This is a genomic window from Rufibacter roseus, assembly GCF_001647285.1.
Classification (GTDB): domain Bacteria; phylum Bacteroidota; class Bacteroidia; order Cytophagales; family Hymenobacteraceae; genus Nibribacter; species Nibribacter roseus.
On sequence record NZ_LRML01000004.1, the window covers coordinates 401,824 to 498,835 of the forward strand.

The 97,012-nt window shown below is 47.7% G+C and carries 73 protein-coding genes and 1 tRNA gene (1 of these 74 cut by a window edge); 42 read left to right on the plus strand and 32 right to left on the minus strand.

Features of this window, described 5'->3' with window-relative positions; translation table 11 throughout:
• Both A8O23_RS08055 and A8O23_RS08060 read right to left on the minus strand, forming a co-directional pair.
• Nucleotides 1-228: the 5' portion of an isoaspartyl peptidase/L-asparaginase family protein gene (locus tag A8O23_RS08055; RefSeq protein WP_066619225.1), read on the minus strand. Its footprint begins 816 nt before the window's first position; the window shows 228 of its 1,044 coding nt (coding positions 1-228); the start codon lies at nucleotides 226-228; its stop codon lies off the left edge, out of view.
• A 149-nt stretch (nucleotides 229-377) separates the two neighbouring features.
• Nucleotides 378-944: a hypothetical protein gene (locus A8O23_RS08060; protein WP_066619228.1), complete on the minus strand. Its 567-nt coding sequence runs from the start codon at nucleotides 942-944 to the stop codon at nucleotides 378-380.
• A 75-nt stretch (nucleotides 945-1,019) separates the two neighbouring features.
• Here A8O23_RS08060 and A8O23_RS08065 point away from each other — a divergent pair, with 75 nt between their 5' ends.
• Nucleotides 1,020-1,550 (plus strand): DUF4385 domain-containing protein, encoded by a 531-nt coding sequence (locus A8O23_RS08065; RefSeq protein ID WP_066619230.1) that lies wholly within the window; start codon nucleotides 1,020-1,022, stop codon nucleotides 1,548-1,550.
• A gap of 259 nt (nucleotides 1,551-1,809) precedes the next feature.
• Nucleotides 1,810-2,271: an Lrp/AsnC family transcriptional regulator gene (locus A8O23_RS08070; RefSeq protein ID WP_066619233.1), complete on the plus strand. Its 462-nt coding sequence runs from the start codon at nucleotides 1,810-1,812 to the stop codon at nucleotides 2,269-2,271.
• Between the two features lie 121 nt (nucleotides 2,272-2,392).
• Here the strand turns inward: A8O23_RS08070 and A8O23_RS08075 are convergent, their stop codons facing one another.
• The 13 genes from A8O23_RS08075 to A8O23_RS08135 form a co-directional block, all read right to left on the minus strand.
• The gene (locus A8O23_RS08075) at nucleotides 2,393-3,928 is read right to left on the minus strand and encodes a serine hydrolase (RefSeq protein ID WP_066619235.1); all 1,536 of its coding nucleotides are present in this window, start codon (nucleotides 3,926-3,928) and stop codon (nucleotides 2,393-2,395) included.
• A 105-nt stretch (nucleotides 3,929-4,033) separates the two neighbouring features.
• Nucleotides 4,034-5,569, minus strand: coding sequence for a serine hydrolase (locus tag A8O23_RS08080; RefSeq protein ID WP_066619237.1), 1,536 nt, complete (start codon nucleotides 5,567-5,569; stop codon nucleotides 4,034-4,036).
• A gap of 172 nt (nucleotides 5,570-5,741) precedes the next feature.
• Complete coding sequence (locus tag A8O23_RS08085) at nucleotides 5,742-6,839, minus strand: mandelate racemase/muconate lactonizing enzyme family protein (protein ID WP_066619240.1); 1,098 nt, start codon at nucleotides 6,837-6,839, stop codon at nucleotides 5,742-5,744.
• 127 nt (nucleotides 6,840-6,966) lie between these two features.
• On the minus strand, nucleotides 6,967-7,686 hold the full coding sequence (locus tag A8O23_RS08090; RefSeq protein WP_066619243.1) for a M15 family metallopeptidase: 720 nt from the start codon (nucleotides 7,684-7,686) through the stop codon (nucleotides 6,967-6,969).
• 79 nt (nucleotides 7,687-7,765) lie between these two features.
• Nucleotides 7,766-8,944 carry a serine hydrolase domain-containing protein gene (locus tag A8O23_RS08095; RefSeq protein ID WP_066619246.1) on the minus strand — a complete coding sequence of 393 codons (1,179 nt, stop codon included), beginning with the start codon at nucleotides 8,942-8,944 and terminating at the stop codon, nucleotides 7,766-7,768.
• Between the two features lie 119 nt (nucleotides 8,945-9,063).
• The gene (locus tag A8O23_RS08100; protein WP_066619252.1) at nucleotides 9,064-10,230 is read right to left on the minus strand and encodes a serine hydrolase domain-containing protein; all 1,167 of its coding nucleotides are present in this window, start codon (nucleotides 10,228-10,230) and stop codon (nucleotides 9,064-9,066) included.
• Nucleotides 10,231-10,398: 168 nt separating this feature from the next.
• The gene (locus tag A8O23_RS08105; RefSeq protein WP_066619253.1) at nucleotides 10,399-11,820 is read right to left on the minus strand and encodes a RagB/SusD family nutrient uptake outer membrane protein; all 1,422 of its coding nucleotides are present in this window, start codon (nucleotides 11,818-11,820) and stop codon (nucleotides 10,399-10,401) included.
• A gap of 19 nt (nucleotides 11,821-11,839) precedes the next feature.
• Nucleotides 11,840-14,824, minus strand: coding sequence for a SusC/RagA family TonB-linked outer membrane protein (locus A8O23_RS08110; RefSeq protein ID WP_161486706.1), 2,985 nt, complete (start codon nucleotides 14,822-14,824; stop codon nucleotides 11,840-11,842).
• A 526-nt stretch (nucleotides 14,825-15,350) separates the two neighbouring features.
• Nucleotides 15,351-17,306 (minus strand): serine hydrolase, encoded by a 1,956-nt coding sequence (locus tag A8O23_RS08115; protein ID WP_066619258.1) that lies wholly within the window; start codon nucleotides 17,304-17,306, stop codon nucleotides 15,351-15,353.
• A gap of 99 nt (nucleotides 17,307-17,405) precedes the next feature.
• A complete protein-coding gene (locus A8O23_RS08120) occupies nucleotides 17,406-18,665 on the minus strand; it encodes a DUF819 family protein (RefSeq protein WP_066619260.1) in 1,260 nt (419 codons plus the stop codon).
• Between the two features lie 297 nt (nucleotides 18,666-18,962).
• Nucleotides 18,963-19,940: an NAD-dependent epimerase/dehydratase family protein gene (locus tag A8O23_RS08125; protein ID WP_066619262.1), complete on the minus strand. Its 978-nt coding sequence runs from the start codon at nucleotides 19,938-19,940 to the stop codon at nucleotides 18,963-18,965.
• A 512-nt stretch (nucleotides 19,941-20,452) separates the two neighbouring features.
• Nucleotides 20,453-21,712: a DUF819 family protein gene (locus A8O23_RS08130; RefSeq protein ID WP_066619265.1), complete on the minus strand. Its 1,260-nt coding sequence runs from the start codon at nucleotides 21,710-21,712 to the stop codon at nucleotides 20,453-20,455.
• Between the two features lie 142 nt (nucleotides 21,713-21,854).
• Entirely contained in the window at nucleotides 21,855-24,122 is a 2,268-nt protein-coding gene (locus A8O23_RS08135; RefSeq protein ID WP_066619268.1) for a protein-disulfide reductase DsbD family protein, read from the minus strand.
• A gap of 264 nt (nucleotides 24,123-24,386) precedes the next feature.
• Here A8O23_RS08135 and A8O23_RS08140 point away from each other — a divergent pair, with 264 nt between their 5' ends.
• The 11 genes from A8O23_RS08140 to A8O23_RS08190 all read left to right on the plus strand — a co-directional run bounded on the left by A8O23_RS08140 (nucleotide 24,387) and on the right by A8O23_RS08190 (nucleotide 38,835).
• Nucleotides 24,387-25,697, plus strand: a complete 1,311-nt coding sequence (locus A8O23_RS08140; RefSeq protein ID WP_066619271.1) for a hemolysin family protein — start codon at nucleotides 24,387-24,389, stop codon at nucleotides 25,695-25,697.
• A gap of 604 nt (nucleotides 25,698-26,301) precedes the next feature.
• Entirely contained in the window at nucleotides 26,302-27,015 is a 714-nt protein-coding gene (locus A8O23_RS08145; protein ID WP_066619273.1) for an SDR family oxidoreductase, read from the plus strand.
• A 27-nt stretch (nucleotides 27,016-27,042) separates the two neighbouring features.
• Entirely contained in the window at nucleotides 27,043-28,161 is a 1,119-nt protein-coding gene (locus A8O23_RS08150) for an NAD-dependent epimerase/dehydratase family protein (protein ID WP_066619277.1), read from the plus strand.
• A 45-nt stretch (nucleotides 28,162-28,206) separates the two neighbouring features.
• Complete coding sequence (locus A8O23_RS08155; RefSeq protein ID WP_082882955.1) at nucleotides 28,207-30,267, plus strand: SDR family NAD(P)-dependent oxidoreductase; 2,061 nt, start codon at nucleotides 28,207-28,209, stop codon at nucleotides 30,265-30,267.
• Between the two features lie 4 nt (nucleotides 30,268-30,271).
• Complete coding sequence (locus A8O23_RS08160) at nucleotides 30,272-31,276, plus strand: MDR/zinc-dependent alcohol dehydrogenase-like family protein (RefSeq protein WP_204377681.1); 1,005 nt, start codon at nucleotides 30,272-30,274, stop codon at nucleotides 31,274-31,276.
• Nucleotides 31,277-31,568: 292 nt separating this feature from the next.
• Nucleotides 31,569-32,615, plus strand: a complete 1,047-nt coding sequence (locus tag A8O23_RS08165; protein WP_066619280.1) for a Gfo/Idh/MocA family protein — start codon at nucleotides 31,569-31,571, stop codon at nucleotides 32,613-32,615.
• 19 nt (nucleotides 32,616-32,634) lie between these two features.
• Nucleotides 32,635-33,729: a glycosyltransferase gene (locus tag A8O23_RS08170; protein WP_066619575.1), complete on the plus strand. Its 1,095-nt coding sequence runs from the start codon at nucleotides 32,635-32,637 to the stop codon at nucleotides 33,727-33,729.
• 475 nt (nucleotides 33,730-34,204) lie between these two features.
• A complete protein-coding gene (locus A8O23_RS08175; RefSeq protein WP_066619283.1) occupies nucleotides 34,205-35,344 on the plus strand; it encodes a CgeB family protein in 1,140 nt (379 codons plus the stop codon).
• Entirely contained in the window at nucleotides 35,334-36,461 is a 1,128-nt protein-coding gene (locus tag A8O23_RS08180; protein ID WP_066619286.1) for a CgeB family protein, read from the plus strand. Before A8O23_RS08175 ends, A8O23_RS08180 begins: the two co-directional genes overlap by 11 nt.
• 218 nt (nucleotides 36,462-36,679) lie before the next feature.
• On the plus strand, nucleotides 36,680-37,813 hold the full coding sequence (locus tag A8O23_RS08185; protein ID WP_066619290.1) for a CgeB family protein: 1,134 nt from the start codon (nucleotides 36,680-36,682) through the stop codon (nucleotides 37,811-37,813).
• A gap of 149 nt (nucleotides 37,814-37,962) precedes the next feature.
• Complete coding sequence (locus A8O23_RS08190) at nucleotides 37,963-38,835, plus strand: 3-keto-disaccharide hydrolase (protein WP_066619292.1); 873 nt, start codon at nucleotides 37,963-37,965, stop codon at nucleotides 38,833-38,835.
• 23 nt (nucleotides 38,836-38,858) lie between these two features.
• Here A8O23_RS08190 and A8O23_RS08195 read toward each other — a convergent pair whose 3' ends face one another.
• On the minus strand, nucleotides 38,859-41,876 hold the full coding sequence (locus A8O23_RS08195) for a PAS domain S-box protein (protein WP_161486707.1): 3,018 nt from the start codon (nucleotides 41,874-41,876) through the stop codon (nucleotides 38,859-38,861).
• A 464-nt stretch (nucleotides 41,877-42,340) separates the two neighbouring features.
• Between A8O23_RS08195 and A8O23_RS08200 the strand changes: the two genes are divergently transcribed.
• The 4 genes from A8O23_RS08200 to A8O23_RS08215 all read left to right on the plus strand — a co-directional run bounded on the left by A8O23_RS08200 (nucleotide 42,341) and on the right by A8O23_RS08215 (nucleotide 46,145).
• A complete protein-coding gene (locus tag A8O23_RS08200; RefSeq protein WP_066619297.1) occupies nucleotides 42,341-43,156 on the plus strand; it encodes a TIGR04290 family methyltransferase in 816 nt (271 codons plus the stop codon).
• Nucleotides 43,157-43,251: 95 nt separating this feature from the next.
• Complete coding sequence (locus A8O23_RS08205) at nucleotides 43,252-43,809, plus strand: NUDIX hydrolase (RefSeq protein ID WP_066619305.1); 558 nt, start codon at nucleotides 43,252-43,254, stop codon at nucleotides 43,807-43,809.
• A gap of 161 nt (nucleotides 43,810-43,970) precedes the next feature.
• Nucleotides 43,971-44,561: a Pycsar system effector family protein gene (locus A8O23_RS08210; protein WP_066619308.1), complete on the plus strand. Its 591-nt coding sequence runs from the start codon at nucleotides 43,971-43,973 to the stop codon at nucleotides 44,559-44,561.
• Between the two features lie 246 nt (nucleotides 44,562-44,807).
• A complete protein-coding gene (locus A8O23_RS08215) occupies nucleotides 44,808-46,145 on the plus strand; it encodes a DUF2254 domain-containing protein (RefSeq protein ID WP_066619311.1) in 1,338 nt (445 codons plus the stop codon).
• 96 nt (nucleotides 46,146-46,241) lie between these two features.
• Here A8O23_RS08215 and A8O23_RS08220 read toward each other — a convergent pair whose 3' ends face one another.
• The 5 genes from A8O23_RS08220 to A8O23_RS08240 form a co-directional block, all read right to left on the minus strand.
• Nucleotides 46,242-46,544: a hypothetical protein gene (locus A8O23_RS08220; RefSeq protein WP_317039529.1), complete on the minus strand. Its 303-nt coding sequence runs from the start codon at nucleotides 46,542-46,544 to the stop codon at nucleotides 46,242-46,244.
• A gap of 42 nt (nucleotides 46,545-46,586) precedes the next feature.
• Nucleotides 46,587-47,567, minus strand: coding sequence for a DUF2279 domain-containing protein (locus tag A8O23_RS08225; protein ID WP_066619317.1), 981 nt, complete (start codon nucleotides 47,565-47,567; stop codon nucleotides 46,587-46,589).
• A gap of 9 nt (nucleotides 47,568-47,576) precedes the next feature.
• Entirely contained in the window at nucleotides 47,577-47,918 is a 342-nt protein-coding gene (locus tag A8O23_RS08230; RefSeq protein WP_066619320.1) for an antibiotic biosynthesis monooxygenase family protein, read from the minus strand.
• Nucleotides 47,919-47,944: 26 nt separating this feature from the next.
• The gene (locus tag A8O23_RS08235) at nucleotides 47,945-48,487 is read right to left on the minus strand and encodes a gamma carbonic anhydrase family protein (protein WP_066619322.1); all 543 of its coding nucleotides are present in this window, start codon (nucleotides 48,485-48,487) and stop codon (nucleotides 47,945-47,947) included.
• Nucleotides 48,488-48,705: 218 nt separating this feature from the next.
• Nucleotides 48,706-49,686, minus strand: a complete 981-nt coding sequence (locus A8O23_RS08240; protein ID WP_066619325.1) for a radical SAM protein — start codon at nucleotides 49,684-49,686, stop codon at nucleotides 48,706-48,708.
• Nucleotides 49,687-50,098: 412 nt separating this feature from the next.
• Between A8O23_RS08240 and A8O23_RS08250 the strand changes: the two genes are divergently transcribed.
• Together A8O23_RS08250 and A8O23_RS08255 are read left to right on the plus strand one after the other, a co-directional pair.
• Nucleotides 50,099-50,824 carry an MBL fold metallo-hydrolase gene (locus tag A8O23_RS08250; RefSeq protein ID WP_066619331.1) on the plus strand — a complete coding sequence of 242 codons (726 nt, stop codon included), beginning with the start codon at nucleotides 50,099-50,101 and terminating at the stop codon, nucleotides 50,822-50,824.
• A 212-nt stretch (nucleotides 50,825-51,036) separates the two neighbouring features.
• Entirely contained in the window at nucleotides 51,037-51,684 is a 648-nt protein-coding gene (locus A8O23_RS08255) for a DUF2238 domain-containing protein (RefSeq protein WP_066619334.1), read from the plus strand.
• A gap of 171 nt (nucleotides 51,685-51,855) precedes the next feature.
• Here the strand turns inward: A8O23_RS08255 and A8O23_RS08260 are convergent, their stop codons facing one another.
• Both A8O23_RS08260 and accD read right to left on the minus strand, forming a co-directional pair.
• Nucleotides 51,856-52,566: an OmpA family protein gene (locus A8O23_RS08260; RefSeq protein WP_066619336.1), complete on the minus strand. Its 711-nt coding sequence runs from the start codon at nucleotides 52,564-52,566 to the stop codon at nucleotides 51,856-51,858.
• Between the two features lie 201 nt (nucleotides 52,567-52,767).
• Nucleotides 52,768-53,664 carry an acetyl-CoA carboxylase, carboxyltransferase subunit beta gene (gene accD / locus A8O23_RS08265; protein ID WP_066619340.1) on the minus strand — a complete coding sequence of 299 codons (897 nt, stop codon included), beginning with the start codon at nucleotides 53,662-53,664 and terminating at the stop codon, nucleotides 52,768-52,770.
• Nucleotides 53,665-54,297: 633 nt separating this feature from the next.
• Here accD and A8O23_RS08270 point away from each other — a divergent pair.
• The 6 genes from A8O23_RS08270 to A8O23_RS08295 all read left to right on the plus strand — a co-directional run bounded on the left by A8O23_RS08270 (nucleotide 54,298) and on the right by A8O23_RS08295 (nucleotide 61,941).
• Entirely contained in the window at nucleotides 54,298-55,011 is a 714-nt protein-coding gene (locus tag A8O23_RS08270) for an OmpA/MotB family protein (RefSeq protein WP_066619343.1), read from the plus strand.
• Nucleotides 55,012-55,276: 265 nt separating this feature from the next.
• Nucleotides 55,277-56,272, plus strand: a complete 996-nt coding sequence (locus A8O23_RS08275) for an OmpA family protein (RefSeq protein WP_066619347.1) — start codon at nucleotides 55,277-55,279, stop codon at nucleotides 56,270-56,272.
• A 215-nt stretch (nucleotides 56,273-56,487) separates the two neighbouring features.
• Entirely contained in the window at nucleotides 56,488-56,982 is a 495-nt protein-coding gene (locus A8O23_RS08280) for a hypothetical protein (RefSeq protein ID WP_153042119.1), read from the plus strand.
• 272 nt (nucleotides 56,983-57,254) lie between these two features.
• Nucleotides 57,255-59,153, plus strand: coding sequence for a mechanosensitive ion channel family protein (locus A8O23_RS08285; RefSeq protein ID WP_066619355.1), 1,899 nt, complete (start codon nucleotides 57,255-57,257; stop codon nucleotides 59,151-59,153).
• Between the two features lie 105 nt (nucleotides 59,154-59,258).
• Nucleotides 59,259-60,320 carry an NADPH dehydrogenase NamA gene (namA, locus tag A8O23_RS08290; protein WP_074988342.1) on the plus strand — a complete coding sequence of 354 codons (1,062 nt, stop codon included), beginning with the start codon at nucleotides 59,259-59,261 and terminating at the stop codon, nucleotides 60,318-60,320.
• A gap of 70 nt (nucleotides 60,321-60,390) precedes the next feature.
• Nucleotides 60,391-61,941 carry a hypothetical protein gene (locus A8O23_RS08295; protein ID WP_066619367.1) on the plus strand — a complete coding sequence of 517 codons (1,551 nt, stop codon included), beginning with the start codon at nucleotides 60,391-60,393 and terminating at the stop codon, nucleotides 61,939-61,941.
• A 58-nt stretch (nucleotides 61,942-61,999) separates the two neighbouring features.
• On the opposite strand, the gene A8O23_RS08300 is transcribed toward A8O23_RS08295, so the two are convergent.
• On the minus strand, nucleotides 62,000-64,897 hold the full coding sequence (locus A8O23_RS08300; RefSeq protein WP_082882956.1) for a ligand-binding sensor domain-containing protein: 2,898 nt from the start codon (nucleotides 64,895-64,897) through the stop codon (nucleotides 62,000-62,002).
• A 255-nt stretch (nucleotides 64,898-65,152) separates the two neighbouring features.
• Here A8O23_RS08300 and A8O23_RS08305 point away from each other — a divergent pair, with 255 nt between their 5' ends.
• From A8O23_RS08305 to bglX, 5 genes are all read left to right on the plus strand, one after another.
• Complete coding sequence (locus tag A8O23_RS08305; protein WP_066619371.1) at nucleotides 65,153-68,230, plus strand: SusC/RagA family TonB-linked outer membrane protein; 3,078 nt, start codon at nucleotides 65,153-65,155, stop codon at nucleotides 68,228-68,230.
• 11 nt (nucleotides 68,231-68,241) lie between these two features.
• The gene (locus A8O23_RS08310; RefSeq protein ID WP_161486708.1) at nucleotides 68,242-69,825 is read left to right on the plus strand and encodes a RagB/SusD family nutrient uptake outer membrane protein; all 1,584 of its coding nucleotides are present in this window, start codon (nucleotides 68,242-68,244) and stop codon (nucleotides 69,823-69,825) included.
• Between the two features lie 26 nt (nucleotides 69,826-69,851).
• A complete protein-coding gene (locus tag A8O23_RS08315; protein ID WP_161486709.1) occupies nucleotides 69,852-71,234 on the plus strand; it encodes a PKD domain-containing protein in 1,383 nt (460 codons plus the stop codon).
• Between the two features lie 60 nt (nucleotides 71,235-71,294).
• Nucleotides 71,295-73,406, plus strand: coding sequence for a family 16 glycosylhydrolase (locus A8O23_RS08320; protein ID WP_066619379.1), 2,112 nt, complete (start codon nucleotides 71,295-71,297; stop codon nucleotides 73,404-73,406).
• Nucleotides 73,407-73,490: 84 nt separating this feature from the next.
• Nucleotides 73,491-75,794 (plus strand): beta-glucosidase BglX, encoded by a 2,304-nt coding sequence (gene bglX, locus A8O23_RS08325; protein WP_066619382.1) that lies wholly within the window; start codon nucleotides 73,491-73,493, stop codon nucleotides 75,792-75,794.
• A gap of 102 nt (nucleotides 75,795-75,896) precedes the next feature.
• On the opposite strand, the gene A8O23_RS08330 is transcribed toward bglX, so the two are convergent.
• The 4 genes from A8O23_RS08330 to A8O23_RS08350 all read right to left on the minus strand — a co-directional run bounded on the left by A8O23_RS08330 (nucleotide 75,897) and on the right by A8O23_RS08350 (nucleotide 79,718).
• A complete protein-coding gene (locus A8O23_RS08330; protein WP_153042120.1) occupies nucleotides 75,897-76,307 on the minus strand; it encodes a hypothetical protein in 411 nt (136 codons plus the stop codon).
• 32 nt (nucleotides 76,308-76,339) lie between these two features.
• Nucleotides 76,340-76,768: a nuclear transport factor 2 family protein gene (locus tag A8O23_RS08335; protein WP_066619388.1), complete on the minus strand. Its 429-nt coding sequence runs from the start codon at nucleotides 76,766-76,768 to the stop codon at nucleotides 76,340-76,342.
• A 715-nt stretch (nucleotides 76,769-77,483) separates the two neighbouring features.
• Nucleotides 77,484-78,170, minus strand: a complete 687-nt coding sequence (locus A8O23_RS08345; protein WP_066619395.1) for a hypothetical protein — start codon at nucleotides 78,168-78,170, stop codon at nucleotides 77,484-77,486.
• 408 nt (nucleotides 78,171-78,578) lie between these two features.
• Nucleotides 78,579-79,718 carry a cystathionine gamma-synthase gene (locus tag A8O23_RS08350; RefSeq protein ID WP_066619402.1) on the minus strand — a complete coding sequence of 380 codons (1,140 nt, stop codon included), beginning with the start codon at nucleotides 79,716-79,718 and terminating at the stop codon, nucleotides 78,579-78,581.
• Between A8O23_RS08350 and A8O23_RS08355 the strand changes: the two genes are divergently transcribed.
• The 5 genes from A8O23_RS08355 to A8O23_RS08375 all read left to right on the plus strand — a co-directional run bounded on the left by A8O23_RS08355 (nucleotide 79,696) and on the right by A8O23_RS08375 (nucleotide 82,396).
• Nucleotides 79,696-80,538, plus strand: coding sequence for a TVP38/TMEM64 family protein (locus A8O23_RS08355; protein ID WP_239693368.1), 843 nt, complete (start codon nucleotides 79,696-79,698; stop codon nucleotides 80,536-80,538). The genes A8O23_RS08350 and A8O23_RS08355 overlap by 23 nt on opposite strands.
• Nucleotides 80,539-80,676: 138 nt before the next feature.
• A tRNA-Arg gene (locus A8O23_RS08360) sits at nucleotides 80,677-80,750 on the plus strand.
• 324 nt (nucleotides 80,751-81,074) lie between these two features.
• Nucleotides 81,075-81,398 carry a hypothetical protein gene (locus tag A8O23_RS08365; protein ID WP_066619404.1) on the plus strand — a complete coding sequence of 108 codons (324 nt, stop codon included), beginning with the start codon at nucleotides 81,075-81,077 and terminating at the stop codon, nucleotides 81,396-81,398.
• Between the two features lie 92 nt (nucleotides 81,399-81,490).
• Nucleotides 81,491-81,976 carry a YcxB family protein gene (locus A8O23_RS08370; protein WP_066619407.1) on the plus strand — a complete coding sequence of 162 codons (486 nt, stop codon included), beginning with the start codon at nucleotides 81,491-81,493 and terminating at the stop codon, nucleotides 81,974-81,976.
• 111 nt (nucleotides 81,977-82,087) lie between these two features.
• Complete coding sequence (locus tag A8O23_RS08375) at nucleotides 82,088-82,396, plus strand: hypothetical protein (RefSeq protein WP_161486710.1); 309 nt, start codon at nucleotides 82,088-82,090, stop codon at nucleotides 82,394-82,396.
• Nucleotides 82,397-82,576: 180 nt separating this feature from the next.
• Here A8O23_RS08375 and A8O23_RS08380 read toward each other — a convergent pair whose 3' ends face one another.
• The 4 genes from A8O23_RS08380 to A8O23_RS08395 are packed head-to-tail and all read right to left on the minus strand — an operon-like array spanning nucleotide 82,577 to nucleotide 87,855.
• The gene (locus A8O23_RS08380; protein WP_066619412.1) at nucleotides 82,577-84,001 is read right to left on the minus strand and encodes a TolC family protein; all 1,425 of its coding nucleotides are present in this window, start codon (nucleotides 83,999-84,001) and stop codon (nucleotides 82,577-82,579) included.
• Nucleotides 84,002-84,050: 49 nt separating this feature from the next.
• Nucleotides 84,051-85,421 (minus strand): HlyD family secretion protein, encoded by a 1,371-nt coding sequence (locus tag A8O23_RS08385; protein ID WP_066619423.1) that lies wholly within the window; start codon nucleotides 85,419-85,421, stop codon nucleotides 84,051-84,053.
• Nucleotides 85,421-87,145, minus strand: coding sequence for a peptidase domain-containing ABC transporter (locus tag A8O23_RS08390; RefSeq protein WP_066619435.1), 1,725 nt, complete (start codon nucleotides 87,143-87,145; stop codon nucleotides 85,421-85,423). Before A8O23_RS08390 ends, A8O23_RS08385 begins: the two co-directional genes overlap by 1 nt.
• Before the next feature lie 8 nt (nucleotides 87,146-87,153).
• A complete protein-coding gene (locus A8O23_RS08395; RefSeq protein ID WP_066619438.1) occupies nucleotides 87,154-87,855 on the minus strand; it encodes a TetR/AcrR family transcriptional regulator in 702 nt (233 codons plus the stop codon).
• A gap of 484 nt (nucleotides 87,856-88,339) precedes the next feature.
• Here A8O23_RS08395 and A8O23_RS08400 point away from each other — a divergent pair, with 484 nt between their 5' ends.
• The 7 genes from A8O23_RS08400 (at nucleotide 88,340) to A8O23_RS08430 (ending at nucleotide 96,922) form a co-directional block, all read left to right on the plus strand.
• Nucleotides 88,340-89,608 (plus strand): porin, encoded by a 1,269-nt coding sequence (locus A8O23_RS08400; RefSeq protein ID WP_066619581.1) that lies wholly within the window; start codon nucleotides 88,340-88,342, stop codon nucleotides 89,606-89,608.
• Nucleotides 89,609-89,794: 186 nt separating this feature from the next.
• Nucleotides 89,795-90,787 (plus strand): PstS family phosphate ABC transporter substrate-binding protein, encoded by a 993-nt coding sequence (locus A8O23_RS08405; RefSeq protein WP_066619446.1) that lies wholly within the window; start codon nucleotides 89,795-89,797, stop codon nucleotides 90,785-90,787.
• 190 nt (nucleotides 90,788-90,977) lie between these two features.
• Nucleotides 90,978-91,853, plus strand: coding sequence for a phosphate ABC transporter permease subunit PstC (gene pstC / locus A8O23_RS08410; protein WP_066619449.1), 876 nt, complete (start codon nucleotides 90,978-90,980; stop codon nucleotides 91,851-91,853).
• Nucleotides 91,846-92,703, plus strand: a complete 858-nt coding sequence (gene pstA, locus A8O23_RS08415) for a phosphate ABC transporter permease PstA (protein WP_066619452.1) — start codon at nucleotides 91,846-91,848, stop codon at nucleotides 92,701-92,703. The genes pstC and pstA overlap by 8 nt, the downstream gene beginning before the upstream one ends.
• Nucleotides 92,704-92,722: 19 nt before the next feature.
• Nucleotides 92,723-93,472 carry a phosphate ABC transporter ATP-binding protein PstB gene (pstB, locus tag A8O23_RS08420; protein ID WP_239693369.1) on the plus strand — a complete coding sequence of 250 codons (750 nt, stop codon included), beginning with the start codon at nucleotides 92,723-92,725 and terminating at the stop codon, nucleotides 93,470-93,472.
• A 156-nt stretch (nucleotides 93,473-93,628) separates the two neighbouring features.
• Entirely contained in the window at nucleotides 93,629-94,342 is a 714-nt protein-coding gene (gene phoU, locus A8O23_RS08425) for a phosphate signaling complex protein PhoU (protein ID WP_066619464.1), read from the plus strand.
• 192 nt (nucleotides 94,343-94,534) lie between these two features.
• A complete protein-coding gene (locus A8O23_RS08430) occupies nucleotides 94,535-96,922 on the plus strand; it encodes an endonuclease (protein WP_082882958.1) in 2,388 nt (795 codons plus the stop codon).
• The last annotated feature ends 90 nt before the right edge of the window (nucleotides 96,923-97,012 follow it).

Genomic DNA, 97,012 nt, shown 5'->3' on the forward strand with positions numbered 1-97,012 from the left:
AAGGCTGGAGCCGCCTTTTTTCAAGATAACATAGCCGGTTTGCAGGGCTTGGTTCAATACTTCCTGATACGCTTTTTCGCGCTCCGGTGTCATGTTTTTGCGCGTGATGGTGCCCGCTCCACCGTGTATGACCAACGTAATTTTGCTATAGTCTGGCTTAGTTTGCTGTGCCTCGGCATTGAATACAAGCGCCAAACAGCACAAGAGGAGTAGGAGTTGTTTTTTCATTTATGAATGAGGTGAGAAAAGGTATAGGTAGCGAAAGTAAGCAATAAGCTTCTTCTTTTAATTGTGCAGAAGCTAAAAACTTACTTAAACTCCAACAAGAAACTGCAGTTGTAAACCTACTCAGGGGCTAATTCTCACCTTGTGCTTTACTACTGAGCCTGCTCCTGTTTAATACGTTGGTAATCTTTCAAGTCAGCGCGATTCTCTAAAGTGAGGTATTCGGCCTGAAGGGCTTTGATTTTAGTGGCGTGCCGCAGAATAATGTCATCATGCAGCTGTTTCTCTCGTTCATTCAGGCGCTTGTAAATGGCGTTGGCGTAGTCCCAGTCTTCCAAAGTCCAGGTGTCTTTCTGGTCGCGGACCTGCTGCAGAAAATGCACGTAGGCATCGCGTAGGTTTTCTGCTGCAACATTTGATAGGTTTCGGTAATCACCTAGCAGCAGCTGCTCCATTTGGCTCATTTTACCAGGTACTAATCCGCGGGCCTCGCGCTGTTTCCGCTCAGCTTTTTGTCGGGCCAAAGCCTCCTTGGCTTCTTTCGCTTCCGACTTTGCTTTACCAGCAAGGTCTTCAACACGTTCGTCTATCTTGCTTATCTCTTGTTCGGCTACTTCACGGCGCTCACGCGGAGTGGTATCACAGGCTACCATTGAAATGCCCAAGAATACCATTAGCACCATCATTAGGTTTAAAGGAAACAGGTACGCTCTCTTCATAGTAAAAGGGAATGTTGTCAACCTCCATACGCAAACTGCCCATGGTAGGGTGCCTCTCTTTCCTTCTAATCTGACATGGCTAAAAACAGTTTTCCCTACAACCTAGATTTCAAAGCAACAGATTTCAGGCAGCACCCAGAGTTGTACCGAGTTGGTGTGGGTGAGCAGGGTGTCTTACTAGTAGAGCCTTACAAAAGCGAGATTCTACCGCACTGGCGCTTCAAAAATGTGGAAGTAGCTACTACCTCAGCTGAAAAGATTTATGGCTTGTTTGAAGAATATCTGGCCCAGCAGGATTTTGTAGGGGCTGATATGGCTCGTAAGTTTCTGCAAATGGGCTTCACCCGCGCCCGGCGCTACGCCAACCACAAAGGCGGCCGCAAATACAAATCTTCTGAAACAGATAACTCAGCAGATCTTCCTTACCCCTATTCTTCGGGCAGCGCCCACAAAGGAAATGAGGTACTGCCGCAGGAAAAAAATGCTCTCACCAATGAGAAAGCCCAGGCTGCTGCGGTTTTCAAAGAATATTGGTTTAGAGCCAAAGACCACCCCGAGTACCAGAAACTGAAGCAGGCATTTAAAGAGAAGTATTATGAGAAATAGCGTTTCAGCCTGTTTTTGAAAAAGTACGCCTAAAACAAATATTCTGCACTTCAGAAACCAATGAATATTTGCTGTGAATTATGAGTAACAACACATAAAAGGGATTTTCACTGCAGAAACCATAGCTCTCAATTATACTTTGCAAACAAATAGCATTTAGTGTAACAAAAGTCTGTTCCTTAAACTTTACTGTTTTTCTTGCTTCAGACCAAACTTTTAACTACTATTATCTTCTTAAACAGATAGTTTAGCTAATAAAATGGATTCTTTAGACGAAACAGACAAAGCTATTTTACGCCGGCTGCAGCAAGATGCCAAAGTAACTACCAAAGAGCTGGCATCGCAGCTGGGATTGACCATTTCACCTATTTACGAGCGGATAAAAAGGCTAGAAAACCAAGGCTATATCAAACAGTATGTAGCAGTGCTGGACAAAAGCCAGTTAGGGCAATCTATCACCACCTTTTGCCAGGTTTCTATGCGCTACCACAATGAAGCGTTTATTGAAAAATTTGAGCAGCAGATTCAGGAACTGGAGGAAGTGCAGGAATGCTACCACATGGCCGGCCAGGTAGATTTTCTGCTAAAGATAAACGTGAGCAGCCTCAATCAATACCATGATTTCGTGAAGACCAAGCTTTCTAAACTTGAAAATATTGCCACGCTCAACAGTATCTTCGCCTTAAAGGAGATTAAACATACGCTGGCGCTGAATGTGTAGTAATAAATCAAGAGGCTGCTAAGTACTTCTGTTTCTGGGCTGTTTTTGAAAAATTAGGCTTAAAACAAAAAAGGGGGCAACGAATGAATCGCTGCCCCTTTTACGTTTTTAGCTTCTCAACCTATTCTACTTTCTTAAACTCATACTCCAGCGGATCTAGAAACTCAGGGCGGACGGTGAGTTTGAAACCAGTGGCTGATTTGCCATCCACTGTGAAAGGTACTATGCCTTTATCAAACACAGGATCGTTCCAGCGGCACAGGAAGGTGTCTTTCTCCCAGTTCTCCAGAGTGCCTACCTCGTTTTCATGGCCCAGCAGGGTTAGTTTCAGCTTGCCTTTCTCCAAGGTAACGCGGGCATCGCCGTAGTGCTCATTACGGTAAAGACCAGTGTAGTTTTTAAGTGCCAAAGATGGTTTGGCGTTCTTGTTTCTTTCGCGCTCCAGCTTGGCCCACTTCTCTTTTTCCTCTTGCTGCGCTTTCTGGTGAATGGCGAAAAGCTGCTGCTGCCAATCTTTTTTAGGGGTGGTGCCCAAATAGGCATCAATAATCTGGTACAACAGCGCGGTACAGAAGTTGTTGGCGTCTGTGTTGGTCATTATTACAATGCCCAATTGCTCCTCCGGCAGGAATACCGTCTGCGATGTCATACCGTCTACGCCACCGCCGTGGGCAATCATGATGCGGCCCTGGTAGTCATTGGTGCGCCAGCCCGAGGCGTAGGCAGCAAAGTGGTTTGCCGGATTCACCGGGTTTCCGTAAGGCGGCACCTGCAGCGCAATATTTGGGTAATGCGTGGCTTTGATAATTTCAGGCTTTACAATGGTTTTACCGTTGAGCGTGCCTTGGTTTAGCTGCATGGTAATCCACTTGGCCAAATCTACCGCCGATGAGTTCAACGCTCCTGCCGCGGCAATACCGTCAATGTTGCGGTAAGGCACCGCTACCAGCTTGTCATTATGGATGGTGTGCGGCGCGGCCACGTTCTGGTAGTTTGGCAGCTCGGTGACACTGGTAGAGGTGCGGTTCATGCCTAGCGGCGTCAGGAAATTAGTTTTGATGTACTCTTGCCAGCTTTGATTGGTGAGTTTAGAGAGAACTGCCCCGGCGGTGGCGAAACCTACGTTAGTATAGCCGTAGCTGCTCCGGAAAGCCGAGGCAGGCTTGATAAAACGCATCTTGTAAATGAGTTCATCAGTGGTATACTTTGATCCGTAAGCCACAAAATCTCCGTGCCAGGTGCCCAGACCGTAGCGGTGGCTGATCACATCTCTGATAGTTACATTCTCCGTAGCCACCGGGTCATAGAGTTTAAAGTCTGGCAGAAACTTGGTCACTTTATCATCCAATGACAATTTGTTCTGGTCGGCCAGTTGGTGCATGGCAGTGGCGGTAAAGGCTTTGGTGTTGGAGCCAATGGCGAAGATGGTATTCTCGTCCACCTTGTCCGGCTTGCCTACTTCACGCACGCCATAGCCTTTGGCGTACACCACTTTCCCGTCTTTGATAATAGCCAGAGACATACCCGGAATTCGCCATTCTTTCATGCCATTTTCTACAAAGGCATCAATATTGGGGAATTGGGCGGGTGCCTGTTGGGCTTGCGCCAACCCTAAAAAGCAGCAGCAGAAAACCAGTACAGAAAAAAGCTTTTTCATATCAGGTGATTTGGTTCTAAATTCAATTTTAATTTAAGAAAATCAGTTGGCGTTTAAGGCTTGTTTTTTGAAAAACAGGCGCAAAACGCAAAGCCGTTCCGGACATTACTTCACTTTGGTTATTTGACCCAGCTCGGTAAAGTCCACGTCCAGCATGTTGGGTTGCTCAAATTTCATTTCGGCTACTTCGCCTTTGGCGTTAAGGGTAAAAGTGACAAAGCCTTTAGGTACCATTGGGTCACGCCAGTTCAGCTCAAAGGTATTGTAATGCCAGTGCGACAAATCAGCGGTGAAAGAGGGTGTATGGGTGAAAGAAATTACCAACTTCTTACCTTCCTGCTTTACCTCAATGTCTCCGTACATTTTATCACGGAATGTTCCGGTGTAGCTAGCAAAGTTTAACGGTTTGGTACCTTTTACGCGGGTTGCTGCTACTTTCTTGCGGTTCTCCTCAAGGGTATACTTTTTCTTGTCGCGGAGAGATTTGCGGGCGGTTTGGTAGGTTTGGTAAGATGGGTCTTGTATGGCTTGCCCAACCATGTTCAGGGTGAGCGCCACCGCAGCCGGTTCTTCAGTGTTAGACAAAGCAATAATCCCAAATTTCTTGTCAGTGACCATTTCCAGGTTCGCCACCATGCCGTCTACGCCGCCGCTGTGCTCCACCACTTTGTGCCCGTTTTTAGGCGTTACCCACCACCCAAAAGCATAGGAAGAAAACTCGTTATGAATGGGCTTGGGGAAGATGGGAAAAAACGTATGCGGCTTTAAAATCTCTTCCATCGTCTTTTCACGCACCAGAGTATCACCGTTGATCACGCCCTTGTTCAGCATCAGCTTCATGTATTGAGCCATGTCTTTGGCGGTAGAGTAAATAGAACCGGCCGGCCCAATATTGTCGTGGTTACGATGCGCCACGGTAATCACGCTAAAATGAGCGTCTTTTGAATGCGGCGTGGTAATGTTCTTGTTGCTGACAATGTCTTGGTACCGGCTGAAGGTGTGGTTCATGCCCAGCGGCTTAAATAGTCGCTCTTTGATGAAATCATCCCAACTTTGGCCCGTCACAACTGCCACTATCTCGCCCCCAGCCACAAAAGTGAGATTCTGGTAGGCAGCCGTTGTTCTGAATTCAGAAACAGGCGGCAGGTCTTTCATTTTACGGATGACCTGCTCACGGTTCAGGTCAGAACCATACCACAGCAAGCCGCCGGCGGTTGGTTTAAGGCCGCTTTTGTGGGTCATGAGGTCACGGATGGTGAAGGCGTTAGTCACCTCGGGCGCATACATCTGGAAATACGGCAGATAATCAGTCACCTTATCGTCCCACTTTATTTTGCCTTCGTCTACCAACATGCCCAGCGAGAGTGCCGTAATGGACTTGGAGATAGAACCTATGCCGAACAAGGTATTCTCATCTACTGGCTCCTGCTTGCCTTTGGTCTTAGTACCGAGGGCGTTCAGATACACCACGTCAGTACCTTTCACAATGGCCACCGACATTGCAGGTACCTCAAAGTCAGTCATGAGCTGCCGGATAGCGGTGTCAAGGGAGTCTTTGTTAATGCGCTGACCTTGAGCAACGGTTACGGAAAAAAAGGCAACCACTGCCAGATACAGGTGCATTCTTTTGAATGTGAGCATTAGTTTAGATGTATTTTATTACCTGTGTTGAATTAGTCTATTTTCCATGGCGCGGAGGTAACTCCCCTTCCTTTCTACCAGTACCGTCAAGTGCCATGATTGTGGTTTCGTCTGCTGTTTTCGGCCTTTTTTTCAAAAAACAGGCTGAAAACGGTTTATAAATCCAGCCGAGTTATACCGTAAATTTCTCGCAATTCTTCAGGAAAGCCTCATCTACATCGGCGCCAATGCCAATCTGGTCTTCCATCTCCATCAGGAATCCATTGTAGCTGACACCACCTACCACCGGGTCTTCCAGCGGACCAGTCATGCAGCTGTCCAGGTCAAAAAATTGTAGCGTGGGGTTGGCGTAGGCGAAGTGGAGATTGGCGCTTAATGCCAAACGACTTTCCAGCATGCAGCCAATCATGCAGGGCGTGTTATTTTTTTCAGCGATATCGGCAATACGTTGGGCTTCGGCTATGCCCCCAGATTTTGCGAATTTGATGTTCAGGTAATCTGTGGCTCCCTTGGCAATGAGCTTGCGGGCATCGTGGTGGTGATAGCAACTTTCATCAGCCATAATTTTCACCGGCGACTTCTGCACCAGCTCCGGCAGGTAATCATCATACCAGGTGCGCATGGGTTGCTCACAAAATTGAATATCCAACTCTTCCATGGCCTGAAAAGCATAACCGGCTTCATCGAATTCCCAGCCCTGGTTGGCGTCTAGCCGTAGCTTTATTTCCGGCCCCACCGCTTGCCGGATGGCTCTAATTCTCTCTAGGTCTTCATTCACGCCTTTGCCCAACTTCACTTTTATCATGCTGGCACCCTTAGACTTGAATTCTTTGGCTTGGGTTGCCATTTCTTCTGGGCTGGAAATGCCAATGGTAATATCAGTTTCTATGCTGCGCTTGCTGCCGCCCAGGTACTGGTACAGCGGTTGATTGGCCGCTTTGGCCGCCAAATCATACAAGGCCATATCAAAGGCGCTTTTGGCGGTGGGGTTGTAGGCGGTGTAAAGGTTCAACTCATGCAGGCGGCCCGGAATATCAGAAGCGTCTTTCCCTTTCCAGATCTTAGCGAAATCTTTGGCCATAGCCAGACAAGTTTCCTGGGTCTCCCCCACCACTACCGGAAAAGCCGAGCACTCGCCCACGCCGTAAAGCCCCTGGTCAGTGTGCACTCTAATGAGCACGTTTTGGGTGGCGGTCATGGTGCCGGTGGCAATGGTGAAAGGCTCCATTTTAATGCTGAACCGGTAAATGTCTATATGCGTGATTTTCATTTTTGGATGTTAGTAGGTAGATGGTAGACGAGGGACTTCTCGTTTAAACATCTGCAAATTTAGTAGTAGTTGGAGTAGCTGTTTTCGGCCTCTTTTATAAAAAACAGCCCAGAAACAGCGTTAGATTTTACTGTTTAGTTTTGTTGAGTTCTTCAAAGGAAATATCCATGACCGGATGCTCTTTCCAACCTGAGAAGTCAAAGTGCCACCATTCATCGGGGTATATTTCGAAGCCGTGCTTGAGCATGACCTCCTGCAACAGCTGGCGGTTTTTCAACACTTTCTTGGGAAGTTTGGCATACTGAGAGTGCGCCTGAGGCGAGAACTCGTCAAAAGGCGTAGGCATTTTCAGCTCTTTGCCAGTCTTCAAATCAACCAGCGTTAAATCTACCGCGCAGCCCCGGTTATGTCTTGAACCGCGGTAAGGTGATGCCACAAACACCGTGTCTCTTACTTTCTCATAGAAAGCCACCGTAACGGCATAAGGGCGGTAGGCATCATAAATCTTCAGGCCTACACCCTGTTTTTTCAGCTCTTCCTGCACCGCCTGTAGCGCCTTAGCCGCCGGCAAACTCAAAAACGCCCCCGCCGATTGGTACATAGGCTCGCCCATGAGGTTGTTGGAAGTGGCGTAGCGGATGTCTAGCTGAATGTTGGGGATGTACTGTTTGAGTGCCACCAATGCTACAGAGGAATCTTGCCGCACCAGTGCCTCATACTCAGTTAAGTCAGAGACAGTCTTCAGGCGGTATTTCTCAAAATTGGTCTGCCCAAAAGCCTGTAGGCCATACTGGCTCACCAAGAGGGAAAAAAGAAAAAGCCACCATTTTCTGTAAAGTTTGAGCATAGACTTGCGCTTTTTTAAAAGAAACCTGAGCTAAAAAAAACGCCAACCTGTCCCTTTCAGAACTGGTTGGCGGTAAAACTTATTTCTGGAACAAATCTTTAGAAGGCCATTTCACATTAGAGTTGTTCATGGTCTTCCACATTATTTGCTCAATGTCGGCATCCATGGTGGTGGCGGTGGTTCTGGTGTTGGTTAAGATTACCCAATTGTACCCAGTAGACAAACGGGCCATAAAAGTAACCGTGCCTGGCAATGCCCCGCTGTGCCACCAGTGACCGGCGTTGTTCACCATCCAACCTAAGGCATAGTTGGCTCTTTGCGGCGAAGGTGTAGTCATGATCTCAGTACTTTGGCCGGTCAGTAAATCAAGTTTTGAACTGAAACCGTCTACATGCACTAAGAAACGGGCTAAATCATTAGCGGAGGAAATCCATCCGCCGTGGGCATCCATGCGGGCAATTTGGTAACGATATGGGTCCCCTCCCTGCTGACCGTAATATTTCACCTCATTGGCTTTTCTGTCACCCAAGGTGTTGCCGCCAATCTGCATGTTTTTAATCCCCATGGGCTGAAAGATGGAAGTCTTTACATATTCTTCATAAGATTTGCCGCTAACCTTTTCAATGACCCTTCCTAAAATATTATACCCGAAGTTGGAGTAGGCGTAGGCTGTACCGGGGGCGTTGTTTAACCCTCGGTTATCTAGCGTCCAGGAGATAAGTTCTTGGGCCGACAGATTAGGGTTTGTGAACATGGGATCGTTGTTATCATTGGTCCAGCCGCCCGCGGTGTGTTGCAGAAGGTGTTTAACGGTAATATCGGTAATACCGCTTTGGTAAGGTTGGGTGCCGTATTGGGTGCCTAATATTCCGTTAGCGCCAAACACTTTATCGGTTAAAGCCAGCTTGTTGTCTTCTACTAATCTCATGATAGCCACTGCCGTTATTGGCTTAGACAAGCTGGCAATTCTGAATAGTTTGGTGGTGTCTACAATGGCAGAAGCTTCTTTATCGGCTAAGCCGTAGCCTTTGGAATAGATTAGCTTTCCGTCTTTGGTCACGGCCACTTGTACGCCGGGCACGTTATGCCGCCCCATAAAAGCACTTACTTCATTATCTATTTCAGCTATGGCCACAGGATCACCCGGGTTCACCGGGGGAGGAGTAACAATAGGCGCTGGATCTTTCTTTTTATCTCCGCAGGAAAAAACTGTAAAAGTGCCTACCGCCAACAAAAGGTAAATCGGAAATTTCTTCATTGTAGTAATTAAATATAACTGCTCTCTTCTTTATTCAACCTCACTACTCTTTATAACATTCAAAGCGAAGCCGTTATTATGTCTTTTAAACCTTTGGGAAAGCTCTGCTGAAACCGTTTTTAAAAAAGATCTTGGTTTGGCCAAACGGTGGTGGAGTCATTGATTGCCGTCCAGACCAACCGGTCTATGTCTTTTCCGAAGTCTGGATTAGTAGTTCTGGTGTTGGTTAAGATGGCCCAACTAAATCCCCCGGAAGTTCTGGCCAACATGGTAAAAGTGCCAGGCAATGATCCGGTGTGCCACCAACTATTTCTTTCATTCACCATCCAACCCAAAGCATATCTTGGATTCACCGTAGAGGCGGTTGTCATTTGTTCAATGCTTTCTGGCTTAAGCACATCCGGTTTAGAGGCGAAGCCATCCACGAAAGCGGTAAGCTTCACTAAATCAGTGGCATTTGCTAACCAACCGCCGTGAGCGTCCATACGGGTGATGTTGTAGATATAGGGTTGCCCCCCCTGCTGGCCGTAATATTTTACTTCGTTGGGTTTGCGGTCAGCAAGTGTGTTGCCGCCCACTTGCATGGAAGTAATGCCCAAAGGTTTCAAAATTTCGGTTTGAACATACTGTTCATACGTCTGGCCGGTCACCTTCTCAATAATACGACCTAAAATGCTATACCCAAAGTTAGAGTAGGCGTAGGCGGTACCAGGTGTGTTATCTAGGGGGCGGTTGTCCAGTGTCCACGTAATTAGTTCATCAGCGGTCATGGTGGGGTTGGTGAACATGGGGTCATTGTTGTCATTCACCCAGCCACCGCTGGTGTGGTTTAACAGCTGCCGTACGGTAATGTCCGTGATTCCTTTGCTGTAGGGCTTTGTCCCGTAGGTGGTTCCTAAAATACCGCCAGTACCAAATACTTTGGCGTCTAAGGAAATTTTACCCTCTTCGGCCAACTTCACAAATGCTATCCCTGTGATAGGTTTGGAGATGCTGGCTATCCGGAACAGGCTGCTAGGCGTTACCGGCTCCCGTGCCTCCACATCAGCGTAACCGTATCCTTTTACATGTACCAAACGACCGTCTTTGGTGATGGCTATAGAAACGCCAGGCACATTGTGCTTTCTCATGAAGGCATGCACGGCACTGTCTACCTGCGGCACCGGCTGTATCACTTTTGCAGTGGCTGGAGAGGCAGTTTTTGTGGCAGTGGCACCATTGTCAGCACATGAACCGAGTACCATAAAAGAAGCCACTAAAAGAAGCGTAGTATTGAAACGTAACATGTTTGTTTGTAGCAGTTGGGCTGCAGGCAGCCTTTGTGTGAATGTTGTTCTTTCCTTCTTATTTCCTAGCCTCTATAAAGCCTCTGGAAAGAGAGACGGTCTACCATCTATCAAAGATTGTAGACGTCTTGATAGGCAGGCTGTGTCTAGCAGCTGCCGGCTGGTGTTTTATAAATAACCTGGGTTTTGCTCAATGTTCGGGTTAGCGTTTATTTCCGCAATAGGAATTGGCAACACCAGCCGGTCATCATTGTAAGGGATTACCTCAGAAGAAGTAGCTCTGATTAAGGTTACGTCTTTCTTTTTGCGGGTAAGGTCAAACAAGCGATTTCCTTCAAAAGCTAGTTCTTTCCTTCTTTCCAGAAGGATTCTGTCTACCAGTTCTTCTCCCGTGAGCAGCACCTTTAAAGCTGTTGGGTCAGCTCTTCTCATAACCTCATAAAGGTCATCCTGCGCTAAATTACTTTTACCTTGTTCTGCGCGGGCCTCGGCTCTAATTAAATATACCTCAGCCAGCCGAAGCACTTTTATATTATCGTCTTGGGTGCTAAGGCCTTTCGGGTATTTGTGTACAATGTAGGCAGGGTTGTCTACCCCTCTGCGGCCTACCTGAATAAGGGTTCTCCTCACATCTGTTAAGGAGTACGTGTTGTACAAGTCAGCGGTGGTAAGTATGTCACCATACTGGCCTTGCTCGTACATCATGCCTATTCCGTTCACACCAGCCTTGTCTACGTTGGTGTTTTCAATTTCAAAAATCGACTCAGTGCTGAAATCAAACCGCCAGCTGTTTTGGTACTGATTTGTTGGAAGAAGGCTATAAGTACCGCCAGAAATCACTTCAGTAGCATATCGTTCAGCTTCTGCCCAGTCCTCCATGTACAAGTACGCTTTAGAGAGTAAGGCTTTGGCGGCATCTGGTGTGAAACGGCCGTTTTTGCGGTATTTTTCTCCGTTAGGAGCCATTAACTGGATAGCCTTCTCTAAGTCTTTAATGATCTGGGTATACACCTGCTGCACGGTATTGCGCGAAGGCGAGATGATCTCTGTTTGCGGCTCAGTAATAACCGGCACCCCTAAATGCGAAGCATCTGCGGTAGCATTGTAAGGCTTGGCAAAAAAACGCACCAAATCAAAATGCGCCAAGGCTCTGGCCGCATACATTTCACCTATTATTTGATTGGCGGTTCCTTGCTGAGCGGGGTTAAGGTTGAGCCGCTCACCACTGGCAATGGCTAAATTGGCATTTGCAATCACACCATACATGGAAGCCCAAGCTCCCTGTGCATAGCCATCTTGGTTATTTACCTCCAGCGCATCATAATTGGTGTAGAATCCAACATTTTGTCTGCTTACAAAAGCATTATCGGTCATTAGATCAGGTAGCAGAATAAAAGTACGGTTATAATAACCGGCACTCTGGAAACCACTGTACACTCCGTTGGCGGCATTGGTTAAAGAGGGTAAATCTTTCACCGTGGTGCCCACGTCTAAGCTGTTAGCATTTTCTAAATCAAGAAAATCTGAGCAGGCACCTAAATTAAGGGCAAAGGCAACCAACACTATGGGTTTTGAAATATTCTTAAGCATTCTCATAAGTCATCTTTGATTAAAAGGACAAGTTCAAACCTACTGTTACCTGTTTTGAAACAGGCACCTGACCATTGTTTAAGCCTCCTAAATAACCTTCAGGGTCATAAGGGAGCAGGTCATCCTTCACATACGTCCATAAATTGTTTCCCCGTACGTACACCTGCGCTCTGTTCACAAACCTTTTAAGAGGCAATTCATAGGCTAAGGTAATATCACGAAGTCTGATGTAGCTGCCATCATATAAGAAACGGCTAGAGTGTTGGTTTACTACCCCAGTCTGACTGTTACCATAAACTACTTTTGGAGTATTAGTAACATCACCTGGTTTTTGCCATCTGTTCTCATAGGTGATCCGGTCCATGGCGCCATAAATATTACTCACTCCAATGGCTCCGTCTGATGCAGTAAAGTGACCATAGTTGTCATAAATCTTGTTCCCGAAACTGTAGTAAAACTGGAAACTTAAAGAGAGACCTTTAAAGCCGAAGGTATTAGTTAAACCCCCAAAGAAATCTGGCAAAGAACTTCCTTGGTTGAAAGGAAGGGCAGCATTGTAATCTGTGGTGGTAGCAGTCATGGTTTCATCAGTCCACCAAAGGCCTTCTCCGTTTTCTGGGTTTACTCCAGCCCAACCCTTCATCCAGTATTCATACATTTCGCCTCCTTCTTCAAAAACGAAGAAACCGCTCAATATTCTTTCCTGAGACATTTTAAGAATTTCGTTTTTCTGGGTTGAGAAATTGAAGCTCGTTTCCCAGCTCAGGCCACCTTCAGAAGGTTTTAGGTTCTGTGATTTCAGGGTCAACTCTATACCGCTGTTTCTGAAGGAACCAATGTTTTTGGTTACGTTGGCTGGCCCTCCGTTAGTGAAAGAAACTGGCACCCCAAATAACAGGTCAGAGGTGGTTCTTGTGTAGTAGTCAAATGAACCGCTTATCCGGTAGTTAAACAATGAGAACTCTGCCCCAACATCAAATGGTTTGTTTTTCTCCCAGGAAAGGTTCCGGTTTTCTAGAGCACCAAGGCCGTATCCAGGCTGGTCGAAATAGTTGTGTCCTAGTCCGTAAAAGCCCATCCAGGCATACCAGTTACCTGGTTGGTTACCGCTGGTACCAAAGCTAGAACGTAGTTTCAAGGCATTTATGAACTCAAAAGACCTCATAAATTCTTCCTGTTCTACATTCCAGGCTACCCCCACAGAACCAAAGTTACCGTACTGCACATTTGGCCCAAAACGTGAAGATCCGTCTCTACGGCCTGTCAGGTTCAGGTAATATTTGCCTTTGTAGTTAAAGCTGGTGTTAAGAAAGAATGAAAGCAAGGAGGTTTCATAAAGGTCTGAACCAACGTAATTTCTAACAGAAGCTCCGTCTAACACCTCAATAGAGGGGTCTACAAAGTTTGATGCCTCAGCGGCCACTCTTTTACGGACAGCTTTTTGAGCTTCTTGCCCCAAGGTTGCCTCTACCCCGAAATCACCGAACTGCTTTCTGAATTTCAAGAGGTTGGTAATATTCCAGTTGGTAACCATAGTAGCGTAGTTACCAGCAATACCGTTGATAGCGGCGGCGTCGCTCCAAAGGGGATCCCAATACAGCTCTTCATCTCCGAAGTTGAAATCAATTCCGACTTTAGACTCAACAGAAAGCGGCTCAATTATTTTGAACTCCGCCCCCAGGTTACCTAGTAGCTGGTAGATTTTAGAGTTCTTCTTGTTTTCATTCACCAATATTTCGTTGTTATACAAGATACCAGTGTTATATGTACCATCTGCATTGTAAGGAGACACCCAAGGAACAGTAAGGCGAAGGTTCCGGATTGGATTCTGTCCCCACCATTGGGCATACATGGTGTTCATGTCTTGGTAGTTGGCACCTAATGAAGCATTTATATTTAGCCGGTCGTTGGCGCGGTGGGTTAAATTAAGGCGGGAATTCAATCGTTCATAATCCACACCTTTTACAACTGCCTCTTGATTGTAGTAGCCTCCGGACACAAAAAAAGTAGTTTTGTCAGTTCCGCCAGAAGCTGACAGGTTATACTGAGAGAAACTACCGTCACGCAATATATAGTCAGCCCAGTCGGTGCTTACTTCAGGGTTATAGGTGCTGCTTTGGGTTCTTAAGAAAGCAATGGCGTCTTCTCTGGAGGTAATATTTCTGGAAGAAACTATGTCAGGGCGATTGAAAACTCCCTCCACCAGTAGGTCTGTCATTTCAGTAGTGCTCAGAGGTTTTTGCTTATCAAACATGGTCATGGTATTGACTCCCTGCTGAACATTGAAGTCTATTTTTGTGTTGCCCGCTGAGCCTCTTTTGGTAGTAATGAGAATAACACCATTCGCACCTCTTGACCCGTAAATGGATGTGGCAGAGGCATCTTTCAGCACGGTTACCGTCTCAATGTCATTTGGGTTGATACCGGCTAACGTATTAGAAGACCAGGCATAACCAGTGGCGGCCACATCGGTCATGGGTACTCCGTCAACCACAAAGAGTGGCTGGTTTGAGGCAGAGTAAGATCCCAACCCTCTGATGTTGATGTTCACAGCGGCACCAGGTTGACCTGACCCCTGCGACACCTGCAAACCGGCAACGTTCCCTTGCAAGCTTTCCTGAAAAGAAGCCCTCGGTCTTGACTCCAGTTCCTCTCCGCCAACTGCCTCGGCGGAGCCGGTGAAAGAGGCTTTGGTTTGGGTTCCGTACGGCACCTGAATTACTACTTCTTTTAATTGGTTTACATCTTCTTTCAATTGAATGTTGATGGAGGTGCGACCGGCGGCCGGAACTTGGAGGGTTTCGTAGCCTATGTAGGTGAAGACAAGAGTAGCATTGGCATCTGGCACAGAAATATTATAGTTCCCGTTTACATCTGTGCCAGATGCTGCGGTAGAACCTTCTACCCGTACAACTACCCCAGGCAATGGGGTACCTTCTTTGGCGCTTATCACTTTACCAGTAATGACCGTACCCGTAGTTTGGGCCTGCAAGGTCAAAGGCAAAAACAAGCAACTGTATGTTAAGACTGCAAGAGTGAGCCTGAACAATAACTTAAGCTTAAATCTAGGCATAGTACTTCTGAATTATTTGTTATGTTAGTTTGGCAGTTTTTACCAGTGTGGTTTCTCTATTAGTTGCGCATTCTAGTAGCGCTGTGTGTTACACCTGAGTATACTCAGGTTTCCAATGTATTTTTGGGGTTCTTCTTTCTGCAGACATTTAAACTACAGAATACCAGCCTTTCCACCCTTGACCTTCCCCTCTGTTCTATAAGCTCTAAAAATTCACTAACCCCCTAGCACGAAATGAACACTTTGTTTCTGTTTTAAGCCTGATTTCAGAAAAACGTGTCTAAAACAGGCACTAAAACTACAGCTGATCTATTTCCCTCAGCAATAAGGTTATGCTTAGAAAAGCTTCCGTCAAGAAATCAACAGGAATAAGCCTGTCATTGGTGGCTTACTCCTGTTGATAGCTTTTTACTATTCATTCAACCCGAATTCTCTGGCTGAATTGTACCATATTAAATTAGATCTTCACGAACCGTTTGGTGTAGGTAGTTCCTTTCACGTTGATTCTCATGATGTACACCCCGGGAGTAAGGTTTTTAGCATCTACTCCACCTGCCTTTCCGTTTAGGGTGGCGCTAAGCACTTGAACACCCTGCATGTTCGCAATGGTTACTTCAGCGCTCTTGGCTTCTCCTGGCAAGGCTGTTAAGTTAATGTTCACATAGCCGTTAGATGGGTTTGGATACACCCCAATAGCTTTGCTATCAGCCTCTTTTGCTATTCCTAAGGCATTTGGTGTGGTGAAGTTGGCAGCGGCACTCTGGCCCAACAAGTACAAGGCATGATCACCAGTAGTAGTGTTCTGGTTGTACTCATATACTTTAAAAGAATAAGCAGTTTCTGGAGACAAGCCTGTAATGGTTATGCTGTTACCAGTGCCATTATAGGCCACAAATGCCCCTGAACCTAAATCTGCGCCAGAACCAAATGAAGCGTTGGCAGTATAAGTTGCCCCTTCTAAAGGATAAGATGCTACCGGTGTTCCGCCTTGGCTTACCACTAACATTCTTTTGTCACCGTTCCCGCTAGTCCAGGAAACGTCTACTGACGTGCTGGTGGCGTTGGCAAACGTGATGTCTTTACTGTTGATGGTGGGTGATGCCATTAAGTCATAGGTAGGTATTCCGGTGAAGGCATTGTACACCCCCGCCCAAAGCGCATCAAGTTCATTGATGTAAGGGTTGTGACTTAAATTACCATCTACCACGCCATAAGGGTACCGGTTAAAGAGAATAATAAAATTTAAACCGTTAGCAATTCTCCCGTACATAGCAGAAGTACCGGTGAGGGCTTGGCTAAAATTCCACCAAGAACTGGTAACACCTCCTTGGCCACTCACCCACCAGCTTTGGGCAGAGTTGTAAGTAGGCCAGTTTGGTAATTTGGCAGTCATAGTGTTAATGGTAGCCTCACTCAAAATATCTGGCTGCGGGCCTCTACCATCGGTGGCAGCTAAAAACTTAAGCATGTCTTTGGCTGTAGCAACCCAACCGGCATAAGGGCCTTGAGTTTCAACATTCCATCCGCCGTACTCCCAAGGAACTACTTCATTTGCATTGTAGCTTGAAAGCCAAGTTCCATCATCGCCTTTGTATTCTACCTCACGCTCCAATTTGTCTGAGCGAAGGCTTCTGCCTATGTGCATATCAAAGATCCCGAGTGGTGCCAAAAGGGCTGTCTTTACATAGTTTTCATAAGACGTGCCTGTTATTTCTTCAATTATTTCGCCTAGGACCATGTAGTTCATGCCGCTGTCTTTTACGGTGTCATAGCCTGGTTCCCAGTTGAGCCCTTTCTCCAAGTTATACCGGATGTAAGCCTCTGGGGTAGCTCTATCAAGACCATAGGTATGGGCTACATGCAAGGGAACATGCAAAGGCTGACAGCCGCCTACTTGGCCATCTGAGTAAGGAGTGGTTGGGTTAGTAAAGCAGTTCCTTCCGGGGCCTAAGCCAGAAAGGTCTTGTAGCAGATGGTAAACAGTAATATTAAATACACGGCTATCGGTAATGTTTGCCTGTGAGAAAACTGGATGGTCTTTTAAAACACCAGTTGGACCGAAGACCAAATCATTCATGTTCAGCCTTCCTTCCTCTATTAACTTCATGATGGCAACGGAAGTAATGTGCTGCGACAGATCACCTATTCTAAACAGGTGGTATGGCTGAAGCACTTCTCTGTTGGTCCCATCATCTAGATCTGCATCGGCGTAGCCAAAAGACTTGTGGTAAATGATACGCCCATCTGGGGAAGTGATGGCATAAGTTCCACCAGGAATGTTCCACTTCTGAATGAAGTTCAACATCACCTGATCAGCGCTTGCGGTTAGTGGATCGTTTATGCCTGTTTGAGCAAAGCTATTCTGCCCCAAGACGAAGCAGGAAGCAAGTAAGAGAGTAATTTTTTTCATCATATTAATTTTTTTGTTGTTAGTGGTGGTATTAGTAAGTACTCAGAATTTTCTCTCTACATCTGCAGTCCACTTAACGGCAGCCTTATTTTTAATTAAACTTTACCCTGAAATAGATTGCATCAACAGGCCGCATAGGTAAGCTCCATACGTTCCGAGGGCATAGCCTAAAATTGCTAACAGCACCCCCACTGGTGCCAACACCGGATGGAACGCACCCGCAATGATGGGCGCCGAGGCTGCTCCACCAATGTTGGCATCACTCCCGACTGCCAGAAAGAAAAATGGAGCTTTGATCAGCTTTGCCACAATCACTAAAAGCAAAATGTGGATGACAATCCAGACAAAACCCACCAGAAACAGAATTGGGCTTCCGTAAATGGCGGTCACGTCCATTTGCATGCCTATGGTAGCCACCATGATATACAAAAACACGCTCCCTATTCTAGAGGCGCCTACTCCTTCTAATCTGCGCACTTTGGTAAAAGACAGCAGAACACCTATCACGGTTGCAAGCACCACTAGCCAGAAAAAACCAGAGGTTAAGCTGAATTTACTAAGTTCCGGCGCATTTTCAGCTATCCAGGGGGCAATTAAGTCTGAGAAGAAGTGCGCAATGCCAGTTACACCCAAACCAACGCCAACTACCATCATGGTGTCAGGCAGCGTTGGTATTTTAAGATTATCTAATTGGTACGCTTCAACTTTTTTCTTCAGTTCTTCCACCGCAGAACTGTCTGCCTTAAAGAAGCGGTCGACTTTTTTGGCATGGCCCACCCCAAAAAGCACCACAGCCATCCAAAGGCTGGCTACAATTACGTCTACCGCAATCATGGCAGAGAACAGGTTAGGGCTCGGTTTGAACACTTCATACATGGCCAACTGGTTGGCGCCACCACCTATCCAACTGCCTGCCACGGTAGACAAACCGCGCCATACTTCTTCAGAGCCCTCACCAGCAAAAAGGCTAGGTGCAAATGAACCAACCAAAAGCAAAGCCAACGGTCCGCCCAACACCACTCCAACCGTTCCGGCAATAAACATGGCCCCAGCTTTATGCCTCAGTTTCCAAATTTCCTTCAGGTCTAGGCTTATTGTAAAGAGAACCAAACTGGCTGGCAGAAGATATTGCGAGGCAACAGTATACAGTTTAGAAGTCTCTCCGGAAATAATACCCAAAGAGTTAAAGATGCTGGGAATGAGGTAGCACAGCAGTAGGGAAGGAACAACCGAATAAAACTTTTTAAAAACTGGTCTTTCGCTAGCCGCTGTTTTAAAGACAACTGCCAATATGAGCACAAGAATCCCAAGCACAACGGCATCATTGGTTATTAGCGGCTCATTAATTGGCAAAGACTCCATACGGGAACAAATTATATACTATGGGAAAGAGGAAGAGCTGTTATTTATTAGAGTTAGGAAAGTTTTTCTTTTCTACATCACCTCCCTAGAACAGCCTCCAAATTAATTAACAATTTTTTAACCACCGACAACAAAGCCATAAATATTTACACCGTTCCATCCTTTTCACCATTCACATACATAATAACGCAAGAATTACATTACCAATATCACAATACATGACTCTCACTTCAACCTGTTACTAAGGAATTCATATAAGAGCTTCAGCTGAATTGGGAAATAGCTAACACGAGTCAGCTACGCCTGCCTATTTGATTCATGTGCTATTTCTAAAGTGTATTTTTTGGTTAGCTGCTCAATCATGTCTTTTGTCATGGAGGACAAATCATAAATTGGTTTCCAACCCCACTGTTGCCGCGCCATCGAATCATCTATAGAATTTGGCCAAGAATCTGCTATGGTTTGCCTAAAATCAGGTTTGAATGTTGAACTAAAATGAGGCAAAATACTTTGAATACAAGAAAGCAATTCTGCCGGGGTAAAACTCATTCCCGCTAAGTTATATGAAGATCTTATTTTAATTTTGTCTGATTCCGCTTCCATTAGCTCCAGCGTTGCTCTAGTGGCATCTGGCATGTAGATCATTGGCAAAGAGGTATCTTCCTTAAGAAAGCATTCATATTCCTCTCCTAATACAGCTTTGTGGAAAATGTCTACCGCATAGTCCGTAGTCCCCCCGCCGGGCATGGTTTCATAGCTAATCACTCCGGGGTATCGCAAAGAGCGAACATCCAAACCATATTTTTTGTGGTAATAAACTGACCAGTTCTCCGCAGCCACTTTGCTCACGCCATACACGGTGGCAGGGTCTAGGTAAGTAAGTTGCGGCGTGTCCGTTACTGGAGCACTCGCCCCAAACACAGCTATAGAACTCGGCACAAACACTTTGTCCAATTGATTCTCCCGCGCCACCTCAAACACATTCAACAGGGTTTTCATATTCAGGTCCCAAGCCCATAGCGGATCTGCCTCACCTTTTGCCGACAAAATAGCTGCCAAATGATAGATCTGAGTGACTCTGTACTTTCGCACCACATTTGCCAATTGGTCAGCGTTAGTTGCATCTAGTGTCTCAAAAATTCCTGATTCCACAATTGGCGCCCGTAGGTCTGATGACACTACATTAGCTGCTCCGTATGCTCCCTTCAGAACTGGTAATAACGCCGTCCCTATTTGCCCATTACTGCCAATAACCAGAATTACTTCTTTCTTCATCTTTAGAATTTAAAGAAAACATCTACTGCTTTGAAAGCAGTAGTTCCGCCTCTGTTATCTCTAATTAGCTAAATTAATTATACACATACAATGCAGCAGATAATTTTATTGAGCAAGGTCATTTTGGTAGATAATTTATCTTTTTATACTTTATTCACCTGTAACAAATAGAAAAAATTCCCAACACCTATCAATTGATAGCACCGCTATACAACCAGATCAAGCTTGACAGAACACTCATCTTTTATTGCCAAAACATTGACAAAAGAAAATAAAACATAAGATATTGAATTTGAGCGATTAAGGAATTGGCTAAAAAAAACACCTTGTGTTTTAGTCTTACTTTTGAAAAAGCAAGGCTAAAACACAAGGTGGAAATAAATGGAAGCTATGCCTCCAAGCCAGAACTCCCTTTAAATTACAGGAAGGCTATTTTAATAATACTCCAGATTGGTACACGACACAGGGATCTCCTTTTTTTCAGAGTACATTTTGAAAAGCAGAATTTATACCTACTGCACAATAGCCTGCATCAGCAAAGCACAGATGTAAGCCCCATAGGTACCTAGTCCGTAGCCCAGAATGGACAACAAAACCCCTACCGGCGTCAGCGCGGGGTGAAAGGCTCCTGCCATAATAGAGGCTGAAGCTGCGCCGCCCACATTGGCCTGACTACCCACTGCAAAGAAAAAGAACGGTGCCCTTATTAGCTTCCCAATAATAATGAGCAGCAAGGCATGAAAGGCTATCCAGACAAAACCAACCAGGAATAGACCCGGGTTACTGAAGATAGCCAGTAGGTCCATTTGCATACCAATGGTGGCCACCAGAATGTACAGGAACAGACTGCCAATGCGCGAGGCTCCTACTCCTTCTAATTTACGGGCACCGGTAAATGACATGGCAATCCCGAAGCCGGTAGCCAGCACCACCAGCCAGAAAAAGCCCGAGGTAAGGCTGTATTGCTCCAGATACGGAGCGTTTTCTTTTATCCAAGGAGCAATAATATCAGCCAGAAAGTGGGAAAGGCCAGTTATTCCCAAGCCTACGCCCACAATAGACATGGTGTCTGGCAACGTTGGAATTTTGGTAATGCTTAAGCGGTAATTTTCAATCTTGCTTTTGAGGTTAGTGACAGCCGTGGTATCAGCCTTGAAGAAACGGTCCACCATATCGCCTTTGCCTACGCCGTATAGCATAATAGCCATCCAGACGTTGGCTACTACCACATCTACCGCAATCATGGCTGAGAAAAGCGTTGGGCTGGGCTGGAAAACTTCTTTCATAGCCAATTGGTTGGCACCGCCACCAATCCAGGAACCGGCGATGGTAGAAAGCCCCCGCCAAACGGCTTCGGGTCCGGCACCGCCTACTACATCTGGGGCAAGTGCTGAAAAAAGCAGGATGGCCAAAGGTCCGCCCAATACAATACCCACGGTTCCAGTCAAGAACATGATGAGGGCTTTGGGGCCGAGTTTGATGATTTCTTTTAAGTCCAGGCTAATGGTGAACAGCACCAAACTTGCCGGCAGCAAATATCTAGAGGCTACAAAATAAAGATTAGATGCTTCGCCGTTAATGATACCTGCCGAATTTAAAAGACTAGGAATCAGGTAACACAGTAAAATAGAAGGCACCACACCATAGAACTTCTTAAAGAACGGTTGCTCACTGGAGGACGTTTTGAATACTATAGCCAGTATAACAACTAGAATACCAAAAACAACGGCATCGTTGGTAATGAGGGCTTCATTGGTGTGAACTTCTTCCATGGCGGAGCGCAGGGTTATAAACTAAGGGTTAAAATGCTTTATTAGTAAAAAGGAGAACCAACGTCTGTTTTGGGCTTTGTTTTTGAAAAGTAAGCCTAAAACAGACCAAAGTTCTCACAGGAAATTGTAGACTGAAATGGAACTACTCGGCCTGATTATGGGCTTTATACGCCGCTATGCCTTTGTCTAAGTATTGAATAAACTTTTGGACATTCGGCTCATAGGCAATGGGCTCTTGCACTAGCTTGTTGCCTTCTTCATCCATAATAACATAATAAGGTTGAGCATTGGCGTTGAACTTTGTGATCTGGTAGTCAGCATTCTTCTTGCCGATGGTGTTTTTTAACTTTCCGTCATAGGTGCTTGTCACCCACTCGTTTTGGGCTAGTTCTGTTTTGTCGTCTACGTAAAGAGCCACAATCACAAACTCTTCACGCAGGCGTTTTAGAACCTCGGGGTGCGACCACACGTTGGCCTCCATTTCGCGACAGTTCACGCAGCCATGGCCGGTAAAGTCAATAAATATGGGCTTATTCTGCTTCTCGGCGCAGCGCTTGGCTTGCTCTAAATCAAAATAACCATTTAACCCATGAGGCAGGTGCAAGATATCACCATATTTGGGCGTCTCGCAAATTTCGTTTTCTCCCCCCTCTCTTAATAGCGCCGACAAGTCAAAGTCATGCGTAGCCTGTGGTGGCAAGTACCCAGAAAGTGCTTTCAATGGAGCGCCAATCATCCCAGGAACAAGGTACACTACAAACGAGAAGGTGACAATGGCCAGCATCAGGCGGGGCACGCCCAGGTAGGGCAAATCAGAATCATGCGAGAACTTGAGCTTGCCCAACAGATACAATCCCATCAGAGAGAAAATCGCGATCCAGAGAGCCAGGTACACCTCGCGGTCCAGAATACCCCAATGGTAAACCTGGTCAGCAATGCTCAGGAACTTGAGGGCCAGCGCCAGCTCAAGAAACCCTAGCACCACCTTCACAGAATTCAACCAACCTCCAGATTTTGGCAGGCTATTGAGCAGGTTCGGGAAAATAGCGAACAAAGTGAAAGGCAAGGCAAACGCCAGTGAGAAACCAAACATACCAACCACAGGCTTCAGAATTTCGCCGCCCGCAGAAGCAATGAGCACTGTGCCTACAATGGGCCCCGTGCAGGAAAAAGAAACCACCGCCAGTGTAAACGCCATAAAAAACACTCCATACAACCCGCCTTTATCGGCTTGGGCATCTATTTTGTTTACTAAGGAGTGCGGCAAGGTAATTTCAAACAATCCCAGAAAAGACATCCCGAACACCAGGAACACCAAAAAGAACAGCACATTAGGTAGCCAGTGGGTGCTGAGGTAGTAATTTATCTCAGATGCTCCGAAAATACGGGCGAAGATGACTCCAATCACCGTATAAATGGCAATTATAGAGAATCCGTACACGAGTGCCTTAAAGATAGCCTGCCCGCGGGTGGTACTGCTGTTGGTGAAAAAGCTCACCGTCATTGGAATCATGGGGAACACGCAGGGGGTCACCAGCGCAGAAAGCCCAAACATGAAAGCCAGCAAAAAGAAAGCCCAAAGGCTCTCAGAGGGAACCACACCTGCTGTACCGTTATCGGCAACCGTGCCCGTATTAATGGGAGATATGTTATCCGAAGGTTCTGTGACACCTGCTTCCGTTGGCACTTGCTCCCCCGTTTTGTCAGCCAATTGGGTGGCAGTATCTACCGGTGCAGAAGCTACAGGCTGTTGCGTAGTTAATAACGGATCTGGCTTGGAAACTGTAGTACTGCCTAAGCTGGGCTGCTGCGCATTAGCCTGAGCAGGGGCATTATTGTCTATTTTACCGGTAGCGGCAGCAGGCGTGTTTGCCGGCGCATTCTTTTCTGAAGCGGGAGTTGTAGCCGCCGGTGCCGCACCGGGCAATACATTTATCTGATTAAAACTGAAATCTCCTTCACCTGGAATACATTGACCGGTTACCTCAGAGCACACCTGGTACTCATAACTGCCTTTCACCACCAGGTTTTGTTGCAAAACTTTAACACGTTGCCTGAACTGGGCAGTCTTGGTGAAATAGGTGTATTCCCCTCCCCACAAATCATCGTACTTCTTCTTAGGGTTTACAGGCTTAATCTTACCCACCAATGCGTAAGAAGGGTGTTTTTGAAACGTAAAGGAGGTGACAATAGGTCCTAAATCTGGGTCAAAGTCAGAAGAGTAGAGATACCAGTTAGGGATAATCTTTACATTGAAAATCAGTTCCACCTCCTCGCCTACTTTCACCTCTTTGGCAGAGGCTTCATAACTCCAAGTAGCTGGTTTCAGAATCTGGCCCTGTGCCGTTATCAGCAAGAAGAACAAAGGCAACAGCAGTAACCAGGTACGGTTCCAGAATTTATTATTCATTTGATTTTTTTAAGACTAACAAGCTGCGCAGGAAAAAAACCGGAGCGAAGGTATTGTGCTACAGGCAACCTTTTGCAGAAGAAAAGCAAATTTACACAATTACCTTACAAACCCGTACTAACTCAGGTTTCCGCCTGTACACCAGATTTTACTTTCTGCATGATTTCACGTACATGAAACGATTACCGTCACTTTGATAGTGCAGATAAACCGTTAAATTTGACGCATGTGGTCTGCCTGTACCCTGGCAACCTCTGACCAACTATGATACTCAACATTTTTTTAACCCTTTTTCTGGTAGCGCTGAACGGGTTCTTTGTAGCCGCTGAATTTGCGCTGGTAAAGGTACGCTCGTCCCAAATAGAACTGAGAGCACAGGCTGGTAACAGTCTGGCCAAAGTGGCCCACCACATGATAGGGCACCTAGATGCCTATTTATCTGCCACGCAATTGGGCATCACCCTTGCTTCTCTTGGGCTAGGATGGATTGGCGAGGGTGTGGTGTCTGAAATTGTAATTGAGATCATGCATGCCTTGGGCTTTGCCCCAGACCCTGAGTTAGCTCACCAGATTGCCTTGCCTATTTCCTTTGCTGTGATAACGGTGCTGCACATTGTGTTTGGGGAGCTGGCTCCAAAATCGCTGGCCATTCAGCGGCCCGAGTCAACCACGTTGGCCGTAGCCATTCCGCTGCGGATTGTATATTACATTCTGCTGCCTTTTATCTGGGTGCTGAATGGGTTCTCTAATTTTATTCTGCGGAGGGTTGGCATTACGCCCATGCACGGCTCTGAGGTACACACCGCCGAGGAACTTCGCCTTTTGTTTGAGCAGAGCGCCGAAAGCGGCGAGATTGGCAATAGCCAACAAGAACTAATTGAGAATGTATTCGAGTTTAACGAGCGCATGGTCAAGCAGATCATGGTGCCCCGCACCAAACTCATAGCCCTTGACTTAGACTCCACCGAAGATGAAATTTTTGAAGTGGTATTCAACGAAGGCTACACCCGCATTCCCGTTTACCGCGACACCATTGACAACATTGTGGGCATCTTGTATGTGAAAGACCTGCTGGTGGTGTTAAGGGCCGGTGAGAAAGTCAGTCTGGAGAAACTTATGCGACAAGCCTACTTTGTACCTGAAACCAAACGCATCAGCCGCCTGCTCAAAGACTTCCAGAGCAACCGCATGCACATAGCCGTGGTGTCAGATGAATTTGGCGGAACCTCGGGCATTGTCACCATTGAAGACATCATAGAGGAACTGGTTGGCGAGATTCAGGATGAGTATGATGAAGAAGTGCCCATTGTAGAGAAAGTAGGTGACTTTAAATACAAAGTGGTACCAGGTGCCTCTATTCAAGATGCCAATGACTTCCTGCCCTACCCTTTACCTGAAGGCGATGACTACGAAACCGTCGGCGGCTTTATCAATATGATTTATGGCCGCATCCCAGACATTGGTGACACAGTGGTGCATGGGGTGTATGAATTCAACATTATTGAAAAAACTGATCGTAACGTAGAAAAGGTACTTTTAACCATTACCGAGGACAAGCGGAACGATATTTTGTAATGCTGTTTTAGGCCTGTTTCATGAAAAACAGGCCTAAAATAAGTGGAGAGCCCTCACAGTATTTCTAATCCTGTGAGGGCTTTTTTATTCATTTTTTGCACCTGCAGGATACTTTGAGATCTTTTGAGCAAAGAATAGTTGGTAATGTGTGTTTTCGGCTTGTTCTAAGAAAAACAGGCCAAAAACACACATTACCTTTCTCCATATTTCTTCAAAGAACCAGAGTTATTGCAGCCTCTTCTTTGAACGCTTTCTCTTCTTCTGGTAGTAACTCTATCAGCTATAGTTGCAATTATGGCCATATATTTTTCAACATTATAAATCTGTGGTTCTATGGCCAGTATATAAGCCTGTAAAAATCTTAATATAATACTTTAGCACCCCACCTTAGTCTTCAAAGAGAAATCTACCTTCACCAGGAGTACAATTTTAACAATCCTATTTACCGACACTTTTCCACCACCTTTTCCACAACGCTTCAACTAAAACGCACATCCGTATTTATACGAAGAAGAAGCTTCTTCTACAACCCTACCCTACGCTTTCACGTTTTGAAGCTTTAAAAGCAAAAAAGCTATATAGAAATTATTCAGCATCTTCTTCTATGGTAAAAGATCCTTCCTCTTCTACTCCTTCCCTCGCTCTGGTTAGCGGCGGAGCGTCTGGAATTGGAAGAGCTATTGCGGAGAAGCTGGCATTAGCTGGCATAAAGGTTATTGTAGCCGATGTAGTGCCTTGGGACGGGTCAGCTGAAATTGACCATTGCCTCTGTGATGTCACCAACCCAGAAGACGTTGACAAGCTTTACAACCACATAACCCAAACCCACGGGCACCCAGACGTGCTGATATGCTGTGCTGGACGTGGAATACATGAGAAACTTACTGAGGGCGACCCTGCTAAATGGCAAGCAGTGCTGGAACTAAACCTCATGGGTACCCTAAGACTTATCAGATCGTTCACCCCCGCCATGGTGGAAAAAGGCTACGGCGATGTGATTATCATCAGCTCCGTATCAGCGGGGCAGGCGTACCCGTACGGTGGCATTTACGCGGCCAGCAAAAGTGCGCTCAACATCATCGCGGAAACTTTGCGGCAGGAGACGCTGCCCAAATTAAGGGTCACCACCATCGCCCCAGGGGTTACGGACACCCACTTCTTTGAAAACACCATTTCTGGATATAACACAGTAGAATCTATCGGGTACGGAGCCTTAAGTGCTGATGAAGTGGCCGAGACCGTGCTGTTTGCCTTGCGGCAACCGCGGCATGTCTCGTTGAACCACCTCACCATTCGGCCAACGCCGCAACCCTTTTAACCCCCTAAAAAACACCCACGAATGACTATGAAAAAGAAAGTCTTGATTACAGGCGGTGCAGGCTTTATTGGCTCGCACCTGGCAGATGAATTAATCAACTTTGGGTATGAAGTCCGTGCGCTGGACAACCTTTCGGAGCAGGTGCACGGCAAAGACTGCGAGCGCCCCGAGTACCTGAACCCAGCTGTAGAACTGCAGATAGGCGACGTGCGTGACAAAGCCGCCGTTATGAAAGCTTTGGAGGGCGTAGACGCTGTGTTCCATTTCGCCGCCATGGTAGGCGTGGGCCAGAGCATGTATGAAATCAAGGAGTACACCGATGTGAATAACATCGGCACTGCCGTTTTACTGGAGTGCCTCATTGAGAAGCCTGTGAGTAAGTTGGTAGTGGCCTCCAGCATGAGCATTTACGGCGAAGGGCTTTATACTTCCCCTACGGGTGAGAAAGTGATTGCCGCCGAGCGCGGGTTGGAGCAACTGAAGGCTGGTGAATGGGAACTGAAAGACGGCCAAGGCGGAAAGTTACAGCCGGTGCCCACGCCAGAATCTAAAATCCCGTCGCTATCATCGGTGTACGCGCTTTCTAAATATGACCAGGAACGCCTTTGCTTAATGGTGGGCCGTGCTTACAACATCCCTACGGTGGCCATGCGCTTCTTCAACGTGTACGGCACGCGCCAGGCGCTCTCTAACCCATACACGGGTGTGCTGGCCATCTTCGCCTCGCGCTTCCTGAACAACAATGCGCCCATGATTTTTGAGGACGGAAACCAACAGCGCGACTTCGTGCATGTGCGTGATGTGGCCTTGGCTTGTCGTTTAGCCATGGAGAAAGAAGAAGCCGCGGGCCAAGTGTTTAACGTGGGCAGCGGCAACAACTACACCATCAGAGAAATTGGCGAGCGTCTGGCCGAGGTAATGGGCAAGCAGGAGTTGATGCCAGAAATCACGGGCAAGTACCGCGTGGGCGACATCCGTCATTGCTACGCCGACATCAGCCTGGCCAAAGAGGTACTGGGCTTTTACCCGCAGGTAGACTTTAACAGCGGATTAACTGAGCTGGCCGACTGGCTGGAGGGACAGATTGCGTATGACCGCGTGAGTGAGGCCAGCGCCGAGTTGGCCGCTAGAGGCTTAACGGTTTAAGCCCGCGTTTCTGACCTGTTTTTCCCAAAAGAAGCTAAAAACGCTATGAATAATATCAAAACAAAACACACCTCCCTCGCCGCCCCCACCATTGGCATTGTGGAATGGTTCCAGCCCAATGAACACGCCCGCGTAGAAAAAGTCCTCGCGGAGCTGAAAGAACTGGGCGTAACCGAACTGCGAACGGGCATCTCCTGGGCCGACTACTACACCCCAAGCGGCAAAGAATGGTATGACTGGCTCATCCCTACCCTCGCCCAACAGGTGAAGGTACTGCCATGTTTTTTATACACCCCACCATCCTTAGGCGAGGTAGCCAAAACCTCTTCCCCGCCCAGAGATTTAAAAGCCTTCGCCGATTTTCTGGACGTGATTATCACAGACTTGGGCGAGCACTTTGAGTGGGTAGAACTCTGGAACGAGCCGAACAACAAAGTAGAATATGACTACACGCTAGACCACAGCTGGGACAAGTTTGCCGAAATGATTGGCGGCGCGGCTTATTGGGCGAAGCACCGCGGTAAGAAAACCGTGCTGGGCGGCATGAGTCCCATTGACCCTAACTGGCTGCAGCTCATGTTTGACCGCGGCGTGATGCAGTACATTGATGCCGTAGGTATTCACGGATTCCCCGATGTCTTCGACCAGATGTGGGAAGGCTGGGAAACCAACATCTCCCGCGTGCGCGAAGTCCTGAACCACAACAACTCCAAAGCCGAGCTCTGGATTACCGAAGCAGGTTTCTCCACCTGGCAACACGACGAGTTCAAACAACTGCAGGAGTTCCGCAACGTGTGCCAACAGGCCGTGAACAAAGTGTACTGGTACAGCCTGCATGACTTGGATTTGGAGCGCTCTACCGTAGGCGGGTTCCACGTGGACGACCGCGAATATTTCTTCGGGCTGAAAAACACAGACGGCTCTCCCAAACTCCTGTACCGCCTCTGGGCCGAAAATGGATTGGAGGGGCTGGAGAAATTCAACTTCATACAGCGCAAAGAGAAGTTCTCTGAGCAGGAGCGCTATTCTGTGGTAACGGGCGGTGCTGGCTTTGTGGGCACCAACTTGGCCAAGCGCCTTTTAGAGCAAGGCAAGCGCGTGCTCATTTTTGATAATCTTTCCCGCACGGGTGTAGAGCGTAACCTACAGTGGCTGCACGAAAACTACGGCGACAAGCTGGAAGTGTACGTAGGCGACATCCGTGATTTGCAGTCGGTGAAGCGCGTGATGAAATACGCCAATGAAGTGTTCCACTTCGCGGCGCAGGTAGCGGTGACTACTTCTTTGACAGGCCCAATCCAGGACTTTGAAATCAACGCCCGTGGCGTGGTGAACGTGCTGGAAGCCATCAGAGCCCAAAAAACGCCGCCCCCGCTGGTGTTCACCTCTACCAATAAAGTGTACGGCGGCTTGGAGGATTTGCGCTTCATTGAGAACGGCACCCGCTACAACCCCTCAGACAAAACCATCAAAGCCAACGGTATTTCAGAGGCCCGTTCGCTGGATTTCCACAGCCCCTACGGCTGTTCCAAAGGCGCTGCCGACCAGTACGTGGTAGACTACGCCCGTACCTATGGCCTGCCTGCCGTGGTGTTCAGAATGAGCTGCATCTACGGTCCGCACCAGTACGGCAATGAAGACCAGGGCTGGGTAGCGCACTTCGCCATACGCGCCATTGAAAACAAGCCCATCAGCATCTACGGCGACGGCAAACAGGTACGCGACATCTTGTACGTGGAAGACCTGGTAGACGCGTTCTTGCTCGCGCAGGAGAACATGAAAGACCTCTCGGGGCAGGCGTTCAACATTGGCGGCGGCGTGAAAAACACCACCAGCTTGTTAGAACTCTTAGACCTGATTGGCACCTACCGTGGCAAGAAAGTGAACCTGAGCTTCGGTGATTGGCGCCCTGGCGACCAGCACTATTATGTGTCTGACATCCGCAAGTTCCACGAAGCCACGGGCTGGTACCCCAAGAACAGCGTGCAGGAAGGCGTTGCCAAACTCTACCAGTGGCTCTGCGAAACCAGAGGCATTGAAGTGTCTTTGCCCGCCCCCGTTGCCACCGCCGTTGAAGCCGAAACCGATAACGTAGCCGTCGCTTAGTTTTATGCAAACCGATATTTTACAAGACACTCCAGACACCGCCGTTGCCACCACCATGGCCGCGGCGGTGTTAATTGCGCCCAAGCAAGTTGAAATACAAGAAGTAGCCCTGCCCGAGCCAACCGCCACCCAAGTGCGCATCAAGCTGGAAGGCTGCGGCCTCTGCGCCTCCAATATTCCCGTGTGGGAAGGACGTGACTGGTTCACCTATCCTGTTTCTGCGGGCAACCCAGGCCATGAAGGCTGGGGCGTAATAGACGCCGTGGGCGAAGACGTGAAAGACCTGAAAGTAGGTGACCGCGTAGCTGCCCTCTCCTACAACTCCTACGCCGCCTATGATGTGGCCGAGGCAACATCCGTAGTAAAACTACCCGAGTCCTTGGCAGGCAAACCGTTCCCAGGCGAGCCGTTGGGCTGCGCTATGAACATCTTCAAACGCTCCGACATCAAAGCAGGTCAGACCGTGGCTATACTAGGCATCGGGTTTTTAGGCGCTTTACTGGTTCAATTGGCTAAAGAGGCGGGCGCCAGGGTTATTGCCATCTCCCAGCGCCCGTTCTCTCTGGACATCGCCACTAAGTGCGGAGCCGATGAAACCATCGCCATGAACGACCATTACCAAATCATTGAGCAGGTAAAGGAACTCACGGGCGGCGTCTTCTGCGACCGCGTCATTGAGTGCACTGGCAAGGAGTGGCCCCTGAATCTAGCAGGCGAGTTGTGCAAGGAACGTGGCAAACTCATCATCGCAGGCTTCCACCAAGACGGCATGCGCCAGGTGAACATCCAACTCTGGAACTGGCGCGGCCTTGACGTCATCAACGCCCACGAACGCGACCCGCAGATGTACCTGGACGGCATAAAAGAAGCCGTAGACGCCGTGGAAAGTGGCCGCCTGAAACCTGAAATTCTCTACACCCATACCTTCCCGCTGGAGAATATGGAAGAGGCCTTTCATGCCCTGACCAACCGCCCAGACGGATTCATGAAAGCGTTGGTGACGATGTAAAAATCGTAGGGGAATCCCTTGTGGTTGCCCTAACGCGGGTGCAAACGTAATGGGCAACCACAAGGGATTGCCCCTACAGACCCAAATAAAAATGTAGGGACAGGTCGCGACCTGTCCTAAACGGTTGCCCCGCGCTAGGAACATGCGCCCTGGCAACTGGCAGCCTGTATTGCATTGAATTACCGCATTGGACAGGTCGCGACCTGTCCCTACTACCAGAATACGTTTTCGGTCTGTTTTTCTAAAAACAGACGAAAACAGCAAAACGAACACAACCATAACCCTTTACACTATGGCGGAAGAGACTGTACTAGAACCTACCAAAGCAGCAGCGACCCCCACCGTTGCCTCTACTGATACCTTAAAATTCGGCTTCCTGGGCATCGGCTGGATTGGCCGAAACCGCATGGAAGCCATCGCCAATTCGGGCGTGGGCGAAGTGACCGCCGTGGCGGACCCTGCACCGCAGAACGTGGAGGAAGCCCAGAAAACCGCTCCTAACACCAAAGTCTGCCAAACCATCAACGAGTTACTGGAAGAAGACATTGAGGGCGTGGTCATTGCCACCCCCAGCGCCTTCCATGCCGAGCAATCCATCATCGCTTTAGAAAGCGGCAAAGCCGTTTTCTGCCAGAAGCCTTTAGGTCGTTATGCAGAAGAAACCAAGCGCGTGGTAGAGGCTGCCCGTCAGGCCAACACCTTGCTGGGCGTGGACCTTTCTTACCGTAGCACCGTGGCCATGCGCAAAGTCTATGAACTGGTGAAATCTGGGGAGCTAGGCAACATCTACGGCGTGGAGCTGGTCTTCCACAACGCCTATGGCCCGGACAAAGCCTGGTTCTATGACCCCAAACTGTCGGGCGGCGGCTGCGTGATTGACCTGGGCGTACACTTAGTAGATTTAGCGCTCTGGACATTAGACTTCCCCGAAGTGGAGAACGTGACCAGCAGCCTCTTTTCTAAAGGCAAACGCGTGACGCCCGCCGATGGCAAGGTAGAAGACTACGCCACCGCCAGCATCCATCTGGCCACGGGTCCGCATGTGCAGCTGAGCTGTTCCTGGAACTTGCCCGCGGGGCAGGAAGCCATCATCAGCGCCACCTTCTACGGCACCAACGGCGGCGCCTCGTTCAAGAATGTGAACGGCTCTTTCTATGATTTCGTGGCCGAGCGGTTCTGGGGCACCAGGACCGAAACGCTGGTGTCGCCGCCAGACGCCTGGGGCGGAAGAGCGGCAGTGGAGTGGGCAGAGCGTGTGGCCAACGGAGAGAAATTTAGCGAAGAAGCAGAAGAGTTTGTGAAAGTAGCCGAAGTTTTAGACAGAATCTATGGTAGATAAGCAGCACAGAACCGTTCTAATGACCACCGACACCGTGGGCGGCGTCTGGACCTACAGTCTGGAACTCATCCGTGCCATGGCGCCGCACCACGTGCACTTTTACCTCGCCACCATGGGCGCGGCCATCACCCTGCAGCAACGGCAGGAACTAGCCACGCTTACCAACGTGACGGTGTACGAAAGCACCTACCAACTGGAGTGGATGGACTATCCTTGGGCCGATGTGGACGCCGCGGGCGAGTGGCTCCTGGAACTCAGCCTTGAACTGAACCCCGACCTCATTCACCTGAACAACTTCTGCCACGGCCAACTGCCCTGGAACAAGCCCGTGCTCATGGTCATCCACTCGTGCGTACAAACCTGGTGGCGCGCCGTGAAAAACGAGAAAGCCCCCGCAGGTCGGGACTATTACTTTGAGCGCGTGCGCGAGGGCCTGCACGCCGCAGATGTCGTGGTAGCTCCCACCCAAGCCATGCTCACAGAAGCCGAAGCCGTTTATGGCACGTTTTCGCAAAAACAGGTCATAAACAACGGCCGCGACCCGCACGCCTTCCGCTTCGGGCGCAAAGAACCGTTCATCTTCAGCATGGGCCGCGTCTGGGACGAAGCCAAGAACATCGCCCTCCTCACCCAGGTAGCCGATGCCGTGGACTGGCCCATCTACATTGCAGGAGACGCCACCCACCCCGCCACGGGCCAGAACAAGCTCTTCAAGAACGTGCACTTCCTGGGCAAACTCTCCCAACGCGAAATCGCCGACTGGCTTTCCCGCGCCTCGTTGTACGTGCTGCCCGCCAAATATGAGCCGTTCGGGTTATCTATTCTGGAGGCCGCTTTCTCAGGCTGCGCTCTGGTGCTAGGCAAGATTGACAGCCTCAAAGAAGTCTGGGACCGCTCCGCCGAATTCGTGGACACCAACAATGTAGAGGGCCTCACCGCCATCCTCAATAAATTAATTGACGACGAGTTCCTCCGCAACATCATGGCCTGCCGCGCCGTGAAAAAAGCTCAGGACTACACCACCGCGCTCATGGCGCAGGAGTACCTACAAGCCTACGCTGATTTGCCCAAGCGTGTGAAAACCAAACAAGCGAATCATGTGGAGACGATGTAGCTTCAAAAAAATACTGCACGCATTCCGTCCTCCTTTGGAGGGGGTAGGGGGAGGATAAGGACGGTTGCTGATATGAGTGTTGCTAAGAACAAAAAGGGAAACTTCAGCAATGCGTGGACCTACAGGTGTAAACATCCCCCCTCGCCCCTTCAAAGGGGGAGTATCAGAAAGGTACGGAAGTAAATCCATGCCATAGAAAGTTAACGATTGAAGAAGCGGATTCTCCCCTTGAGGGGAGATAAAGAGGGGTGTTTACACCTGCAGAAGAACCAGCTTAGGGTGCTCTCTTGTGTAGTCCTCCCCCTACCCCCTCCAAAGGGGGACGACCAGCAAAAGTAGTTTGAGGCTTACGCCTCATGGCAGTTGCAAACTGCCGCCATAACAGATCCAAGTCACAGACTTGAACCAGAAAAAAATTAATAAAACAAAAAGTCTTAAGTCTTACATCTTGAGTCTTGTGTCCCAAAAAACGCCTATGAAACTAGTCTTATTTTACCACTCTCTCCTCTCCGACTGGAACCACGGCAACGCCCACTTCCTGCGCGGAATCGTTACTGAACTGAAAAGCCGCGGCCATGACGTGCAGGTGTATGAACCCAAAAACGGCTGGAGCCTGAGCAACTTACTGGACCAGTACGGTGAGCAAAAGCTGGACGAGCTGCGCCAGTACTACCCCAACCTGGAAACCAACTTCTACGAGTTGGATTCGCTCAACTTAGACGAGGTCTTGGCGGGTGCCGACTTGGTGCTGATGCACGAGTGGAACGACCATGAGCTGGTGCGCCGCGTGTGTGAGCACCGCCGCCAGAACAACTACAAGTTGCTCTTCCATGACACCCACCACCGTGCCGTGACCGAACGTGAGAGCATGGCCGCCTATGACCTCACCCACTATGACGGCGTGCTGGCCTTCGGTGACGTGATTAAGGAGCTGTACCTGAAAGAGGGCTGGACGCAAAAAGCATGGACTTGGCACGAGGCCGCCGACACCCGCGTTTTCTTCCCCCACACCAAAGCCGAGACCGAGGGTGACCTTATCTGGATTGGTAACTGGGGCGATGAAGAGCGTACCGCTGAATTGCACGAGTTCCTGTTAAACCCTGTGAAAGAACTCGGCCTGAAGGCTAAAGTCTACGGCGTACGTTACCCAGACCATGCCATTAAATCACTGGCTGAGGCGGGCATTGAGTACGGCGGCTGGCTGCCCAACTACAAGGCTGCAGAGGAGTTCGCCAAGTACAAAGTGACCGTGCATGTGCCGCGAAGACCGTACGTGGAGGCGCTGCCTGGCATCCCCACCATCCGTCCGTTTGAGGCGCTGGCTTGCGGTATTCCATTGATTTCAGCGCCGTGGGAAGACGCGGAGAACCTGTTCACGCCTGGCCAGGATTTCTTAGTGGCCCGCAACGGCGAAGAGATGAAACAGCACTTGCAAAGTGTATTGCAGAACCAGCAAAACACACAAGAATTGGTTGCCCACGGCCTCAGCACCATTCAGCAGAAACACTCGTGCTCGCACCGCGTGAACGAGCTGGAAGCCATCTGTGAAGAACTGGGCATTGCGCCAGAGAAAATCCATAACCCGTCAAAAACCACTGTAGCATATGCAGAATAAAAAGCTGAACATCGCCTTCTTCGGTTCCAGTCTGGTATCGGCGTACTGGAACGGGGCCGCCACCTATTACCGCGGCATTGTGCGGGCCCTGCACGAGCGCGGCCATCACGTCACGTTCTATGAGCCCAACGCCTACCAGCGCCAGGAGAACCGTGACATTCCAGACCCAGAATACGCCAAAGTAGTAGTCTACCAAGCCAACGAAGAGGCTGTATACAATGTTCTTGAAGATGCGGCTACCGCCGATGTAGTGGTGAAAGCCAGCGGCGTGGGTGTGTTTGATGAGTTGCTGGAGGCCGAGGTACTGAAACTGCAAAGCAAAGACCGCCTCGTGATTTTCTGGGATGTGGACGCCCCCGCCACCCTTGACCGCGTGGAAAGCGACCCCGCCGACCCTTTCCGCACCTGTATTCCGCAGTATGATTTAATCCTGACCTACGGCGGGGGAGACCCTGTGGTGAACGCCTACACCAAACTGGGCGCGAAGAAATGCGTGCCCATCTACAACGCCCTGGACACCGCCACGCATTACCCTGTTTCGCCAGAGGTGAAGTTTGCCTGCGACCTCGCATTCCTGGGCAACCGCCTTCCTGACCGCGAAGCCCGCGTAGAGCAGTTCTTCTTAGACGTAGCCGCAAAACTACCCGAGCAGAAGTTCATCATTGGCGGCAGCGGCTGGGGCGATAAACCCATGTCTGAAAACGTGAACTACATCGGCCATGTGTACACCAACGAGCACAACGCCTTCAACTGCACGCCCAAAGCCGTCTTGAACATCAGTCGTGAGAGCATGGCCCGCTACGGCTTCTCCCCCGCCACCCGCGTATTCGAGGCCGCTGGCGCTGGCGCCTGTATCATCACCGACTACTGGGAAGGCATTGACTTCTTCTTCGAGCCAGACACAGAGATTCTGGTAGCTAAAGACGGCGAAGAAGTGGCCCAGCTCCTGCAAGGTTTGACGGAAGAACGCGCCCAAGCCATCGGTGAAGCCGCTTACCAGAAAGTACTGGCCAAGCACACCTACGCCCACCGCGCTGATGAACTGGAGCAATTGCTGTTAAAAACTCCTCGCACCGCTGCCAAACCTTCGACTGAAGCAAGTGCAGTGATTTCATAGCCTTTCTGTTTTGGGGCTATTTTTGAGAGAACAGGCCCAAAACAGAAAGGCAGAGCCGCTGGCGCGAGCGTCCCGCTCGTGTCCGCACGCATTGCTGATGCTCTTTTGCCGGTTTATTTAAAAGCAGGGAGTGCCACTCTGGAATCGTGCGGATACGAGCTGCAAGCTCGCGCCAGCGAAAAAGTCTTGATACCTGATACTTGATACATGATACTAGTATGAGTCAAAAACAGTTGAACATCGTCATCCTAGGCTTGTCCATCACCTCCAGCTGGGGGAACGGGCATGCCACCACGTTTAGAGGGCTGGTGCGCGAGTTGCGCAATCGGGGCCATCATATCCTGTTCCTGGAGCGGGACGTGCCGTGGTACGCCTCTAACCGTGATTTACCGAACCCCGAGTATTGCCAACTGGAGCTGTACCAATCACTGGAAGATTTGCAGGCCCGCTTCACCGAGCAGGTGCGCGATGCTGATTTTGTGATGGTGGGTTCTTACGTGCCTGAGGGCGTGGCCGTGGGCGAATGGGCCATTAACACCGCCCAAGGCGTGACCGGCTTCTATGACATTGACACGCCCGTGACCCTGGCCAAACTGGCCCGCGAGGATTACGAATACCTGCACCCGCGCCTCATCCCGATGTACGACATGTACCTCTCATTCACTGGCGGTCCTACCCTGGAGAAGCTGGAGAAGGAATACGGCTCGCCTATGGCGCGGCCGCTGTATTGTTCTTTTGACCCTGAGCTGTACTTCCCAGAGCCAGGTGAGGAGAAAGTGTGGGACTTGGGCTATCTGGGCACCTACTCAGATGACCGTCAGCCGCCGCTGGAGAAGCTCATGCTGGATGCCGCCCGCCAATGGGAATTAGGAAGTTTTGTAGTAGCAGGCCCGCAGTACCCGGAGACCGTGCAGTGGCCTGAGAACTGTGAGTACATTCACCACCTTCCGCCCGCTGAGCACCGTAAATTCTACAACCGCCAGCGCTTCACCCAGAACATCACCCGCGCCGACATGATTAAGGCGGGTTACTCGCCCAGCGTGCGCCTCTTTGAAGCCGCTGCCTGCGGTACGCCTATCATCTCAGATTACTGGAACGGGCTGGATGAAATTTTCGAATTCAACAAAGAGATTCTGGTCTCCTATTCCGCCGAAGACACGCTGAGTTTCCTGATTGATTTACCCGAAGAAGAACGCCTCGCCATTGGCGAACGCGCCCGCCAGAAAGTGCTCACCCAACACACCGCCGCCCACCGCGCGCAGGAGCTGGAGAGCTATGTTCTGGGAGTCCTGAGTTCTGAGTCTGGAGTTCTGAGTGCGGAAGAGGAAGAGGAAGTGGAGTTGGGGAGTTGATTTTAGAAAAAACATGTAAGTGTTATTTTCGGCCTGTTTTGAGAAAAGCAGGCCGAAAATGTTTTATGTGAATTCATTTGTTTGGCTGTTCCAGATGAACGTTAGATTATTACCTTCATAGCATGAACCTAATCCCATTCCCAAAAGCTATGAAATCTCTTCGCGCTCTATTATGCATTTTATTTCTCTTCCCCCTCACCTCCTTTCTCCCCAAAGCAGAATGGACGCCCCTGCTAGACAAAAACCTCTCGCAATGGGAAACCTACCTTAGTTACCGCCACAAAATCGGCTACAACGGGAAAGTGCCCTTAGATGCGCAGGGCAAGGAGATAGCGCCGCTGGGCTACAACGTGAAGAGGCAGCAGGTGTTCACGGTGCTGGAGGAAAAAGGCGAGACCATTTTGAGGGTGAGCGGCGAGGTCTATGGCTGCGTGTTCACCAAACAAGAGTACCAGAACTACCACCTCAAGCTCAAGTACAAATGGGGAGACAAGAAGTTTGACCCCAGAAAAGACCTGCTCAAAGACTCGGGGGTGCTATACCATTCTATAGGCAAGGCGGGTGTAGACTACTGGCGGGCCTGGATGCTCTCGCAGGAGTTCCAGATTATGGAGGGGCACACCGGTGACTACTGGAGCATCGCCAATTCCGCCATGGACGTGCGGGCTTTTATTCCGGAGCCGCCTATGGTCAATGCCGTGGCCAGTCTTCGGCAGCCGTTCATTGGCTTTGGCGCCGGCACCGGACGCGACGGCTTCTGCCTGCGCACCGAAGACCGCGAGAGCAAGAACAATGGTTGGACCGAGATAGAACTAATAACCTTCGGTGACAAAAGCTTGCACATTGTAAACGGCCAGGTGGTCATGGTGCTGCAGAACTCGCGGTACGTGGAGAACGGCAAATCCTTGCCGCTCTCCAAAGGCAAAATTCAGATTCAGAGCGAGGCCGCCGAGACATACTTTAAAGACATCATGATCAAACAAATACCCGAGATGCCGAAGAAGTATGCGAGCTACTTCTAAAACTTTCATCCACAACGTTTAGACTACTGCTTGAAGTACACCTCAAACGTAGTTCCTTCCTGCACCTTGCTTTGCACAGTAACTTTTCCGCCCAAAGCCTCTGCTTGAGCTTTTACTAAGAACAAACCTACGCCCCGGCCCTCTATATGACTATGGAAACGGTTGTACAGGCCAAAGAGCTTTTTCTTCTGCTTTTCTACGTCAAACCCAAGCCCGTAATCTTTTACCGTGAGTACCACATAGTCTCCCTCGGTGCGGGTAGATATATGTATCTCTGTCTCTTGCCCTGGCTTCCGGTATTTGATGGCGTTGGTAATCAGGTTATACAAGATGCTGTACAAATAGCTGCCTACCGTAAACACTGAAGGGGCTGCTTTGAAATCCGTTTGAATATTCACTTGGTGGCGTGTTAACTCCAGATGCATAGGTTCTAGCACCTCCTCCACCTTCTCCGTAAACACTAGCTGTTCTTTGATTCCCCCAATGCTGCCTCTAATAGAAAGAATTTGGTTCAAGTCTCTGATGACGGTATCTAAGTTCTGAGCGGCTACCCGCATCTTCTCATTAACGGCTAATTTAATTTGCTCATCAAGGTTGGGGCTCTTGAACATATCTGTTAGCCCCAAAATATTAGCCACGGGTGCCCTTAAGTTATGCGAGACAATGTGGGTAAACTGCTGCAGCGAATTGTTTCTACCCTGTAGCTCTTCAATCAAGTTTTCACGCTCAATCTCATACTGCTTGCGGGCCGATATATCTTGCATAGAACCAATAACCCTAATCGGCTTTAGTTTCTTGTTGCGCAGAATACGGGCGCGGTCGCTAATTTGTATTATTTGGCCGTCTGCCGAAAAGAATCTATAATCCTCTTGCCAATTGTTTACCTCCGGATTTAGCAAAGCCCTCTCAAAGGAAGCCACTACTCTGGCTTGATCATCAGGGTGAATATTATCAATCCAGCTTTCTGACGTATTGCTCAGGTCTGCCCGGGAAAACCCAAACATTGTTTCAAACCCTTCTCCCCAGTGAATAGTATGATGTACCACATCAAAATCATAGATTGCCTCACTAGTGGCTGAAGTAGCTAAGTTATACCGCTCATTACTCAACTTGAGGGCAGCCTCTGTCATCTTGTTTTCAATGATTAGCTGCAGCAGGTTTTTTGCTTTATCTATGACCTCAAATTCTTCAGTAGATGGCTCACGAGCCTCTTGATGGTAAACGGCAAATGTGCCCAACACCTTCTGGTTAGAACCTATAATAGGGAGTGACCAGCATGACCTTAAGCCAGCTTGCAAGGCAGCGTCTTTGTATTCAGCCCACAGTGGGTCAACCTCCAGGTCGCTTACAATTACCTTTTCCTTCAGGAAAGCCGCTGTGCCGCATGACCCTACTTTAGGCCCTATTTGCACACCATGAATGGCGTCTAGGTACGCTTTAGGCAAACTCGGCGAGGCTAGATTGAACAACCTGTTGTTCTCTAGGTACAGCACGCTAGTGAGCATATCTGGTTGTTGCTGCTCCAGACCAACCAGGTAGGAATTGATTAGCTCCTCCAGCGTACTACCGGGGGCGGCATTGAGCTCCAGCACCTTCTTACCCAGGGCTTCTTGCTCCTCAATCTGCTTTTGTTTAGTGATATCGCTCAGGTATACTGACAATCCTTCTTCAGATGGATAGGCCTTCACATCTAACCACACCTTCAGGGGCTCATGGAACAGCTCATAACGCACCGCCTCTCCTGTCTTTACAGATGCACAAAGCTGCCGGAAGTGCTGCCCCATCACTGATTTAGAAAAATAAGACCAGAAACTTTTGCCTTTCACCTCCTCGCCTTTTACCTGTATGAGCCGCTCAAACTCACTGTTGGTGTAAGTAAAGCATCCGTTTTTGTCTAAGGCGAAGAAAGCATCGGTTATACTTTCCAGAATAATTCGTTGCCGGGCCGACTGTCGCTGAATTGTATCATAGGCGCGGGCAATGGGCGTGATGTCTTTGGCAATGCTGTACACAGCCACAACTTCCTCTTCCACCACCACCGGAAATTTACTGATGTCATATATCTTGCTTTCACCAGTAGGGAAAGGAACTTCAAGGTCAAATTGGACAACTCTGCCTGAAAGTGCCTGCTGAAAATGCTGGTTACAGGTATCTACCACACAATCAGGCAAAAAAGAAGTAAAGTGCTGGTTCACCATTTCAGATGCCGGCAAATCTGAAGTTTTCAGCTGAGCTTCGTTTACATCTAGCACCACCCCGTTTACGTCTTCCAGCAGAATGGCATCTGGGTTATTGGAGAATAAACACCTGTATAACTGCTCTTTCTGCTGCAGAAGCAACTGCTCCTGTTTCCGGGCCGTAATATCACGTGAGTTCACCACTATGCCGCGCACTGCAGGGTTGTGCAATTGGTTGCTGCCTACGGTTTCCAGCCATTTCCACTCGCCGTTAGCCGCCCTGTGCCTAAACTCAGAAGCAGCAACCCTGTCTCCCTGTAGAAGCTCTGCAAGTTTGGCTTGAACACTAGTAAGATCATTAGGATGAATATGATCCAGTACATTGGCACCAATCAAGTCTTCTTTTGGATATCCCATAATTCTGGAGATTCCGCTTCCAACGAAAATGTAGTTTCCATTTTCATCTAAAACACCCACCATGTCAGAGCCGTATTCTACCAGAGCTTCATAAAAGGCCTCTTTCTCTTTCTCCTTTTTCTGAGCCTGAATTAATTGAGTGGCATCACGGGCTATACAGAATGTAGTCTCATCTTCAGCAGACCAATAAGCAGACCATAGCATGGTCACTATCTTTCCAGATTTGTGCACATACCTGTTCTCAAAGTCATTTGTAGGTGCCCCATTCAAAATATTTTGTGCTACAGCAATTGTCTTCTCCAGGTCTTCCGAAAAAACCAGTTCTAAATACGAGGTGCCAATTAATTCTTCTTTATCGTAACCAAGAATCTTTTTGCTGGCTTCACTCACCTGAACAAATTTTCCATCTGCACCTATAATGCAAATCATGTCCAGAGAGTACTTCATTACTTTATCTAATACACTATCAGCGCATGTCTCTTCCATATGCAATCAATGACATTTAATCAACAAGGCATTTATTTGCACTTTCACCTTGCAACATCATAAATCAAAGCTATTTAGCAGCACAAAGCTAAACCACACAACCAGCTTTATATCAGACTTAGTTCATGATAAAGTACAAACAATAACTATTGTTGCTTATATTCAATTTATTCCGATTAAAGTGTTATACTAGACTAATGTATTCCCCTTTATTAGCTTGTATTTCCTTGAATCCAGCCATTTTCTTTTCAGCCTGCAATGAGCACGTAACGGTGCAATCACCTGCCGTTTTGGGCTTGTTTTAGGTAATTGAGCCCTGAAACGGTGTCTGCCCTAGTCTAGCTAAGTCTCATTAAACATATAACTTTTACTATCCTGTTTTGCGTAGAAGCTTTCGAACACATTCTTAACGCAAACACTCCTACATGAACTTAACTCAGGAAATAGCCGAACTTGGCCCCTGGTTTCATAACCTGCACCTCCCAGACGGTACCCAAACCGCCCCTAACCATACCTTAGGCGATTTTCCGGCCTTTAAGTGGGAACAAATAAAAGAACACATTCCGCAGGACCTGAGCGGGTGGAGGGTATTAGATATTGGTTGTAATGCTGGCTTCTACACCATTGAACTGGCCAAAAGAGGCGCCTCTGTGTTAGGCATTGATGTAGACCCACACTACCTGCGGCAAGCCGAGTGGGTAGCTAAGCAGTTCGGGCTAGATGATAAGGTGGAATTTAAGCAGATGCAAGTGTATGATGTAGCGCATTTAGAGGAAAAGTTTGACTTGATCTGGTATATGGGAGTACTTTACCATCTGCGTTACCCGCTGCTGTCACTAGACATACTTTCTCAGAAAGTGACGCGCCTGATGGTGTTCCAAACCCTGACCATGCCTGGCGAGGAGGTGACCAAATTACCAGAAGATATTGATTTTCATGGTCGGGAAATCATGCTGGAAAATGGCTACCCCAAAATGGCCTTCATTGAAAACAAACTAGCCGGCGATGTGACCAACTGGTGGGCCCCCAATCATGCCTGCATTGAGGCTATGCTCCGTTCTTGCGGCTTAAAAGTAACACAACGCCCGGGCCATGAGGTGTATTTGTGTGAGCCAGACCCTAACAGCCAGAGCAGCCATTTCCGGTGGAATAACTCTGAATTGCTTTCTGCTACCGGGCAAGCCTGGCAAGAAGCCGTAGCCGCCAAGGTGAATGATAAAAACCGTACGCTTACCCAATAGGTGACACTATTTTTTCTTTTTGTAGCCGTTTTTGACTTACTTTTCAAAAAGAAGGCCAAAAACGGCTATTTTTATTTCAGCTTATCTTTACCAACATGTCTACTCCGCGCCCCTGGCGATTACTTCGTTCAACTATTGCATTCAAACACAAGTGGTACACCTTACGCCGAGACGAGGTAGAGTTGCCTAACGGGCAGGTGGTAGATGATTTCTTTATCAGTGAGCGACCAGACGGCGCTTTGGTATTTCCGGTTACCCAAGAAAACGAGGTGCTGTTTGTGCGGCAATACAAGCATGCCGCGGGCAAAGTTTTTTTAGAGCTGCCTGCCGGTTCATTTTTCCCAAATGAGGAGGAAGCCACGGTAGCCGCCGCCCGTGAGCTGCTGGAAGAAACTGGCGCCGTACTTACCCAAGAATTAGAACCGCTGGCGGTGCTGCACGACAATCCGGCCAAAGACACCAACCGCCTGCACCTGTTTTTAGCCCGCAATGTGCGGGTAGAGCAAGAGCAGCTCTTAGACATTACCGAAGACATTGAAGTGGTGCACGTGCCTTTGGCAGAAGTATTGCCTCTGGTAATGAAAGGCGAAGTATGCGTGTCTGGCGCAGTGGTACTGTGTTTTATGGCTCTTCGCCAGTTGGGCAAACTGTAATCACTCTCAAAACTATACAGAACTGTAACTTAAAAACGAACCCAGCACGTAGTATAGGCGTAGGGCAAAAGGCATAGTTTATTCTTGTATATCACGCACCCTATTCAAGAGGAGAATTCGGCCCCAAGAAGCGAGCCCTAACATCCTTTAATATACTACACATGGCAGAGGCAACTGAGGAAAACTCACCGGCACCGGAAGAAAAGAAGAAGAAAAAAAAGAAAGCCAATGAGGCTGGCAGAGGCGTAGAAACTCTGTTCAGGATTACGGCAGCCAATCAAATGCGCCTCAGCGACATGGCTGATAACAAGGCGCACATTCTGCTGACGATCAACTCCATTATTGTTTCTATTTTGCTTTCGGTGCTGTTCCGGAAAATTGATGCGGAGCCAGAGCTGCTTATCCCCAGCATCTTGTTTTTGTTCACCTCGCTTATAACCATTGTACTGGCCATACTGGTGACCATGCCGCGTATAAAAAAGAACGACGTGCACCTGAATGAAATACCAGAAAAGAATGTGAATCTGCTTTTCTTCGGAGACTACCACAGCATTAACTTGTTGGAGTATGAGAAACGCTTCTCAGACATGATGCAAGATCCAAAGTCTCTTTACAGCAGTATGATCAGAGACAATTACCATTTGGGACTGGTGCTACAGAAGAAATACACCAGCCTGAAGTTTGCCTATATTTTCTTTATGGTAAGCTTTATTGTTTCTGCCATCTCCTTTGTGTACACCCAAGTTTTTTAGCCTCAGAGAAGAACTTTTGTGTTACTAGTAAATCAAGCGCAGGATCATCGTTTTTAACCTGTTTTGGCCAAAACACCTCTAAAACCCTAATCCAAACTCGCTTCTTTCTCTGCCTCGGCCCTTTTCTGCCGTTCTATAAAACTGCTAAGTAGTGATGGAGTAATCAGGGGCTTTTACCAGAGTAAATTCAGTATTAATTCCTCATCTCTACATAGGGTTCTTGCGTTTAGCCACGCAGGATACACTATGAACAGACTCTACAAAAAGCTTTTACAGCATTCTCTTTCTATTACCAGCAGTATTGCCCTATGGCCTTCAGTCATAGCCTTAATGTTCACAGGTCTGGGGTTCTTTGTTCTATACTTTGAACGCACCCCTCTTGCCACATACCTAGAAAAGAAAATCCTGTTCCTGGTGAACACAGAGCCAGAAAATGCCCGAACTATACTCACTACCGTGGCCTCCGGCACCATTACTTTGATGGTGTTTAGCTTTTCCATGGTCATGATTGTGCTGAGCCAGGCGACCTCTAACCTTTCGCCCAGGGTAATACCCGGACTCATTTCAAACAAAATGAACCAGGTGGTTCTGGGCGTGAACATAGGCACCATTCTTTACACACTAATTCTTCTCATGAGTTTTAAGCCTGGCGAAGAAAATTCAAGTGTGCCTGTTTTAGGCATATTGCTGGCGGTTTTATTTGCGGTGACCTCTGTGTGCTTATTCGTGTATTTTATTCATTCTATTTCACGTGCCATTAAGCCAGACACCATTTTAACCGGTATTTACATAGCTACCGCCAAAGCGCTGGAAGATGAAGTGAGGCATACTGAAGAAAACAAAATATTGAAGGAAGCTGAGAGCACCGAACAATTCATTGAACTCCCCAGTAAAGAAGGTGGCTATTTGCGGCAGATAGAGCTGGACACTCTCAATAAATTAGCTAAAAAAGAAGACCTGCTCATTGAAGTACCTATTTCAATAGGAAAATTTGTTGTGCCCGGTTTACCGTTTCTGCGCCTGAATAAAGACATTGCTGACCGTGAAGACCTGCACGCGGCTATTCAGAACTGTTTTATTTTCTCGCTGGAGGAGGTAATGGTTTTTAGTTTTGAAACTGGTCTGAGGCAAATTACAGAGGTGGCGGTAAAAGCGTTGAGTCCTGGAATCAATGACCCCGGCACCGCCCTAAGCGCCATTGACTTTCTGTCTTTGCTCTTTTTAAGGCGCATGCAAAGTATTGCCCCCAACTGCATGCTAGACGAACACCAACAAATACGCATTATAAAGAGGCCAACTCCACTAGAAGATCTCTTGTACCGTTTTCTCACCCCCATCCGCACGTATGGCAAAGCAGATGTAATGGTCATGCGCAAACTACTTTTGTGCCTCAACCACCTTTTGTACGCTGACAAAGACCAGCAAGCCTACACACAAGTGCTGGCCCGCCAAATAAACACTGTGAAAGATGATGCTGACACAAATATTCAGAACCCTGAAGACCGGCAGGAGATAAACAAGGTGCTAAAAACCATTAATCAAAATCTCCAAAAACAGCAGGGTCAAATCGCCTTATTATCTTAAGGGACCATACACAACCTGTTCAGCACACTATAGCTTTAAGTGAATTGCAAGGCTAAAAACATGAAGGATTATCAATTATATTGAAGCTAATTGAAGCTACAACAAAGCCTTCACCAGTTGCTCCCATTCTTCTTGCAGAGAACCTGCAGGCCTTTTTTTACCCGCGCTAGTGTACCAGTAATCGGCGTTCCAGTTGTCCCCTTCTTTGCGGTGAAGGTAAGCGTGAATCCAGGCGGCACTTTTGCTAGGCAAGTCTTGAATAAGCTCATGCGCTTTTTGCCAGTTGCCCTGCGCATCATGCCAAAGGGCCTTCAGATAAACAGACGCATCTGCAGGAGGAGCTTTTTCTGACAGGCTATTTTGGAAGGTAGTAATATCCATTATAGAAAATAAGGTCAAGTTGTTTTAGGGCTATTTTTACAAAAACAGATGAAAAACATCTTAATAATACAGCCAATGCCCTTTCCACTGCCCCTTTGAAGAATACTCAAGCGTCGGAAACGGAAGCTTCACGAAGGTCATACCTGTAAACACAATTTTCAGAAGTTTTGAATCGGTTTTGATTTTGGTCCAGTCTACGTCTAAAGACAGAAGGAACTGCCGATAGCGCTGTGTTTCCGGAATAGCCTTGCCTCTGTAGTACTGCCTGTTCCTGAATTCTCCAAACATACCATTGGCGCTGTACCCTGCCGCCAAGTTCAGCCATTCTGGCACAGGATTAGCCGCAGGAAGTATTTTTTTGACTGGGGCGCTTAGCCAATAGGTATGACCATTATAATCCAGAAACACCCGCTCTAATGTATTATCGCCTAGGTAACCGTGCGCCATTTCGGCATACGGAGACTCCCAGTAGCTGAACTTGTACTTGACTAACTGTTCCTGAAACAAGAGCTCATTGCCTATCACCAGACCAGACCCAACTGCGTTAGCTGCCATGTCAGCCCATGAAAAACCATACCCCTCGTAGAGCCCGTCAAAAACTTCTATGGGTGTTTGCAGCACCAACCCTAACGTTCCCCCAAAGAGAAGAGCCTTTTTGCGGCTTACTCCCGCACTCTTGAGCCAGTGGTAGCCAATATAGCTTTCTATATAAGCGCCGTACACATGCCCAAGCTTGTCTATTTGTAAATAGCCTTTGGTATCGTTGTAAAAGTGGAAGGGTACCCGCTCATGGTCTCTGTACCAGACAAACTGCAGATAGGTGATACCGGCTACATAAAAGCCGCCCTCAGCCGCTATCAGTGACGTGAGTCTTTTTTTGTTTACCTGCAGCCGGACTGTATCTGTTTCCAGATTTTGTGCTTCTGTATGTGTATTTGCTGTATCACTGGCTAACCGCTCTACCGACTGCTGCCCCAGACAAGTTACAGAAGTAAAAAGTACTACTAGAAAAAGTTTAACAGGCGCAGGCAGCAAGTTCATAAAACAGGCTTATGCATTGAACTCCTGACCAGGTTGCTCCGCCACAAAGCCTATGCTTTTACCTGCTATCAGCTGATAATGCTCTACCGTTGGGAACGGATGGTAAAAGTGATGCAGCAGTTTCTTCCACTTCTGATATTGTTCAGACTGCCTGAAGCCTACAGTGTGGTCTTCCAGGGTTTGCCAACTGACCAGCAATAGGTACTTATTCTGGACCTCCAGGCATTTCTGTAGCTGGTGCCACTGGTAGCCCTTCATAGAACAGATGATTTCCTGCGCCGCTGAAAAGTTTTCTTCAAACTCAGACTGCTTTTCTGGCAGAACATTCAACTCGGCTACTTCAAGAATCATAGAAGCTACTCTTTAAAAATTCAGGCTTAGAGGGTGGAAGCACCTTGGTTCTCTACGCCTTCCTGGAACCAGCTGGCGTACATGACATAGTTATCGGCTGTGCGAGCCATGCCGGCAATCTGCTCTGGGGTAAGGGCTTTAACCTTTTTGGCTGGTACTCCGGCATAAATATAGCCGCTCTCACAAATGGTATTCTCCAGCACTACCGCCCCAGCTGCTACAATACAATGCTGTTGTACCACCGCATTATCCATGACAATGGCGCCCATGCCAATAAGCACGTTGTCTTGTACGGTGCAGCCGTGCACCAGAGCGTTATGGCCTATACTCACGTTGCTGCCTATGGTAGTAGGTGCTTTTTGGTAGGTGCAATGAATGACAGCCCCGTCTTGTATATTCGTTTTGTTGCCAACCCGTATGAAATGCACGTCTCCTCTGATAACCGCATTAAACCAAACCGTACAATGGTCGCCAAGCACCACATCACCTACAATGGTGGCGTTGGGAGCCACAAAACAGTCTTGTCCAAGTTGAGGATGAACACCCTTTACGGGAAGAAGCAACGGCATAGTTTATAATTAAGAATTTAGAATTATGAATTAAGAATTGCTGGAGGTTAACTTAATCAAAAATACGTGCAGCAGAGGAAAACTTGCAGCACAACTTTACTCCTGTTTTTGGCTTGTTTTCAGGAAAATGGCTCAAAAACAGCTCAATCTGCCCCTTAAGAATCATTTCTTGTGTCTTATGTCTTGCGTTTTGTGTCCTGAATCTTGCGTCTTGTCTCTCAGGAAAGCATGCGTTTCCAAGTGCCTTTGCGCAGGTTGTATTTAAGGGTGCTGGGCAGGGCTTTCCACCAGTAGCTGTTCATTTCAACCGCAAAGCTGGGCTGCATATAGCAATTGATGGTACAGCCCTCGCAGGCCGGCAGGCGGCCTTCCAGTTCTATCAATTTCTTTACGTCGGCAGATTTGTAGAGCTCATACAGGTTACCTTCAATCTGAAATTTCTGGGCACCGAGGTGGTAGCAAGGAAGCACCAATTCATTTTCAGGCGAAATGACTAAAGTAGAGCTGGCAGCTTTGCAGACAGGTTTATCAATGTGGTTTCCGCCGTCTTTCCGAAGCTGAATAAAGGCCTCATTCAGATACACCCACTTCTGCTTACTGAAGGTGGTCAGATAATCCAGCTCTTCCTCTGAAAGACGGTCGCCGGTTTCTACCTGGTTGTATTCAAAGGCAGGATTTACGATCAGCATGAGCTTGTTGGGCAGGCAAATCTCCTGGTACACCTGTTCCATCTGGTGCAGGTTGTGCTTGAACACTGTAAACAGAATGTCAGGCCGCTCGCCCAGGCGTTTGGCAATTTTTATTGATTCAAGCACGGCATCAAAACATGGCACCCCACGCCCCGTGTCATGCTCCTCTTTGTCAGCGGAGTCTAAAGAGAAATGCAGCATGTCTACTTTCCCTTTCAGTCGCTCCGCCCATTTAGGGTACAACAGACCGTTGGTGGTAAGGGTGGTGATAAACCCAAAATTTTGGGCCACCTCTAAAAACTGATCTATCTGACGGTGCAAAAGCGGCTCACCGCCGGTAAAATCCACCACGTTCACTCCTAGTTTGCGCAGATCGCTTAGGTTCTGCTTCACATCTTCCAGTTGAATGTAGGGCGAGGGCTTTTCCCAAATGTCACAGAACGAACATTTGGCGTTGCACCGGTAGGTAACGTAATAATTGCAGAGAACCGGATGAGGAATTAAGCGCATACTCTATAATTTCAGATGCCTTAGCACTTGCAAGGTAACCAGAACATACGGATTTAGGGCTAAATCAAGTTTAAATCACATATTATGTTCCGGTTAAATTTAACTAAAAGGTACTGGCATCAAACCAGCTGTCTACTTCTCCAGCACCTAAAGAAGTCTTTTATTGTTGCTCCAGGTGGCACGGTGCGACAGCATACCCTAAGTCGGCTTGCACGCAGGTTTCTCCGCGGGAGGATTCAAGTTCCATATTTCCCACAGCTCGCGTAGACGAAGCTGCTTCTGCCACACCTTCTATATAGCCGCTTATGCTGTTCAACCAAAGCTTTTTTTGGAAAGATTCTGCTACTGCGCGTGCCCCTTTTCTCACGAATTACGTAGAACGCACTTGGCAGGTGTAAAAAATTTGCGGACTATGAAAATCACATTTTTAGGTACTGGCGGGGCTTTTGACATTGACTATGGCAATTCCGCGGCTATGGTTCAGTTTAAAGGGAACACAATACTGCTCGATTGCGGCTTTACGGTATACCCTACCCTTCGCCACCATAACCTAACCCAAAGCATAAAATACATCTTGCTTACCCACCTGCACAACGACCATACCGGTAGCTTGGCGAATACTTTACTGCATTGCTATTTCTACAACAATAATTGCCGCCCCGTCATCTTGTACCCCGATGATGACTTCAGGGAAGAGGTTTACGAGTTCCTGCGGCTGCAACTGCAAAAGCCTGACAAGTACGTAGATTTTGTGCCCCTTTCTGAGTTACCCGGAATTACGGCAGTTGACACGTATGGCCAACATGCAGAAAACATGCAAACCTATGCTTACATTTTTGAAGAAAATGGCCAACGCATTGCCTACTCCGGTGATCTAGGACAGCCAGAAGCCTTCTTTGCATATCTGCGCGGCATGCCTCCAAAACACACAATTGTGTTTCATGATTTGTCTTTCCAGGAGAGCAACACCGCCCACACCTATTATAAGAAGCTTGAATCGGTGGGTCAAGGGTATGAGGTATATGGCTACCACTGCAATCCTTCGGAGGCACCCGAAGACAATCCTTTCTCTTTGGTGTATCATCAACCTGAGTTTATGCTTCCGGCAGTTTCCTTTGCCTTTGACGAGGCGGTCTAAGCTGTATCAAAGTTAGCTTCTGTTTTAACCCTGTTTTCCTAAAATCAAGCCTAAAACAGGACTGTCATCTTATTTTATAAGTTAGGGCAAGACTGTACCTGTAACTGATTTGCAACAGTTAAGGCAAATACCACTTGCCCCTGCTTTCAAACTTTGAGCGGCTCTGTACGTTATCTGTGGGTTGCACTACCCTATCGAAACCCAGAACCTGCATGACCTTCACCGTTGCCACAGACAATGAACGTTTACCATTCCGGAAAAACCCTTGGCTTATTGCATATGTCGTTTTATTTGCGGCATACTGGTCATACACCGGCTTTAATACTCCGGACCTGAAGAATTGGTGGCTGGAAAACACCCTTACTTTTACCGCTATTATACTGCTGGTGGCTTTCTACAAGCATTTCCGTTTTTCAGACCTGAGCTACACCTGTATGTTTCTGTTCATGATGCTGCACGTGTATGGTAGCCAATACACATATGCTGAAAATCCCTTTGGTTTTTGGGTGCAAGACCAGTTGAGACTGGAGCGTAACCACTATGACCGTCTAGTTCATTTCAGTTTCGGATTTTTATTGGCTTACCCCATGTACGAAGTCTTCTGGCGACTTACCAACATGAAGCTTATCTTTACGCTTCTACTCCCCATAGATCTAACGGTTAGCCTTGGCGCCATTTATGAATTGGTAGAATGGGCTGTGGCCGATATTTTCTTTCCAGCACAGGGAATGGCCTATTTAGGAACGCAAGGAGATGTGTGGGATGCCCAGAAAGACATAGCCGTAGCTCTTTTAGGAGCCGCTCTCACTATGTTGGCTGTTTATTCCAGCAAGCCTAACAGAAAAAGGCAAAACAGTTGATAGCTGCTTGTCTAGAGCACGAAATACTCTTATCACCTCATAAAAATTGGTTCTTAAGAAGAACGAACAAATAAAGGCTTAGAACTCAAAGAAGCAGCAGATTTAAAATTATAAGCACAAAAAAACGGCTACCACAAGGTAGCCGTTTCTATTTTACCATTAAATAAGTTCTTACTTCAATTCACCGCGCTCAGCAGCAGCTTTCATTTCTTCACTAGCGAAGATGGCCACTTCTACACGACGGTTCTGCTGACGACCAGCGGCTGTCGTGTTATCAGCAATCGGCTGTGTTGAACCATATCCTCTGGTCTGTATACGACCTGGCTCAACTCCTAAGGAAATAGCATAGTTCGCAACCGCCTGAGCCCGACGCTCTGACAATGGCTGGTTGATGGCATCAGTACCAGTGTTATCGGCATGGCCTTCAATCAACACGTTAGTGCCTGGGTATTTCTTCAACGTTTCGGCTAATTTCTGAATATCAGCTCTGGAAGATGGCTGCAGATCTGATGAGTTCGTGGCGAATAGAATACCGGCATCAAAGGTAACTTTAATACCTTCCCCTACACGCTCAACCTGGGCACTCTTCATTTCACGCTCCAGCTCTTCTGCCTGCTTGTCCATCCGGCGGCCTATTACGGCACCGGCGGTACCACCCACGGCGGCACCAATAATTGCTCCGGCTGCGGTGTTACCGGTAGCTCTACCAATGATACCACCCACAACGGCACCACTACCGGCCCCAATGATACCACCCTTGGTGGTTTTGCTCATTCCACCGTTGTTTGTACCGCTTGTACTACCAGTGTTACTAGATTGGCAAGAAGAAAAAAACATGCTTCCTGCTAACAATGCAATAAAAGATCCTTTAATAATTTTCATAGTCTTTTTCTTTTGGTTTGAAAGTGTTGCTTTTGCGTAAGCCTCACATCGGACTTACATACTCCTTTTAATGGTAAAATGTTTAGATATAGGCGTAAAACTATATTATCTAAAGTAATAATCGTGCCAATTATTCATAAAAAAAACGGTGCCTGCTCAATTTGAAAGCAGGCACCGTTTCTAAAAGGTATATGTACTGTTTTACTTAGCTACCGCTTTGGCTACCGCAGGTTCAACTGCTGGCGTAGCCTGTGGTTCAGCTAGCATTGTAAGAAGATCAGCTAATCTCTGTTTCAGCTCTTTGCGGTGTACTATAAAATCAAGAAAACCATGCTCCAACACAAACTCCGCACTCTGGAATCCTTTAGGCAAGTCTTTGCCAATGGTTTCTTTAATTACCCGTGGACCGGCAAACCCAATCAGTGCACCCGGCTCAGAAATGTTGAAGTCACCCAACATGGCAAAAGAGGCGGTTACACCACCAGTGGTGGGATCTGTCAACAAAGAGATGTAGGGCACTTTCTCTTCAGAAAGCAAGGCCAGTTTAGCAGAGGTTTTAGCCATTTGCATTAGAGAATAGCCCGCCTCCATCATTCTGGCTCCGCCTGATTTTGATATCATCAGAAACGGGATTTTATGTTTGCGGCTATAGTCTATGGCCCGTGAAATCTTTTCCCCTACAACGGAGCCCATTGAACCACCAATGAAATTGAAGTCCATACAGGCCACCACTAAGTCCACGCCGTTTGCCTTACCATGAGCAGTACGAACGGCGTCTTTCAAATTGGTTTTACGCTGGGTGGCCACTATCCGGTCTGGGTAGGGCTTGGTATCTACAAAGCTCAGCGGGTCAGATGAGCTCAGATTTTCATCTAACTCCTGAAACTCGTTGTCATCAAACAGTATTTCAAAATACTCGTGGGAATTAACACGGTCATGAAAATCGCAAGACGGGCAAGTGTACAGGTTTTGCCGATGCTCTGCCTTACTGATGACTGTTTTACATTCAGGGCACTTATGCCACAGACCATCTGGTGTTTCTTTTTTTTGCTCCGTAGGGGTAACAATCCCTTTTTCTACTCTTCTAAACCAAGACATAAGGTATCCTTAAGGTTTTTCAACAATGATGCTCCTTGGGAATAACCACACACAGGTATGGCAAACAAGGCTGCAAAGATAAAAAAGAAACAGTAGCAGCCTACTTCCTAAATAATTTACCATTAAGGCATCTGCCTTTTTACTGCTTTTATTTAAATACGTTTCGGCTTAGAGCATCTTAGGCTGCAGCGCTACATGTCTCCAGATGCTTCAGAACGTGCTTTCTTCCACTTCTTTTCGCTGAGAGCCGTTAGTCTCCTTCTCTTCCGCATTTTTCTGCCAAAACACAGATAAGCTAAGCTCCCACCTGTTTTTTGATACTCCAAACTTTATTTCTCCCATGCATTTTGTTGAATATTCAGTTAATTAAAAAGGTTTAGCAACTAGAATAACATCATTAATAAAAAGCAATATTGTGAAATAAGCTTCATCTAAATACCTGAAATTATCAAAATTATTTATTTGAGTAACAGACATTTATCCCTACACATGCTAATATTAAAATTATTACCACACAATTACAGCTGTCTATAAAGCGTTAATGACACAACGAATTTTAATAAATCTTCGGAATTACCGCACACTATTACTACATTTGCAACTGAAACCCTTTATTGTTATTATTCTTTCACTATGAAAAACATTCGTTTCGCCTCTTCCGCCATGGCTCTGGTGTTTGGGGTTACCCTTTTAGGGTCTTGCGTCTCTTCAAAGAAATACAAAGAGCTTGAGGCTAGCAAAAATGCGTTAGAGCAGGAGAAAACTGCCGCTGAGCGCAATTTAGAGAAAGCCAACGCTGATTTACGTGACCGTGATGCTAAATTAGCCCAGTACCAGCAGCAGATTGCGCAGAAAGAAAGAATTCTGAACGAATTGCGTTCTGCCGTAAACGAAGCATTGGCTGGTTTCCAGGAGCAAGGTCTTACAGTAGCCGTTAGAGATGGCAAAGTGTATGTAACCATGCCTGAAAAACTTCTTTTTGCCACGGGTAGCACTAAAGTAAACCCTAGTGGCCAGGCAGCTTTAAGTAAATTAGCTTCTGCTGTTAAGTCTCACCGTGACACTGAAATTATAGTAGAAGGCCATACTGATGATGTAGCCGTTGCCTCTAACAACATTACCTATAAAGACAACTGGGACCTGAGCGTACTGCGCGCTACTGAAATTACCCGTTTGTTAGTAAACAATGGGGTTCCGCCGCAAATGATTGTTCCTGCTGGTCGCGGTCAGTTTACTCCGGTAGCCATGACCCGTACTCCAGAGGCCCGTCAGAGCAACCGCCGTACCGAGATCATCTTGGCTCCTAACTTTGAGAAAATCCTGCAGTTGCTGCAAAGCAGCAACTAAGCCACTGGCGCAGCGCACAGGTTATCTGTGCTCCATAAAATATGTTCTGAAGCCGGGGCCTTTGCTCCGGCTTCTTTTTTACCTGATTTTTAAAAAAGAGCAGCAAAACGCCAGCCGGCACTTGGGCAAGAGCACAGCGTTTTTATCTTTGCGTAATGCCCGGTGTAGCGGCTGAGTAATTGTCAGTGAACTCGTTTGCTCATCTGAAATCAGAAGGGCACCAAGAACCAAACCAACTACCAATCCTTTATTTAACGTTTCAGTTATGTTAGAGAAATCTTTGCTCCGCTATGTTGGCGTGGCCTTGTTAGGTACTAGCCTCTTAGGCTCTTGTACCACCACCAAAAAGTACAACGATCTGCTGGCTCAGAAAGTAAACCTGGAGCGGGAGAAAGCTGAATGTGAGGCTACACTTGCCCAAACCACCTTAGAGCGCTCTGACCTGAGCAAGCAGGTGGCAGATTTAAGCGAAGTGCGCCAACGTCTGGCCGCTGATACCGCCCAACTAGGCTCAGCTTACCGCAAGACCCAAAGCCTGTACGGCGAACTCAGCAACACCTATGACAAGCTTATTAAGAACCACGACAAGCTTTTAGCCAACAGCGCTCTGGAAACGTCTAAGCTTTCAAAAGACCTTGCACGCCGCGAGGATGAAATGAAGAAGCTGAATGAGACTTTAACCAAGAACCGCTCTCAGCTAGACCAACTCAGTTCAGATTTACAAGCCCGTGAACAACGCCTGAACGAATTGGAGCGCATTCTGGCCGAGAAAGACAAAGCCGTAGACGCTCTCCGCAACAAAGTGAGCAATGCTTTGCTGGGCTTTAACAGCAAAGATCTATCAGTAGATGTGCGCAACGGCAAGGTATACGTGTCCCTATCAGAGCAACTGTTGTTTAAGTCTGGTTCTACCAAGGTAGACGCCAAAGGCCAGGATGCCCTACGCAAATTGGCGTCTGCCCTCAAAGACCAGGAAGATGTAAACGTATTAGTAGAAGGACACACAGATGATGTTCCGATTTCAAGAGGCACCCAGGGAATGCAAGACAACTGGGACCTGAGTGTGTTGCGTGCGACTGAAATTACCCGTATTCTGGCTAATGCTGGTTTGCCTGGCACTAAAATCACCCCTTCCGGCCGCGCTGACAATGTTCCGTTAGACCCAGCCAAAACCGCCGAGGCTCGTCAGAAAAACCGCCGCACCGAGATCATCCTCACCCCTAAGCTAGACGAACTCTTCAAAATTTTAGAAGCAAACTAACCTAAACCTGTTTCCGGCCTGTTTTACAGAAAACACATCAAAAACGCCAGCCACTCGTGCTGGCGTTTTTCATTTACAAGCCTCAAAAGATGTTGCGTATTGTAGAGCTTTAAAAAACCAAACAGTTCTTTTTTCCACCAGAATTGATTTGACTTGACGGGGCAACTAATCAAAAAGTTGTATATTCATCCATCTCTCAACCTAACATCACAGTTATGAAAAAGCTTCTACCATTTTTCTCCCTTTGCCTCATGAGCTTTGGCTCTTTAGCGCAAACTTTACCTGATTTCAGTCAAATTTCCCTCACTGAGAAAGCAGACTATGCTCAAGCTGAAAACGCTGTGTTGCAGGCAGCTGACTACATTTTGTCTACCCCTCACATTGAGAGCAACCAACAGCGCCTGTCGGCCATGCAGTTTCTGTTGAAATGGATGGAAGGAACCCCAGACTTCACCTTTGAAATAGACCAAACTGCCGTAGAACTAACCAAAACAGACCCTACCTTTTTGGGCGTATACCTGGCCAGCGCCACCAAATATTGTGTAGAGAACAAGGCCATGTCTAAAGATAAAAAGGCGGTGAAGCTGAATACCTTGAAAGGCATAGTAGCCTACAGCATCAACCCTGAAAATCAGGTAAAGGTAAAAGGCGAACTGAAGAAGCTTATAAAAGCATCTGAAAAAGGAGAACTTGAAAAATATGTGGGCTAGGCCAATTATTTAAGAATCAAGAAAAGTGGTTTAGCAGCTCTTATTGACTTGGTAGTGTATAGCTTAAAAGCCAGCAAGAGCTGTTTCAGACCTACTTTTGAGAAAACAGCACCAAAACGCCGGAATATATTACCGGCGTTTTTATTTTTGAGCAAGGCACCTTTTCCCAGTGCTTCTTCTAAGCCTGAACCTTTATTGAAAGTGATTACTTCTTCGCCAGCGTTAAACCTTTGCCTGTGGTTAATGCTTTACTGTTTATCTGCTAAGCGCCCATGAGAAACCTATACTTTTTCCTACGCCTGCCTTTACAACGCCTCCTGTTGCTGTGCTGCCTGTTGATTCAAGGCTCCGTTGCCTTTGCCCAGGAAGCTGCCCCCTCAGACTCACTTACGAATCAGCGACTGGCCGAGACAACTCAGCTTCTGCAGCAGAAGGAACAACAACGCGTTCTGGACTCACTGCGCAAGCAGGAACTGATGCAGGAAATTGAGCAGCTAAAATCTTCTGAGGTTGGCAAGCGGAACGAGCTGGAGCAGAAATACCTGCAGATGGTCACGCAGGACTCGCTCCGCAACGCTGAACGTGCCAAGCGCATAGAGGCTTTGAAAGTAAATGCACAGGGTTTTCCGGTGGCACCTTTTGGCGACACGCTGTTTATGGTCTATACTAAAGTAGGCACCGCCACTGTTCAGGACCGCGCAGAAGCCATTAACCGTCGCCTGGTAAAGCTCTATAACACCAACTTGTATTCCTCTGACTCGCTGCACGTCTACAACGGCGATTACCAGAGCGAGGTACAGTATGGCGAAATGACCGTGATGGCCATTACTGACATAGACGCCCTTTGGTTCGGCACTGACCGCAAAACACTGGCTCAACAGTATTTGCAGCAAATGCAAAAGGCCATTGCCGTAGAAAAAGAAAAGAACAGCCTAAAGAATATTTTACTGGAAATTGGCCTGGCGTTGCTGGTTCTGGCAGGGCTGTTCGTTATTATATTTCTAATCAACAAGCTGTTCCGCTATCTTAAGTTGTTTATCTACACTAAACGCGACCTTTACTTCTCTGGCCTAAAGCTAAAAGACTACCAGTTGCTAGACCGCCAGAAGCAGATAGGTTTTGTGGTGTTTGTTCTCAACCTGCTGCGCATTTTCCTGCTGCTTCTCACATTTTACCTGGCTTTGCCGCTGCTCTTCAGCATTTTTCCGCAAACGCAAGGCTGGGCCGATACTTTGATAAGCTGGGTGCTGTCTCCGGCTACCCGCATCATCCGGAACATTATTGGGTATTTGCCCAACCTGTTCACCATTTTGGTGATCTTTCTGTTCACCAGATATGCTGTAAAGCTGGTGCATTTCTTTGCACTGGAGGTGGACCAGGCCAAACTGAACATCTCCGGCTTCCACCGCGACTGGGCCATGCCCACCTTCAACATAGTTCGGTTTCTGCTGTACGTGTTCATGTTCATCGTGATTTTCCCATACCTGCCCGGCTCCAACTCCCCTATTTTTCAGGGTGTGTCTGTTTTCTTAGGTATTTTGTTCTCGCTGGGTTCTTCATCAGCTATTTCCAACATGGTGGCCGGCTTGGTCATTACCTATATGCGCCCTTTTAAAGTTGGAGACCGTGTAAAGATAGGTGAGATTGTAGGTGATGTAGTGGAGAAAAATATGCTGGTAACCCGCATCAGAACCATCAAGAACGAAGACATAACGGTACCCAATTCCAGCGTTTTGTCAGGCCACACGGTTAATTACAGCACCTCCAGCCAAGATTTGGGCCTCATATTAAGCACTACCGTCACCATTGGCTATGATGTACCTTGGAAACAGGTGCACCAGCTGTTAATTGACGCCGCACTGGCAACTGATGGTATTCTGAAAGACAAGCCCCCGTTTGTGCTGCAAACCAGTCTGGAAGATTTTTATCCGGCTTACCAGCTCAACGCTTATACAGACCAACCTAACCGCCAAGCCAAGATTTACTCTAACCTGCACCAGAACATTCAGGACAAGTTTAACGAAGGCGGTGTAGAGATACTTTCGCCTCATTACCGCGCGGTGCGTGATGGTAATCAGGTTACCACCCCCATTGATTATCTGCCAACAGATTATGAAGCGCCCGCTTTCAGAGTCTCCCACCCAGATCAGCCTAAACCAACACCACAGTAGCTTCTGTTTTCGGCTTGTTTTGAAGAAAACAGACCTAAAACAGAAGCCGCGGACATAACCAACTGTTATGCTATCCAGTAAAACAGTTCAGTCAACTTAAGCAGTATGAGTCAACTTTTCAGCCCCCTCGCTATTAAAAGCGTCACGTTTAAGAACAGGATTACCGTTTCGCCTATGTGCCAGTACTCCAGCCAAGACGGATTTGCCAACGATTGGCACTTGGTGCATTTAGGCAGCCGAGCTGTGGGCGGTGCGGGATTAATTATTCAGGAGGCGACAGCCGTTTCGCCCGAGGGCAGAATCACTCCTCATGACCTTGGTATTTGGAAAGATGAGCACCTACCCGAACTGAAGCGTATAACCGCTTTCTTGGAGGCACACGGAGCCGTGCCGGGTATTCAGTTAGCCCACGCCGGCAGAAAAGCCAGCCACCACGCACCTTGGCACGGAGGCCACGCCCTGACACAGGAAGAAGGCGCCTGGCAAACCGTTGGCCCCAGCGCCATAGCATTCTCAGAAGATACCCCTGCCCCCACTGCCTTAGACCAAGACGGAATCCGAAAGGTAATAGAAGACTTCAGAACCGCCGCCATTCGGGCTTTGGATGCCGGTTACAAGGTGGTTGAAATTCACGCTGCCCACGGCTATCTGCTGCATGAGTTTTACTCGCCCCTCAGCAACCACCGCACCGACCAGTATGGAGGCTCTTTTGAGAACCGCATCAGGCTACTGATAGAGATAGTGGCGGCCGTGCAGGAGGTGTGGCCTAAAGAATTGCCTCTATTCGTGCGCATCTCCGCCACTGACTGGACCGAAGGCGGTTGGACCAGTGAAGATTCTGTACAGTTGGCTCGCATGCTTCAAGAAAAAAACGTAGATTTAATTGACTGCTCCACTGGCGGAAATGTGTTGGCCCCAATTCCAGCTAAACCTGGTTATCAGGTGGAGTTCGCGGAGAAGATCAAGAAAGAGACCGGCATGCGCACGGGCGCGGTAGGTTTGATTTTATCTTCGGAGCAAGCAGAGGAAATTATTGCCTCTGGCCAGGCAGATTTGGTGTTGTTGGGCCGAGAGGAATTGCGTGAGCCTTATTTCCCCATGAAAGCGGCAAAAGAACTGGGGGCTGACTTGGAGTGGCCGGTGCAGTACCAAAGGGCCAAGCGGTAACAAGGCGGCCAGAGCAAAATTTGTGTAGCAAAGCAACCCTATAAATATATTTCAATTAACTGCTACTGCCATGAGAGCAACCAAAACGTTTCGCTCTGGTTTCCTGGTACAACTTGTATTTGTCAATCTTCTGATATTGGCACTGGCTATTGGTATTCTGAAATTCTCCATGGCAAATACACCGCAAGCGCAGGGATTGTCTGGGTTTAAGCCAAACCAGAATAATTTTGTCTACAGCCCCATCACTATTAGCAAATTTAAATCCATTGTAGATTCCATAAACATCAATTTCGAAAAGAGCGAGGTTAATCTTCAATATTTCTCCAAACCTCAGGCAAAAGCGCATTATGTTTATTTAAATTCAGGAAATGTGCGTGAGGCAATTCGAGATATGGAACAGAACCTTCCTTTTAAAGAGTTCTTGAGGAAATACCCTAGCGCCAAGGTGCTGCCGGAGTTATTAGTTTTAAAAGAAAGAGTATCAGATATTTATGGCAATTCCCAAATCAAATTCAGAGCCGTCTCTTTCAATGAAGAACATGCGCGTTCTTTCACCAGAGAAAATTTACCAGAAGTTTATAATCGCCCACTAAAAGGCAAGTATCTGTGGCAACATTATCCTAAAACTGATTACTCTCAGGAAACCTTGGAAGCATTCTATTTAGTAGAAGAGTTTCAGCCAAAACGGCTTCCTGTGACATATACCCGTATGCTGCAGTACTCAAATTCTTTGGTAGACACTACAGCTCAGATTTTTTATTCTGATGCCAAAGATTACGGATACAATCCCTATGAAAAACTACCCAGTAAAGACGCCATTCTTCAGTTTTTGCAGTACATAAACTGGAAAACTAGCAAACCAGAATATACTATCAATAACCAGCTTGATGAAAAGGGCTTAAAAATTCTTGTTCAAAGAATTAATGAGTGGGAAGTAAACCGATTCAAAATAATTGACCAAAGCATTGCTACCACTGCAAAGTTCAAGACGCTACTTACAAATGCCTTAACACAGTCTATTACAACCGGGAAATCTACATCTGAGTTTGAAGAGTATGTGGCAAAATATCACTCCCCTGAAGCGGCTCTGGAACTAAAGAGAAAAAGGGTAGTTACCCGTACTTGCGGCTATGGCCCTGATGAACATATTCAAAATATTGCAAAGCTTTCTGCCCAAACGGGGGACTGGGAAATTTTCATTAGAGCCCTGCTGGACATCTTAGATGAGCGATATATCAAGATGAGCAATGGCAGCTATAGTTTTGCAGCCCGTAGAACATACGTCTATGAACTTGAGGTGCTGAACATTAACGTACTGAACCTACTTTTGGGTATTAGCCTGCAAATTGAAAACCCTTCTCAGAACCATTATTTTGGCAACATACACCGCATTAGTTCGGCCATTGCTGAAAGTCGTTTTGCTCCACAGTTTGAACAACAACTTCTCAACATGATCAAAGACTCTCAGTTAGATGATTACAACCGGGTAGTAATGATTGATCTGTTCATGAACTATACGAACAATCTAGAGGACGAAAAAAGAAAAGAAGCTAATAAAACAATGCTTCAGGCCGCTGCCCAAAAACTACCTAGCTATTTATCAACACCTAAGTGGAATTAGTTAGAGTGCTTGTTTTAGGCCTGCTTTTTCAAAAACAGGCCTAAAACAAGCACTCTAACTAATACTTCAACATAAAATCTGTAAGGTTTTCGCTGCGGTCTAAGCTGAGTCGTTTGCGCAGGCGGTAGCGGCTTATCTCCACACCCCGTACAGATATATTTAACAGCTGGGCTATATCTTTGGTAGTCAGATTCAGCCTCAGGTAGGTGCTCAGTTTTATCTCTTGCGGCGTCAGGCTTGGGTAATTCTCTTGCAACCGGTGTATAAAATCGCCGTGCACGTGGTTGAAGTGCAATTCAAACTGTTTCCAGTCTACCTCCGACGTGATGTTGTGGTCAATGCTGCGGATAATCTTCTTCAGTTCTTCCTGGCTTCCGGTGCGGCCACCGTTTTTCAATATATTCTGCAGCTCCAGCTTTACACTGCTAAGCAGTTCATTTTTATTGATGAGGTGAATGGTGGAGTACGTGAGCTCGCGGTTCTTGTGGTCTAACTCGGCCTGGAACTTCTCGTTGCGTAAGCGATCAATCTCCTGTTCACTCTGGTTTGTGATTTCCCGTATTTCCAGGTCTTTCTGCCCTAGTTTCCGCTCTTTGTCCAGAATAAGGCGGCGTTTTTCTTTTTTGTAACGCTTGTCTACCTGGTAAAAAGCCGCCCCCAGCACAAGGGAGCCAAGTAGCGTGTACACCAAATAAGCCCAGTGGCTACGGTAAAACGGCGGATTTACCACAAAAGTAAAAGGCTTTGCCTCGCTTATAGTTCCATAAATGTTGCGCGCTCTCACCTGAAACACATAGGTACCTTCGGGAAGATTCGTATATTCTTTCTCGGTTTTAGAAGTCCACTCTGACCAGCTGGAATCAAAATTTTTCAAATAGTACTGGTACTGTGTTTTCTCGGGTTTCTCATAAAAAGAAGAGGAATACACAAACCTGAGCGAATTGTAGGCATAGGGAAGCGTGGTATCCCTAGCTTTATCCACTACCCTCCCGGAGAGCAGAAGAGAATCTGTCTCGCCTGAAATACTGGCCACGCTCGCCAAACGAGTATGGAAAGGCATCAGCTTCTTGTTCTTACCGGCGTTGTAGTGAATAAACCCTTCCTTGGCTCCGAAGAGCACGTTGTTTCTATCCAGAATCTGAATGTAGCTCAAATCATCGTTCAATTGCTCGCGTATGTTCTTGAACAACTGGTCTTCCAACGTGGGTTTACCGAATTTATCGTAGGTAATTTTGCCTACCCTATGGTTAGAAATAAAGTAGATGGTACCTTGCACGTCCTCCTCCATCTCTACAATGTGCTCTGTAGGCCCGAACAGACTGGAGAAAGCTTTATCAAGCACAAACCTTTCCTTAGTTTTATCAAACCTATAAATTCCTGTCATGGCTGGAAAGATGAGTTCATTTTTCACCCTTTCCATGTTCACCAACTGGTCAGAAGGAAGACCGTGTTTTGAGTTATAATATTTTACTGAGGCTATTTTACTTAAATCTGCATCAAACTTGATACGGTACAGCCCTTTATAGCCGTGGGCCATCCATAAGTCACCGTCTTTGTCAAACTCCAACACTCTACTAGATTCTTCAAAATCTTTGAATTTGTGTAGAAAGTTCAGCTTGTTCTGTTTCAGACTCATAAGGCAGAGACCATTGTACGCTCCTAGTACTAATTTATCAGATTCACCAGGTAGCAACACAAATTCCCAGGCTCCCTTAGCAGCCGGCACCAATTCTGCCTGGCTTTCCTTCACCAGAAATGGGCCGTTGTGGTGCGCCATGAGCAGGTTTTCACCAATGTTATTCAAGTGGTACACCTGCCCAGTGCTGTTGGGCACCAGCATAAATTTCTTTCGGTAGCCGGCCATGTCTGAAACAAAAAGGCCGCTGTTGGTACCTACGTACAGTTTGTTTCCCTTCTGTAATGCTGCATACCCTGTACCTGACAATCCCATGGTGGCGTCTAATCGACTGAACGGGGAGCTCAACTCTACCATGGCTATGCCATTGTTCAGCCCCAGCCATAGGTTATCCTGTGTGTCTTGGTAAATGGTGTGCACTGTATTGTCCAGAAGCCCCTCTTGCACCGAGGTGTTGAGCAGCAGGTTTCCTTTGGCGTCTAAGAGAACTAAACCTTTGTTTTGGGTGGCCAGAGCAAAATTGCCATCGTGCAGCAAAATGGCTTGGTTGATAACAATGTTTCTGAATGCTTCTTCCTGAGTTAATTCAAAAGGTTTTACACTGCGGCCATCGTAGAGAAACACCCCGTCTTTAATAGTGAAAACAATAAGATTATCCCGATCATAGGGCAGCACCGAAGCCACCTGTTTATAGGCGAAAAAATCACCGCCTGGCAGCAATCGTAATTGATTCTTGTCTAAAACGGAAAGGCCTTTGGTCCAAACCAGAGTATAGATGTTCTTATGTACCTGAAAGGAAAACTCTAAGGGGGCAGTGGGGGCAATTACCTGAATAGGTTTTCCGGGATGGTATTTATATATGTTCTTGAAAGTAAAGAAGATGATGCTACCGTTCTGCTCATAAATCCGCCATACCTCGTCAAAATTACGGTGCTTTTCCGGCAGGCTGTCAGCTAATGAAAAATATTGTAGAGCTCCGGAGGCATTAGGTTTAAAGAAGCCAAAGTCTGCCTGGCCACCCACGTAGATCCGGTCGTCGCGCCCTATGTACACTGACCGCACTTTGGTACCCGCTCGCAGAGAATACATGTTCCAGGTAGCCCCATCAAACTCCAGCAACCCAAAATTATTGGCTATGTACATTAACTCCCGGCTGTCCTGCGTTATGGCCCAGCTCTGAATACCTCCTTTAAATTCTTCGGGTTTGAAATTGCGGATAATGGGGTGGCCAAAGAAGTACTGCTGCGCATTACCTGTAGTGGTGACACAACAAACCAAAGAAAACAAAGCAGCCTTTATAATTGACGTGGGGAAGCTCATACCTGATGCAACTTTGCTATTTTATAGGTTCAATTTAAGCACATATTTGTGAAAAAGGCAAACAATACATGCTTTTCTTAAAAAAGGCTTATACATGTAATAGACCCACATTTTTTCGCAAATGAAGTAGTACTGATGTAGTAGTGCAGCAGGGGGTGATGTAGTATTGATGTAGTACATTGTTAGGACACTCCCCTTCACCTCTCTTACATTTATCTCAGCAAACCCGCACAAACAAAAAAATAAAACGAACACATGAAGAAAAAACTACTCTTTTACCTGCTGTTCCATTTATGTGGAGTAGCCTTCGCCCAGACCCCAATTACTGGACGAGTAACGTCGGCAACCGGAGAAGCTCTTCCGGGTGTGAGCGTAGTAGTGAAGGGCACTACCACCGGCGGCTCTACAGATGTGAATGGGCAATATCAAATTCAGGCTCCAGCCAACGGGGGCAGCTTAGTATTCTCTTATATAGGTTTTCTGCCTAAAGAGGAGCCGATCAATGGCCGCACCACTATCAATGTCACGTTACAGGAAGATCGCCAGTCAATAGACGAAGTAGTGGTGGTGGGCTATGGCACCCAGTTAAGAAGAGAAGTAACTACCGCCGTTTCTTCTGTGACTCCTGAAGAAATTACCCAAACACCAGTTACCCGAATTGAGCAGGCGCTTCAGGGACGGGTAGCGGGGGTGCAGGTAGCCAACGTGTCGGGTCAACCCGGTGATGCCCCTACCGTACGCATCAGGGGAATTGGCTCTACCGGCAATTCAAACCCTCTCTATGTAGTGGACGGGTTCCCAGTTGGCGGCATTGACTACCTTAACCCAGGAGATATTGCCTCCATGGAAATTCTAAAAGATGCCGCAGCCGCAGCAATTTACGGAGCTAGAGGCGGAAACGGGGTTGTACTCATTACTACCAAGCAAGGCAGAAAAGACGGAACCATGCAGGTATCTTATGACGGGTACGCCGGTATTCAGAACCCTTGGCGGAAAGTTGAGTTGCTGAATGCCCGTGAATATGCCATCATGATGAATGAAGGCGCCGCCAACGCAAACATGGCGCCCCCTTTTGCCAACCCAGAACAATTTGGAGAGGGCACAAACTGGCAAGACGCCATATTTGAGAAGAACGCTCCTATCCAGAATCATCAATTAACTGTTACCGGTGGTACGGAGAAGTCTTCTTACGCCGCTGCTCTTTCTTATTTTGACCAGAACGGTATTGTAGGCGGTGAGAAGTCTAACTTTAAACGCTACACAGCCCGCATAAACGCCGATAATCAAGTTAAAAGCTTCCTGAGATTCGGGACTAACCTAGCTTATACCCACATTAACCGTAGAGCCTTTGACGCCAACCAGGAGTTTGGGGGTATTTTAAGTAATGCTCTGAACATTGACCCCATAACCCCGGTGTATGAAACAGACCCAGACAGGTTGGCTTCTTCCACCTATACCTTAAACCCTGTGGTGCGTGATGCTAACGGCCGCGTATTCGGTATTTCAGAATACGCTTCGCAGGAAGTAGTAAACCCCCTGGCTCGCTTACAGGTAATGAATGGGCGTACTACGGTAGACAAACTGGTTGGTAACCTTTACGGCGAAGTAAAGCTAATTGAAGGCCTTACCTTCCGTTCTACGTTAGGCATTGACTTGGCGTATGTGGTTACTAGCAACTACAACCCTGTTTACTTCTTGAATGCAGCTCAGCAAAATTCCAATGCTCTGGCTTCAAGAGGTACTGATCGCTACTACACCTGGCAAACAGAAAACTATTTCAACTACAACCGCAACTTTGGTGAGCATAGTGTAGGTTTGGTTCTGGGTACCTCGGCTTTAAAATCACGTAGCGAAGGCCTCTTCGGATCAAACACTGGCCTGGTAACTTCAGACCCTAACATGGCTTACCTGAATTTAGCCGTAAGCGCCGGAACAGCTATTGCCACCGGCGGAGCCAGTGAAAGAGCCATTCTTTCTTTCTTCGGGCGGGCAAACTATGACTACCAGGGCAAATACCTGTTCTCTGCTACGGTAAGACGCGATGGCTCTTCCAGATTTGGACGCAACAATCAGTTTGCTACTTTCCCTTCTTTCTCTGCCGGCTGGGTATTGTCTGATGAAGCTTTCTTTCCGCAAGGAAACGTGCTGAGCCTGGCCAAAATCAGGGCTTCCTGGGGACAGAACGGAAATGAGGAAATTGGAGGGGCCTACCCTTGGGCAGCCCGCATAGGAGTGGGCAGGGGCTATACCTTCTACAATCCTGACGGCAAAGGCTACCAAAGTGGAGCTGCCCCAGAAGCCGCTGCAAACCCAGAGCTTCAGTGGGAAACTTCAGAGCAAACTAACATAGGAGCTGATCTCTCTTTCTTTAACAACAAACTTACCTTAGTAGCTGATTACTATGTAAAATCAACCAAAGGTTTGCTGGTAGTTCCTCCAATCTTGGCCAGCACTGGCTACAATGCACCAACGGTGAATGGCGGCGAAGTTAGAAACAAAGGCTTTGAGCTAGCTATCAATTATAACGGCAGCATCAGCAGTTTTAACTACAACTTCGGCATTAACGGAAGCATTAACGAGAATGAGGTAATAAGCATAGATAACGCAGAGAAAATTCTGTATGGTGGAGGTTTCTCTACTTACGGAGTAGCTTCTAGAAGCAATCCAGGCATGCCAATTGCCTACTTCTATGGTTACAAAACCGCTGGTATCTTCCAAAATCAAGCTGACGTTGAGGCACAAACCATACAACCAAACGCCGTACCTGGCGACGTACGCTTTGTAGACCTGAACGATGACGGTGTGCTGGACGGCAATGACCGCACCATGATCGGAAACCCAACGCCTAAAACTACCATAGGTTTTAACTTGGGCTTTGATGTAAAAGGATTTGACTTTAGTGCGTTCTTCAACAGTGCTTTCGGTCACCAAATCTTTAATGGTACCCGCCGGTATGACATTGTACGCTCTAACATGCAGTCCAGGTTCCTGAATCGCTGGACCGGTGAAGGCAGCACGAACGAATACCCACGTTTCACCTGGAACGACACCAACGGAAACTACTCCAGACTATCTGACCTGTACATAGAGGATGGAGATTATGTACGCCTGAAAACACTTCAGGTAGGTTACACTTTGCCTGGCACTGCTTTATCAACCCTGCATCTGCAAAAGCTGCGCATCTATGTGTCTGCTGACAACCTGCTCACGTTCACTGAATACACTGGGTTTGACCCAGAGATTGGAGCCAGAGGCAGCTTAGACATAGGATTCGACCGCGGAGTATACCCGCAGTCCAAAACCTTCAGACTTGGAGTTAACGCCACCTTCTAATGCACTTTCACATGAAAAATATAGCTAAAAAGACTTCTATTCTGCTACTGTCCGGCTTTCTGGCGGTAGCTTCTACCAGCTGCGATGACTTCCTGGACCTTTCGCCGCTAGATACCCGAACCGAGGACAACTTCTACAAAACCCAATCTGATGCCATGGAAGGATTGGTGGGAGTGTATGATGTACTTCAGTGGAATACCCTATCAGGTTTCCACCCTACTCCCATGATCACTGATATCATGTCTGATGATGCCTATTCAGCTGGCCAGCCTAGTTCTGAACCCAACCTGCTGCAAATGGATCGTCACAATATCCTGACTACTAATGGTGAGGTGTTTGGACTGTGGAGGAAACATTATATCGGAATTGCCAGAGCCAACACACTTCTTCAGCGTATTGAAGGCATTGATGCCCCGGAGGATTTTAAAACCAGGCTGATTGCTGAAGCTAAATTCTTGCGCGCGCATTTCTACCTTGACCTGGTAAGGCTTTTTGAAAACGTTCCGCTCATTTTGGCACCTCAGGCACCAAGCGAGTACAACCAGCCGCAAGCAACTCCTAAGGCTGTGTATGATCAGATAGCACTGGATTTGACAGAGGCCATGGAAGACTTACCAGAGTCAACGCTTCGCCAGAGCCAAGGCCGTGTCACTAAATGGGCTGCCAAAGCCTTGTTAGCAAGAGCTTATTTGTTCTACAAGGGCGTGTACAACCAAGAACTGCAAGCTGGTGGCACCAGCGTCACTGCCCAGGTAGCATTGCAGCATGTAAATGATATCATCTCGGAAAGTGGCCATGACCTGTTGCCCAACTACGCTGATAATTTCAAGAGAGCAAATGAGTTCAGCATAGAATCGGTTTGGGAAATTTCTTACTCAGACGAAAACCCATGGTGGGATTGGGGCTACGTGCAAGGCGGCGAGGGCAACACCCAGCCACAGCAGCAGGGACCTCGTATTAAAAACACCGCCATTGAAAACTACCTGGCAGGCTGGAGTACCGCTACTCCTACCCAAGAGCTGTATGATGCTTTTGAAGCCAACGACCCAAGACGTGACGCCACCATTTTGGCCGAGACAGAGTTGGTAGGCGGCAAAGACAACCTGAACATCGGGTATCAACATACTGGTTATTTCAGCCAGAAGTACACAACAGCTAAAGAGTATGCTCCTTCGGGGGGGCAGTTGGAATTGAACTGGGGCAACAACTACCGCTCCATCCGCTTCTCTGATGTGTTATTAATGGCCGCTGAACTAAGATTGATGACTGGTTCAGGAGACGCCCAGGCACCGCTGACCAGAGTGCGCGCCAGAGTAGGGTTAGGTCCGGTACCAGCCACCTTGGATAACGTTTACAAAGAACGCAGGGTAGAACTGGCCCTGGAAGGCCACCGCTATTGGGATTTGTTGCGCCGCGGACTTAACGTAGCCGATGACGCTATCTCTGTTACCTACACCACCCTACCTGACAATTTCGAGGGCGCCGTGTCTGACTTTAACATTCAGTTTAACACCGCCAGAAAAGGGTTCCTGCCAATTCCGCAGAGTGAGATTGACCTTTCAGCAGGAACACTGAAACCAAACACTGGCTATTAATCATGCACCATAAAATGTTTGAACCCATGAGAAAATATATATCGTTTCTAACCCTGCTTCTGCTGGCTTCCTTTGCCTGGACCGCCTGTGAAGTAGAAGATCCGGAACTGGGCCCAATGCCTACCTCTGATCTGGTTACTTTTACACACACCTATGATGCCACAAACCCAAACTTGGTTCGTTTCACCAGCACCGCCCCTGGTTTTAAATTCCTTTGGGATTTTGGTAATGGCACCACGGCAGAAGGTAAGGAAGTAACAGGTGCTTATCCGTTGGCCGGTGACTATACGGTAAAACTGACCATCTACACAAAAGACGGTTCGGCCTCTAACACACAAACCATCAACATTGCCCAAACCAACCCAACCATGTTAGATCGGGAAGATTACAATTTCCTGACTGGTGGGGCTGATCAACTGGAAGGTAAAACTTGGGTATTAGACCCGGTTGGCCCAATGAACTTTGGAGGTGAAGTAGCCGCTGGTGGCAATAACTGGTGGAGCCAAACCTTAGACCAGCAGAACCCCTGCATGCAAGATGATGAATATACCTTCTCCCTTAGCGGCTTCAAGTTTGAGAACAAGAGCAAAGGCGCCATGTGGGGCATTGACAACGGCGTAGAAAACGTTTGTGTGCCACAGCCTGCCACTCCGGTAGCCAGCACCTGGAACCTGTACGAAGAAAATGGCAAAACCATGCTCTCGGTTAGCAACGGCGAAACCATTGCCTGGGACGATAACGAAGGCGTGTATGAAGTCATGGAACTGTCTGAAAACCGTCTGCATATCAGAAAAGCCTGTTGTGGTGGTGCTGGTGTGCGTAATTACGTGCTGGTTCCAAAAGGCTACTCCCCACCAGTGGTAGAAAAGCCACTGAAAGTTGAAGACCTCTTCGACAACTTTGACCAGCCGGGCAACATTACCTGGGGTATTGACCACGTAGTATTCAACGACAACTTTGACAATCCGGCTCAGTTTGGCATAAACACATCTGAAAAAGTAGCACGCTATGTAAAAGAAGCCGGTCAGGCCAATGAGTTTGCCAACATATTCATTGACCTACCCTACCGCATGGATCTTACCAACCGGAAGGTCTTCAAACTGAAGGTACTTCTGCCTTCCTTCAATGACTACGTTACTCAAAATGGAGAAGACTGGGCAGTGACCAAGAATCTGGCTAAACAGGTGGCAGTGAAGCTGCAGGACTCTAAAATGGGAGGCAATGCCTGGCAGACACAAGCTGAAATAGTACAGCAGGTAACACAGCTAGGCGAATGGGTTGAACTCACCTTTGACTTCAGCAACTTTGACCAGCGCACTGACTTTGACCGTGTAGTGGTGCAGATTGGCGGCGAGGCGCACTTTAATCCTGGCATCTTCTACTTAGATGATTTCCGGTTGATGCCTTAACTTTTCCTGTAAGCCAGAAGCAACCCGTTTCTGGCTTACTTTTCTTAAAACTTACCTAAAATGAGCAGAATTATATATCTGGTGCTCTGCCTGGGCTTGCTTTGCCCATTGGGTGGGGTGGCTCAGAACGGAGCTTACAACGAATTAGTCTGGAGCGATGAATTTGAGGAAGAAGGTGCCATCAACTCTACCTGGTGGAACTTTGACCTGGGCAACGGCAACAATGGCTGGGGCAACAGAGAGCTCCAGAGCTACACGAACCAACTGGCCAATGTACGGCAGACAGGCGGAAAGTTGATTATAGAAGCAATTAAGCAAAATGGCAACTGGACCTCAGGCCGTGTTAAAACCCAAGGTAAGTTTGATTTTACCTATGGCCGCGTGGAATGGCGGGCGAAGCTAGCACCAGGGGTTGGTACCTGGCCTGCGCTCTGGCTCTTGGGCTCTAACATTTCAACGGTAGGCTGGCCAGCCTGTGGCGAAATAGACGTGATGGAATACATTGACCGGCTTCCAGGCAAAGTTCAAGCTGCCTTGCACACTCCTTCCAGCTACGGAAATACGCAAAACATAGGGTCCACTACCGTACCCGATGCCACCACCGCTTTCCATATTTATGCCGCTGAATGGTCTGAGCACGACATTAAGTTCTATGTAGACAATACCCTATACTATACCTATGCTCCAACCGTGAAAGATGCCCGAACCTGGCCGTTTGACAAAGCGCAGTTCCTCATCATGAACATTGCGGTAGGCGGTAACATGGGCAGCGAACCAAGTTTAGAAACGAACGGCCAAAAAAATGGTGTTGATCCTAACTTGACCAGTACCCGTATGGAGGTAGATTATGTGCGGGTGTACCAGCAGTTCAAGGAGCTACATCTTTCGGGTCCTCAATTTGTGAACCCTTCAGCCCAAAACGTTACATTCAAAGCCAGCCGCTTGGCAAATGCCACCTACACCTGGACTTTACCATCTGGGGCTACCATTGTGTCGGGCAATAACTCGCCGGAGATTGTGGTGAATTGGGGTAAGAAGTCTGGTCAGGTAAAGGTACAGATGCAACATAACGGGCAAACCTTCACCAAAATCCTAGAGGTAAAAACCAAAATGCTGCCCAGCGGCAGCTCCTTTCTGATTGAAGGATTCAACCCCTTCCCTGCATCACAGCTCACGCCTAACGCAGGTACGTTTGAAATGAGCCAGCACCAAGACGCCCTCAAAGTGAACTTTCATGTGACGTCGCCCTCCAGTTTACCACACATACTGTATGAGCTGGAGAGCCCGCTGGACATGACTGGATACCCCGTCTTCACCACTTCCGTGAAAACCCTAAACAAGAGCCGAACGGTTTCGCTCCGGCTCGATTTACTTGATGCCGCCGGCAAGGTGACCGGCAGCAATCAGGTATTTAACCTCAGTCCTTTAATTGACGACGGCGAGTACTACACCTACCATTTCAACTACCAGAATCTGTTTGGCAGCGGCTCTGGTCAGGTAGACCCCGCTAACATCAGCAAAATAAGGCTGCTCGTGAACTATGGGTTTTTGGGAAGCTCAGGCCAAGACTCTATCTGGGTAGACCATTTCAGTGTATTGCCTGCTCTGCCCACCACTCCTAACAGAGCATCGCACGTAGCCGCCGCCATGGCGGCTTCTGGCGTTACACTTTCCTGGAGAGACAACGCTGCCAATGAGCAAGGGTTTAAAGTGTACAGGAGCACCCAGCCCTACAGCAATTACTCTGAGATTGCCAGCTTGTCAGCCAACAACACCTCCTTCACCGACCCCGCCGGCACCCGTGAGAGTTTTTATAAGGTGCAGGCTTACAATTCCAACGGCACCGCCAGCTTTTCTAACATTGGCACAGTGGGTGGGGTGATGACCGGTGGCTCAGAAGAATGGCTGGCGCAACAGATAGTCTTGTCGCCAAACCCGGTGCAGCAAGAGTTTTCCCTTGCACTTCCGTCCGGAGTTAAGGTCAAATCTATCCGGCTGTACGGAGTCAATGGCCAGGAAGTCCCCCTGCAGATTTCAATGGAATTTGCCCTAAAAACTGTTGCCGAGGTCAGACTACCCACTCCTCTGGCCGATGGACTTTATTTCTGCCGCATTCAAACAGAAAACAACCTGCTGGTAAAAAGACTGCTGGTTCAGAACTTCAATCTATAACCTTTTCACTTTCTAAAATTTCAGCTAACCTGCTCTAACCAGAGCAGGACAGACACCCTCATTTCAAGACCTAACTAGAACACTATGAAAAAGATAATCTCAAAAGTAGTGGTGCTGGCATTGGCTGCCTTCTCCTGCACTTCTACTTCAACGCCCCCTTCCACGGCCACACCATCTACCCCTGCTACCACCGCTCAGCAGCAGCTAAGCCCTATTGAGAAACGCATAGAAGACCTGCTGGCCAAAATGACGCAGGAAGAAAAAGCAGGCCAGCTCAACTTTGTGGTAGGCGATTTGTTCAACACCGGCCCCACTGTGCGTACCGCTGAGTCTGACCGATTCAATGAAGCCATTAAAAAAGGAACCATCACCGGCATATTTAACATTCATGGTGCTGAGTACATTGGGAAACTGCAGAAAATTGCAGTTGAAGAATCAAGGCTGGGCATTCCGCTCATTATTGGAGCCGATGTGATTCACGGGTTTAAAACCGTGTTCCCGATTCCGTTGGGCGAGGCTGCCAGCTGGGATTTAGAGGCCATCGAAAACGGCGCCCGTGTGGCGGCCATTGAGTCCAGCGCCACTGGCATCAACCTCACCTTCGCCCCTATGGTAGACATTACCCGCGACTCCCGCTGGGGCCGCACTGCCGAGGGTGCCGGAGAAGACCCATATTTGGGTTCGCTTATTGCCGCAGCCCGTGTGGTAGGTTTTCAGGGAAAAGACCTCTCTGACCCGCGTACCATTGCCGCCTGTGTAAAGCACTTTGTAGCCTATGGTGCCGCTGAGGCCGGCCGTGATTACAACACCACCGACATGTCAGAATACCTGCTCCGCGACGTGTACCTGCCGCCGTTTAAAGCGGCTATTGATGCTGGCTCAGCCTCTTTGATGACGTCGTTCAATGAATTGAACGGTGTACCCGCCACAGCCAACACCTTTGTTCTCCAGGACATCCTCCGGAAAGAATGGGGGTATAACGGGCTGGTAATTTCTGATTGGCAAAACATCACTGAAATGGTGAATCACGGCTTCGCCAAAGATAATGCCCACTCCGCTGCCCTGGCCCTGAAAGCCGGAACCGATGTAGACATGATGGGAGAAGCTTACCTCAACTTTATACCTGGGTTAGTTAAAAACGGACAGCTAGACCAGAAGGTAGTAGATGATGCCGTACGACGCGTGCTTTGGCTTAAATTCAAATTGGGCCTGTTTGACAACCCTACTCTATATTCCAGCACTACCCGCGAAAAACAAGAAATCCGTTCGAAAGAGAATTTGGCCGTGGCGTTTGACATGGCCAAGAAATCTATTGTGCTGCTTAAAAACCAAGGCAATGTATTGCCGCTCACCCAAGCCACTAAACGCATTGCCGTTATTGGTCCGTTGGCCAACAACAAAGCAGATATGAACGGTACCTGGTCTTTCTTCGGGGAAGAGCAACACCCTGTGTCTTTCCTGGAAGGCATCAGAAAATACGCTAAAGGAGCCACGGTAACTTATGCCCAGGGCTGTGAGCTTTATAGCAACTCCACTGCGTTATTTGACGAGGCTGTTGCCGCCGCCCGTAAAGCCGATGTGGTGGTAATGGCCATTGGAGAAAGTGCCGTGATGAATGGAGAGGGAGCCTCGCGCGCTGACATTGGTTTGCCCGGTGTACAGCTGGACCTGGTGAAGGCCATTCATAAGACCGGTAAACCAATTGTTGCGCTGGTAAGCAGTGGCCGTGCCCTGGAACTAACCTGGCTAGACCAAAACATTCCCGCTATTTTGGCTACCTGGTCGTTGGGCTCAGAGGCCGGAAATGCCGCTGGAAGTGTGCTGTTCGGGGAGTATAATCCTTCCGGGAAATTGCCACTTTCTTTCCCGCGCCATGTGGGTCAGTTACCGCTGTATTACAACTATAAAAACACCGGCCGCATGTACGATGGCGACCACATGGAGCCCGGCAGTGAGCGGGTGTATAAATCACGTTACCGCGATGTGCCTAACACGCCCTTGTACCCGTTTGGATACGGCTTAAGCTATACTACCTTTAATTACGGTACACCAAAGCTGAACAAAAGCAGCATCTCGGGCAATGAGCCTTTGGTAGTAACCGTAGACGTGACCAACACCGGAAAAGTAGTCGGCGAGGAAGTGGTGCAGCTTTATATCCGGGACTTGGTAGGCAGCACCGCCCGCCCTGTCAAGCAACTGAAGAAGTTCCAGAAACTTGCCTTCGCCCCTGGCGAGAAGAAAACCATTACCTTCACCCTCACCAAAGAAGACCTGGCCTTCTGGCGTCAAGACATGACCTTCGGCGCTGAACCCGGTGATTTCAAGGTGATGGTAGGCCCTAATTCTAGAGATGTGCAAGAGCTATCGTTCACGTTGAGCAGCCTCTAATTAAATATGGCATCGCTGTTTTAGCCCTGTTTTTCAAAAAGTAAGCCGAAAACGCCAGCTCTAATCGAGCTGCGTTTTCGACCTTTACAAGGGAAACAATTTTTAACTCTTTTCCGGTAGAAGGGCTTTTATAACTCCCCACAGGAACACAAACTGACCAATAAAGAAAAGCACAATGGTTTCTAAATAAATACCTGCCAATAAGGAAAAATCCAGAGGAAACAGGATGGGCTGAACATGAGCAATATATAGCAACGGCAAGGATAGCATCAAGTTTGCCATCATGAATCGCTTTTTTATTCTTACCCGCTTTTTACCTAAAATAAAATAGGCACCTGCCAGAAGGTACAACCATAAGAGAGCAACGCCGCCTACTAAAAAATATGGCGGTAGAATAGTAGTATGCCAACCAGGAATAACAGACACAGCAATATCAAAATCGCTGGAAACAGCAAGCGTTAAAACAGTAAGGACGATTGCCAAGAACAGAAAAACTACTGCACCTCTTTTCATTAGAGTAATTGGCATTTAAACACCCTCCTCTATCAAATCTTATAAGCCTGACGAGCCAACAATTTCCACTTACCGTTCTGCTTTTGCCACACCAAAAGCACGCCTAATTTTACAGACCCTGGTTTACCGCTGTCGTTGGTGGTGGCAGTTAAGTTGTGCCGAACTAGAGCTGTATTTCCGCTTACCTGTACAATTTGGTTTTCTAAATCAATGGTCACGAAATCAGACTTGCCAGTCACTAAGGTCTCTACGAAAGTAGCCTTGTCTTCCACCTTTCCGCTGGAGTGCCCATAGCTTAAACCTTCTGCTACAATACTTTCCAATGCTTGGCGGTCACCGCTGATCAGGGCCTGCTTCAATTGCTCTACCGCGGCAGCTACCTGGTTTTCTTCTTTGGTTTGTGCCACAACTGCCAACTGAAGGAATAAGCAAAGCGACAGTAAAGTCAATATTTTTCTCATGATTGATTTAGTGGTAGAATTAATTCAACAGGTGGATTTTTACAGAAAGATAGCAAAAATTGCGTCAGGTTGAGATTGTTTTGATGCCCATGTCATTTACTTGGGCATCATGATTTATGGTCTATGATAATAATCAACCTGCCCCTCCTGAACGAGTCCTGAGTCTTGAGTCGCGAGTCCTGAGTCAAAAAATAATCCAAGCCCACACCCTCCTTATCCTTTCCCGCGGGAGCGGGCAACGCAGTGCCAAGGGCACGCAGGCGCTTAGCGGGAGCACGAGACGCAGGTTCAATTTAGCAGTAGCCACTGCAGCTATGGAACAGCGCACGCTGGCCAGGTGGTAAATTTACTGAAGCCCCTCCTGTCTGAGCGGCAGCGAGTCAGGGGCTTCTTGATTCTTTTGGTTACTTTTCTCATCAAGGAGAAAAGTGACAGACCTAAGCAGGGAAAGAGACGCAGCTAGAGGTTTAGCAAGAAAGGCAGTGGGAGCAAAAGCTGTTTAGGTTGTCCGTGAGAACACGCAACAACGGCTGGGGGTAAAGTGGTGGCAGGAGTGATAATATTGGTTAAAGAAATGCGTCTTCGTTAGATCCCTCGGCGATGCTCGGGATGACCGCAAAAGGGTAAGATCAGGAATGCGTGGACACTCCTGTGTAAACATCCCCCTTCGCCCCCTTCAAAGGGGGAGTATCAGGAATGCTCTCATATTTATTAATTACATTGCCAGCGGCGGCTCAGTATCTGGGTTCCAGACTTTTTGTGCGAGTTCATTTAGTGCCAGACGAGCGTGTCGGAATACATCTGCTAACTGATGGTACACCTGAGCCAAATCTAGCTGGTAGGCAATTTTGTCTTGGGCGGCCCTTCGGAAGCTGGTACGACCAATGTCTTCATAAAAAGAGAAGTCTGGGGCGCCCCGCTGCTGCCGGCGCTCTACCCAAGCGTGGAACATGCCTGACAGAAACAATGCATAGTTGCCAATGTGCGCTCTGATCAGGAAAGACTCAGCGGTAGAGGCAGTGGCCAGAGAGTCCAGCATATCTGCGATGTAAGAAAACTGGTGCGGCAATTTATCGTGCGGAGAATGCAGCTTCTGGGTTTCAGAAAACTTCGTCAGGAGAGCACCAATGTAATCGGCCAATTCGCGATCTTCTATGCCCTGCCGACGAAGCACCGTACGCGCCACCACATAAAAGTACAGCTGTTGCGACACTTCCAACCGGCCCTCGCCCGAAAACAGCGCATGGGACACGGATAAATTGTCTAACATTTCGTCGCGGCACTCAGGGTCGCTGAGCAGCTCCACCATACTGATGTGTCTTACTCCCTTTCGGGCTAATACCCGCGCCACAAAGTCAAAGTCGGCGGCGGTAAACTGGGCACGGCAATTGGCTAACACCATAGAACACGCTCCTTTCTTAATTCTTCACCTTGAATTTACCAATTGTATTTTTACTTGTCAACCCCTCGGTTTATCATTCATCTTAAAAACGCAGTGGTATTTTTAAAGGTTACCTGATTGATTGTTGGTTGCTTATTGTTAATTGTTTTGAAAAACCAGCAGGATGGAAAATTACCTCTCAGTAGAGACTAGGCACTGCCTTGTCTCACACGCATCGTTAAACACTGTTTTCGGCCAGTTTTTCAGAAATTAGCTCTAAAACGCAAAAGCCTGCCCGGCACAACACCAGACAGGCTTCTGAAATCTATAATAAGTGAGGGAGGGATTGTTTGATTGATTGAAGGAGTGAATGACTTCTCCCCATCTTTATTCACTCATTCTCCCAATCACTCATTCACTCCTTAACCTCTACCCTATCGCTTGCTCCAGGTCAGCAATCAGGTCTTCCACATCTTCAATACCTACACTCAGGCGAATCAGTGAATCAGACAGACCACCTTTGAGACGTTCAACCTGCGGGATGCTGGCGTGGGTCATGGTGGCAGGGTGGCCGCAGAGAGATTCTACGCCGCCCAGTGACTCTGCCAGGGAAAAATAATGCAGTTTCTCCAGCACCTGAATGGCATCTTCCTGCTTGTCTCCCTTCAGCACAAAGGAAATCATTCCACCAAAATCACGCATCTGACTTTTGGCTATCTGGTGGTTAGGATGACTCTCGAAGCCTGGCCAGAATACCTTCTCCACTTTAGGGTGGCCTTTTAGGTACTCGGCAATTTTGCGGCCGTTCTCACAGTGGCGCTGCATTCTAATGTGCAGGGTTTTGAGGCCGCGCAGTACCAGGAAGCAATCTTGTGGGCCAGGTGTTCCGCCGCAAGCGTTCTGCAGGAAAGCCAGCTTTTCAGCCAGTTCAGCATCTTTCACCACAATAGCGCCCATCACCACGTCTGAGTGACCAGCCATGTATTTGGTGAGGGAGTGCATGACAATATCAGCCCCTAAATCTAGGGGCGTCTGTAAATAAGGAGTGCTGAAGGTATTGTCTACCACCAGCGTCAGGTTATGCTTCTTACAAATATCTGATGCTCCTTTAATGTCAATCACGTTCAGCAGCGGGTTGGTAGGCGTTTCAACCCATACCATTTTAGTGTTCTCAGTAATATACTGCTCAATGCTGCTGATATCGGCCATACTCACAAACTTGAACCTGATACCGTAGCCTTCAAACACTTTGGTAAAGATGCGATAGGTGCCACCGTACAAATCATTGGTGGAGATCACCTCATCGCCGGGCTTCAAAGTTTTGATGATGCAGTCTGTAGCGGCCATGCCTGAGGCGAAGCACAGACCATGGTTTCCGTTCTCCAAGGCCGCAATAGCATTTTGCAGCGCGGTGCGGGTGGGGTTGTGAGTACGGCTGTACTCATAGCCTTTGTGGTCGCCGGGCGAGCGCTGCACGTAGGTGCTGGTTTGGTAAATGGGCGTCATGATGGCCCCTGTGGTAGGGTCTGGCTCTACCCCTGCGTGTATGGTTTTGGTTCCGAATTTCATAGTTCCTTATACGGTGTGTGCGTTGCAAGTTAGCCAAATTGGCGGCAAGTTTCTAGCGGGTTTCTTTCACCGCAAAAGCCAGTTTTACCGTACTTTGGGAAAAACAGCCGATATTGAGACGCTTATGTGGAAAAAACTCCTGCAACAGAACACGGGTACGCTGGTGTATTCCTTCCTGCTAGTGGTGGTGCCGGTGCTGGTAAGCTCCGCGCTGGCGCTTTGGCTGTACCGCAATCAGGAGCTCATGCACCACCTCACCCCTGAGCAGATGTTGCTGTACTACCTGCTCATCTCCCTCACCATGGCCTTCGCGCTAACGCCTACTACTTTTGTGGCGCTGGCTACGGGCTTCTTCCTAGGTTGGGAAGGGTTTCCGGGCGTGGTGGTTGCCTACGGGGTGGCCGCACTTATTGGGTATGAAATGGCCCGGCTCGTAGACCAGGGCAAAATGGAAAAACTGCTGCACCAGTTTCCCAAAGCCGAAGGCATACGCAATGAACTCCGGAGCCAGAGCTGGAGCCTGATTATTCTGACCCGTATTTCACCCGTGCTACCCTTCGCGTTTATGACCTTTGTTCTGTCTTTAGTTCGGATTCCGCGCCTTCGGTTTCTAGTGGCCAGCATGTTAGGCATGTTACCTCGCACCTTGTTCTTTTTCTGGCTCGGCACCCAGGCGCAGGACCTGCTGGACCTGCTGCAAGACCCCAACGCCGGCACTAGCGGCAAGTTGCTCATGGGTGCTTTGGTCATTATTTCTCTGGGCGGACTATACGTATTGTTTAACCGCGCCATAAAAAAGGCTTTGTCCAAATCAGCTTAACTTAACCAAGTAGAAGTTCAAGCTCCAAACGCCTTGATTTACAGCAGAAAGCGTGAAACAGCAGATTTTTATTGAAAATTTTTGAAGAGAACTTGCGTATAATGGGGTAAGTTGCTACCTTTGCATCACTAAATCAATGGTCACGTAGCTCAACTGGATAGAGCATCTGACTACGAATCAGAAGGTTTGGGGTTCGACTCCCTACGCGACCACTTAAAAGCCCTTTAGCGCACGCTGAAGGGCTTTTTTGATTCTGAGCAAGTCTATATATTTTGTCAAAAACTTTGCTCAAGGTTCATAAATATATTTTTCATACACTTGATCTTAGGCTTACAGGCTAATGCTTAGTGCTACTAGCTGCTTATTAGTAATAACAGCAGATTATACTTACAGCCATAAAACGCCATTCCCACTCTATCTCAGAAGCGAAGATTAAAGTATTGAGGAACCTTTCAAAGCCTTTTAAGCTTCTTCTTCTTTTAATTCCAGCAATATTGCTTAATTTGTACAGCATTTAGTTTGGTGATTTTTCAATAATGGCAACTGTAAAAAAGGGAAGCATTGAGGCGTTAAGGTTAATCCTTAGAAGAATGGAGTTGCAGGGCAACCTAGGTGAGCATGCCTCTTCCTTAGGTCTTAAAAATTTCCAAGACATTCTGTACCTACTTCAGGGCATGAAAAAGAATTTCACCAAAGACGACCACTTTGGCCATGTGCTTAGCTACTGTAAAATGAAAATGGAATATGCCAAGCAGCAGGTAGAACAAGGAAACGAAGCAGAGGGTCTTACCTTTGCCCAATCTGTGGTGGAATACTTCCTGAAGGAAATAAACACAAATATTGAATCTTCAAAGGAATAACACACTTTGAGAAGGTGGCACATAGCTACTCATGCACCTGAACATTTCTTTCCGCTTCCCCACTTCATCATTAGGTTGTAATTACAAAAAAGATGCAGGGCTTTACCATCAACACCCAGCTTAGTACTAAGAACTATATACAGTTTACTAAGCAATCAAAAGCCTTACAACTCCTTATCTGGTTTACCCGCATTCTTGGGTTCTTTTTGCTGCTGTCGGTACCGTTGCACTACGCTTCTGAAGTAACATCTGATCTGCCTTTTCCGTGGGCACAGCTATTGGTAGGGCTAGTAATGGTGGCATGGCCTTTTCTCCTCTTTTACTCTGTCAAAAGAAGCTTTCTGCGTAACACCTCTCTTCAGGAAACTATTACTTATACCTTTACTGAACAGGAAATGCAGGTGCAAGGAGAAACATTCACTTCCAGAGTGAAATGGAAAGATGTCTATAGAATTCAAGAAAGCAGGGATCTTCTTATTGTGTGGCATAATCCACAGGTAGCCAATATTATTCCGAAGAAGTATTTAAAGCCCGAGGAGCTGTCTCACTTTTACCAACTAGCAAACAGACGCAATTAATTAGCGCAATAGGCTCTTTTAGGCCTATTTTTCTGAAAATAGATGAAAAACACACAACTGATTCTCCCCTTCCTCTTGCTGTTATTTGGTTGCAGCAATGAATCAACTCAAATGATATCCTTTAAAGTAGTAGACCAAAACACCTTTGAGATGTGCTTTGACCAAGAGGTGGAAGGGCTGTACTCCCTCGTGATCACCACAAAATCCGGGAAGGAGATAAAAAGAGCGGGGCAGCTAGAGCCAGCAGGAGCCTCTTGTTTTCAGGAAGAGAAAAGGCAGTTCAGCCTAGATTCTTACACTGATGCTCAGCGGCAGTTTCTATCCGACTCTCTCACAAATGAAAATATAGCCTCTGTGAAATGGGTTATTTCTAGAAGGCATTATGAGAGCCCTACCGCAGAGGGAGTTTTTCAAAAATGACCTCATTTCCCTTCTATTGACCATAGTGACAACTTCGTTCAGAAAAGATCAAAACTGCACTCTTTGCGTTTCAATTAAATGAACAGCTGATTCTTCCACTAGTTCTCAGGAAGAAATCTGCGTATGAGAATTTTTCTGTTTAGGCCTATTTTTCACAAAACAGGCCGGAAAGAACAGCTGCTACCTTTCTGGTGCTAAATTCCCTGCCGCCCACTGTAGCTGGTATTTTGCCTTGCCATATTTAGCCCTGAGCTCATACAGCTTTATCTGCTGGTTAAGCAAAGTGGCTTCTCTGGTATTCACCAGGAACACAGAACTCTCCCCTATTTCAAAACGCTGAAGCTCACCGGCCAATAACCTGCTGGCGTTGGCAATGATTTGCTCCTGCAAAACTATCTGCTCTTCCAGCTGCTGCCGTTCATTATAGGCTGCCTGCAGCTGGTTCTGATTTTCACGGCTGGTCTGGGAAATCTGGAAGTTGGTGGCGTTTATTTTAAGGCGGGTGATCTGTAGCTTAGCCCGCTCTTCGCGCAGAAACAGCGGGAAACTAAAACTGGCCCCCATCTTATAATTGTTGGTCATGTAGGTATCCTCTAACCAACGTCCACCTATGGTGCCTCTTGGACCAATGAGGTTATACTCCAGGTTGAGTTTTGGCAACAACTTGTTCTGGCTAAACCTGCGCTCAATATCAAGTTGCCGTAGTTTTACCTGTAGTTTGGCTATATCAGGATGATTTTCTTGCGCCGAGGCTACTAGCTGCTGCAGCTCTTCTGACGTGACAGGTTCAATTTGAGTGCCCTCCAATGATGGTCTTACAGATTCAGGAATTTCTAAAGGGGTGTTGTTCTCTCCCCACATGAAGTTAGAGGCCATCAGGGCTGCATTTTTGCTTTCCACTTGAGCCTGCTTTAACAGTGCTAACCTATTCAGCGCCTCCGTTTCGGCCTCCACGGCATCTATGGCGGCTAAATCGCCCTGTTCCACCCGCTCTTTAATTCCCTGCCACCGCACAACCGCCAGCTGGTAACTTTCCTGCAGCTGTTGCCAACGCCGGTAACTGTAAGCCCAGTCCCAGTAGGCTTTGGCGGCGTCAAACAAAAGTTTATTGATGATTTTGGCACGTTCAGCTTCCTGCAGCTCCTGCGCTTGTCTGGCCAATTGAAGTGTTGCCCGCCGTTCATCAATAAGTAGGCCTTGTACTATAGGCACTGATATACCTACATAGTTCAAACCTTCAGAGGGAGTAATGTTTTCAGCATTTACATTAGCCCCAACATTCCGCTCATACCCAGCTTTCAACTCTCCTATCCAGAGAGGTACTTTCAGCACATTATCCCAGAGAGTATAATAATCTTTGCCTTTGAACTCCTTCTTGTAAAATTTAGAAGCAGCCACTGGGTCAAAGCTCCCACGCGCCAAGGTTATCTCCTGCCGTGCCTGTTCAGACAATTGATTCGCTCCCTTAGCCACCGGGTGGTGCACGGCAATCTGCATCATGTACTCGTCAATCGTAAACACCTTCAGGCTATCTACGCCCTGAGCCACGGCCTTAGAAACAAGGCTGCCAAGAAGGTATAAGATTACGAAAGGAACACCTCTCATGCTTCTATCTTTAAACTGTTTCAACCTGCAGACTATCCTGAACACTTTGCTATTTTTCTGCTTTCTCGGTTTTCTCTTGCTTTGCACCTGATGCACTTCCGTTGGCAGATCCCACATAATCAGGCGGGAAAGCGTTTAACTGACGCCATACCTCATACCAAATAGGCACATCGTTAAGCATGACCCAACCATAGGCGCCCGATCCCACCCTGATGGCTTCAGGCCATGGCGCAACATCTGGGTCAGGCACTACCAGAATACGGTACATCCCTTGGCTGTCAAGATTATCAATTACCGCCACTTTACCTCCAAAGGTTCCAAAACCTACACCTGGCCAACCTGAAAACACCAATGCGGGCCAGCCCTCAAATTGAATTCGCACCGGGCGACCTATATCCAATAAAGGCATATCCATAGGGGCTACATACAACTCCACGGCCAACTGTGGGTTGGCAGGCATAATGCTGGCAATTGGTTCTCCTTCTTTCACGGTTTCGCCAATACCCGCCTTCAGCGCCCTGACGATATATCCGTCCTGCGGAGCAGTAACCTGGTAGAAACCGCTCCGGACTTGGGTGCTGGCGTATTCACTGCGCATTTTAGAGATTTCGCCGCGGGCATCCTGCACATAGGCTAATGTAGAATTCAGGTCAGAACGGGCCTTGGAAATTTTATCCTGATACTCGGCCTGCAATGAATTTAATTCGATGCGGGCATTTTGCAGCTCATTCCGGCTGATGTTCATTTTGTTTTGGGTACTCAATAGCTTGGCTTGCACTTCCTGAAACTTGAGCCGGCGGCTCTCCAACTCCGTCAGAGATTTAAGCCCTTGGGCGTACAGTTTCTCCTGTCGGGCAAACTGGTCTGCCGCAATCTGAAACTCAATCTGCAGGGCGGCTAAGTCAGCACTGTCGCTTCTTACTTTCAGGGCGGCCTGCTGTACTTTGTTCCGAGCCTTCTGTAAGCTCAACTGCAAGCCTTCCTGCAGGGCCTCAATCTGATTCCTGAGAGCCGCTACTTTATCTTGAGTGGCTTCAAGGCTTCCTTCCTTTGCCTGTACCTGCTCCCCTAAACGATCTAACAGCTGTGGGTCAAAGTATTTTTCCTTTATCTCAGAGAGCACAATGATGGTATCTCCTTTTTTCACACGCTGCCCTTCCTGTACCCGCCACTCTTCTATACGTCCGGCAATGGTGGTATGCACCGTCTGGGGGCGGTCTTGTGCCTGCAGTGTAGTCACAGAACCCGCTGAGCGGATATTTTGGGTCCAAGGCAGCCAGCCAGCCAAGAATATAATGGTGAATAGCGCCACGCACCAGTACACCAGGTTCTTGGCCATGCGGGGCTTGCTCACCAACTTAAAGGAGTTAAATTGCTCCCACTCCTCTTTATATAAAAACTTCGTTTTTGACTTAGCCATTACAGAATATTTTTCAACTCGCCACTGGCGGCTTCTTCACTTGACACTTCTCGTATAATCTGTCCGTTTTGCATGAGCACCACGCGGTGGCACTGGTTCATTACAGCTGACTCATTGGAAATAACAATGACCGTCCAGGGCATGTCAGGAGCTAATACCCGCTTTGCTACCCGCTCACGCAGAACAGAGTTTACATCGGGCAGGAAGTTATCGAGCAGAAGCAGTTTGGGGCGACTGGCAATGCTACGAGCCAGAGCCAATCGCTGCGCAATGGCCTCCGGCATGTCTAGGGCATGGCTCCTGATTTGGGTCTGCAGCCCATTTGGCAAGTCCTGTATGTATTCAGAAAGCTCAACGCACTCTATTGCCCACAGCACATCTTCTAATGAGACATCTGGCTGCCCCAAAGTAATGTTCTCCAATATGGTTCCCTCAAAGGCCACTCCGGGCAAAAGGTAAAGCCCAATTTGCTCATGCAGCGTTTCAGGGTCGTACTCACGGAGCGACAAGCCATTGCACACCACCACCCCCTCATAGTCTGTTAAAATACCTGAGAGAATTTGCAGAAGGGTGGAACGGCCCGCCTGCTGCGCACCAGCCAGGCAAAGTTTTTCATTGGGCGCAACGGTCAAGTTTACTCCCCTTAAAGCCACTCTGCCAGATCCCGTGTACTTATATCTTACGTCCTTTATCTGCAGAGAAATACTTTGCTCAATAGTGGGGTTGCCGGTAGAAAGCTCTCTTCTTTCTTCGGTTGGAAGGTCGGTTACGCCGCCTAACTTCTCCAGGCTAGTGAGCACATCATACACCACGTCTAGCTTCACCAACAATTTCTCAATGGCGTTGATAATCAAAATGATGATGATTTCAGAGGCGACAAACTGACCTAAGTTTATTTCCCGGTTTACTAACAACAGGCTTCCCATCAGCAATAAACTAGCCGTGATGATGGTCTTGAAACCCACAAAGGAAATGTATTGCATCATGAGCACCCTGAAATGTGACTCACGGGCTTTCAGATAACCGCTGGTATAGTAATCGGTTTTCTCTAGTGACAGCTTTTCATGCGAAGCTGATTTGAATACAGTGATGTTACGGGCCACCTCTTCAAGCCAATGCACCAGTTTGTACTTATATTTTGACTCTTCCAGACTGGTGCGCATGCCTTGCGGGCTAGTCACACGCATGATAAAAATCAGGATAGCGATAAGCAGAATACCAAAGACAATGAAATATGGGTGGTAAAAAGAAAGCAATACTAACCCAAATACTATTTGAATGGCGGCGGCTGAAAAATCTGTCAGAAACTTAGCGAGACCCTTTTGCAGAGATATGACATCAAAAAAGCGGTTCATCATCTCGGGCAGGTTCTGGAAAGCCAGTTGCCGACCATCAATCTGCGTTAGATGGGTGGAAAACTGAAATGCCTTGGTAGCGAAAATACGCTGCTGTATGGTTTCAACCAATGAAAGCTGCATCACCTGAAGTCCGCCTACCACCAGCACTCCCACCACAATAAATATTATTAATACAGAAACCGAGGTCACCAACTGCCCACCAGACACGAACCCGATGAGGCTCTGTATACCCAAAGGCAGAGACAGGTTCACCAAGCCTGAAAAGATGGCATATATGTAGATGTAGCCAATCACCCTCTTTTCAGAGGCGAGCAATTCCATGAAACGTTTAATTGGGCTAGGGCTAGACGTTGTCTTTTTTGCCATAGTATGTATTAGCTAACAGGCGAAAAGTTAGTGCCTTTTATGGCATCAAATGCTAAATGAGTAAGAAATTGCACCAGGTTGCTCTCTTGCCCTTGTTGCGTTCCTTTTACTTCAGTGAGGGATGGCAAATGTTGCGAAAAGAACCATTGTTTACGTGCCGCCTCAAACAAAGTACTGACTAAGGCGTGCGGGTACGGGTAGCTTGGGTTTAGTTCTAGTACTACCATAGCTATTTTATGGCACAAGCTTTTATAATCTTGAAAAAGGCCGTTGTTGTTGTCATTGTCTACCTCTTTGGTCAGGTAAGCTTTTGAAGCCTCCACTACCACAATGCGCGACAGGCTTTCAATATCAAGATAAGACGAGAGCTGCTCTTTTATTTGATACTGCGCCAAAATTCTGATAAAAATCCTCAGCCTTTCAGCGGCATCAGCCACGTTGTGGGTGTGGTAGCAAATGCGGTAGTCTAACCAGTTCCAGTACCAAGAAACTAGATAGAGCAACAGCTTGTGTTTGTTCTCAAAGTACCTGTAAACTGAGGCCTCGGTAGAATGTATGCACTGCGCCAACTTTTTAAAAGTAAATTGCTCAAAGCCCAGTTCATCAATTAGCCTAATGCTTTCTTTTAATATGGCTCTACCCAAATCAGTTTGGTCTGGGTCACGCAAGTACAGCTTATGGTTTAACTCTATTCTTATTCCTGCGCTCATGGTAGTGGTTTATTTCTCCACAAATATATAAAACTCAAACATCTATAATAGTAATACTATCACCCACACAACAATTACTTTCCTCTTTTGTTCATTAAACTTTACATTTATTTTCTTACGTTAACGGAAAGAAAGTTCTTTCACAGAGTTTATCAATCCGAAAACTTAAACTAAACCGCTTTTGGCCTACTTTTCAAAAAAGAGCTCCAAAACACAAAGACAGCTATACTGCGGCACCTACAGAGCTGTTGTAAAACATATTTGAATCTCACAACACTCACACCTCTTAACAATTACTTAACATACCAATAACATTGAGGCAATATTATCCCTCTACTTTTGCACTAGAATAGAAAAGTAATTGCCTGCTGACTACAGACAAAACCGCTCTTTTCTTAAACAAAACGTTTAGTACATATAAACGGCAACATTGAGACTGACTACCTCAATGCTCCGCAAAAGAATTTTCAATTTCATTTTGCTTATGTTCTCACCCATAAACAAAAGAAAGCCTGGCTCCCTATTGGCTATAGGCTTTGTTTTAGTATCCTCGGTACTGTTACATGCACCAATTGCCAGCGCTCAAAACGTGGTTGTCCCCGACACTGTGAATACTTCTTCTGCACCTGCTAAGCCGGCAAAAGACAAATGGTATGACAAAATCTCTTTGAGAGGCTACGTTCAAATCAGATACAACCGCCTGCTGGAAACAAACCCGCAGCTCAAGACTGATTATGACAAATCTGTCGGAGACAAAGGCGGCTTTTTAATTAGGCGGGCACGTTTAGTTTTCAGCGGTGACATTCATGACAGGGTGTACATGTACATTCAGCCAGACTTGGCCTCGTCTCCATCCGGTAGCCCTTCTTTGCACTTTGTACAGCTCCGCGACGCGTACTTTGACATAGCTCTTGACAAAGAAAAAGAATACCGCCTTCGGATTGGCCAAAGTAAAATTCCGTATGGTTTTGAGAACATGCAGTCTAGCCAGAACCGCCTGACCCAAGACCGAAACGATGCGTTGAACAGCGCCCTGCCTAACGAGCGGGACTTAGGTCTGATGTTTTACTGGGCCCCAGCTCACATAAGAGAAAGATTTAGGGAGTTGGCCAGCAGAAATTATAAAGGCTCTGGCGATTACGGCGTGTTTGGCCTGGGAATCTATAACGGGCAAACTGCCAACCGACCCGAAGCAAACAACAACCAGCACGTAGTTGCTCGCCTAAGTTACCCCTTCGCTTTTCAGAACGGGCAAATCATAGAGCCAGGCATACAGGCTTATACTGGCTTGTACACCGTAACCTCAGACCAATTGAGCAGCTCCACTATAAAGGGAGGAGATTTTATTGATCGCCGTGTAGCCGCCAGTTTTGTGCTTTACCCGCAGCCGTTTGGCCTGCAGGCAGAGTACAACGTGGGCGAGGGCCCAGAATTTGACCCTGAAACTAATACCATACAAGTAAAACCGCTGGAGGGAGGTTATGTGCAAGCCATGTATCTCATCAATGCCGCCGACCAAACCTTCATTCCTTTCGTTAAGGTACAGTACTATGAGGGCGGAAAGAAAGCCGAAACAGATGCCCGTCACAGCAATGTGTATGAAACGGAAGTAGGATTAGAATGGCAACCGCTGTCGGCGTTTGAACTGGCTGCCCAGTATACTATTTCTGACCGTACTACCCAAGATGGCCGAAACCTTTACAACCGCCAGCACGGCCAGCTCTTGAGGCTGCAGGCGCAGTTTAACTTTTAACCAGTGGCCGCCCGCGCCCCCATTATGAGCGGTAATCAGCAACGTCTAACTTAACTAAAATCACAGGCTCTATAAAATTACAACCAGGGCTCCAGAGAAATTTACTATTTAACCCATTACCCTAGGCCCAGGCAGCCTATACACCAATTGCCCAATGTTCATAGACAACGCGAATTACAATTCATTATGAAAACCAACACTTCAGTTCTCACTCAATTAAAAGCAACGTTGCTGGTATGCGGCACTTTGTTTCTGGCCTCTTGCGGAGGCAATTCTAGTGAATCCGGCGGTACCGGAAGCGACTTAACCGGAAGCATTCAGATAGATGGTTCCTCTACCGTATTCCCTATTACCGAGGCAGTAGCCGAGGAATTCAGAGCCGAGGCTCCAGATGTGAAAGTTACCGTAGGGGTATCTGGCACCGGCGGTGGCTTCAAGAAGTTTGTGCGCGGCGAAATAGACATCAACAACTCTTCCCGCTCCATTAAAGAAGAAGAGGCAAAGCAGGCCCAGGAGAACAACATTTCTTACCTTGAACTGTCTGTTACTTATGATGGGCTTACCGTGGTGGTACACCCAGAAAACAACTGGGCTACCAGCATGACAGTGGAAGAGTTGAAGAAAATCTGGGAACCGGCTGCCCAAGGCAAAATCAAACGCTGGAACCAAATCCGCCCGGAGTGGCCTAACGAAGAAATTCACTTGTTTGGCGCCGGTGTTGAGTCAGGTACCTATGATTACTTTACGGAGGCTGTGGTAGGCAAGAGCCACGCCAGCCGCGGCGACTACACCGCTTCTGAAGACGACAACGTGTTGGTACAGGGCGTGTCAACAGACAAAAACGGCTTAGGCTTCTTTGGGTACGCGTATTATCTGGAGAACAAAGACAAATTGAAGGCTATTACCATTGACGACCAAAACGACGCGAACGGCAAAGGCGCTATCATGCCTAGTGTAGAAACCGTAAAAAATGGAACTTATGCTCCTCTTTCCAGACCGTTGTTCATCTATGTGAACTCCAAAGCAGCTGCCAGACCAGAAGTGGTGAAGTTCATTAACTTCTATTTAGACAACGCCAGTGAACTAAGTAGCGAGGTGGGCTACATCCCGCTTCCGGCCGAAGAGCTTCAGAAGCAGAAGCAGAAGTTCAACGACTTTGTTACTGGTCTTAAAAAGTAAACGGTAAGGCAAGTTCCGCCTGCTGTTTTAGGCTTGTTTCTAGAAAAACAGCCCTAAAACAGCAGGCGGGTCTTCTCCCCTACAAAGTTTGCCACGTTAATAGCACTATCTCTGTCAGCCCATTTTATTTTACAGACCTGGCCTTTGGTAGCCGCCGCTACAGTTGTGCCAGGTATAACACACCAGCGGTTTGAAAGCATCGGAGAAAATTATTGAGTTCTTGCTGTGGCTCGCAGCCGCCATCACAATTCTCATCACTGTGGGGATTATATGGGTGCTGCTATCGGGTTCGCTCCCGTTCTTTCAGGAGGTTTCTATTGTAGAATTCCTGACGGCCAAGCAGTGGACGCCCCTTTTTGCGCAGAAGCGCTTTGGCATTATGCCGTTAGTGGCGGGCACTTTCCTGACTACCGCCATTGCCATTGCCGTGGCTTTGCCCATTGGCCTGACTATTGCCATTTACTTGAATGAGTATGCCCCCAGCCGCCTGAAACGCACTATTAAACCATTACTGGAGATTTTGGCTACCATTCCAACAGTAGTCTATGGGTTCTTCGCCTTAACAGTGGTCACGCCGTTTTTGCAGAGCTTTATTCCTGGTCTGGCTGGTTTTAACGCCTTGTCGCCCGGTATAGTCATGGGTATTATGATCATCCCCATGATTTCCTCATTAAGCGAAGACGCCATCAGTTCGGTGCCTAAGTCTTTGCGCGAGGCTTCTTACGGCATGGGTTCTACCCGCTTGCAGACGGCTTTCAGGGTGATGGTGCCGGCGGCCAGCTCAGGTATTATTGTGTCCGTGATTCTGGCTATCTCCAGGGCCGTGGGCGAAACCATGATTGTAGCCATTGCCGCCGGTCAGCAGCCACGCCTCACGCTTAACCCTTTGGTGCCTGTAGAAACCATTACCACCTATATTGTGCAGGTGAGTTTAGGTGATGTGCCGCATGGCTCATTGGAGTACCGCACCATTTTTGCGGCGGGTATTGTGCTGTTCATTTTCACCTTTGCGCTGAACAACCTCAGCTTCTGGATCAAAAAGAAATATCAGGAGAAGTATGACTAATTCTACCCGCAACCGCATCAAAGACAAAGCCTTCCAGTTCTTCGGCATCTTTTGCATGCTCATTGGGCTGGTGTTTCTGGGGGCGCTTCTAGTTGACATCATCACGCGTGGTCTTGGCCGCATTGACTGGGATTTCCTGACTAGCCTGCCCTCCCGCCGCGCCAGCCGTTCAGGTATTCTCACTGCCTGGGCGGGCACCCTCTGGATTCTGCTCCTGACCAGCCTCATCGCGTTTCCGCTGGGTATTTCGGCGGGTGTGTATTTAGAGGAGTATACCAAGAAAAGCAAACTGTCTTCTTTCCTGGAAATCAACATTGCAAACCTGGCGGGCGTACCATCCATTATCTACGGTTTGTTGGGCCTTGAGGTATTTGTGCGCCAGATGCAGATGGGTGCCAGCTTATTGGCCGGAGCCTTGACCCTTTCATTGCTGGTGTTGCCCATTGTCATTGTAACCACCCGTGAGGCCCTGAAAGCAGTTCCACCCAGCGTACGGCAGGGCTCCTTTGCCCTTGGTGCCACCAAGTGGCAAACTACTTGGCGGCAGGTGCTGCCGGCATCTTTTGGCGGTATTCTAACGGGTGTTATTCTGGCGCTTTCACGAGCCGTGGGCGAAGCCGCTCCGCTAATTGTGGTGGGTGCCTTGGCCTATGTGCCTTTTGTGCCCTCCTCACCCAATGATGAGTTTACCGTGTTGCCCATTCAGATCTTTAACTGGACCTCAAGACCACAGGCCGAGTTCCTGGTGAATGCAGCGGCGGCCATCATTATGTTATTATTCATCACCTTCCTGCTCAATGGCGTAGCCGTATACCTGCGCAACAAACAGCAGAAAAAAATAAAGTGGTAAGCGAATGAGCAAAAAACCTATCAAGGTAGAGGCGAAAGATGTGAACGCCTACTACGGCGACTTCCACGCCATTAAAGGCATTAATATTGCCATGGAAGAGAATACTGTCACGGCCTTTATTGGCCCGTCTGGTTGCGGTAAATCTACGTTCCTCCGCATTTTCAACCGCATGAACGATTACATTGATGGTTTTAAAACCGAAGGAGAGATTCTGCTGGACGGCCAAAACATCTACGCCAAAAACGTTCAGGTAGACGAACTCCGCAAGAAAGTGGGCATGGTGTTCCAAAAACCAAACCCTTTCCCTAAAAGCATCTACGAGAATGTGGTGTATGGCCTGAAGATTCAGGGTGTGTCTAATAAAGCAGCCTTAACAGAAGCCGCCGAAAGAGCGTTGAAGCAAGCCGCGCTCTGGAACGAGGTAAAGGACAACTTGAACAAATCAGCCCTGGCTTTGTCTGGGGGGCAGCAGCAGCGCTTGTGTATTGCCCGTGCTTTGGCTATTTCGCCGTCGGTGCTTTTGATGGATGAACCGGCCTCCGCTTTGGACCCTATCTCCACGGCTAAGATTGAGGAGCTCATTCATGAGCTGAAAGAGCAGTACACCATAGTTATTGTGACCCACAACATGCAGCAGGCGGCCCGGGTAAGTGACACCACTGCTTTCTTCTACATGGGTGAACTGGTGGAGCATGCCAAAACCAAAACCATGTTCACCAACCCCAAAGACAGCCGTACCCAAGACTATATTACGGGCCGGTTTGGTTAATATTCTTTTCCACCCCTCTGTTTTTGGCCTTTTTTCTGAAAATCAGGCCGAAAACAGAGGTAAATAGTTGCAGTTGGCGCGTTTTGTTCTTCTAAAAGTTCAGAAAAAGCGTTATTTTACATTTACTCCCTCACAACAACAGAAGAAATCTCTCACATGAATCACTTAGAAAAAGAGCTCCTAAGCATAAAAGAAAAGGTACATGAAATGTGGAGCCTGGTGGAGTTTCAGATGCTGGCCGGAAAGGAGGCCTTGCTGAGCGGCGACAAAGAACTGACCAAGAAAATCATAAAATCAGGCAAGAAGGTCAACAATTTTGACATAAAGATTGACCGCATGTGCGAGAGCATCTTTGCCCTGTACAACCCAGTGGCAATTGATTTGCGCTGGCTCATGGCCATTTTAAAAATAAATGCCAACATTGAGCGCATTGGTGACTCTTCTGAGGGAATTGCCCAGTTGATAAGAGAGGCCGGCCACCCTGTTGACCCTGTTCTGCTGGAAAACACGCGGGTACTGGAAATGTATGAAGCCGCTGAAACCATGCTTGCCGAGGTGCAACGCGCATTCCACGAGGAAAATACGGAGCTGGCCAGGGAGATAATTAAAAAAGACAAGCTGCTGAATAAGATCCACGCGCAAACTGATAAGGTTATCATCACCTATATTCAGGCTAACCCTGAGAAAATTGCCCAAAGCCTAAAGGTTTCCGGCATCATTCGTAAGTTAGAGCGCATTGGCGACCAAATCACCAACATCGCCGAGGAAATCATTTTCTATGTAGACGCCAAAGTGGTGAAACATAAACAGAAAGCCAAAAAGAAGAAAAAGAAGAACGGAGGCCAAACTCCGCCACCTGAAAACAATTAACACAAAACCCTGAGACTGTACTCAGGGTTTTGTGTTAATGAACAATTCCACACACAGAAATTGATTCAACATAGGTCTTCCGACTATGTATAACAATACTTAAAAGATTAAGTATTTATTCAGGAAAGAGGCTGGTTTCTTACTTAAAGCCATTTAGCCTTTGTACCTTTGCATTTTCAAACCAACCACTTCATGAATAAGCATTTACGTTCCCTATTAATGCTGTTTTTGGTTACCTTGGCAGGCTTCTCCTCTGCCTTGGCCCAGACAGCACCTCCCTCAAATCTTAGCGGCACAGAATTACGGGCATGGCTACGCCAGAACTGGTATGAAGGCAAGCGCCAAGTCTTGAGCTATAGCTACGCCCGTGGCAAAATGTACAACTACATAGATAATTATAACAACAAGGTAGAAGGCGTTTACTCTGGCTATGAGCAGCCTTTCCAATACAGCGAAACCAATACCTCTACTTCTATTCCCAACATCAATTGTGAGCACACGGTGCCACAGTCTTGGTTTGATGAAGCGGAGCGCATGCGTACTGATATTCACCACCTCTTCCCTACGGTAATTCAGTGGAACAGTGACCGGGGCAGTGATCCTTTCGCGGAGATCCCGGACAGTCAAACACAAAAATGGATAATCAACCTCACCTCACAAACCTCTATTCCTACCACCAACATTGATGCGTATAGTGAGGATACCAATTCCCAGTTTGAGCCTCGCGAAGTGCACAAAGGCAACGTAGCCCGTGCCATCTTCTATTTCTACACCATGCACGAGGGCCAAAGATTTGATCCAGGCAAGGGAGTACCCAGCGCCGTGGGCGACATGCAGACCCTGTATCAGTGGCACCTGCAGGATCCGGTAGATGCCCGTGAACTGGAAAGGAACAACAGAATTCAGCGGGTACAGGGCAACCGTAACCCGTTTATTGACTATCCTGAATTGGTAGCCAGCGCATGGGGCTTTACCCCAGTAAACTGCTCTCCTGCTACCCAGGTTAGTCAGCTTTCACTGACGGAGGCCACTCAAACTTCTTTTAAAATAAACTGGACAAACGGCAGCGGTAACAGAAGATTAGTAGTGGTGCGTGAAGGCTCTGCCTCTGCTTTCTCACCATCTGGCAGCTATTCCACTGGCGTGAACTCAGATTTTTCACAGGCCACAGACCAAGGTAACGGACATAAATTAGTATACGCCGGCACTGGCAATTCTGTAACCGTTACAGGCCTTACCGCCAACCGTACGTACTATGTGCAAGTTTTTGAATACTGCAGCACAAACAACACCTATAATACTACAGGTGCTCCAGCTGCACAAGTAACGTTGCCAGATTATACTTGCTCCGGTGTTCCTAGTCAAAGGGTATCAGGTTTGACTACTTCTGAAGTGGGCACCGGCGGCTTTACCCTATCGTTTACCTCGGGCAACGGCGACGGAAGATTGGTGCTGGTAAGAGAAGGAAGCGCTCCAACCGCCACTCCACAAGCAGGCACCTCTTATACCAACGCCAACCTGAATTTCTCCAGTGCCCCAGCGCTTTCAGACGGCTCTAAGGTGGTCTACATTGGCTCCGGCAACAGCATTAGTGTAATTGGTCTTAAGTCAAATACTGAATATTATGCAGTGGCTTTTGAAAGCTGCTCTAATGGTTGGCAATACGGCACAGGTAGCACTGCCCTGTCAATACGCACGGAACAGGTTGGCGGCAACTTACCTTCTGGCGTTGTGGCCCGCCAAGATTTTGAGCATGGAGCCGATGACGGCTGGGCTGTCACTTCAGGCTTTAGCAGCTCCTCTGACAACAGTGGCTATCCTGACAACCAACGTATTGCCAGCGGCACAAAATCTTTCCAGCAGATTCCTCCTGCCACAGGCGTAACCACCACCAACCTGGTATTTGAGAGCATCAACACAACCAATTATAACAATCTAGCCGTTGAAATTTTTAATAGCTCTGTTTCTATAAGCACTGGAAACGGTATGGATGCCGGCGATTTTGTTGAAGCATATGTTGCATTGAACGGGGCAGATTTCTCTGCCACGCCAGATGCCAAAATCACGGCAGGCAGCGCAGCTAACGTACGGTACGGCATGAACGGCACAGGAGTAGTAGAGACCACCGCTGGTACGCCTGTCACAAAGACAATTGCCCTTACCGGCGATATTTCTGGGGACGAAGCTCCTTCCCGTATTATTGTTCGTATCCCGAACGGCACCACGTCTGTACAGCTTAAAATTGTGGTACAAAACAATGCCACAAATGAGGTTCTAAACATTGATGATGTAACGCTTTATGGTACCTCGTCTGTTACAGGTGTACCGCAGGCGCTGGAAGATCAGCTGCAAGTTTACCCCAACCCAACAACTGGTGTCTTCACTGTTAAAACACCGTCTTCATTGAAAGTGTTAGAGGCGTCTGTTTACAACAGCGTAGCGCAAAGAGTGGCTACTCAGAAGACCTCAAGCGCTAAAAACTCAGTTACGTTCAACTTGCAGCACCAACCCAAAGGCATCTATCTGGTTCAGTTAAGAACAGATAAAGGCACAGTGGTACGCCGTTTACTAGTACAATAGAATATAAAGTTTGCGTTTATAGGCTAAATTTTATCAAAAACCAGCCCCTAAAAAACAGAAAAAGGCACCTATTATGGTGCCTTTTTCTGT

Excerpts from the sequence above, each read along its gene's own strand:
- A8O23_RS08060 (WP_066619228.1), bottom strand. The coding sequence starts at position 944 with ATGAAGAGAGCGTACCTGTTTCCTTTAAACCTAATGATGGTGCTAATG.
- A8O23_RS08065 (WP_066619230.1), top strand. The coding sequence starts at position 1,020 with ATGGCTAAAAACAGTTTTCCCTACAACCTAGATTTCAAAGCAACAGAT.
- A8O23_RS08070 (WP_066619233.1), top strand. The coding sequence starts at position 1,810 with ATGGATTCTTTAGACGAAACAGACAAAGCTATTTTACGCCGGCTGCAG.
- A8O23_RS08075 (WP_066619235.1), bottom strand. The coding sequence starts at position 3,928 with ATGAAAAAGCTTTTTTCTGTACTGGTTTTCTGCTGCTGCTTTTTAGGG.
- A8O23_RS08080 (WP_066619237.1), bottom strand. The coding sequence starts at position 5,569 with ATGCTCACATTCAAAAGAATGCACCTGTATCTGGCAGTGGTTGCCTTT.
- A8O23_RS08085 (WP_066619240.1), bottom strand. The coding sequence starts at position 6,839 with ATGAAAATCACGCATATAGACATTTACCGGTTCAGCATTAAAATGGAG.
- A8O23_RS08090 (WP_066619243.1), bottom strand. The coding sequence starts at position 7,686 with ATGCTCAAACTTTACAGAAAATGGTGGCTTTTTCTTTTTTCCCTCTTG.
- A8O23_RS08095 (WP_066619246.1), bottom strand. The coding sequence starts at position 8,944 with ATGAAGAAATTTCCGATTTACCTTTTGTTGGCGGTAGGCACTTTTACA.
- A8O23_RS08100 (WP_066619252.1), bottom strand. The coding sequence starts at position 10,230 with ATGTTACGTTTCAATACTACGCTTCTTTTAGTGGCTTCTTTTATGGTA.
- A8O23_RS08105 (WP_066619253.1), bottom strand. The coding sequence starts at position 11,820 with ATGCTTAAGAATATTTCAAAACCCATAGTGTTGGTTGCCTTTGCCCTT.
- A8O23_RS08115 (WP_066619258.1), bottom strand. The coding sequence starts at position 17,306 with ATGATGAAAAAAATTACTCTCTTACTTGCTTCCTGCTTCGTCTTGGGG.
- A8O23_RS08120 (WP_066619260.1), bottom strand. The coding sequence starts at position 18,665 with ATGGAGTCTTTGCCAATTAATGAGCCGCTAATAACCAATGATGCCGTT.
- A8O23_RS08125 (WP_066619262.1), bottom strand. The coding sequence starts at position 19,940 with ATGAAGAAAGAAGTAATTCTGGTTATTGGCAGTAATGGGCAAATAGGG.
- A8O23_RS08130 (WP_066619265.1), bottom strand. The coding sequence starts at position 21,712 with ATGGAAGAAGTTCACACCAATGAAGCCCTCATTACCAACGATGCCGTT.
- A8O23_RS08135 (WP_066619268.1), bottom strand. The coding sequence starts at position 24,122 with ATGAATAATAAATTCTGGAACCGTACCTGGTTACTGCTGTTGCCTTTG.
- A8O23_RS08140 (WP_066619271.1), top strand. The coding sequence starts at position 24,387 with ATGATACTCAACATTTTTTTAACCCTTTTTCTGGTAGCGCTGAACGGG.
- A8O23_RS08145 (WP_066619273.1), top strand. The coding sequence starts at position 26,302 with ATGGTAAAAGATCCTTCCTCTTCTACTCCTTCCCTCGCTCTGGTTAGC.
- A8O23_RS08150 (WP_066619277.1), top strand. The coding sequence starts at position 27,043 with ATGAAAAAGAAAGTCTTGATTACAGGCGGTGCAGGCTTTATTGGCTCG.
- A8O23_RS08155 (WP_082882955.1), top strand. The coding sequence starts at position 28,207 with ATGAATAATATCAAAACAAAACACACCTCCCTCGCCGCCCCCACCATT.
- A8O23_RS08160 (WP_204377681.1), top strand. The coding sequence starts at position 30,272 with ATGCAAACCGATATTTTACAAGACACTCCAGACACCGCCGTTGCCACC.
- A8O23_RS08165 (WP_066619280.1), top strand. The coding sequence starts at position 31,569 with ATGGCGGAAGAGACTGTACTAGAACCTACCAAAGCAGCAGCGACCCCC.
- A8O23_RS08170 (WP_066619575.1), top strand. The coding sequence starts at position 32,635 with ATGACCACCGACACCGTGGGCGGCGTCTGGACCTACAGTCTGGAACTC.
- A8O23_RS08175 (WP_066619283.1), top strand. The coding sequence starts at position 34,205 with ATGAAACTAGTCTTATTTTACCACTCTCTCCTCTCCGACTGGAACCAC.
- A8O23_RS08180 (WP_066619286.1), top strand. The coding sequence starts at position 35,334 with ATGCAGAATAAAAAGCTGAACATCGCCTTCTTCGGTTCCAGTCTGGTA.
- A8O23_RS08185 (WP_066619290.1), top strand. The coding sequence starts at position 36,680 with ATGAGTCAAAAACAGTTGAACATCGTCATCCTAGGCTTGTCCATCACC.
- A8O23_RS08190 (WP_066619292.1), top strand. The coding sequence starts at position 37,963 with ATGAAATCTCTTCGCGCTCTATTATGCATTTTATTTCTCTTCCCCCTC.
- A8O23_RS08195 (WP_161486707.1), bottom strand. The coding sequence starts at position 41,876 with ATGAAGTACTCTCTGGACATGATTTGCATTATAGGTGCAGATGGAAAA.
- A8O23_RS08200 (WP_066619297.1), top strand. The coding sequence starts at position 42,341 with ATGAACTTAACTCAGGAAATAGCCGAACTTGGCCCCTGGTTTCATAAC.
- A8O23_RS08205 (WP_066619305.1), top strand. The coding sequence starts at position 43,252 with ATGTCTACTCCGCGCCCCTGGCGATTACTTCGTTCAACTATTGCATTC.
- A8O23_RS08210 (WP_066619308.1), top strand. The coding sequence starts at position 43,971 with ATGGCAGAGGCAACTGAGGAAAACTCACCGGCACCGGAAGAAAAGAAG.
- A8O23_RS08215 (WP_066619311.1), top strand. The coding sequence starts at position 44,808 with ATGAACAGACTCTACAAAAAGCTTTTACAGCATTCTCTTTCTATTACC.
- A8O23_RS08225 (WP_066619317.1), bottom strand. The coding sequence starts at position 47,567 with ATGAACTTGCTGCCTGCGCCTGTTAAACTTTTTCTAGTAGTACTTTTT.
- A8O23_RS08230 (WP_066619320.1), bottom strand. The coding sequence starts at position 47,918 with ATGATTCTTGAAGTAGCCGAGTTGAATGTTCTGCCAGAAAAGCAGTCT.
- A8O23_RS08235 (WP_066619322.1), bottom strand. The coding sequence starts at position 48,487 with ATGCCGTTGCTTCTTCCCGTAAAGGGTGTTCATCCTCAACTTGGACAA.
- A8O23_RS08240 (WP_066619325.1), bottom strand. The coding sequence starts at position 49,686 with ATGCGCTTAATTCCTCATCCGGTTCTCTGCAATTATTACGTTACCTAC.
- A8O23_RS08250 (WP_066619331.1), top strand. The coding sequence starts at position 50,099 with ATGAAAATCACATTTTTAGGTACTGGCGGGGCTTTTGACATTGACTAT.
- A8O23_RS08255 (WP_066619334.1), top strand. The coding sequence starts at position 51,037 with ATGACCTTCACCGTTGCCACAGACAATGAACGTTTACCATTCCGGAAA.
- A8O23_RS08260 (WP_066619336.1), bottom strand. The coding sequence starts at position 52,566 with ATGAAAATTATTAAAGGATCTTTTATTGCATTGTTAGCAGGAAGCATG.
- accD (WP_066619340.1), bottom strand. The coding sequence starts at position 53,664 with ATGTCTTGGTTTAGAAGAGTAGAAAAAGGGATTGTTACCCCTACGGAG.
- A8O23_RS08270 (WP_066619343.1), top strand. The coding sequence starts at position 54,298 with ATGAAAAACATTCGTTTCGCCTCTTCCGCCATGGCTCTGGTGTTTGGG.
- A8O23_RS08275 (WP_066619347.1), top strand. The coding sequence starts at position 55,277 with ATGTTAGAGAAATCTTTGCTCCGCTATGTTGGCGTGGCCTTGTTAGGT.
- A8O23_RS08280 (WP_153042119.1), top strand. The coding sequence starts at position 56,488 with ATGAAAAAGCTTCTACCATTTTTCTCCCTTTGCCTCATGAGCTTTGGC.
- A8O23_RS08285 (WP_066619355.1), top strand. The coding sequence starts at position 57,255 with ATGAGAAACCTATACTTTTTCCTACGCCTGCCTTTACAACGCCTCCTG.
- namA (WP_074988342.1), top strand. The coding sequence starts at position 59,259 with ATGAGTCAACTTTTCAGCCCCCTCGCTATTAAAAGCGTCACGTTTAAG.
- A8O23_RS08295 (WP_066619367.1), top strand. The coding sequence starts at position 60,391 with ATGAGAGCAACCAAAACGTTTCGCTCTGGTTTCCTGGTACAACTTGTA.
- A8O23_RS08300 (WP_082882956.1), bottom strand. The coding sequence starts at position 64,897 with ATGAGCTTCCCCACGTCAATTATAAAGGCTGCTTTGTTTTCTTTGGTT.
- A8O23_RS08305 (WP_066619371.1), top strand. The coding sequence starts at position 65,153 with ATGAAGAAAAAACTACTCTTTTACCTGCTGTTCCATTTATGTGGAGTA.
- A8O23_RS08310 (WP_161486708.1), top strand. The coding sequence starts at position 68,242 with ATGAAAAATATAGCTAAAAAGACTTCTATTCTGCTACTGTCCGGCTTT.
- A8O23_RS08315 (WP_161486709.1), top strand. The coding sequence starts at position 69,852 with ATGAGAAAATATATATCGTTTCTAACCCTGCTTCTGCTGGCTTCCTTT.
- A8O23_RS08320 (WP_066619379.1), top strand. The coding sequence starts at position 71,295 with ATGAGCAGAATTATATATCTGGTGCTCTGCCTGGGCTTGCTTTGCCCA.
- bglX (WP_066619382.1), top strand. The coding sequence starts at position 73,491 with ATGAAAAAGATAATCTCAAAAGTAGTGGTGCTGGCATTGGCTGCCTTC.
- A8O23_RS08330 (WP_153042120.1), bottom strand. The coding sequence starts at position 76,307 with ATGAAAAGAGGTGCAGTAGTTTTTCTGTTCTTGGCAATCGTCCTTACT.
- A8O23_RS08335 (WP_066619388.1), bottom strand. The coding sequence starts at position 76,768 with ATGAGAAAAATATTGACTTTACTGTCGCTTTGCTTATTCCTTCAGTTG.
- A8O23_RS08345 (WP_066619395.1), bottom strand. The coding sequence starts at position 78,170 with ATGGTGTTAGCCAATTGCCGTGCCCAGTTTACCGCCGCCGACTTTGAC.
- A8O23_RS08355 (WP_239693368.1), top strand. The coding sequence starts at position 79,696 with ATGGTTTTGGTTCCGAATTTCATAGTTCCTTATACGGTGTGTGCGTTG.
- A8O23_RS08350 (WP_066619402.1), bottom strand. The coding sequence starts at position 79,718 with ATGAAATTCGGAACCAAAACCATACACGCAGGGGTAGAGCCAGACCCT.
- A8O23_RS08365 (WP_066619404.1), top strand. The coding sequence starts at position 81,075 with ATGGCAACTGTAAAAAAGGGAAGCATTGAGGCGTTAAGGTTAATCCTT.
- A8O23_RS08370 (WP_066619407.1), top strand. The coding sequence starts at position 81,491 with ATGCAGGGCTTTACCATCAACACCCAGCTTAGTACTAAGAACTATATA.
- A8O23_RS08375 (WP_161486710.1), top strand. The coding sequence starts at position 82,088 with ATGATATCCTTTAAAGTAGTAGACCAAAACACCTTTGAGATGTGCTTT.
- A8O23_RS08380 (WP_066619412.1), bottom strand. The coding sequence starts at position 84,001 with ATGAGAGGTGTTCCTTTCGTAATCTTATACCTTCTTGGCAGCCTTGTT.
- A8O23_RS08385 (WP_066619423.1), bottom strand. The coding sequence starts at position 85,421 with ATGGCTAAGTCAAAAACGAAGTTTTTATATAAAGAGGAGTGGGAGCAA.
- A8O23_RS08390 (WP_066619435.1), bottom strand. The coding sequence starts at position 87,145 with ATGGCAAAAAAGACAACGTCTAGCCCTAGCCCAATTAAACGTTTCATG.
- A8O23_RS08395 (WP_066619438.1), bottom strand. The coding sequence starts at position 87,855 with ATGAGCGCAGGAATAAGAATAGAGTTAAACCATAAGCTGTACTTGCGT.
- A8O23_RS08400 (WP_066619581.1), top strand. The coding sequence starts at position 88,340 with ATGTTCTCACCCATAAACAAAAGAAAGCCTGGCTCCCTATTGGCTATA.
- A8O23_RS08405 (WP_066619446.1), top strand. The coding sequence starts at position 89,795 with ATGAAAACCAACACTTCAGTTCTCACTCAATTAAAAGCAACGTTGCTG.
- pstA (WP_066619452.1), top strand. The coding sequence starts at position 91,846 with ATGACTAATTCTACCCGCAACCGCATCAAAGACAAAGCCTTCCAGTTC.
- phoU (WP_066619464.1), top strand. The coding sequence starts at position 93,629 with ATGAATCACTTAGAAAAAGAGCTCCTAAGCATAAAAGAAAAGGTACAT.
- A8O23_RS08430 (WP_082882958.1), top strand. The coding sequence starts at position 94,535 with ATGAATAAGCATTTACGTTCCCTATTAATGCTGTTTTTGGTTACCTTG.